General features: G+C 62.1%; 91 protein-coding genes and 3 pseudogenes (1 of these 94 cut by a window edge). 28 read left to right on the forward strand and 66 right to left on the reverse strand.

Translation table 11 applies throughout. The annotated features are described in order from the left end of the window. Positions 1–180: 180 nt before the first annotated feature. From ACIQUI_RS07125 to tssB, 19 genes and pseudogenes are all read right to left on the reverse strand, one after another. Positions 181–852, reverse strand: coding sequence for a DsbA family protein (locus tag ACIQUI_RS07125; protein WP_403196448.1), 672 nt, complete (start codon positions 850–852; stop codon positions 181–183). Continuing rightward, positions 837–1,058 (reverse strand): annotated as a pseudogene (locus ACIQUI_RS07130) (conjugative transfer ATPase); the annotation flags it as partial. The pseudogene ACIQUI_RS07130 and the gene ACIQUI_RS07125, both read right to left, overlap by 16 nt. 4 nt (positions 1,059–1,062) lie before the next feature. After that, positions 1,063–1,626 (reverse strand): hypothetical protein, encoded by a 564-nt coding sequence (locus ACIQUI_RS07135; RefSeq protein ID WP_403196451.1) that lies wholly within the window; start codon positions 1,624–1,626, stop codon positions 1,063–1,065. Between the two features lie 427 nt (positions 1,627–2,053). Continuing rightward, on the reverse strand, positions 2,054–2,962 hold the full coding sequence (locus ACIQUI_RS07140) for a class I SAM-dependent methyltransferase (protein ID WP_403196454.1): 909 nt from the start codon (positions 2,960–2,962) through the stop codon (positions 2,054–2,056). 258 nt (positions 2,963–3,220) lie between these two features. Further along, entirely contained in the window at positions 3,221–3,598 is a 378-nt protein-coding gene (locus ACIQUI_RS07145) for a histone-like nucleoid-structuring protein, MvaT/MvaU family (protein WP_403196457.1), read from the reverse strand. 404 nt (positions 3,599–4,002) lie between these two features. Next, positions 4,003–4,611 carry an imm11 family protein gene (locus ACIQUI_RS07150; protein WP_403196459.1) on the reverse strand — a complete coding sequence of 203 codons (609 nt, stop codon included), beginning with the start codon at positions 4,609–4,611 and terminating at the stop codon, positions 4,003–4,005. After that, the gene (locus tag ACIQUI_RS07155; RefSeq protein ID WP_403196462.1) at positions 4,608–9,233 is read right to left on the reverse strand and encodes an RHS repeat-associated core domain-containing protein; all 4,626 of its coding nucleotides are present in this window, start codon (positions 9,231–9,233) and stop codon (positions 4,608–4,610) included. The genes ACIQUI_RS07150 and ACIQUI_RS07155 overlap by 4 nt, the downstream gene beginning before the upstream one ends. A 52-nt stretch (positions 9,234–9,285) precedes the next feature. Next, a complete protein-coding gene (locus ACIQUI_RS07160) occupies positions 9,286–9,717 on the reverse strand; it encodes a DcrB-related protein (RefSeq protein ID WP_403196465.1) in 432 nt (143 codons plus the stop codon). Positions 9,718–9,747: 30 nt separating this feature from the next. Next, complete coding sequence (locus ACIQUI_RS07165; protein WP_403196467.1) at positions 9,748–11,733, reverse strand: type VI secretion system Vgr family protein; 1,986 nt, start codon at positions 11,731–11,733, stop codon at positions 9,748–9,750. A gap of 73 nt (positions 11,734–11,806) precedes the next feature. Next, the gene (locus ACIQUI_RS07170; protein ID WP_403196470.1) at positions 11,807–12,322 is read right to left on the reverse strand and encodes an Hcp family type VI secretion system effector; all 516 of its coding nucleotides are present in this window, start codon (positions 12,320–12,322) and stop codon (positions 11,807–11,809) included. Between the two features lie 133 nt (positions 12,323–12,455). Then, the gene (icmH, locus tag ACIQUI_RS07175; protein WP_403196472.1) at positions 12,456–13,310 is read right to left on the reverse strand and encodes a type IVB secretion system protein IcmH/DotU; all 855 of its coding nucleotides are present in this window, start codon (positions 13,308–13,310) and stop codon (positions 12,456–12,458) included. A gap of 1 nt (position 13,311) precedes the next feature. Beyond that, positions 13,312–14,649, reverse strand: coding sequence for a type VI secretion system baseplate subunit TssK (gene tssK / locus ACIQUI_RS07180; RefSeq protein ID WP_403196475.1), 1,338 nt, complete (start codon positions 14,647–14,649; stop codon positions 13,312–13,314). A gap of 52 nt (positions 14,650–14,701) precedes the next feature. Further along, on the reverse strand, positions 14,702–15,496 hold the full coding sequence (tssJ, locus tag ACIQUI_RS07185; protein WP_403196478.1) for a type VI secretion system lipoprotein TssJ: 795 nt from the start codon (positions 15,494–15,496) through the stop codon (positions 14,702–14,704). Beyond that, on the reverse strand, positions 15,493–16,050 hold the full coding sequence (locus ACIQUI_RS07190; protein WP_403196481.1) for an FHA domain-containing protein: 558 nt from the start codon (positions 16,048–16,050) through the stop codon (positions 15,493–15,495). Before ACIQUI_RS07190 ends, tssJ begins: the two co-directional genes overlap by 4 nt. Further along, positions 16,047–17,063 carry a type VI secretion system baseplate subunit TssG gene (tssG, locus tag ACIQUI_RS07195; RefSeq protein WP_403196484.1) on the reverse strand — a complete coding sequence of 339 codons (1,017 nt, stop codon included), beginning with the start codon at positions 17,061–17,063 and terminating at the stop codon, positions 16,047–16,049. Before tssG ends, ACIQUI_RS07190 begins: the two co-directional genes overlap by 4 nt. After that, the gene (gene tssF, locus ACIQUI_RS07200) at positions 17,027–18,793 is read right to left on the reverse strand and encodes a type VI secretion system baseplate subunit TssF (protein WP_403196486.1); all 1,767 of its coding nucleotides are present in this window, start codon (positions 18,791–18,793) and stop codon (positions 17,027–17,029) included. The genes tssG and tssF overlap by 37 nt, the downstream gene beginning before the upstream one ends. Before the next feature lie 3 nt (positions 18,794–18,796). Then, positions 18,797–19,207, reverse strand: coding sequence for a type VI secretion system baseplate subunit TssE (tssE, locus tag ACIQUI_RS07205; RefSeq protein ID WP_403196489.1), 411 nt, complete (start codon positions 19,205–19,207; stop codon positions 18,797–18,799). Further along, positions 19,204–20,694, reverse strand: coding sequence for a type VI secretion system contractile sheath large subunit (tssC, locus tag ACIQUI_RS07210; protein WP_403196491.1), 1,491 nt, complete (start codon positions 20,692–20,694; stop codon positions 19,204–19,206). Before tssC ends, tssE begins: the two co-directional genes overlap by 4 nt. A gap of 16 nt (positions 20,695–20,710) precedes the next feature. Further along, positions 20,711–21,214 (reverse strand): type VI secretion system contractile sheath small subunit, encoded by a 504-nt coding sequence (tssB, locus tag ACIQUI_RS07215; RefSeq protein ID WP_403196492.1) that lies wholly within the window; start codon positions 21,212–21,214, stop codon positions 20,711–20,713. Between the two features lie 369 nt (positions 21,215–21,583). Between tssB and vasI the strand changes: the two genes are divergently transcribed. The 3 genes from vasI to tssM are packed head-to-tail and all read left to right on the forward strand — an operon-like array spanning position 21,584 to position 27,221. Further along, positions 21,584–22,165 (forward strand): type VI secretion system-associated protein VasI, encoded by a 582-nt coding sequence (vasI, locus tag ACIQUI_RS07220; protein WP_403196495.1) that lies wholly within the window; start codon positions 21,584–21,586, stop codon positions 22,163–22,165. Next, positions 22,153–23,604, forward strand: coding sequence for a type VI secretion system protein TssA (gene tssA, locus ACIQUI_RS07225; protein ID WP_403196498.1), 1,452 nt, complete (start codon positions 22,153–22,155; stop codon positions 23,602–23,604). Before vasI ends, tssA begins: the two co-directional genes overlap by 13 nt. 8 nt (positions 23,605–23,612) lie before the next feature. Next, positions 23,613–27,221 (forward strand): type VI secretion system membrane subunit TssM, encoded by a 3,609-nt coding sequence (gene tssM / locus ACIQUI_RS07230; RefSeq protein WP_403196501.1) that lies wholly within the window; start codon positions 23,613–23,615, stop codon positions 27,219–27,221. A 519-nt stretch (positions 27,222–27,740) separates the two neighbouring features. On the opposite strand, the gene tatC is transcribed toward tssM, so the two are convergent. The 9 genes and pseudogenes from tatC to ACIQUI_RS07275 form a co-directional block, all read right to left on the reverse strand. Next, positions 27,741–28,484: a twin-arginine translocase subunit TatC gene (gene tatC / locus ACIQUI_RS07235; protein WP_403196503.1), complete on the reverse strand. Its 744-nt coding sequence runs from the start codon at positions 28,482–28,484 to the stop codon at positions 27,741–27,743. Then, positions 28,484–28,735: pseudogene (tatB, locus tag ACIQUI_RS07240) on the reverse strand (Sec-independent protein translocase protein TatB); the annotation flags it as partial. The gene tatC and the pseudogene tatB, both read right to left, overlap by 1 nt. Before the next feature lie 3 nt (positions 28,736–28,738). Further along, positions 28,739–28,945 (reverse strand): twin-arginine translocase TatA/TatE family subunit, encoded by a 207-nt coding sequence (locus tag ACIQUI_RS07245; RefSeq protein ID WP_403196505.1) that lies wholly within the window; start codon positions 28,943–28,945, stop codon positions 28,739–28,741. Between the two features lie 62 nt (positions 28,946–29,007). Next, positions 29,008–30,330 (reverse strand): FAD-dependent oxidoreductase, encoded by a 1,323-nt coding sequence (locus tag ACIQUI_RS07250; protein ID WP_391128256.1) that lies wholly within the window; start codon positions 30,328–30,330, stop codon positions 29,008–29,010. 558 nt (positions 30,331–30,888) lie between these two features. Then, on the reverse strand, positions 30,889–32,235 hold the full coding sequence (locus ACIQUI_RS07255; RefSeq protein ID WP_403196508.1) for an OprD family porin: 1,347 nt from the start codon (positions 32,233–32,235) through the stop codon (positions 30,889–30,891). A gap of 186 nt (positions 32,236–32,421) precedes the next feature. Further along, positions 32,422–33,438 carry a histone deacetylase family protein gene (locus ACIQUI_RS07260; protein ID WP_403196510.1) on the reverse strand — a complete coding sequence of 339 codons (1,017 nt, stop codon included), beginning with the start codon at positions 33,436–33,438 and terminating at the stop codon, positions 32,422–32,424. 26 nt (positions 33,439–33,464) lie between these two features. Further along, on the reverse strand, positions 33,465–34,397 hold the full coding sequence (locus ACIQUI_RS07265) for a 2-hydroxyacid dehydrogenase (protein ID WP_403196513.1): 933 nt from the start codon (positions 34,395–34,397) through the stop codon (positions 33,465–33,467). Position 34,398: 1 nt separating this feature from the next. Continuing rightward, positions 34,399–35,157, reverse strand: a complete 759-nt coding sequence (locus ACIQUI_RS07270) for a class II aldolase/adducin family protein (protein WP_403196516.1) — start codon at positions 35,155–35,157, stop codon at positions 34,399–34,401. After that, positions 35,157–36,467, reverse strand: a complete 1,311-nt coding sequence (locus ACIQUI_RS07275) for an MFS transporter (protein WP_403196519.1) — start codon at positions 36,465–36,467, stop codon at positions 35,157–35,159. Before ACIQUI_RS07275 ends, ACIQUI_RS07270 begins: the two co-directional genes overlap by 1 nt. Positions 36,468–36,622: 155 nt before the next feature. Here ACIQUI_RS07275 and ACIQUI_RS07280 point away from each other — a divergent pair, with 155 nt between their 5' ends. The 5 genes from ACIQUI_RS07280 to ACIQUI_RS07300 all read left to right on the forward strand — a co-directional run bounded on the left by ACIQUI_RS07280 (position 36,623) and on the right by ACIQUI_RS07300 (position 41,258). Then, positions 36,623–37,600 (forward strand): LysR family transcriptional regulator, encoded by a 978-nt coding sequence (locus ACIQUI_RS07280; RefSeq protein ID WP_403196521.1) that lies wholly within the window; start codon positions 36,623–36,625, stop codon positions 37,598–37,600. A gap of 215 nt (positions 37,601–37,815) precedes the next feature. Next, a complete protein-coding gene (locus ACIQUI_RS07285) occupies positions 37,816–38,709 on the forward strand; it encodes a dihydrodipicolinate synthase family protein (protein WP_403196524.1) in 894 nt (297 codons plus the stop codon). Between the two features lie 17 nt (positions 38,710–38,726). Then, entirely contained in the window at positions 38,727–40,052 is a 1,326-nt protein-coding gene (locus ACIQUI_RS07290) for an NAD(P)/FAD-dependent oxidoreductase (protein WP_403196527.1), read from the forward strand. A gap of 37 nt (positions 40,053–40,089) precedes the next feature. Continuing rightward, on the forward strand, positions 40,090–40,293 hold the full coding sequence (locus ACIQUI_RS07295; RefSeq protein ID WP_403196529.1) for a hypothetical protein: 204 nt from the start codon (positions 40,090–40,092) through the stop codon (positions 40,291–40,293). Beyond that, entirely contained in the window at positions 40,287–41,258 is a 972-nt protein-coding gene (locus tag ACIQUI_RS07300) for a LysR family transcriptional regulator (protein WP_403196531.1), read from the forward strand. Before ACIQUI_RS07295 ends, ACIQUI_RS07300 begins: the two co-directional genes overlap by 7 nt. A gap of 20 nt (positions 41,259–41,278) precedes the next feature. On the opposite strand, the gene ACIQUI_RS07305 is transcribed toward ACIQUI_RS07300, so the two are convergent. Then, positions 41,279–41,794 carry a DUF4880 domain-containing protein gene (locus tag ACIQUI_RS07305; protein ID WP_403196534.1) on the reverse strand — a complete coding sequence of 172 codons (516 nt, stop codon included), beginning with the start codon at positions 41,792–41,794 and terminating at the stop codon, positions 41,279–41,281. A gap of 434 nt (positions 41,795–42,228) precedes the next feature. Then, positions 42,229–42,540, reverse strand: a complete 312-nt coding sequence (locus tag ACIQUI_RS07310; protein ID WP_391135204.1) for a DUF6124 family protein — start codon at positions 42,538–42,540, stop codon at positions 42,229–42,231. Positions 42,541–42,670: 130 nt separating this feature from the next. On the opposite strand from ACIQUI_RS07310, the gene ACIQUI_RS07315 reads away from it, so the two are divergent. Both ACIQUI_RS07315 and ACIQUI_RS07320 read left to right on the forward strand, forming a co-directional pair. Beyond that, positions 42,671–43,324: a LexA family protein gene (locus ACIQUI_RS07315; RefSeq protein ID WP_403196538.1), complete on the forward strand. Its 654-nt coding sequence runs from the start codon at positions 42,671–42,673 to the stop codon at positions 43,322–43,324. 44 nt (positions 43,325–43,368) lie between these two features. After that, positions 43,369–44,020, forward strand: a pseudogene (locus tag ACIQUI_RS07320) (LexA family transcriptional regulator). A 395-nt stretch (positions 44,021–44,415) separates the two neighbouring features. Here ACIQUI_RS07320 and ACIQUI_RS07325 read toward each other — a convergent pair. The 4 genes from ACIQUI_RS07325 to ACIQUI_RS07340 all read right to left on the reverse strand — a co-directional run bounded on the left by ACIQUI_RS07325 (position 44,416) and on the right by ACIQUI_RS07340 (position 50,065). Next, positions 44,416–46,368 (reverse strand): acetyl/propionyl/methylcrotonyl-CoA carboxylase subunit alpha, encoded by a 1,953-nt coding sequence (locus ACIQUI_RS07325; protein ID WP_403196540.1) that lies wholly within the window; start codon positions 46,366–46,368, stop codon positions 44,416–44,418. Continuing rightward, a complete protein-coding gene (locus ACIQUI_RS07330) occupies positions 46,365–47,180 on the reverse strand; it encodes a gamma-carboxygeranoyl-CoA hydratase (protein ID WP_403196542.1) in 816 nt (271 codons plus the stop codon). The genes ACIQUI_RS07325 and ACIQUI_RS07330 overlap by 4 nt, the downstream gene beginning before the upstream one ends. A gap of 3 nt (positions 47,181–47,183) precedes the next feature. After that, positions 47,184–48,791, reverse strand: coding sequence for a carboxyl transferase domain-containing protein (locus tag ACIQUI_RS07335; protein ID WP_403196545.1), 1,608 nt, complete (start codon positions 48,789–48,791; stop codon positions 47,184–47,186). Between the two features lie 110 nt (positions 48,792–48,901). Continuing rightward, on the reverse strand, positions 48,902–50,065 hold the full coding sequence (locus ACIQUI_RS07340) for an isovaleryl-CoA dehydrogenase (protein ID WP_403196547.1): 1,164 nt from the start codon (positions 50,063–50,065) through the stop codon (positions 48,902–48,904). A 321-nt stretch (positions 50,066–50,386) separates the two neighbouring features. Here ACIQUI_RS07340 and ACIQUI_RS07345 point away from each other — a divergent pair, with 321 nt between their 5' ends. Next, positions 50,387–52,069: an AMP-binding protein gene (locus ACIQUI_RS07345; RefSeq protein ID WP_403196549.1), complete on the forward strand. Its 1,683-nt coding sequence runs from the start codon at positions 50,387–50,389 to the stop codon at positions 52,067–52,069. 140 nt (positions 52,070–52,209) lie between these two features. On the opposite strand, the gene ACIQUI_RS07350 is transcribed toward ACIQUI_RS07345, so the two are convergent. Further along, the gene (locus ACIQUI_RS07350) at positions 52,210–52,371 is read right to left on the reverse strand and encodes a hypothetical protein (RefSeq protein ID WP_015271006.1); all 162 of its coding nucleotides are present in this window, start codon (positions 52,369–52,371) and stop codon (positions 52,210–52,212) included. 140 nt (positions 52,372–52,511) lie between these two features. Between ACIQUI_RS07350 and ACIQUI_RS07355 the strand changes: the two genes are divergently transcribed. From ACIQUI_RS07355 to glgB, 3 genes are all read left to right on the forward strand, one after another. Beyond that, positions 52,512–54,530, forward strand: a complete 2,019-nt coding sequence (locus ACIQUI_RS07355; protein ID WP_403196551.1) for an alpha-1,4-glucan--maltose-1-phosphate maltosyltransferase — start codon at positions 52,512–52,514, stop codon at positions 54,528–54,530. Between the two features lie 173 nt (positions 54,531–54,703). Next, positions 54,704–58,021, forward strand: coding sequence for a maltose alpha-D-glucosyltransferase (treS, locus tag ACIQUI_RS07360; RefSeq protein ID WP_403196553.1), 3,318 nt, complete (start codon positions 54,704–54,706; stop codon positions 58,019–58,021). Then, positions 58,022–60,232 carry a 1,4-alpha-glucan branching protein GlgB gene (gene glgB, locus ACIQUI_RS07365; RefSeq protein ID WP_403196556.1) on the forward strand — a complete coding sequence of 737 codons (2,211 nt, stop codon included), beginning with the start codon at positions 58,022–58,024 and terminating at the stop codon, positions 60,230–60,232. 117 nt (positions 60,233–60,349) lie between these two features. On the opposite strand, the gene ACIQUI_RS07370 is transcribed toward glgB, so the two are convergent. The 8 genes from ACIQUI_RS07370 to ACIQUI_RS07405 all read right to left on the reverse strand — a co-directional run bounded on the left by ACIQUI_RS07370 (position 60,350) and on the right by ACIQUI_RS07405 (position 73,354). Beyond that, positions 60,350–61,426, reverse strand: a complete 1,077-nt coding sequence (locus tag ACIQUI_RS07370; RefSeq protein ID WP_403196558.1) for an autotransporter domain-containing protein — start codon at positions 61,424–61,426, stop codon at positions 60,350–60,352. Positions 61,427–61,778: 352 nt separating this feature from the next. Continuing rightward, positions 61,779–63,932 carry a glycogen debranching protein GlgX gene (gene glgX, locus ACIQUI_RS07375; protein WP_403196559.1) on the reverse strand — a complete coding sequence of 718 codons (2,154 nt, stop codon included), beginning with the start codon at positions 63,930–63,932 and terminating at the stop codon, positions 61,779–61,781. 156 nt (positions 63,933–64,088) lie between these two features. Beyond that, positions 64,089–64,373 carry a DUF2934 domain-containing protein gene (locus tag ACIQUI_RS07380; RefSeq protein WP_403196561.1) on the reverse strand — a complete coding sequence of 95 codons (285 nt, stop codon included), beginning with the start codon at positions 64,371–64,373 and terminating at the stop codon, positions 64,089–64,091. Between the two features lie 14 nt (positions 64,374–64,387). Next, positions 64,388–67,162: a malto-oligosyltrehalose synthase gene (locus tag ACIQUI_RS07385; protein WP_403196564.1), complete on the reverse strand. Its 2,775-nt coding sequence runs from the start codon at positions 67,160–67,162 to the stop codon at positions 64,388–64,390. Then, the gene (malQ, locus tag ACIQUI_RS07390) at positions 67,159–69,228 is read right to left on the reverse strand and encodes a 4-alpha-glucanotransferase (protein WP_403196567.1); all 2,070 of its coding nucleotides are present in this window, start codon (positions 69,226–69,228) and stop codon (positions 67,159–67,161) included. The genes ACIQUI_RS07385 and malQ overlap by 4 nt, the downstream gene beginning before the upstream one ends. After that, a complete protein-coding gene (gene treZ, locus ACIQUI_RS07395) occupies positions 69,225–70,967 on the reverse strand; it encodes a malto-oligosyltrehalose trehalohydrolase (RefSeq protein WP_403196570.1) in 1,743 nt (580 codons plus the stop codon). The genes malQ and treZ overlap by 4 nt, the downstream gene beginning before the upstream one ends. Before the next feature lie 14 nt (positions 70,968–70,981). After that, on the reverse strand, positions 70,982–72,541 hold the full coding sequence (gene glgA / locus ACIQUI_RS07400) for a glycogen synthase GlgA (protein ID WP_403196572.1): 1,560 nt from the start codon (positions 72,539–72,541) through the stop codon (positions 70,982–70,984). 645 nt (positions 72,542–73,186) lie between these two features. Then, positions 73,187–73,354 carry a DUF6026 family protein gene (locus ACIQUI_RS07405; RefSeq protein ID WP_391135147.1) on the reverse strand — a complete coding sequence of 56 codons (168 nt, stop codon included), beginning with the start codon at positions 73,352–73,354 and terminating at the stop codon, positions 73,187–73,189. Positions 73,355–73,557: 203 nt separating this feature from the next. Here ACIQUI_RS07405 and gnd point away from each other — a divergent pair, with 203 nt between their 5' ends. The 5 genes from gnd to ACIQUI_RS07430 all read left to right on the forward strand — a co-directional run bounded on the left by gnd (position 73,558) and on the right by ACIQUI_RS07430 (position 79,194). Then, positions 73,558–74,541, forward strand: a complete 984-nt coding sequence (gene gnd / locus ACIQUI_RS07410) for a phosphogluconate dehydrogenase (NAD(+)-dependent, decarboxylating) (protein ID WP_403196574.1) — start codon at positions 73,558–73,560, stop codon at positions 74,539–74,541. Continuing rightward, positions 74,538–76,034: a glucose-6-phosphate dehydrogenase gene (gene zwf, locus ACIQUI_RS07415; protein ID WP_403196576.1), complete on the forward strand. Its 1,497-nt coding sequence runs from the start codon at positions 74,538–74,540 to the stop codon at positions 76,032–76,034. The genes gnd and zwf overlap by 4 nt, the downstream gene beginning before the upstream one ends. A gap of 142 nt (positions 76,035–76,176) precedes the next feature. Next, a complete protein-coding gene (locus ACIQUI_RS07420) occupies positions 76,177–77,973 on the forward strand; it encodes a glycoside hydrolase family 15 protein (RefSeq protein ID WP_403196577.1) in 1,797 nt (598 codons plus the stop codon). Positions 77,974–78,217: 244 nt separating this feature from the next. Beyond that, positions 78,218–78,574, forward strand: coding sequence for a VOC family protein (locus ACIQUI_RS07425; protein WP_403196580.1), 357 nt, complete (start codon positions 78,218–78,220; stop codon positions 78,572–78,574). After that, entirely contained in the window at positions 78,574–79,194 is a 621-nt protein-coding gene (locus ACIQUI_RS07430; RefSeq protein WP_403196691.1) for a TetR/AcrR family transcriptional regulator, read from the forward strand. Before ACIQUI_RS07425 ends, ACIQUI_RS07430 begins: the two co-directional genes overlap by 1 nt. A gap of 134 nt (positions 79,195–79,328) precedes the next feature. Here ACIQUI_RS07430 and preA read toward each other — a convergent pair whose 3' ends face one another. From preA to hydA, 3 genes are all read right to left on the reverse strand, one after another. Then, positions 79,329–80,603 carry an NAD-dependent dihydropyrimidine dehydrogenase subunit PreA gene (gene preA / locus ACIQUI_RS07435; RefSeq protein WP_403196583.1) on the reverse strand — a complete coding sequence of 425 codons (1,275 nt, stop codon included), beginning with the start codon at positions 80,601–80,603 and terminating at the stop codon, positions 79,329–79,331. Further along, positions 80,604–81,971: an NAD(P)-dependent oxidoreductase gene (locus ACIQUI_RS07440; protein WP_403196586.1), complete on the reverse strand. Its 1,368-nt coding sequence runs from the start codon at positions 81,969–81,971 to the stop codon at positions 80,604–80,606. It lies immediately after the preceding gene. Positions 81,972–82,051: 80 nt separating this feature from the next. Then, positions 82,052–83,491 (reverse strand): dihydropyrimidinase, encoded by a 1,440-nt coding sequence (hydA, locus tag ACIQUI_RS07445; RefSeq protein WP_403196588.1) that lies wholly within the window; start codon positions 83,489–83,491, stop codon positions 82,052–82,054. A gap of 346 nt (positions 83,492–83,837) precedes the next feature. Here hydA and ACIQUI_RS07450 point away from each other — a divergent pair, with 346 nt between their 5' ends. Both ACIQUI_RS07450 and ACIQUI_RS07455 read left to right on the forward strand, forming a co-directional pair. Beyond that, positions 83,838–85,328, forward strand: coding sequence for an NCS1 family nucleobase:cation symporter-1 (locus tag ACIQUI_RS07450; RefSeq protein ID WP_403196591.1), 1,491 nt, complete (start codon positions 83,838–83,840; stop codon positions 85,326–85,328). 119 nt (positions 85,329–85,447) lie between these two features. Continuing rightward, positions 85,448–86,731, forward strand: a complete 1,284-nt coding sequence (locus ACIQUI_RS07455; RefSeq protein ID WP_403196594.1) for a Zn-dependent hydrolase — start codon at positions 85,448–85,450, stop codon at positions 86,729–86,731. Positions 86,732–86,842: 111 nt separating this feature from the next. On the opposite strand, the gene ACIQUI_RS07460 is transcribed toward ACIQUI_RS07455, so the two are convergent. The 5 genes from ACIQUI_RS07460 to ACIQUI_RS07480 form a co-directional block, all read right to left on the reverse strand. Beyond that, a complete protein-coding gene (locus tag ACIQUI_RS07460; protein WP_403196597.1) occupies positions 86,843–87,370 on the reverse strand; it encodes an AAA family ATPase in 528 nt (175 codons plus the stop codon). A 35-nt stretch (positions 87,371–87,405) separates the two neighbouring features. Further along, positions 87,406–88,365, reverse strand: a complete 960-nt coding sequence (locus ACIQUI_RS07465; RefSeq protein WP_403196600.1) for a ribonuclease Z — start codon at positions 88,363–88,365, stop codon at positions 87,406–87,408. A 10-nt stretch (positions 88,366–88,375) separates the two neighbouring features. Continuing rightward, positions 88,376–88,555: a hypothetical protein gene (locus ACIQUI_RS07470; protein ID WP_403196602.1), complete on the reverse strand. Its 180-nt coding sequence runs from the start codon at positions 88,553–88,555 to the stop codon at positions 88,376–88,378. A gap of 70 nt (positions 88,556–88,625) precedes the next feature. After that, positions 88,626–89,171, reverse strand: coding sequence for a lipocalin family protein (locus ACIQUI_RS07475; protein ID WP_403196603.1), 546 nt, complete (start codon positions 89,169–89,171; stop codon positions 88,626–88,628). A 78-nt stretch (positions 89,172–89,249) separates the two neighbouring features. Further along, positions 89,250–89,867, reverse strand: coding sequence for a dihydrofolate reductase family protein (locus ACIQUI_RS07480; RefSeq protein ID WP_403196605.1), 618 nt, complete (start codon positions 89,865–89,867; stop codon positions 89,250–89,252). A gap of 226 nt (positions 89,868–90,093) precedes the next feature. On the opposite strand from ACIQUI_RS07480, the gene ACIQUI_RS07485 reads away from it, so the two are divergent. After that, positions 90,094–90,906 carry a crotonase/enoyl-CoA hydratase family protein gene (locus ACIQUI_RS07485; RefSeq protein WP_403196607.1) on the forward strand — a complete coding sequence of 271 codons (813 nt, stop codon included), beginning with the start codon at positions 90,094–90,096 and terminating at the stop codon, positions 90,904–90,906. A 37-nt stretch (positions 90,907–90,943) separates the two neighbouring features. Next, positions 90,944–91,774: an NAD(+) diphosphatase gene (nudC, locus tag ACIQUI_RS07490; RefSeq protein ID WP_403196609.1), complete on the forward strand. Its 831-nt coding sequence runs from the start codon at positions 90,944–90,946 to the stop codon at positions 91,772–91,774. On the opposite strand, the gene ACIQUI_RS07495 is transcribed toward nudC, so the two are convergent. The 11 genes from ACIQUI_RS07495 to ACIQUI_RS07545 form a co-directional block, all read right to left on the reverse strand. Beyond that, positions 91,742–92,521: a TSUP family transporter gene (locus ACIQUI_RS07495; RefSeq protein WP_403196611.1), complete on the reverse strand. Its 780-nt coding sequence runs from the start codon at positions 92,519–92,521 to the stop codon at positions 91,742–91,744. The genes nudC and ACIQUI_RS07495 overlap by 33 nt on opposite strands. 175 nt (positions 92,522–92,696) lie before the next feature. Further along, complete coding sequence (locus tag ACIQUI_RS07500; RefSeq protein ID WP_403196614.1) at positions 92,697–93,527, reverse strand: alpha/beta fold hydrolase; 831 nt, start codon at positions 93,525–93,527, stop codon at positions 92,697–92,699. Positions 93,528–93,731: 204 nt separating this feature from the next. Beyond that, positions 93,732–95,021: an NAD(P)/FAD-dependent oxidoreductase gene (locus ACIQUI_RS07505; RefSeq protein WP_403196616.1), complete on the reverse strand. Its 1,290-nt coding sequence runs from the start codon at positions 95,019–95,021 to the stop codon at positions 93,732–93,734. A 234-nt stretch (positions 95,022–95,255) separates the two neighbouring features. Next, on the reverse strand, positions 95,256–97,214 hold the full coding sequence (locus ACIQUI_RS07510; RefSeq protein ID WP_403196693.1) for a DNA topoisomerase III: 1,959 nt from the start codon (positions 97,212–97,214) through the stop codon (positions 95,256–95,258). Positions 97,215–97,437: 223 nt separating this feature from the next. Then, positions 97,438–97,866 (reverse strand): GNAT family N-acetyltransferase, encoded by a 429-nt coding sequence (locus ACIQUI_RS07515; RefSeq protein WP_403196619.1) that lies wholly within the window; start codon positions 97,864–97,866, stop codon positions 97,438–97,440. Then, positions 97,859–99,025 carry a JmjC domain-containing protein gene (locus ACIQUI_RS07520; protein WP_403196621.1) on the reverse strand — a complete coding sequence of 389 codons (1,167 nt, stop codon included), beginning with the start codon at positions 99,023–99,025 and terminating at the stop codon, positions 97,859–97,861. The genes ACIQUI_RS07515 and ACIQUI_RS07520 overlap by 8 nt, the downstream gene beginning before the upstream one ends. Positions 99,026–99,106: 81 nt before the next feature. Next, entirely contained in the window at positions 99,107–100,477 is a 1,371-nt protein-coding gene (purB, locus tag ACIQUI_RS07525) for an adenylosuccinate lyase (protein ID WP_403196624.1), read from the reverse strand. A gap of 237 nt (positions 100,478–100,714) precedes the next feature. Next, complete coding sequence (gene hflD, locus ACIQUI_RS07530) at positions 100,715–101,341, reverse strand: high frequency lysogenization protein HflD (protein ID WP_400658274.1); 627 nt, start codon at positions 101,339–101,341, stop codon at positions 100,715–100,717. Beyond that, entirely contained in the window at positions 101,338–102,462 is a 1,125-nt protein-coding gene (gene mnmA, locus ACIQUI_RS07535; RefSeq protein WP_403196626.1) for a tRNA 2-thiouridine(34) synthase MnmA, read from the reverse strand. Before mnmA ends, hflD begins: the two co-directional genes overlap by 4 nt. A gap of 59 nt (positions 102,463–102,521) precedes the next feature. Continuing rightward, positions 102,522–102,962: an NUDIX hydrolase gene (locus ACIQUI_RS07540; protein WP_403196629.1), complete on the reverse strand. Its 441-nt coding sequence runs from the start codon at positions 102,960–102,962 to the stop codon at positions 102,522–102,524. 204 nt (positions 102,963–103,166) lie between these two features. After that, complete coding sequence (locus ACIQUI_RS07545) at positions 103,167–105,392, reverse strand: NADP-dependent isocitrate dehydrogenase (protein WP_403196632.1); 2,226 nt, start codon at positions 105,390–105,392, stop codon at positions 103,167–103,169. Positions 105,393–105,806: 414 nt separating this feature from the next. Here ACIQUI_RS07545 and icd point away from each other — a divergent pair, with 414 nt between their 5' ends. Continuing rightward, positions 105,807–107,063, forward strand: coding sequence for an NADP-dependent isocitrate dehydrogenase (gene icd / locus ACIQUI_RS07550; RefSeq protein ID WP_284356947.1), 1,257 nt, complete (start codon positions 105,807–105,809; stop codon positions 107,061–107,063). 73 nt (positions 107,064–107,136) lie between these two features. On the opposite strand, the gene cspD is transcribed toward icd, so the two are convergent. Further along, on the reverse strand, positions 107,137–107,397 hold the full coding sequence (gene cspD / locus ACIQUI_RS07555) for a cold shock domain-containing protein CspD (protein ID WP_403196635.1): 261 nt from the start codon (positions 107,395–107,397) through the stop codon (positions 107,137–107,139). Positions 107,398–107,627: 230 nt separating this feature from the next. On the opposite strand from cspD, the gene clpS reads away from it, so the two are divergent. Together clpS and clpA are read left to right on the forward strand one after the other, a co-directional pair. Continuing rightward, positions 107,628–107,990, forward strand: a complete 363-nt coding sequence (gene clpS / locus ACIQUI_RS07560) for an ATP-dependent Clp protease adapter ClpS (RefSeq protein ID WP_013973290.1) — start codon at positions 107,628–107,630, stop codon at positions 107,988–107,990. Between the two features lie 30 nt (positions 107,991–108,020). Next, a complete protein-coding gene (clpA, locus tag ACIQUI_RS07565) occupies positions 108,021–110,291 on the forward strand; it encodes an ATP-dependent Clp protease ATP-binding subunit ClpA (RefSeq protein WP_403196638.1) in 2,271 nt (756 codons plus the stop codon). 166 nt (positions 110,292–110,457) lie between these two features. Here the strand turns inward: clpA and infA are convergent, their stop codons facing one another. The 3 genes from infA to aat all read right to left on the reverse strand — a co-directional run bounded on the left by infA (position 110,458) and on the right by aat (position 112,222). Continuing rightward, on the reverse strand, positions 110,458–110,676 hold the full coding sequence (infA, locus tag ACIQUI_RS07570) for a translation initiation factor IF-1 (RefSeq protein ID WP_002553999.1): 219 nt from the start codon (positions 110,674–110,676) through the stop codon (positions 110,458–110,460). Between the two features lie 101 nt (positions 110,677–110,777). Next, positions 110,778–111,485: an arginyltransferase gene (locus ACIQUI_RS07575; RefSeq protein ID WP_403196641.1), complete on the reverse strand. Its 708-nt coding sequence runs from the start codon at positions 111,483–111,485 to the stop codon at positions 110,778–110,780. Between the two features lie 56 nt (positions 111,486–111,541). Beyond that, the gene (aat, locus tag ACIQUI_RS07580; protein WP_403196642.1) at positions 111,542–112,222 is read right to left on the reverse strand and encodes a leucyl/phenylalanyl-tRNA--protein transferase; all 681 of its coding nucleotides are present in this window, start codon (positions 112,220–112,222) and stop codon (positions 111,542–111,544) included. A gap of 353 nt (positions 112,223–112,575) precedes the next feature. Here aat and ACIQUI_RS07585 point away from each other — a divergent pair, with 353 nt between their 5' ends. After that, entirely contained in the window at positions 112,576–115,143 is a 2,568-nt protein-coding gene (locus ACIQUI_RS07585) for a DNA translocase FtsK (RefSeq protein ID WP_403196644.1), read from the forward strand. A gap of 62 nt (positions 115,144–115,205) precedes the next feature. Continuing rightward, a protein-coding gene (gene lolA, locus ACIQUI_RS07590; RefSeq protein ID WP_403196646.1) for an outer membrane lipoprotein chaperone LolA crosses the window boundary here: on the forward strand, positions 115,206–115,343 show its start. It continues 486 nt past the right edge of the window; only the first 138 of its 624 coding nucleotides appear in the window; it begins with the start codon at positions 115,206–115,208; its stop codon lies beyond the right edge, outside the window.

Here is a 115,343-nt window from a genome sequence, read left to right on the forward strand (position 1 = left end):
TCGTTTCAGCGCAGTCTGCCAGGCGAAGCCGACCGGCAACACTACACCCTCAAACACACCGCTGGCCTTGCACTGTTCGTCGGTGCCAAGGGCGCCAAGCCGTGACACTTGCGTGTCTACTGGTTAGGCGAGCAGGCCCACATAACCGCAGCGCGGTGCCGTAGCCGTAACGAACGTGCGCTACCTGGGCATGTCGTTGATCACGTCGGCAGGCATCTCGAAAATTTCGGGCGCAATCAATAGGTCCACCGCCGAGAGTAGGGCGTCGGGTTCGATGGAGCCTTGCAGCGTCAACGTGCGCTGGGTTTGATTGTCGATCAGGCGCAGGGTGGGCGTGGCATTCAATCCGTTCCGTGCGGCTTCCGTTTTTTGTGCATCCACGGTTAGAGCCACCTGTTCGCCCGCCAGGCAGCGTTGCAGGCTTGGCGTCGAGCCAGGGTAGCTGGTGTCGCTGGCGAGCCCGCGGCCATTGCCCTGGGTGTTCAGATAGACCCAGACGACTGCACCCCAAAAGCTTTCGCGGCCTTCGAGCTGCCCCACGCATTCGACCAGCCGCGCTTCACGACTGGCGGCGGGCTCATGTTGGGGTAACGGCAGGTGGTGCCAGGCCAGATTGACGTGATCGTTGGTGACGATCCACCGCTGCAACTGAGGCAGGTAGACCCTGCAGTGCGGGCATTCGAGGTCTGCGTGCAGCACGACGGTAAAGCGCGCATCAGGGTTGCCGTAGATCCATGGCGGGCCGCCAGGGTGGGCGGGATGAAAGGTTGGCCAGGCAATGAGTGCCAGCCCGGCCAAGGCTAGCCAGCCGATTGTCCACCTTATGTTCCTGGCATTTATCCATTTGCGCATGATGCCTCTCCTGGCAGGTCCAACTGCAGCGGTTCTATGCCGCGGGCCCGGTCAATGTCCTGGGCCATGCGGATTGCCGCATCGAGTTCGCTGATGCCGTGTTGCCGCATGAGGGTATGACGGGCGGCTTTTGCTTCTGGTTCCGTCAAGGCCAAGGCCAGCTAGAGACTCGGTGGCACGGCGCGGAACAGCAGCTCCACCGCCTGCGGCTCAATCGCGTTTGGTCTCCGGAGTACACGACACATTGGATCTATTGCCCGCCGCTGGATCTTGAGCTTCGCGAGAAAATACGCAAGGCTCGTGATCGCCTGTGAGTGGGGGAAGGTCCCGGGCGGCTGCGAGGTGCAGGCGCTCACCCAGCCACATGACCCAGGCGGTCTTTTCATAACGCTCGGCGATCGACAGACTGACGTGGGGGCGCAGCAGCGTCAGGCTGCTGTGAGTGGTGCTGTCGTACAGCGGTTGGATCCAACCGTGCCGAAGGCCGAGTGCATACGCATGGGGCCATAAACCGCTCGCACCCCGAAAGGCTTTTTCGTGCCACAGCACCGGCACGTTTGAATACCGTTGGTTGTCTGGTCTGAATCCCAGCGCTGCCTGGATCAGCTGCTGGCCATCTGGTGGAAGGGTTGCTGTGCTGACCGAGTTGGCAAGGCTGGTGTAGGAAAAGCTGTAGTAGGGGAAGCCCAACTCGTTGGCGAGAGCTGGAAGTTCCTTGAGCAGCGCCGGCAGGTCCTGCAGGCGCTGCCAATCGGCCGCTGTTCGGTTAATCATCGCACCTCCGTGTTAGATGATTTCCTTCAGGGTGCTGGGGCTGTTAGACATGGGGCATCTAGCACGCGGTATTGAGCGCTATGGCCGACGTAAGTAGTCAACTATAGCGTTGCTCCAACACCAAGAAAATGAACATAGTGTTTAATGGGGGGGTGGTGATGAAACATCGTTCATGATGGGACATGAAGGCCTACAGTGCTTGAATCTCTTCTCTTGCAGTTATGCATTGAAAAGAATGCTGGCCATCCAGGAAGGGCGAATCCGCACCAAGGCTACCAGCGCCGAGTACTTTACCCAGGTGATCTACGACTGAGTGGGCGAGCTGGACAACACATTGGCGTCGCTGCGTTTGGCGCTGGCCAGGTTTCGTGTTGTTGATAGTGCGCTGTTGCCCTGCATATCCCTGCAGGGCAACACGAATGAAGATTCAGGGTTTGACCGAGGTCGTCGAGCAAAGCGACATAGTGGGCATGTTCTCGGGCGTGAAGTCGTTTGTGGAATCCTCGGCCGGTGTGTAGAGCATTTTCATGGCGCCCTGTGCGTCTGATTCCACGTGTGGCGTGTGCTCAACAGTTTTGACCTCCAGCGTAGTAACACTGGCCTGTTCGCGGTGGTGGTTCATCAACCTGGTGATGATCTCGTCGGTGGAAGGCGTCTCAGCTCGGTCGATCACCGTCAGAATACCGCCCGAACGAAGCACCCTGTCTGCAATCTCATAGACGTTGTTCTGCACGAAAATACGGTGTTCACGTGAGGTGGGCATGGACGCCAGGTTGACGGCGATGTTGTGGCCGCGCGCGTCATGGGTGCCGAGCAGCCAGCAGGCAATGGAGTCGAACCTGGGCTGCTGTTCGAGCCAGGCCTCCAGTCTGGGATCGTGCAACGCATCGCCCTCGATCAGCAGGCAATCAGCTTTAGGGACGTTGCCGACATCCTTGTAGATCAATCGATAGGCGTTGTCGTCGAGGCTCTTCGGCGTTTCCCGTGCGATGACGGCGACGGAGTAGCCATTCTCGGCGACGAGGCGCTGGGTGGCTGCAATACAGTGGGGATTTTCCTCGACGCAGACAACGGTGTGGCCTTGCTTTAGCAGGGCCAAAGTGGAGTGGCCGACACCGCAGCCGATTTCCAGGGTGCGAGGGTAACCATTCAAGCGCTCAGCCATCCAGCCGTAATGGCCCTGGTCGAGATGACCTTGGGAGTTGATGCCCCAACTCTTGATGTAGTCCTTACGAAAGCGGTTGAGCTGATACAAGGCGGGCGGGAGCAGCGATGAAATCCCACGCTTGGTTTTGGCTTTTTTGCTATCGCGGCGCTTTTTGCTGGTGATGCTCATGGGCGTTCCCTGTCCTGGTGAGTAAGCCGATCATGTTAAAAGCTCTGCGAGCGCGCCGCTTTAAACAAGGTGTTCACAAGGCTGGTGAAGTGTAAGAAGGCATGTGTGGCTGAAGGGGAATCCATGATCGACCGTCATTTCTGGAGCAATGAAAGGCGGCGGTAGCCACCAGCACAGTGCCGGAATTGCGGGGGCGAGCCAGCCGCACGTGCATCGTTCGATTGTTCCAATGCCTCGTTGGCCTCCGGCGCAAAGTGGTCAAATCCAGTTGCTGACCCAAGACTCAACTTCCATCGGTCCATAGTGGCGTTTCCATTCTTTTAGAACCTTATGATTTCCACCCTTTGTGATGGCTATTTCGCCGGTGTGAGGGTTGCGGTAGAACTTGGCCTTGCGTGGGGTTCGGTGTTGCTTGGGTATGGATGAATCTGTGGGTTGGGGCTTAGTAACCGTAGCGGGCGAGAGAATCGAGAGGATCTTGTGCGCGCTAAAGTTGTATTCCGTGATCAGGTTTCGAAGTTTTCTTTCGAACTCAAGGTCCTGTTTCACCCTTGGATGAACCTTGAGTGCGTCCAAGGTCTGAAGCTTGCTGGCGAGCTGTCGTTCGAGGTGACGATATTCGGCAATAATGGACATGATCTTATCCCTTGATTTGGAGCCTGCAGTGTGGCAAGGGCTGAGCCGAGGTTGCAAGGGTTGAAATATTCTGAAATTGATTGGGCGCGAATGGCCTTATCTGAACTGCGCCTCAACAGAAGAGTGAATTACTTCAAGGGTGCGGGAATAAAAAGAGCCAGGCACCAGAATTTGCGTGGTCTCGTAGCCATGCTGACGCACTTCTTGCTAGATGTTTTCAATCAGGTGCGCGTCTTGGGGCACTTGCTCGATGTTTGGAAAGGGGCGACAACAGACATACTTCTGGGTTCTGTGTGAAAAGCCTTGAAACTCGGTTATATTACGTTGAAAACAGCCTCGGAATGCTTATTTACATCCATTAAACTCGGCTTCCTCGGCTGTTTTCGTCTTGCCTGATTTTAGTCTCAAGACGTTTTCACACGGCCCCCCAGCATTGTACCGTCGGGTGGGTTTGTTGAGAGTGATATTTCCTTCGAAAAATCAAAGCCATGAAAATTTCTGGATTCAATAACCTCCTTGAATTTTTCTGTGACAAAAATACGACTAATGTCTTCAGCTAGTGTAAATATGTACTCGTCTGATATGTACTGTTCCTTTAGAACGGGGTTGTCAATTATAAGTCCATGTGAGGCGGTTTGGTATTTTGACCTTTCCAGGTCAAGGCAGTTTTTGAGCGGATTCGTTGGATAGTAACCAGAAAATTTTCTACGTTTGCTCTCGGTTTTTACTTCAAGAATCTGTCCCCGAGGTATTAATATGCTTTCAAGTGCCTCCAGCAGTGGGTTGCTGAAAATAAGAAATGGGGTTAGTGATCCGGAAAAGTCAAAATTATAATTTTTCTTTCCTGAGTCGCTTCTCGTCAGTTCGAGATATATTGGCTTGTAATTACTTTTAAATGGAGTCCATTTTTGTTCCATTGATCGGCCAATGATGCTTTCTTCCTGGTTGCCATAAATTTGTATGAATGAACTGTAATGTTCAGTGTCTGAATGAAGTTCATATATTGTTTTCATAGGAGCACGTTTCTCCAGTCGGCATTTCTATTGGCAGTTTGTAGAGTGTTCTTGATCTTATCAAGTTCGTCGATAACTTTCGACTTTCCTCCTATTTTATCGGCGGCGATGATGCGTCTATTGATCTCGTCAATGTATTTGTTTGGGTGTCGACCATTGTGGAGTATTCCACTTGTGCTTCCATTGTTTCGCTTGTCGGGAAGGAATACGCCATTTTCATTTTTGTTCAGAAGCCCATATTTATTAAGAATATCTCTGGCCGGCTTGGCTCGCCTGGCAGTTTCAGGAACGATATGGTGGGCTGCGGAGTTGGCTGGTTTGGGTGTCCCATGAGCCTCCATAGATCTTGTTAATTCGCAGGCTGTTAGCCCAAGGGGGTCAATCCATGTGAATGGATTAGGGGCGAATATGTAGAGGTTTTTCCCTCCAGACAGATCAATTGGATCAGTCTGCGAAAATCGTCCAATCGCGGGGTCATAAAACCTAAAGGTGCTATAATGCAGGCCCGTCTCTCTGTCAAGATATTGGCCTTGGTAGCGGAGGTTTTGTTCTCGTACTTGTTCCGGGTTGTGCCATTCTTCCCGCGTAACGCCCCATCCTTGATATGTACTGTACCATGCTGTGTTGCTGTCAGTGAGTGTCAACTGCTCTGGCAGGCCCGCTAAGTTAGTATGGAAATACTGAATAGCCTCATTGCCTGAACGTCCGTCAACTCTTGCGATTGGTTGATAGTCATATAGGTCGCCATATACATACAGGCTGCTCAGGCCGCTCTGAGACTCATGCAGGAGTCGGAATCCTTGCCAGTGGAAATGTACCCTCCGACGCGGCTCTGGATAATCCTTCTGATAGGTCTCTTTACTGATACGCCTACCGAGTGGGTCATAGGTGAAAACCACTCGTTCACGCTCGCCACTCCGATACTGCTCCACACAAACCAGTCGCTGCTCGGCGTCATACTCGAAATACTGCACCCAACTGCTGCCGATACGCTTTTCGCACAACCTTCCAAAGCGGTCGTAGCGGTAGCGCTTATCCTGATACACCAGCACCCGGTTGTGCTTGATCAGGCCGTTGAGCTTGGGGCCGTCTAATAGATTGCCAGCTTTGTCGTACTTGAAATCCTCGACTTGTGTGGCCTGCCTATTGGGGCGTGACTGCTGGACTGTCTGCAATTGTTCGTTAAGGTCATAGCCGTAACGGTTGTCTCCTGAATAACTCCTGCCGGTGTGGGGTAGATCATGGAAGCGGCCGATGATCTGTTCAAGCTGAGCGCTCTCATCGTTGGCAGGGTTGGTCATGCCGCGGCGCTGGGTCTGGGTCAACACCTCGGCCGTCAGGTTGTCGCTGGCATCGTAGCGGTAGGCCTTGTCCAGCAATGGCAGCATTTCAACAGGGGCATCGCGGTAGTGAATAGACTTACCGGCCAGGCGACCGCTGGTGTCATAGCGTGTACGGGTGATCAGCTTGCCTTGTGTGCGCATTACCTCGTCATGCACGGAGTCACGCTCAAAGTCGCTGACGACCCTACCGTCCAGGTTGATCTGGTGCAGGTGCCCGCTGCCGTAGTAGAGGTAATTGAGTTTCCGCTGATCTGGGAGCGTGAGGGTTTGCAGGTTGCCCAAGTCGTCATAGCGGTACTGCAACAGTCCGGCGCTGTTGGTTTCACTCAGCAGTTGGTCTGCGGGGTCGTAGGTGTATTCAAGCTGCTGTATTTCTCCCAGATTATTGGTGAAGGTGATGGCTAATAGGTTATCGGCGGTGTCGTAGCTGTAGTCTGTAATACCATCCTCGGTGCGCTTGCTTAGCAAGCGCCCAACGGCATCGCGTCCGAAATCGTGGCGGATCGAAGTCGTCCGGGTTGCTGGGGCATTTTCAGAGAGTGGCGCTTGCTCATTAGGTGACGGCACGTGAGTGAGGCCGGTGACCCCATCAAGCACGTCGTATTCATAAATGCGCCCACTGCCATCCAGATCCTCTTGCGCGATCAGGCGGTCCAGCTTGTCCCAGCCGAAGCGGTACGATTCGTCGTTCTCGTTGGTGAGCTGTAGCAGCCGGCCATAGGCGTCGTAGCTGAACTTCACGCTATAACCCATCGCGTCCGTGCGTTCGATCAGGCGGCCACTGCGGTCGTAGCGGAATTGCAGTTTCTTTTGCGCAGGGTCGATGTAACGGGTCAGTTGGCCAGCGGCATCGATTTCATAGCGATCAACGCGACCATCCGCACGTTCACTTTCTACCAGATAGCCGCGAGCGTCGTAGCGGAAGTGGCTGTGTTCGCCACGGGCATTAATACTTTCACGCAATCGGCCATGCGAGTCATAGTGGTACAAGGTCTGGGCATTGCTGCAGTCGCGGTAGCTGAGCAACTGGCCACGGGTGTTCCACTCCAGATGCTTGGTTTTTTCTAGGGCGTCGGTGATGCGGGTAACGCGACCTTCCGGGTTGTATTGGTATTGGGTGCTACGGCCTAGTGAGTCCTGCTCCCATAACAAATTGCCATGGGCATCATAGCCGTAGCGCCGTGTGCGCCCGGCGCCATCGGTGATGTGAACGGGTAGCGCCCAGTGGCGCAAGTAGTTGATCTGCTCACTGCGTCCTAGCGGATCACGCGTTTCGATCAAACGACCGAGATCGTCGTAGCTATACCGCCATTCTCCTCCTTGAGGATCAATGCTCTTAACCAATTGTCCGGCGATTATCTCCTCCTGCCAGGAATTACCCAACGGGTCGATGTACTTGTACACCTCGTACATCGGCCCCCAGTGGTAGCGACTCTGCCGGCCGAGGCTGTCGGTGACGAATGTTTCACCGTCTTCCAGGTTATATTCGAACCGGTATTCCTCGCCATCGGTCCCCCAGTGACGTACCACCCGCCACTCGTGATCAGGTTGTTGCTCAAGCAAAGGGGGCAAGGAGTAGGGCGTGCCATCAGCGCGTTTAGGCGTGGGACGCTTGGTGGGAATAGTGAATTTTTCCCACTCATAGTGGCGCACAGCGCCGCTAGCCAGCTGATGACTGTTGAGATAACCCTCGGTGTTGTAGGTAAAGCGGCGGATCAGTTGACCAGTGGCATCAAGCACTTCATGCAACTGCCCGTTTTCGGTATACCGGTAGCTCACCAGTGTCTCATTACGTTCTATGGCGAGTGGTCCGCTGTTCTTTAGAAAAGCTTGTGAAACCTTGTTGACTCGATTCGGGTGACGTAGGTCATAGTGCAGTTGAACAATGGTCCGGCCATATTCGTCGTACAGAACCTGCAATCGGCCCTGGTCGTCGTACAGTATGTCGATCACGTTGAGGTTGCGGTCACCGAGGCGTATCAGGCGTGAGCGCTGTGGGTTGAAAGGGTCTGTGTCAAAGACTTGATAGCGTCCTTCGTTGATGTCCTCGACGACAGTCTGACCGCCTTCCAGTTGGAAGAATGCAAGGCCGTCGGTGACACTCACGAACGCATCGCCGGCGCTGAGGCGCCCCAGTTCCAAGCGGTTGCCTTCCTCGTCGATGTAGATCCACAGCTGGCCGCCTTGAGGATGCGGGACGCGTACCAGCTCTACCTCGTAGGGGACACTCCAGCCCATCCCGAAGAGGCCGTCACGGCGTAGATCATTGCTGTCGTAACCACGCGCCCATTCAATTCCCAGCAAGCCTGGAAGGCTGAAGTCAAGATCCTCTGGGCCACCCAGTACTTTGCTGCCAGTCGACACGATGACGGGATTGCCTACGCAACGCTTGAATAGCGAAAAAGGGAACATGCTCTTCAAGGGACGGGGACGGAACCTTATTCGTCGTGAAATGAGTATCCCGGCAATAATCCCTGTAAACATCGCAATCTTGCTTTTGCCATTTCGAATGTCACGAACCGTGGCCATCCCGCCGCCAATGCGCACATTCGGCGACACTTTCTGATTCACATCGATGGTGGCATCGCAGGTGGTCTTGTCACCGGATCGCGCAGCAGGCTGGCCATTGATGAAAACCTTGTCCGACCCTTGTGCGATATAGGTGCCGGTGGGAGGCGTGTGGCGGCTGCATGAAATGAGATCCCTACTTCGGTCTTGCGCACCGGGATCCTTTGGTGTGGTGACGGGCGGGTTGAAGATGTCACGTATTGCCATGCCCAGTCCCAAGACCGGGAGCAGGTAGGGTGCTGCCGCCATCGCCATGGAACCCACATTCTCCAGGATGGAAGGTTCGGCTTGCTCGCCCTCGGCCGCTCCGCCACCCGGTGGGCCGGTAATACCCGCTGCGCGAGCGGCGGGCTTGCTGTTGATGAACACGTTGCCTGACCCGCTCTCAATCTTTCCGTAGGGATCAGGTGCGTCGACACTGTTGCCCAGATCGTCGCAGAAGCTGGAGATCGCCTCTCCAATAGTCTGATCTTCGCCGACCGATAGGGTGCTCATTGCACCGACCGCCACACCGGCGACGGCAGCGATGGCGATGCCGGCTGCGCCGCCGGTCGCTACGGTACCTACAACGGCCAGACTGATGGCGGCGGCAACGGCAGCCGTTGCTGCTGCGTAAATAACGGCTTCGGCGATTGCGCTGATCATTTCGGCGGCAAGCGACGGATGTAGGATGGCATCGCCCTCACGGGCTGCATGAACGGTTTGCGCCATAGGTTTCAAGCTCTATGTGGTTGGGAAGGAATTGACCTGAGCAGAAGAGGAACTAGGCAAAGCGGAGCTTTTGTTTGATCCCGCGCCAGTGCTCGATATCGCTATCGCCCAATGGGCCGGGCTTGCTGTAGTTGAGCACTAGCAAGCGTTGCTGGCAGGGCACCAGGCAGGCGGCTTGGAGTTGGAAGTTGAGCTTGTCGCCGACCATGAATTGAATGGCCATCTCGCGAGCCTCCACAGAGTGCTCTGCGCCTCCCAGTCGTGCGACCTGGGGGGCTGTGATGGTCATTGCCTTCGATTTTTTGCGAAGCATGTTCAGTTGCTCGTCAATGGCTTCGTCCAAGGTCTTGTTGTGTGTGACCGGGCTGCGAGCCACTACCAATGTCGTTCCTCGGTTGGCGAAGCGCAGCATGTTCAGTGTCAGGTCTTCGGGTGCTTCCTCGCCCAGATCGAGGAGCACATCGTGAGTCAGGTATTCAGTCATGCGCAGGAGTCCTTTCTGGAGCTTTTGTGGTTATTCGAAATGCCCATCCACGTCGGCCTTCAGCCCGGTGCTGTCGCGGCCGTTTGCGGTAGCGCCTGCTTGCCCGCCTTCAGGGTTTAGATCGAGCTTCGCTGCGGGCGTATTGATCTGCCCGCGTTGCTGGCCGGTCAGGTTGAAGGTCTCGCAGGTGATGTTGAGCGTGCCGTTGGCATGCATTTCGATAAGTGTCTTGCCGCACTTCAGGCGTATCGTGTTGCCGGCTTCAATTTCATAGTCGCCGGCAATCAGGTCGTTCTTGCCACCGCCGACTTTCAGCGTGTCGTTCGCTTTCACCGCGCGCAGACGGTTACGGCCGATGGTAATGGATTCGTCCTGCCCAATCTTTTGGGTGCGGTCTACGGCAACCGTGAGTGATTGGTTGTTATTGACCTGCGTGTTCTGGTCTTTCTGGGCATGGATGAAGACTTCCTCTTTGCCCAGCTCATCCTCGAAACGCAGCTCGTTGAAGCCATCGCCCTTGTGGGTCTGGCTCTTGATGGTCATGCGCGTCTTGTGGTCGGGCAGGTCGTAGGGCGGCAACTGGTTGCCGCAATAGGTGCGCCCGGTGATCATCGGCTGGTCGGGGTCGCCGTTGACGTACTGGATGATCACGTCCTGGCCGATACGGGGGATGGCCATCGAGCCCCAGCTGCCACCTGCCCAGCCTTGGGATACCCGGACCCAGCAGGAGCTGAACTCGTTGTTGTTGCTCTCCCGGTCCCAGGGGAAGCTGACCTTGACCCGGCCCCATTGGTCGCAATAGATCTCCTCACCCGGAGGTCCGACCACGGTAGCCATGTGCGGGCCGTCAACGCGGGGTTTGTCCAGCGGGGCAGGTCGCCACTCGGTTCTGCCGGGTACCAGCTGAGCGCTTTGCTCGTAGCGCGTGCTTTGATCGACGCCGGCTGCTTCTTCCTGAAGGCTGGTGAACTGGATGCCCTTGTGAACCACGCTGTTCACACGCCAATGCGTATTCAGGTCTTTGCGTGGGTGGCCTGTGAGCGTGAAGCTCAGGCCAGGCTGTAGCCTGACGTCATCGCCCTGAACTTCCGCAATGCGTGCATCATGGCGCAGGGCGGTGATCCGGTTTTCGGTGAACGGCTTGCCCACCGCATCGCGTTTGTAACGACCGGGATAGTCGAAGCGTTCGTAGTCGGTGGACTGGTGTTCCAGGAAAGGGCCGGCAGCCCGGTGTTCCTGACGATACGCCGGATGGGTGAAGGTGTAGTCGCGCTGGACCTGTCGCGAGGTTCGGACCTGCTCGCTGTAGCGTAAGCGCCGCAGGCAAGGTGTGGCCTGATCGCCGCCGCTGTTGGACTGGTACAGCACGGTGTTGGGGTCGATAACGTCTTCGCCTTCAAAGAAGCCTTCGTCATCGTCGTCAGTCTTGAGCGCGCCATGGCTGATCAGCCCAAGGGATAGCAGCTGATCCGTGATGATCAACTTATGCAATTTTTCACTGTGCTCGAAGCGATAGACGAAGCCCTCTTCAGCCGCCAGGCGGGCGATGAAGTCAAGGTCGGTTTCGCCCGCTTGCACGCAGAACTCGCGCACCGGGTGGTCCATGCTTGTGCGCAGCTCGTATTGATCGATGCCCTGACGCTTGAGCATCAGCTCAAGAATCTGCGGGACGGTCTTTTGCTGGAAGATGCGCCAGTTCGAACGCAGCCCGGCGCGGGCCAGGATGGGTTCGACCAAGGCGTGGTAGTAGGTACGGTAGACGCCGCTTTCGCCCTGGCTGAACCGGCTGACCAGCCCATGCACGTAGCGCACCGGTCCGTTGCCATCCCAGATCGTGAAGACGATGGGCTTATCCAGCAACTCACCGAAGTTGATGTCGGGCTCGAAACTGATCAATTCCAGTTCGAGGCTGAAGGGCGCGCTGATCGCTTCCTTGAGTTCGAACGACATCACTCCAAACTCGGCATTGCCAACGAGTGGCTCGAAGGTGTACCGCAAATCAGATTGGCTGGGCATGCAAGATCCTCATCCGCCGTCTGAGTAAGCTTGAAGTCCGGGCAGGAGAGTCCTGCCCGGAACCTACGCTGGATCAGGCCGCGGGGGCGCGCCAATCGTCAGAGCCTTCGGTATTGGCCACATCGTGTGCCCAAGTGATTTTCCGATAGGCCAGCGATACCTCGATCAGTTGTGTGTAGTTTTCATTATCCTTGTCGAGTGCGTGGGGGAGGACGGTATTGATGCTCACGATCGTTGCATCTTCGAGCTTGGTCGTGAAGAAGTGCTCCTGCTTCCCTTCTACTGAAGTGCGGTACCAATTGACTTCGACGGTCGGGAGCATCTCACCGGTTGCCAGCGCCTGGTACATCAGGGGGGTGGCCTTGTTCAATGAACTGGTAAAAATGAATGGCTTATGTACGCGCTGGCCACTTGGTTGGCCGCTTTGGGGATCCGTTGGTGTCGTCACTTCATGCTTGATCTCCTGCACGAGAATTTCATCTTCATGGCCTTGCTGAAAAACGTTACCGACGGAATCAGCGGTGAATGCACCGGCGGTAATATTGCCCTGGGTCTGGCCAATAATCTTGATGTAAGCGGGTGTTGGCATGGCAGTTTCTCCTGCGTCCATGTGGATAAGCACGCGCACAAGTAGCCGCGTGGCCATCGAAATCGATGGGCTTTTTCAACGAGGCAAATGCCCCGTCAATTCGTTGAATACGGGTGTGCCGACTGCAGGCGGTTCATTGCTGCAAGATGCCGTTGAGTGACTCCAGGACTTCTGTGGTGATCAGGTGCAGGCGGTAGCTGTAGATGCCGTAGGCCACGGCCATCGCAATGGCGGAAATCACCAAGGGGCTCCACCAGGGCCACTGCCTGTTCATGCGGAAGTTGCGCGGGGCGACGTTGGTGTAGGGGTCGCCGACCGTTGTCGACGTGGGCCCACGTAGCTCACGGATGATTCCGTGGAGTTGGTGAATGAGGTTGTTCAGCGTTTCTTCGCCCTTGGGTGCGAGGGCGTACTTGCCCTTCAGGCCAAGGCACAGGATGAAGTACATGAACTCCAGCACGTCCTTGTACTGCTGGGGCTCTTGCATCAGGCGCGAGATCACGGTGAAGATCTTTTCGCCACCGAACGTTTCGCTGTGGAAAATGCTGAGCAGCGGCTCCTGGCTCCAGAGGCTGGCTTGGCCCCAGGGCCGCTCCATTACGGCCTCATCGATGAACAGGCACAGGCCATAGGAATACGCCAGAAGTTGCGTGGTCTCGTAGCCATGCTGACGCATCTCTTGCTGGATGTTTTCAATCTGGTTGCGCACCTGCTGGTGCACATCCTTGATGTTGGGCAGCGAGTCAAGTGTGCGAAGGCGGATCACCAGGCCAAACAACGGTGCCGCGGCATCCAGCATGAGGTTGTCGTAGCCGCCCCGTAACTGGAAGTCAGGATCAGCTGGGTACCCTTGATAGGTGGGTTCTCGCTCTGGAACAATGGCCTCGGATGCTGTGGCGTCACCCGGTAAAGACTTCCCAAGCATCGATTGCAACAGCTCGGCTTGAGCAGAGGCGTTTTCGTTGTTTGCGTGGTTGTGCTTTTGCATCTCACTCACTCCTGATAGCCCAGAACTGCAACTCAAGCCCAGGGAATTCCCCCGCGATATGAATCCCGAAGCCGTTGGCCGCCTTCATGCAGGCCCAGGCCGGGTCTCGACGGTCAAGCTCGAAGTAGCTGAAGCCTGCATGGAAGGGCAGGTCGCGAGGCGCTACCGGCAGCGGCTGTAGCGCAATACCGGGCAGTTGCTTATGCACCAGGTCATTCAAGGTCTCCAGGGACGTCACCTTGGCTTTCTGCAAGAACAACTGGCGCAATGCCGGCGGTGGCAGATCGGCACGCACGGCAAGGATGAAGTCCGCGTCATCGATCAGGCGGCGGTCTTCGAGCGTTGTCGTCATCACGCCGTAATCCCGCTGGTCCAGTGGCAACGATACAGCCCGCGGTTGCAGCACCGTGCCCAGGGCGCGGCGTAAGGTGTCCTGAAGTGGCTTGAACGAGGTGCGCAAAGCGGTGTGCTGGTAGGCGGGATACTCTGGCGGCAGCCGGCTCTCGTCGGTGAAGGTCACGAACTCGCCACAGGCCTGGCTCATGTGCAGGTACAACTGCTCAGGGTGTGTCTGCCCCTGCCTGGCCAAGTGCTGGAAGCAAGGCCACCAGCGGTTCATGGCCTGCAGCAGGTTGAAGTCGCGGATGTCGGCGATGCCGGATTGGCTCGAGGCGCCAATCCGGCTGGCCAGGTTGCGTGAGCGCTCACGCAGGGTGTTGGTGATTTCTTCGAGGTAACGCTGCAGTGCCGGCACCGCCCGTACCGAGACGCTGGTCGGATAGAAGCCTTCATCCAGTTGCAGGCTGCCATCGGGCCGGCGTTCCAGAATGCGTGCCATGGCCAGGCGCGTGTAAGCGCTGCTGTCGTCCCCCCTGCGTTTGAGCTGCAGGTTGGGTACTGCCAGATCGACCTGCGCCAGGTCGCCGTCGGCGCTATGGGTGTCCTTGATTTCCTGAGCCTGGGCGCTGTAGCGGAAGTTGGCGGCATTGTCCGGCCAGCTCACCTCTCGACCACCCTCGGTGCGCAGCGGCAGGCAGAGGTAGACCTCGCTGTCCTTCGCGCCGTCGTCCTCGATCTCCAGCGGCGGCGGTGGTGGCAGGTCTGCCGGGATGTCGAACACCGTGCCGTCCGGCATGATGCCGCGTGCGCGGGTGATGGCGATCTTGCCCAGGCTCAGGTACTCGTCGTTCAGTTGCAGCTCGCTGAAGCCATAGAAGGCTGCGTTCAGGCTGGCGAGGCGTTGATGCAGGGCTGCTTCGGCGGCACGGGTAGCCTGCTGAAAATGTTGCGGTTTGACGAACAGGCCTTCAGGCCAGAGGACGGGATTACGTGAACTCATGAGCGCTCCGTGTCAGCGTGAGTAAGGGAGAAGGGCAGGGCGGCAGGCGTCATCAGTCCTCCTCCTTGAGCAGGACCTGCGTGTCGTTTAGCAATATCGACAAGATGATGTGTCGGCCACGCGGTGGAATGCGCAGCACCTGGCTCCAGGTGGCGTTTTCCTGATTGCGGTAATCGGCGATCACCGCAACGAACCGGGTATCGGGCTCGATGGCGGCGAAGGGAATGAACTTGAACTGCCCGGGGCGCAGCAGGTAGTCGTCATCGCGGATGTAGGTACTGCGCAGCGCCTTGGCGGGGTCCTTGTCCAGTAGCTCATAGAGGCTGTTGCGCAGCAGCGAGTCGTCGCGCAGTTGCAGGATCTTGATGGCCATTGGCGTGGCCACCGGCTCGGTGGGCGCCGTGGTGGTGCTCGGTAAAGTCAGCACCACATTCGCGTCTTCGTAGCGGCCGGGCGTGCTTTCCTCGAAGGGAGAACGCGCCGGCTCGTCGGCCTCTTCCAGTGGCATCTCGACGGGGGAGATGGCCGGGAATTGCTCCAGCAGAAACTCGAACAGCGTTCCAACCTTCTCGGTCAGGGCGTAGGGGTCGCCCGCGCTCAAACTGACCGCGTAGGGGCTGGGTTCCAGGCTGCTTTCTTGCTCGAACGCCGCATCCACACTGCTGGGGTTGCTGTTGAGGGTGGGGCTGGCGTTGATGCTGAAGGCAACTTCGGTGGGATGATCCTTGGTCGGGCCGACGGGTATCGAGGGGTCCATCACAACTTGGCCCATTTTGCTCAGGGCGGTGCAGCCCGAGAGCCCGATCAGCGTTGCCAGAAGGCCGGCCACGAGTGAATGGCGCGTCATGGGCGTTCTCCTGTAATCAGGCGGTCCAGTGGGTTCGTTGGCTTTGGCTCGTCCAGTGCGTCCAGCGCTGCCAAGGGATCGTTGCCGATACCCGGATCGAAGACCGAGCAAATCTCAGCGACTTCTGGGGCAGCTTCGGGCCTGGATAGCCAACGCTGCGTAGGTGCGTCCAGGATGAATTGATCGAGTACCCGCGGGTCGGAATTGAATAATGCCTCCAGCGAACGGGCATCCTCTTGTGACAGCTGGACCAACAGTCGATAAGCGCCAACACGAAGCTGATCACCCTCAAGCAGACGCCTGGCTGATAGCGTGCCCAGGCTGCCCTGGTTGTCGTTCAGGTAGGTGCGCCCGCAGCGGTCGATCACGCAGAAGCTGCCTTCGATCCAGCAAATCTCGAAATGGATCGGCGCCACGCTCTGCTCACGATCATTGATGAGCCACACGGCTCCCGCGCTGCCGACGGTGCCACCAGCGCGAGCGAATTCGTGCCGGGCCGTGACGTTGTGCTGCACCTGGTCGAGATTGATGATGCTCAAGGTCAATGTGCTCATGAGCGCCCCCGGAACCGCACGACGGGGCTGATCTGGCCGTGGCGGTCGTCGACGAAGCTGGTCCAGCCCAAATGGGCGCCTTGGCTGGGGTGCAGGCAGAAGGGCGACAGCGCGTGCTGCTTCAGCCGCAATTCCAGGTCGTAGGCCAACCCGTCGCGCAACAGGAAGTCGATCAGGGCGCGCACGCGGTTGAAATGGGTGCCGCTGGGCAGCAAGTCGCGAAGCTGTGCCTGGTCGAGTTCGCTGATCACGATGGTGAATTTGCTGCTGCGAGTCCGCGTGCGGCTGCCGACCATGAAGGAATTGCCCAGCTCACCGTTGTTGCGGCCAAGGCTTACCTGTTGCGGGATTGTCGTAGGTACCGAACGGGTCTCGAACTCGCGAATCTGCACCTGCTTCAAGTCGAAGCAGTGGGCAATGATGCCGGCGACGGTGCCCGGTGCGCGGCTGCGACTGGCGATAACGCCGGCAAAACTGAGCAGCCGGCTCCAGGGCAACGCCGTGTCGCCGCGCAGCTGTTTGTCATTCAACCCGAGCAGGGCAAAGATGTACTGGGAGAACCCATCGCTGGCACCCGGCTGGAAGCGTATGTAGTAGCGGTACTTGCGCCAGATGCGGTGCAGCAGGCTGAGCAGGTAGTGGTTGAAGAAGTCGAAAAAGGCCGGGCGCACGCCGATGCCCTGTGCATGCTCGTAGGCGACCTGATCCAGGTAATACGAGGGCAGAGGCGAGTCGGTGCCGTGCAGGCCCATGAAGGTGGCGCACACGCGATAGCGGTCTTCTGCCTCGGGCATGCGCTCGGCTTTGTACACGTCGGAAACCGGAAAGGTCAGCCGTGGATCACAGGCCAGCCGAACACGGAGCCGGGTGGCTTCGTCTGGCCAACGCGGTTCCAGGTCATCCCCGTGCAAGCCGTGCAGGCGCTCCAGCAACTGGAAGAAGTTGTACTGGTGTGCCTCGGCGAGCACCTTGTCGGCTAGATCAGCGGTTGTTTGCCGGTCTGGATGGGCCATGTGTAGTGCTCGTTATTGGTGATGTTGATCACTTCCAGTTGATGGAAGGAATTGATGCTGGCGTACAGGGCGAAGAAGTGCGCGAGCACACAGCCGAACAGGTACAGGTCGCCCTCGCAGAGGAAGGCGGCCTGATCCAGCTTCAGCCGTGTTCGCAGCCCGCGAATGGGCTGGCCCTTGATCAGCCAATCCAGAGGTTCGGTCTGAATATCGCGGATGCCTTCAAGGCGCTTATGGGTAGTGCGTGTCTGCTGCAGGTCGTGCAGCGCCACGAAGTCATAGGCACGAATGACCGCTTTCAGCGGTTCGGAAGAAAGCAGCGACAGATAGTTGAGCGACATGTTGGAGATCAGCGCCCACTGCAACTGGCCATCCAGCACCGGCCGATAGGGGCGTGTCGGTTGACAGATGTTGGTGTAGGTGGTCAGCGGCGGAGTGACTTCGGACGTTACATTGATGTCGTCGACGCCCAATGCCAGCGGCAGGTCGCGATTGGTGCAGGTCAGGTCGATGGATGCCGTTTCCAGCTCACCGGTGTAGGCATTGGCGTCTGCTCGCACGAAAGCGATGCGGTGGGTGACGCCATCACCGCGCAAGGAATCTTCGAGGGTGTAGCGGTAGTACAAGGCCGTGCGCCCTTGAACATGCTCGATCTCGTGGGCAAACGATTCGAAGGGGCGGAAGGTACGTAGGTGTTCGCCAGTACTGCCGTCTGATGTCGTGCGGGTGCTGATGACCTTATCGACACTGAAGATTTCGTAGGCATGCCGCGCTTTACCTCTGGGCGTGAGGTCAGAAGGGGCGTGCTGGTTGGACAGGTCGATAGGTTCGGCACTGTGGCTGAACAGGTTTACAGCCGGGGTGCAGAACAGGCTGAAGTCCGCCATGCCGATACGCAACGAATCAGGTAACTGGCGGGTAAAATGAAGTTCAATGCCCACCAGCTGAGTCGCTTGATCAGGCCAGACCTTTTGCAGCCCGGTTACGCTGAAGAAGTGGAAGCGCTTTGGAAATACGAAGTATTCCTGCAAGATCCGGTACCCGTCGAAGACGTTCTGCGGGTATGGCAGCAGCCCTTCGTTTGCGCTGAAACCTGGGAAGATGATGCTGCTGGCTGGCAGCCGGCGGACTTCGCCATTGATCGTCACTGCGACATGCTTGAGGTATTGAGCAATCCATAGGTAGAGCGTACGGGCTGTTTCGGTATCACCGCTCAGGTGGAAATCCAGACTGTTGCAGCCGAGGGTGTTCAATGGTCGCTCGACCAATGTTCGCAGCTCGAGGCGTGCCACCGAACTGTCGAGTGTTTGGGTGGCGCTCACCGATTCGATCTCGAACGGATGGATATCCACTGCAGTGCAGGTGCGAAACTCACAAGGCGCGCCGTCCACGGGTTTGGAAAAAAGCTGTGAGCCTTTGGGAATGCTTTGTGATTGGCTGAGCGCTTGCTTGAGTGGAGTGAACTGGATGATGGTGGCGCTCGGCAGTGGCCGCAGGTAGTTGGGCCACAGCAGTTGCAGCATTGGGTGCGTCAGCTCCGGGAGGTCATCCTCCAGCTTGAGACGCAGCTTGGCCGTGAGGAAGGCAAAGGCTTCCATCAGGCGTTCGACATCCGGGTCGCTGCCACCCTTGCCCAGCAGCCGGGCAAGTTGTGGGTTGTCCTTGGCGAAGTCGTTTCCCAGCTCATGCAGGTAACGCAACTCTTCGCTGAATCGGTCCTTGAGTGACATCGGTCACCTCACTCGGGTGTGTCGGCTATGGCCGTTGACCAGCAGCTCCAGTTGCAGCTGCTCCTTGTGGTTGTTGACCTGCACGTGGCAGTCCAGCCTGAAATGCAGCTCCAGCGGGGCGTGGCAATCGGGCATGGCCTTGAGCGAGCGCACGTGCACGCGAGGCTCGAAGCGTTGGATGGTGCGGCGAATGTCTGCGCTCACTTGCTTCAGGAGGTCGCCATTGCTTGTGTCGTGCCCATTGAAGTCTTGAAGGCCCAGCTCAGGGCTGCTCTGTGAGCAACCCTGGCGAGCGTTAAGCAGCGTTTCCAGGTGGCGCTTGATGGCGGCGAACTTGTGGGACGCGTTCTCTTGCCTGGACGGATCGCGGATCACGGTCTGATCCGCAACCAAACGGTCGAAAAATCCGCTCATTGGGTATCGAGCCGGCCGACCAGAGAGATTTCGAAGTTCGCGCCCATGTATTTGAAGTGCGGGCGCACGGCGAGCGAGACCTGGTACCAACCCGGATCACCGGCGACGTCTGAAACCTCGACGGTCGCGGCACGCAGCGGACGGCGGCTACGCACATCGGCGGACGGATTTTCCTGGTCGGCGACGTACTGCTTGATCCACTTGTTGAGTTCGGACTCAAGGTCCTTGCGCTCTTTCCAGCTACCGATCTGCTCGCGCTGCAGCACCTTGATGTAATGGGCCAGGCGGTTGACGATGAACAGGTAAGGCAGCTGCGTGCCGAGCTTGTAGTTGGTTTGGGCCTGCAGACCTTCGGGGGTCTTGGGGAAGTTCTTCGGCTTCTGTACCGAATTGGCCGAGAAGAACGCGGCGTTGTCGCTGTCCTTGCGCATGGTCAGGGCAATGAAGCCTTCTTCGGCCAGCTCGAACTCCTTGCGGTCCGAAATCAGCACCTCGGTAGGGATCTTCGCTTGCAGTTGCCCCAGTGCCTCGTAGAGGTGCACTGGCAGGTCCTCGACGGCACCGCCGGATTGCGGGCCGATGATGTTCGGGCACCAACGGTAGCGGGCAAAGCTGTCGTTGATACAGCTGGCCAGCAGGAAGGCAGAGTTGCCCCACAGGTAGTTGTCGTGCCTCCCGTCGATGTTCTCGGAGTAGTGATAGCTTTGGACGGGGTTTTCTTGCGGGTGATAGGCCGAGCGGAGCATGAAGCGCGGACCGGTCAGCGCAGTGTGGCGAGCGTCTTCACTTTCACGGAAGGCGCGCCACTTGGCATGCCGTGGGCCAGCGAAGATGTCCTTGATTTCTTTCAGGTTTGGCAGCTCTTCGAAGCTGCTCAAATTGAAAAACTCGGGGGAAGGGGCTGCGAGGAAGGGCGCGTGCGACATTGCACCGACAGAGGCCATGTAACTGAGCAGCTTGATATCCGGTGAAGAGGGGCCGAAGTTGTAGTTGCCAACCATGGCCGCCACCGGTTCGCCACCAAATTGACCGTAACCCGCGGTGTAAACGTGTTTGTACATGCCGCTGCAGGTGATATCTGCAGCATTCTCGAAATCATCGAGCAAGTCCGCTTTGCTGACATGCAGGACTTCAAGCTTGATGTTCTCGCGAAAGTCCGTGCGGTCCACCAGAAGTTTGAGGCTGCGCCACGAGGATTCAAGCTGTTGGAACTCAGGCTGATGCAGGATGGCATCCATCTGTTTACTGAGCACCCGGTCCAGCTCTGCAATCATCTGGTCAACGCGGTGCTTGTTGATTAGTTGATCTGGATCATTACTTTTGAGTATTTCCGCAATAAAGGCAGATACACCCTGGCGTGCGACCTGATAGCCCTCTTGGGCGGGGATCAGTTTGGTTTCGGCCATGATCTGGTCGAGCAAAGTGGCATTGCTCAATGTCTCGCCGGACAGTTCAACGGCGAGGGTGGTGCTGGTTGACTTTGGCATGGGACGCTCCGTTGTCTCAGTCTTCTTTTGGCGCCTCAAGCACCAGGTTCAATTCTTCGGCGAGTTGTTTGCGGGCGTGTTCGTCGTTCAGCAAATGCTGCAACTGCTTACGGAACATGGGCACGTTGCCCAGCGGGCCCTTGAGGGCGACCAAGGCTTCGCGCAGCTCCAGCAGCTTGTTCAGCTCAGGCACCTGGCGGGCGATGCGGTCGGGCCCGAAGTCGTTGATCGACCTGAATTGCAGGTTGACCGCCAGCTCCGCGTCGGCTGCCGTGCTGAGCGTGGAAGGCACCGACATGGCCAAGCTGACGTCGGCGTCATTCAACACATTGTTGAAGGTGTGTTTATCGATGCGCATGACCGGCCGGTCCTCCAGCGAACGGGCGTCATCCAGGCCGAAATCGCCCAGCACCAACATCTTGTGCGGCAGCTCTACTTCGGCCTGTTCATCGCCAGTGGCGGGTACATACTTGATGTTGATGCGCTCTTTGGGGGCAACCGATCCTATGGACTTTGACATCTAAAAGTCTCTCCTGGGTTTGTGTGGTAAATTCTGATAGTTGTGTATTGGTTGCAGATTGATTTTGTAGGAAGTTTCCCTGATTCTTGCTTTCGGTATAAACAAAAGTGCGAGCTTGTTGTCGCTCGCGTAAAAACCTTGCGCTTGGAAATGTTCTGCCGTCGAGCATGAAAGTGTAAAAAAATATTTGTTTGTGCCCATTGTTTTTTATGGGCTAGGCTTTTGCCGTTTGCGGATCCTGGAGTGCCTCTGAGCGCGATTCTTGATCTGTTGCCTGATATGGGGCGTATGTACTATTGAGAGGAAATTTACTTGCGATGCTTGGCAAGAAATACATATTGCGGAGGTCTTTTTCTGATACTTGGCAGCATGCCAATACCTGTGTATTCCGATCAGGATTGCCCGCGGATCGTATCTAACATTGAGCGCTTGGCGTGTTTCGATGCATCAGCCGGAACGCCTGCACACCTCGTGACTGTGCACTGGTCAGCACCGGAGCAGGACTCTCCCACGGTGCGTCGTGTGCTGACTCATGAAGCACAGCGAAATCCCGACGACCTGACGTTTCGGCTCACGCGGGAAGACGAGGGGCTAATGATCTCTGCGCCCGCTGTCGCTTCGGGCGCACCGCACCCCTACCTGGTGATCAGCTGTGTGCAGAACATCTCCAGGTTGCAACTGATCACTGCGCAGCCCATCGATGCCGGACGGGTAACGGTCCGGTTGCAGGGTGACCGCGGGGCGACGGTCCCCACTGCCTGGCAGGTGACTGAGAACGGCCAGGTGCTCGACGGCGGCAGAGGCTTGCCGGGCATCGAGCAGATCAAGCAGCTGACAGGAGCTCACCGTATTCAGGTGCAGAGCGACCATCCATCCATTGATGGGCTGGTCTTCGATGCCCAAGGCCTGGACCCGCTCATAGACGAGGCACGCAAAGCATGTCGCTGGTAGCGGAGGTCAACGCGCAGGAAATTGCCAGGCTGCTTGCACCCATCGACGCGCAGGCACCGGCTGGTCTGTTCGATGTTGAGGACGAAACCTACCAGGCCATTGACCAGGAAATGGTCAAGTTGGGCGGGCTGCAAGCGTCTTCCATTGATTGGGCCTACATTGAAGAAGCGTCTCGTCAGTACTTGAGTGAGCAGTGCAAGCATTTGCGCATTGCCGCGCACCTGAGTGTCGCCTGGTTGCGCAGCCGTTGCTGGGAACGCTGGGGTTATACCCTGGCACTGCTGGGCGGCGTGGTCGAACAGTATTGGGAAAGCTCACACCCCAAGCCCGGCCCAAAAGGCTTTCTGGGCAAGCGCAAGCTGGTTGCCCTGATGCTCAACCGCTTGATTGAAGCCCTGCCACGTCTCGATCGCTTTACGTTCACTCCCGCTCACGCGACGGCGGCCCAGGAAGCGTTGCAACGGCTGCAACAGCAGCAAGCTGGTGCGCAGCTGGATGAAGCTCTTCTGGGCGAACTTGAGCGTTTGCTTGGACAACACACGAAGCTTGCCAACGGCGTAGGCGAGCCAGCCACTGCCGATGCCTCTGCGGCGAGCATCAAGCCTGCCCCCCTGGCCGAAGTCATTGCCACGCCAATGCCCCGCGTGTCGTTAGGCAATGAACGTGAGTCACGACGGGCCGTGCTGGCCATGGCCGAGATGATCAATCAGCAAGACCCCTACGACCCGACGGGCTATCAGCTGCGCCGGTTCGGTCTATGGGCCCACATCCAGGCAGCGCCGCCAATCAAGCAAGGCAACCGCACCGAGCTGATGGCGGTGCCGCTGGATATCGCCAGCGATTATGAAGAGGCGATTGCTGGTACCGCGATTGATGCTGCGTTGCTCCAGCGGATCGAAAAAAGCGTGACGGCTTGCCCCTTCTGGGTGCGCGGCAGCTTCCTCGCGGCCACAGCGGCGACGAGGCTGGCAATGGGTGAGGTGGCTGAGGCAATCCGCGCGGCTACAGGGCGGTTCGTTCAACGCCTGCCGGCGCTGCAGCAGTTGTGCTTCAGCGACGGTCGGGCGTTCCTGGACGATCAATGCATGGCCTGGCTCAAGGGCGCAGGTGAGCCATCGCAAGCCGAAACGGCCCAGGAATTTGTGGGCCTACGCGAAGAACTCGTCAGTCAGTTGGAAACCGGTGGGGTAGAGCCGGTTTTGCTCAAGCTACAGGCCATGCAGGCAGACCTTCGCGCTCCGCGTGAGCGCTGCCATACCACCGTCATCGCGGCCGATCTGCTGGCCGCACGCGGTGTGTCCTGGCTGGCCCAGGACCTGTGCGCCAGCGTCGCCCGGACCATGCAGCACACCACCGCCAGTGTTTGGGAGCCGGATGTGTTTCAACGCCTGCAACAGTATGCCTCCCCCCGTACGTTGGCTGATCAGAACAAGGACTAGGACCCTCCATGAATCAACTATGGAAGCTATTGAAACGTTGGGGTTTGCCCCTGGTAACCCGGATCGGCTTGGCCATGCCGCTGCTGCTTGTGGTGGGGACCGTGCTGATGCTGGTCGCCATCTGGTGGCTCGGGCCGCAGTGGACGTGGCGCGAACAGCATCCGCTGGCCAGCGTGGCGCATCGTAGTCTGGCCAGCCTGGCGCTCGTGCTGGTGCCGCTGCTGTGCTGGCTGGTTGTGCTGCGCGGGCGCTATGTTCGCCTGCAGGCAGAGCGCAAGCAGGCGGCGGCCGCTGAACTGGACAGCGTATTGCCGTTGGTTCGGGCACAAGAGAAGGCCTTGGACCAAGGGCTCTCGCGGTTTCTTGACAGTGCAGGAGGACGACGGGCCTTGTACCGATTGCCCTGGTACTTGGTGGTAGGCGACCAGCATGCCGGCAAGTCCAGCTTCATCGACCGCACGGAGCAGAGTTTTTCGCTGACCCGGATAGACAAGGCGCAGGCGCGGGGTAGACAGGCGCAAGCGCTGGCATTCCCGATCGGTTGGTGGGTCAGCAATGATGCGGTGATCATCGATCCGCCAGGGGCCCTCATCAGGCAGGAGCCGGTGGCAGGCTCGCCCACTGACGACGCAGGCGCACCGCAACTACCACCTGAAGCCCCGGCCAGGCTGTGGCAGCACCTGTTGGACTGGCTATTGCGCAACCGCAGCCAGAGAGCCCTCAATGGCGTGTTGCTGGTTGTTGACCTGCCTGCGCTGCTGCATGCCACGCCTGAGCAACGCGTCGCACTGGCGCATGGCTTACGCACCCGTCTGTACGAGGTAAGTAGTCAGTTGGGTTCGCGCCTGCCGCTGTATGTGGTGCTCACCAAGTTTGATCTGCTGGACGGTTTCGACCAGCTCTATGCCGGCCTTTGCGTGGATATGCGGGAAAAAATGCTCGGCTTCACGTTCAATCTGGATGCGATCGGCACGTTCGACGCTTGGCTGGAGGAATATGCCGATCACTACGAACAATTGATCAAGCAGCTGTTTGAGCAGGTAGTAGACCGACTCGATACTTTGAACAGCGCTGCGCAGCGAGCCCGCTTGTTCTCATTGCATGCCCAGTTGATCGGCTTGCGCCCGATACTGCTGGGGTTCTTGAAGGAAGCGCTGGCAAGTGATCGCTACACCACGCCCGCCTTGGTGCGGGGTGTGTACTGGTCCTCGGTCATCCAGCAAGGTGACATGTTCAATGCATTCGTGCGGGAGGCAGCACAGCCTTACAAGACAGAGCTTCCGTTGCTTGAGGGCAAGGCGCAAGGCAAGGCGCTGACGTACTTTATCCAGCACGCGTTCGGGCGCGTCATCTATAAGGAAGCCGGACTAGCCGGGGACAACATCAAGGTCGCGCGCAGCAAGCGCCAGTTGCTATGGGTCGGCTCTGGGGTAGGCATCCTGGCTTTCTGTGTCGCGATCGCCAGCTGGCAGCGCTTTTTCGACATCAATGGCGCCAAGGCAGCCAGCGTGCTCGCTAAAAGCAGGCAATACAGCTATCACGAAGTGGATCAGCGGCTGGATCCGACCGGACGCAACCTGCTGGAGCCGCTGGACCAGATTCGCGATGCGGTCTCGGTGTTTGGCGACTATCGCGCCGCATGGCCGGGTGTTTCCGATTTTGGCCTGTATCAGGGGCGTGCGATTGGCCCGCGTGTCGATGAGGCCTACCTCAGTTTGCTTTCCAGGCGTTTTTTGCCGGCTTTGGCCAGTGGCGTGATCGACGCCATGGATGCGGCCCCCCCTGGCAGTGAACAGCAAATGGCCGCCCTCAGGGTTTACCGCATGCTGGAAGACCGCCAGAACCGCCGCCCAGAATGGGTGGAAGACTGGATGGCTGGTCAATGGCAGCAGAAATTTCCTGGGCAAGGCCAATTGCAACGCGACCTCATGCGCCACCTGAAGTACGCCCTGGCCTATACCGATACCGACCTGCCTCAGTACACCGAGCGTATTGCCGTGGTGCAGGAGGCCTTGCGCAAAGTGCCGTTAGCCGAGCGGGTCTATGCTGGCCTCAAGCGGCAGGCTGGTGAGCAATTGCATACCGGATTGGACCTTCGCCATCAGGTCGGGCCGGCCTTTGACGTGGTTTATCAGCCGTCCATGGGTGCCAGGAAGGACGATGACGTGCGGTTAGCGCCGATGCTCACGGCCAGAGGCTTCAAGGAGTACTTCGAACCACGCAGTCAGAGCTTCGCCGATATGGCGATGATCGATCAATGGGCGCTGGGTGAGCGTAGCCAGCTCGATTATTCGGATGCTGACCGTGAGGCACTGAGCGAACGGCTGCGCAACTTGTACAGCGCCGATTTCATCGACAGTTGGCGCCGTGCCTTGAACGCGTTCTCTGTAGCAGACTTCCGCGACCTGGACCACGGCGTCACGATCCTGCAGCAGTTGACCGGGCCTGCGGCGCCCCTGCATCGATTGCTGGATACGGTAAAGGACAATACCTCGCTTTCATCGACCGAAGTTGTCGACGCGGGAGACGAAGCCAAAGGGGTACTTCCCAAAGGCAGCAAGCCTGAGCAACAACAGGCTTGGGCTATCCAGCGCGCCTTTGCAGGGTTGAGCGCCATGTTGCAGGCCACGGGTGAGAAGCCGAGCTATTACGATGAGACGCTTAGCGCCATCGCGGCCGTGCACGACTATGCCAAGGCAGTACAGGGCAGCCCAGACCGGGGCAAGGCCGCGTTGCAGGCTGTACATCAGCGCTTCTCGATGACAGGGCATGACCCCATCGGCACCTTGCAGCGGGTTTCGTCTGGCTTGCCTGAACCGATCAATCACCAGGTCCGAAAAGTGGCTGATCAAACGGCACAGGTGCTGAATGTGGAAGCCCTGCGCGAGCTGGAGCGGCGCTGGGATGCCGAGGTGTACAGCTTCTTCCAGCAGCGCCTGGCAGGACGCTATCCGTTCGTGACCAGGGCGCCCGACGCGTCCCTGGATGACTTCGAGGCGTTCTTCGGGCCGAAGGGGCGGCTGCAGCAGTTCAATGATCAGCACCTGAAGGTGTTCCTGAAGGACAACCTCGAAGCCCTGCAAGCCGGGCAACAGGGGCAGTCGCTGATCCGCAACGATGTGATCGAACAGCTGGAGCTGGCAGACCGCATTCGCGAAACGTTCTTCGATCAGCGCGGCAACCTGAGTGTGCAATTCAGCATCGAGCCGCTGGGCCTCAGTACCAACCAGCGCACGAGCCTGCTGGACCTTGATGGTCAGCTGATTTCCTACACGCATGGCCCGCGCCAGATCACCGGTATCGTCTGGCCCAATACCTTGGGGCAACACGTGCGCAGCAACCTGACCCTGCTCAGGCAGAACGGCAATAGCAGCAGCTTGGAGTACCGAGGTCCCTGGTCGATGTTCCGGCTGCTCAGCCGCGGTTCGCTCAATGGGCGGACGGCGACCAGCGTGGACCTGAGTTTCAGGACGGGTGATGGTGTGATGCGTTACCGGCTGAGCGCCGAGAAGGCCTTTAACCCTATCACGCAAGAACCTTTCAAAGGCTTCAAGTTACCGCGAGGGTTGTTGCAGCAGTCGCCCAAGCTGACGCCAACCACGCAGGCCGGCCTATAAGCGATTCAAGGAGTCGCTCATGCAAACCTGAGATGCTACCTGACACAGAGCGATTCCTTGCAGAGGAGCGGGGGTGGTGGTGGTGTATTCGCTGTATTGGAATGACGCCACGAGTGGCTGGATGCTGCCAGTTAAGACTACCGGGGCTGCTGCGCAGCCCATCGCAGGCAAGCCAGCTCCCACACTGATTGCGTTCAACTCAAGCCATGCGCCGTACCTGTGGGAGATTCTATGGTTTCTGGCAATGGCATCAGGGTTGCCAGGTGCTCGCCACGGCATCTTCAGCGCCTGTGAGACCGAGCGCCGCCCCCGCGGCGCATCGCGAGCAGGCGCTGCATACCTTGTGGCCAACGCCTGTCAGCCCTGATGCGATCCCTGTGTGTGAGTACCTGTGGGAGTGGAGTACCTGTGGGAGCTGGCTTGCCGGCGAAGGGCCGCAACGCGGCTCCAAATTGCTTAACTGACTGGCATTAGCCGAGAGGCCTCTTTTTTATGCTTGCGTTTTATTGGCCCCTCCTGTCATACCCCCTCACCACGCTTGCGGATCAAGCCGCTGCACAGTACGCCAGCCTCGAACAACAGCCACATAGGCACCGCCAGCAGGGTCTGGGAGAAGATATCCGGCGGCGTCAGAATCATGCCTACCACGAAGCAACCAATCACCACATAGGGCCGAATTTTCTTCAGGTACTTCACGTCGACCACGCCAATCCACACCAGCAGCACCACCGCCACCGGGATTTCGAAGGCCACGCCAAAGGCGAAGAACAGCGTCATCACGAAGTCGAGGTAGCTGGCGATGTCAGTCATCATCGACACGCCTTCCGGCGTGGCGCTGGCGAAGAAGCCGAAGATCAGCGGGAATACCAGGCAATAGGCAAAGGCCATGCCGGCGTAGAACAGGAAGATGCTCGATACCAGCAGCGCCATGGCAATGCGCTTTTCATGGCGGTACAGCCCGGGCGCGATAAAGCCCCAGACCTGTTGCAGGATGAACGGGATCGCCAGGAACAGCGACACGATCATGGTCAGCTTGAACGGCGTGAGGAACGGCGAGGCCACGTCGGTGGCGATCATCGTCGCGTTGGCCGGCAAGTGGTCACGCAGCGGCGCCGAGACCAGGGTGTAGATCTGCTGGGCGAAAGAGAACAACCCGGCAAAGATCAGGAATATGACGGCAACGCAGCGCAGCAGGCGGGTGCGCAGTTCGGTCAGGTGCGAAACCAGCGGCATCGGCTGATCGTGTTGCAGGTATTTGCTCATGGGGCTCGCGGCGGTTGGGGCGGTTCGGGGGATTCGAGAGGCGGCGCCGGCGTGGCGGCAGCAGGCGGGCGGCGGATGTTGCCGGCGTCGATTTCACGCTCCACTTCCTGCTTGATGCTATTGAGGCTGCGCTTGAGCCGCCCGACCCACAGGCCCGCCGTGCGCGCGGCACCGGGCAGCCGCTCGGGGCCAAGTACCAGCAGGGCGATCAGGCCGACCAGTAACAGTTCACTGAAGCTGATTCCGAACATGGGTCAGTCTTTGCCCTGCGGGGCGTGGGCCTGTTGGGCCAGCGGCGGGGCCTGATCCAGCGGTTTGTTGTCTTCGTCGTTCATGGCTTTGCGAAAGCCCTTGATCGATTCGCCCAGGTCGCTGCCGAGGTTTTTCAGCTTCTTGGTGCCGAAGACCAGGACCACGACGGCCAGCAGGACGATCCAGTGTTTCCAGTCAAAAATGCCCATGGTGGTCTCCTTGGGTGAAATGCAGGGTCCGGGCTGGCGCGCTGGCGCCAGCCCGGATGCCATCAGGCTTCGAGGCCGGCTTTGGCCTGGCCGGTGCGCAGGGTGAAGTTGACACCGATCGACAGGGCAGGCTGTGGCGGGTTCCAGTTTGGCTTGGGTGCCGCCAGCAGGAACTCGGTCAGTGGCTCGGACTTGCCCGCCAGCAGGTTCGCCAGCAGGGTACCGGTGGCAGTGCCGCGCACGGTACCCAGGCCGTTGCAGGCCAGCGCGCCGTACACGTTCGGGCGCAGCTCGCCGAAGAAGCCTGCGCCGTTGCGGGTCATGCCCAGGCCGCCGCCCCAGGTGTGCTCGAATGGCACGTCGGTGAGGGTCGGGAAGCGGCGTTCGAACGACTGGCGGTGAGCGACACGGACCTTGTCGGTGTAACCGTCCTTGCTGCGCCCGTCGGGGTTGAAGCTGAAGCTGTTGCGCACAAGGATGCGGTTGTCGTGGGTACGACGCAGGGTCGAGCCGAACGGGTCGGCCGGGATCACGCCCCAGAACTCATGGCCACCGATGCTGGCCTGTTCAGCCGGGGTCAGTGGGCGGGTGAGGCTGCCGTAGGTGAAGATCGGCAGCATGCGGTTTTCCAGGAAGCCGAAGTGCTGCCCGAAGTGGTTGTTGCCGAGGATCAGCTTGTCGGCGGTGATTCGACCGGTCGGGTGGTGCAACACGGTCTTCTGGCCGTAGTCGACTGCGGTGATCACCGTGTCTTCGTACAGCACCACGTTCTCCGGCAGGCTGTCGGCCAGGCCTTTTACCAGTGCCGACGGCTGAACCAGCATGGTGCCCGGGGTGAACAGCGCCTTGCGGTAGTACGAGGTGCCGATGTGGTCCTTCAGCTCGTTGCCTTCGATGAGCTCGACCTTTTCGCCCAAGGCTTCGAGGCCACCACGGTAGGCGTTGAGCACCGCAATGCCCTTGTCCTCGATGGCAGCCTGGTATTTGCCGGAGTGGCGCAGGTGGGCGTCAACGATATTGTGCTCGGCCACCAGGTCGCGAAGGATGCCCTGGCCGCGCTGGTTAAGCTGCAGGATGCTCTTGGCAATGGTCTTGTCGCCGATGTAGTCCGGCGCGCCGATGTCGTGGGGCACGTCGATCAGAAAGCCCGCGTTGCGGCCAGAGGTGCCAAAGCCGACTTGCTGTGCTTCGACCAGGATCACCCGGTCCTGCGGGAAGTTCAGGGCCAGCTGGCGGGCTGCCGCGAGGCCGGTGAAGCCGGCACCGATCACTACCCATGGGGCCTGGTCATCACCAATCAGTGGTGCTTTAGGCTGGCGTACGCGGCTGGTGTGGAACCAGCCTGGGGACGAATCGTCACGTGGCAGCGCATCGACGCGCACCAGCGAATCCGGGTCTTTCGGCAGGCCGTCGCTCAGCAGGGAAGCCGAGCCACCAGCGGCGATGACACCGGCGCCAACGCCAGCGCCGATCAGGACATTTCTTCGTGAAACTGCCATTTCAAAGCATCTCGTTCGAGGGTTGTTGATGAAACGGCCAAGCGTGAAAACGTACATCTAGGATCAGCAAAACCGGCAGGACCGCTTAAGGCAAATCAACGTACAGCATCATCCTGACCATTAAATACAGTGTGTATACAAATGGTATAACGATGCTGCAAAGTGCGTCAATCCGCCACGCGCGCCCGCACGACCGAGCAGGCTGCTGCCCAGCGCGTTGGCGGTTGCCATTAGCTTTCATAGAACTGCACATCACTTACTGATTTAGCAGGGACCCTGTGGGAGCGGGCAAGTCGAGGCGTCGAACCGCCGCGAACACCGGCGCAGCCGGTGCCATGCACCGCGCTGGATTTTTCGCGGGCAAGCCCGCTCCCACAGGGATCGCGTCCGTTTTTAGATTTTGAGCAAGACAGTTGCTGCCAAAGCCCCGCGCAACTTCACCAGCTATTTCAGAAAGTTCAGGTCCAGCGGGTAGTCCAGAATGATCCGTGTCTGGTCCAGGTCATTGGCGATTGCCCCATAATCGCCACCCGTACGCATCGACGCATGCAGCAGCCGCAGCGACAGGTTTTTCGCCGGCCCCGACTGCACCACGTACTTCACCCACAAGTCCCGCTCCCATTGCGACCCGTCGCGCACCGCCTGGAAGCGTGAATAGGCACCGCCAGCGTCGCGGCCATCAATATCGGTGCCACGTATGTAGCGCGCCGTGAAGGTCAGCCCAGGCACGCCGAAGATGGCCGCGTCCAGGTCGTAACGTGCGCTCCAGGCCCTTTCATTGGGGCTGTTGAAGTCGCTGGCCTGTGACGCTGCATCCAGTTCGATGTCGAAGCTGTTCCACACATAGTCGAACGGCTGGTCGCCATCGATGCGGGTGTAGGCCACTTCGAACTTGTGGCCGCCCCGTGCATAGCCCACCCGGGCACTCCAGGCATCGTTGCGAATGTCGCCTAGCAGAGCGCTGCCGGTGTCACGGGTGCGGTAGTAATTGGCACCGGTGTTGATCACACCACCCACGTTCAACGGTAGCCGGTACTCGATGGAGGCAAACTGCTGGTTCCAGATATTGTCCAGCTCGGATCCGAACAGCTTGATCTTCACATTTTCAAGGCCGGTGTAGATGCCACCGTAGTAACTGACAAAGTCACTTTCCGCCTGGCGGCCACCATAGGCGGTACCCAACTTGCCGCCGTGGTTGGTTGCTGCCCGGTCACTGCTGGAGGTGAAGCGCCCTGCATTCAGGGCCAGCCCGGCAAAGGAATGGTCGGTGACGTTCCAGCCCCTGAGCGTTTGCGGCAGCAGGCGGATATCGCCGTACTTGAGCACCGGCGAATCGGGGAACAGGTCGCCATAGGCAAGTTCGGTGCTGCCTACACGCATCTTTACCGCGCCACCGGCCTTGGAGTATTCCGCCTTGGGGTCGCCGTGGTTATCGCGCGAGACGATGCCGCCATTGCCGATACCGTCGCCAACCCGGCCCTTGCCACCGTCCAGCTTCACCGCGCCCATGTAATGCAGGTCGAGACCGAACCCTACAAACCCCTGGGTGTAGCCGGAGTTGAACTTGGCCAGCACGCTTTGTGCCCATTCCTGGCGATAACTTTGCCGCTCGCCGGCCGGGTTGAGGTAGCTGCCGTTACGGTTGTCGGCGTTCCAGTAGAAGTTTCGCAAGCCGACAGTGGTGGTGCTGTCTTCAATAAAGCCATGGTCCGATTCGGCCGCGCAGGTGATCGAGCCGTACAGGCAGACGCTAGCGCCGGCCATCCCCAAGGTGAACGTTTTAAGCCACATGGATACTTCCTTATTGCCAGATTCAAGAACGGCAGCGTGAAGATTTATTGTTATTGCCCCAGCGCCTGCGACGGGCAGCCGGGGGCCTGAGCGCTAACATGCGGGCGAGGCAAGTTGCGTTCTTTATTGTTGTAATGCTCGATAAGCCGGGTTGCCCAGGGCAACCCGGAGTACTTCAGGTTTGCCTCAGGCGGTCATGCCGGCAAAGAAGCGCGAGGCGTTTTCATCCAGGGTTGCAATGTCATAGCCGCCTTCCTGCACCACCACGCAGGGCAGGCCCAGCTGCCTGATCCGCTGCCCCAGCAAGCGGAACCCTTCGTGGCTGACGGAAACCTTGGACTGCGGGTCGTTTTCGTAGATGTCAAAGCCCAGCGACAGCACCAGCACATCCGGGGCGAAGGCGCGCAGCGCCGCTGCTGCCTGGTCCATGCAGGCAAAGAAGTCCGCTTCGCTGGCGCCGTGGGCCATGGGCAGGTTCAGGTTGAAGCCTGTGCCGGCACCCGTTCCGGTCTCATCATCGAAACCGGCGACCACCGGGTAGAAGTTGGTCGGGTCGCCATGGATCGACACGTACAGCACGTCGTCGCGGTCGTAGAAGATTTCCTGGATGCCCTGGCCGTGGTGCATGTCGGTGTCGAGCACCGCCACCTTGGCGAACTTGCCACGCAGCACCTGGGCGGCGATTGCGGCGTTGTTCAGGAAGCAGAAACCACCTGCGGCCTCGGCGCGGGCATGGTGCCCTGGTGGCCGGCACAGGGCATAGGCGGCCTGGTCGCCTTCGATCAGCGCATGCGCTGCGGCCACCGCGCTTTGCGCCGACCAGTAGGCAGCCTGCCAGGTGTGCTCGCCGATCGGGCAGCTGCCATCGGCCAGGTAGCGGGCGGTCTTGCCGAGGATGCCACGCAGCGGGTTGCCTTCACGGATGTAGATGTTGGACATCACCTCATCGCCCCAGTCTTCCGGCACTTCATGCCACTGCTGGTAGGCGCTGCCCAGGTAGTCCAGGTACGCCTGGCCATGCACCGCCGCCAGCGGCGCCATGCCGTGGTCGGCGGGTTCGAACAGGGGGTAGCCGAGCTTCTCGACCACGGCCAGCAGCGGGTCGATGCGTGCCGGTATTTCCTGCGGCTGGCGCATCTGCCCCCGCGACAGGTAGGAGCGAGGGTGGTGCAGGCGTTGGGCAGGATGGAAAAACGTTTTCATGGATCACCTCTTGGTAACGCGTGCGGTCAATAGCCCAGTTCAGGGTCGACCAGGTTGTTCAGTTGCAGCCCGGCGCTCAGGCGCGACACGTTGTCGGCCACCTGCCGGGCGATGCACAGGTCGGACGCGGCCGACGCCATGTGCGGTGTCACCCACACACCCGGCGTGTGCCATAGCGGGGAATCGGCCGGCAGGGGTTCCTGTTCGAACACATCGAGCAGGGCGCCGCGCAACTGCCCGCTGGCCAGCGCCTCGCGCAAGTCATCCGGGTTAAGGTGCTGGCCACGGCCGCAGTTGATCAACGCACTGCCTTTGGCCATGTGCCGGAACACCGCGTGGTTCAGTACGCCGTGGGTGCTGGCGGTAAGCGGCAGCAGGTTGACCAGCACATCCAGTTCGCTGAGAAACGCCTGCTGTGAACCTGCGCCGGCAAAGGTAGTTACGCCGTCAATCTGGCGCGGGGTGCGTGCCCAGCCGCGCACGTCATAACCAGCCGCTGCCAGCCGCTGCGCCACGGGTGCACCGATTGCGCCCAGGCCCATCACGCCGACGCGCACGTCCCCGGCCTTGCGCTGCACCGGGCGCTGCCAGTGCTGGCCAGGGTTGCCGGCAATCACCTGATCGAAGCCCCGGTGAAAGTGCAGCACGCCCCAGTGCACGTACTCGCTCATGCCCTGGGTGTGGTCAGGGTCGACCACCCGGCACACGGGCAGCGACGTATCGCGTGAGCTGTCCTGTGCCAGGTGGTCGACGCCGGAGCCGATCGAGTGCACCAGGCGCAGGCTGGGCAAGCGGCCCAGGCTGCCTTCGGGCGGGAACCAGCACACGGCCACTTCGGCGTGCCGGGCGCCCGCATCGCCTGGGCGCAGTATGTCGAGTTGTGGGGCATGTTCGGCGAACAGCGTGGCCAACCAGTCCGTCAGCGTAGGGTTCTGGCAAAGCAGTACGAGGCTGGCCATGTCAGCTGCACCACGCGCTGCGCTGCTCGTCGATCAGGCTCAGCGCGGCCTGCCAGGCCATGTCGATGATGCCGTCGATGCCATCGCGCCCAAACTGTGCCGCAGTGTGCCGGCACACGTCCTCAGTGGGAATGTTCAACGCCACACCGGCAGACATCGCCTGGATTTGTGCCTGGCAGGCGCGCTCCAGGAAATAGATCTCGTGGAACGCGGCGGCCACGTTGCCGCCGGCGGCCAGCAGCCCGTGGTTGCGCAGGATCATCGCCTTGTGCGGGCCAAGGTCGGCGACCAGCCGTTCGCGCTCTTCAAGCGACAGCGCGATGCCTTCATACGTGTGGTAGGCCAGGTTGCCGTAGAACTTCAGCGCGTGCTGGGTCAGTGGCAACAGGCCGTCACGTTGTGCAGCCACCGCCATACCTGCCGCGGTGTGGGTATGGATGATGCAGTGCAGGTCCGGCCGCGCATCGTGAATGGCCGAGTGGATGACAAAGCCGGCCGCATTGACCTTGCCCCCGTTGAAGTGGCTGTCGACCACGTTGCCGTCCAGGTCGATCAGTACCAGGTCGCTGGCGCGCATCTTCTCGAATGCCACGCCATAGCGGTTGATCAAAAAGTGCCGGTCAGGCCCGGGTACACGCAGGGTGATGTGCGTATCGATCAGGTCTGTCATGCGGTAATAGGCGATCAGGCGATACAGCGCAGCCAGCTCGCAGCGTGCTTGCCATTCGGTTTCCGACATGGCGTGAGGCTTGTTGCTCATCAGGCGATTCCTTGCGAAGGGGAGAGGGCGGCCGGCCTGGCAGTGGCGCTGCGCAGGTGCGAGAGCCCCAGCACGCCGGCCAGCGACATCAGGGCCAGCACGCTGAAGAACAGTGCCAGCGGTACCCATTGCCCGGCGAACTGGCCGGCAACGAAGGTGCCCAGCATTGGCGTAAGGCCACCGGTCAGGCCGCTGCCCAACTGGTAGGCGATGGAAATACCCGAGTAACGGACACGGGCCGGGAAGGCTTCGGCCATGTAGCCGGCAATCACCGCATACAGCGCCGACAGCAGGACCACGGCCAGGGCGATACCCGCAGTCATGTAGATCACATTGCCGGTCTGCACCAACAGGAACATCGGGTAGGGCACCACCATGCACAGGGTCGCGACCCACTTCAGGAAGCGCCCTTCACCCAGGCGCTCGGCGAGCATGGCCGAACAGGGTTGCGAGAGAAACTGCAGGATGGTGACCACGAACAGGCAATCAAGGATGGTGGTCTTGGCAATGCCCTGGTACTGGGTGACGTAGGTGATCATGAACGTATTGGTGAAGAAGAACCCGCCAGAACCGATGGTCACCGCCAGGGCGGCGAAGACGATGTTGCGCCAGTGCTCGCGCAGCACTTCCCGCACCGGGTTGTCACTGGTCTGCTCGCTGTTCTTGACCTCGGCGAACTCCGGCGACTCCGGCACGCCAAAGCGGATCAGCAGGCCCACGATCATCAGCAGCCCGCTCATCAGAAACGGGATACGCCAGCCCCAGCTCATCAGGTCTTCCTGCTCCATGGCAGTGATGAAGCGGAACGCGATCAGCGCCAGCAGCAGGCCCGCCGGGCTGCCCCATTGGGCGAACGAGGCAAAGAACACCTTACGGCCTTTGGGCGCGTGCTCGCTGGCCATCAGCACCGCGCCACCCCATTCGCCACCGACCGAAATGCCCTGAAGCAGGCGCAGGAAGATCAGGCCGATAGGCGCCCAGATGCCGGCCTGGGCGTAGGTCGGCAGCAGGCCGATGCAGGTGGTGGCCACGCCCATCAGCACGATGGTGACCAACAGCATTTTCTTGCGGCCCAGGCGGTCGCCCAGGTGGCCGAACACCATGCCGGCGAACGGCCGGGCGATAAAGCCCACGGCAAAGCTGCCGAACGCTGCCATGGTGCTGAGCATCGGGTTTTCGCTGGGGAAGAACAGCTGCCCGAGCACCAGCGCTGCGGCGAAGGCGTAGATGTAGAAGTCGTAGAATTCGATGGTGGTGCCAATGAAGGCAGCCGCCGCGGCACGACGCGGGGTGGGGGTATTGCTCGTCATCTGAGGCTCCTGGGCGTCATTGTTATAGGCAGGAGAAGGAGAGCCCTGCACGGGCAGGACAAAGGCACTCTGGCGGTGCGTTGCTTGATGGTGAGCCAAGTTCTATTCTAGGAAAAGCTTCTAATTTAAATACTCAAGTATAAGACCAGCAAATAATGACGCCGACATCACCGCCGCTCGCCAGAGACCCCGAAGCCAAGCGTTTTCTCAACGACCGCCTCGACTGGAACCTGCTGCGTACCTTTCTGGTAATCGGCCAGGAGGGCAGCATCAGCCGCGCCGCGGCACGCCTGCACCTCAGCCAGCCGGCCGTCAGCCAGGCACTCAGGCGCCTGGAAGAGCAGCTGGACAGTGCCCTGGTGGTGCGCCGCGGGCCGCGCATCAACCTGTCGCAAGCGGGGCAGGAAGTGATGCAGATCGCCGCCGAACTGTACGGCACGGTCTCGCGGCTGGGGCCTGCACTGGACAGCCCGGCCGAGACGGTAACGGGCAAGATCCGCCTGCTCAGCATCAGCCGCATCCAGTCCCGTGCCTACGACGATTTCCTGGCGCAGTTCCACAGTGACTACCCGCAGGTGGAGCTGGAGATCGATGTGCTGCGCAGTTCGGATGTGGTCAGTGGCCTGTTGCAGAAGACCGCCTCGTTCGGCCTTAGCCTGTGCCGCACGCCGCAGCCCCGGCTGGAGCAACGGGTGTTGCTTGAACAGCGCTACGCGTTTTTCTGCGGCAAGCGCCATCGCTTTTTTGGTCGCAAGAACCTCACCGTGGCGGACCTTCAGGGCGAGCACTTCGTAAGCTTTACCAGTGACCAGATGGGCGGCAACCTGTCGCCGCTCACGGTATTTCGCGATCAGCAGGGCTTTACCGGGCGCATTGTCGCGTCATCGCCGAGCCTGGATGAAATCCTGCGCCTGGTGGGAGCGGGCTACGGCATCGGCTGCCTGCCGGAGCACATCGTCGCGGCAGATGTGCAGGCCAATGAGCTGTGGCGTTTGCCGCCGTGGGACGGGGTGATCGATGTGAACGTGTACCTGCTCTGGAACCGCGAGCAGAAGTTGACCCGGGCCGAGTCGATTTTCCTGGAGCGGTTCCAGCAGATGCTCATGACCACAGACCCGGCCGAGCGGTTTTGAGCGGCCGGGTCGCAGGCATTTTCGCTGCTGCGGGCGTGTGGTCTTCTGGGCCATCGCCCCTGTAGGGCGCGCCAACCGTATAACAATTTCTCATCAAGTCGTCCCCGGAAATGTCGCTGTCTACAGATTGAATTCATCCGTACCCTTTTCCTGGAGCATCCACTGCTCGATGGTTTGGCTGGATCGACCAGCCGAGAACAATAAGGGGTTTTACGATGTCTGCATTCAGTTTTTCCGGTGTAAACCTTGCCATCACCACGCCGTTCGATGCCCAGGGCAAAATCGACTATTCGCGATTTGAAGCGCTCATCGAGCGTTACATTGCGGCCGGTGTACATGGCTTTGTGCTGAGCTCCGGAACCGGAATGCACGTGTATCTGAGTAAGGACGAATCCAGGGAGCTGGTCGCTTTCGGCGCTAAAGTCATCAACGGTCGTGCTCGCATCATCGCGCAGACCTCCGCCTTGCTGGTTGACGAAGTTGTCGAGCGTACCCGTCATGCGAAGGACTGTGGCGCCGACGGTGTCATGGTGCTGCCACCCTTCTTCGAAGGCCCAACCGAAGACCAGGGCATCATCGACTTCTACGCCGAGGTTTCCCAGGCTGGCCTGCCGATCATTGGCTACAACGTCCCACAGGCGGTAGGCGTCGAGGTCACGCCTTCGCTGTTCAGGCAACTGGGCAAAATCCCCAATTTCGTTTCCGTGAAGGACAGCAGCGGTGACCTGGCAGCGCAAGCTTCCCTGGTGCGTACCGGTCTGCCGACCATGAATGGTGCCGATCCGCTGGTACCTTACGCCCTGTTCGCGGGTGCTGCAGGGTTGATCTGGGGTGGGGCCAACATGGCACCGAAAACCTGTGTTGCCCTGGTCAACGCTGCTGCCGAACGCAAGTGGGATGAGGTGCAAGAGATCTGGAAATCGTTGGCTCCGGTCATGTCCCTGATCTGGCAGGGTGATTACGTCCAGTCTGTTTACGCCGGTGCAGAAATCATGGGCTACGGCGCAGGTAATCCACGCCGTCCGCTTGCCCGCCTGGCCGAAGCCAAGTTGGGCGCACTGCGCGAAGCATTGGCGCCGCTGATCGAGCGCGAAGCGTCCGCTTGTTGATCGCTGGAGAAGCCGACATGTTTGTTGCTTCTAAATTACCTGAAAACAACGGTAGCTCCGGCTGGGCAGAGATGCTGCCCCGCCGCGTGGCCAAGCCAGCATTGGAGAGCTCGATCACGGCAGACGTCGTAGTCATCGGTGGTGGTTTCGCCGGGCTGTCCGCCGCCCGTCAAATGGTTCGACTGGATCCGACCGTCAAGGTAGTGGTGCTTGAGGCCGGCTTGGTTGGCGATGGTGCTTCAGGGCGTAACTCCGGGTTCATCATCGATCTTCCCCATGAGGTCTCTGCAGAAGGGCTGGGTGGTGGTTCGCTTGACCGCGCCCGTCGCGACATCACGCTTTACCGTACCGCGATTGCGCTGGGCATGGAGTTGGCTGGCGAGCACGGCTGGGGCAAAGAAGTCTTTGACCCATGTGGCCGATACAGTGTTGCCCGGGGTACCCAAGGTGATGAGCACATCTTGTCGTACGGGAAGCAGCTCGACGCGCTGGGTGAAAAGTACGAATTGCTCAACACCCGGGAAATCGGCGATGTAACCGGGAGCCCTGCTTACACGTCCGGTATGTTCATGCCTGGTACGGTGATGATTCAGCCAGCGGACTATGTACGCCGAATCGCAGATAGCTTTAGTGATCCTGTTCGTGTGTATGAGCAAACGCCTGCCCTGTCGTTCAAGAACGTGGGTGGCTCGTGGGTGGTGAAAACGCCGAAGGGCGTTGTCACGGCGGGTAAAGTCGTTCTGGCTAACAATGGGCATGCGCAAAGCTTCGGCTTCTTTAAAGGGCAGCTCCTGCATGTCTTCACTTATGCCTCGCTGACCGAGCGCTTTGATCCCAGGCGCCTTCCAGGTCACCGTACCTGGGCTGCGACTCCGGCACTTCCAATGGGGACAACCATTCGCCGCATAAGCGATGGCGATAGCGACCGGATTCTGGTGCGCTGGCGGTACTCCTACAATCCGGGCCTGGTCATCGGTGATAGCCAGGTTAACAGTGCCGGCAGGGTTCACGACCAGAAATTCCTCACGCGTTTCCCGGCCTTGAAAGGGCTGCGTATGCAGTACCGCTGGGGCGGCCCGATGGCCCTTACCTGGAACAGCGTTCCTGCTTTCGGGGAGGTGGCCCAAGGTGTGATTTCGGCCTGTGGTTGCAATGGCCTTGGCGCGTCCAAATCGACCGCCGCCGGTATCGCGGCAGCGGATTTGGCTTTGGGCGTGAAGAGCGAGCTGGCGGATATTCTTGAGGGCTATGACAAGCCCAGGCAGCTACCGCCACAGCCTTTCTTGACCATCGGTGCGAAAGCCAACATGAAGTTCAAGGAGCTTCGCGCTGGCGATGAGTAAGGTTTTTAGCTGTTCAGCAAGATGAAAAGGGGCCTCCATGAAGGCCCTTTTTCAGTATTATGAGATAAGATTCCGCGCCGCTGTTGGTGTTTACGAAGTCGGGATAAAGCGTGTCGAGTGCATGCTCGGCTGGCTGCGCGACGAAACAAGAAGAATAAAAGATGAGAGGTTAGGCTTGATCAAGGCTGCCGTGATCCAAATGTCGTATTTTTGTTTGATAAATGGTGCAGGCGAATGGTAAAGCATACGGAACCCGATCTGTCCCTGATTCAAATGCCTTCATTGCGCGCTGTGAAGGCATTTGTAGCAGCGGCGAAGTATTTGAATTTCACGCGTGCTGCAGAGTCGCTGTGTGTTACCCAAGCTGCCATCAGTCGCCAGATTCGCGAGCTTGAAAACTTCCTGAACGCGGAATTGTTCATAAGGAACGGGCGCGCCGTGCAGCTGACGCCGGCAGGTGCGGCTTTTTTTGATGCAGTGCAATTATCGCTGAGCAATATCTCTCAGGCATCAAGCCGTATCCGCAGGCAAACGAGCGGTAAACGTATTGTTACCATTTGTTGTACACCTGCCTTTTCGGGCTTGTGGCTTACACCTCGTCTTCCTGAATTCCTGGCGGCTAACCCGGATATTGATCTCAATACGGTGGTGACGCAAAACTTCTTGACCATGGAGCCAGGCGTTCAGCCTGATATATTTGTCAATAAGCTTTCAAAGATACGAGAGGGTTATAGCAGCTACCCACTTGTTTGCGATGTGATTTATCCAATATGCAGCCCTGAATACCTCGAGCAGAATCCTGACCTGACAGACCTTGAAGTCATGAGCCAGAAACCATTGCTCAACCTCAGCCCCTACGGTAGGTCACAGATCGCGGAGCATGTAGATTGGTATGTCTGGTTCGAGTATCACCATGTCGACCTGAACGCGCGCGTCGTGAATGGTGCGCAGTTGTATCACTCCAACGACTACAGCTCGCTTGTTCAATTGGCGGTCGCAGGTCAGGGGGTCGCGCTGGGCTGGCACTACCTGGTGGAGCCGCTTATCCAGCAGGGCTTGCTCGTCAGGCCGGTTGAGGAGGAGTTGACGCACAAGGACAGCCAGCATTTTCTGACCTTCAGGGAGGAGAAGAAAGACGATGATGCCTGTATTCGGGTTCGTGACTGGATACTGGAAGCGTTTGGCGTTGCTCCAACAGTCATCTGATACAAGCCCCCGCGCCGGGATCAGGCCCAGAAACCAAACAGCAGCAACGCCGCTACACCAAGCCCGACCGCAATCGAGCATCCGCCCAGCGACAGTGCTGCCCGGCCTTGACGGTACCAGCCGTCATGGCCCAGCTGCCGTGCCGGTGCAAGCAGGCTGCGCCAGCGCAGTTCTGTTTCGTGGAACGCTTGAAGGTTCGCTGTATCTGCATCCAGCCAGCGACGAAAGTCGATCCGTTCGCATGCTGTCACCTGTGGGCTTTGCAAGCGCACATACCATTGCCCGGCAACACTCGCCAGTACATCCCGGCGCGTGCGGCCGGCCTGCAACGCCTGGTCCATGTTCCGCTCGATGCTGGCCAAGGGGAGGTCCAGCCGAGCAGCGATGCTGGCGAAGTCCAGTTGGTCGAGGCGGTTTAGCAGGAACACTTGCTGCACGCGCCGGGGCAGCCGCTTCAGGGCATGCAGCAGGGCGTGTTCGGCATCGTGTTCGGCAACAGGCGTTGGGTGTTCAAGGGGCAGCAGCAGACGGGTCATGGACAGCTCCTTGCTTACAAAGGGGAGGGGTGGGGGCATCTTCCGTGATGCGAGCTCAGCGTAGGCGAAACGAGATTGATTCTCAAGTGCTGATTCCGCAAAGTTTTGTAATGAGCGTTCACGCCCTGAAACACCTTTGCTATCATGCGCGCCATCACGATCTTCATTAGCCTGAAGAGCCAAAAAAAAGACCCGGCAAAAAGCCGGGTCAAAAACCGTGATTAGCCTGATGAGGAGATAATCTGAGAGCGACCTAAGCTCCAGGTTATCCAGCAGATCTCGCGATCAGCTGAGTGCAATAATAATCGTTATCATTTGCCAGTCAAATGAATTTTCGTCAATTCGGTAAAAAAGTTTTACCGATGCGCTTCCTTGTCCCGGCAATCGGGGCCTCTGCCGTTACTCGGCCATCACGTTCTCTCCCTTCTTTTTACTCAGAAATCCGGATCTGCGGCGCGCTTGTGCTCCAGCAGGGCGCGGGCCATGTCCATCATGTGCATCAACGCGTAAGTCAGCTCGCGCTGGCTGCCGTGCTGGTGCGCGGCAGTTTCCTGCGCGGTGGCGGCGGCGCAGCGCAGCAGGGCGATGGCATGTTCCTGCGCCTGGTCGCCCGTGACGTTCTCGTGCAGGGTCCAGATTTTATTGTCCAGGGTGGGGCGCTGGGGCTTGGGGTTTAGGTAGTAGTCGAGGGCGCGGCGGGCGGCTTCGCTGTCGAGATCTGTTTCGTCGTTTTTCGGTGGTTTCATCGCGATACCTTCTGATTTCCCTTCAAACACACTGGAATCAGAGGATAGGTCAATCTGTACTGAATATGCTCAAATAAATAATTCAGATTGTGTATTGCTGCGGGTAATACAGTCCGTATTGTTGCCGCTCATGGAAAACTGGAATGCATTTCTCAAGCGCTACAAGCGCGAACACAACCTCAGCCAGCTGAAGCTGGCCGAACGCCTGGGCATGACTCAGGGTGGCGTTGGGCATTGGCTGCGCGGCACGCGGCGTCCGACGCTGGAAACCATCAACGAAAAGCTCGAAAAACTAGGCTTGGTGTTTCTGGAAGCACAAGTCATGGTGGTAGAGCGTGACATTGTGCGTGAGGCGCCTGGCCGTTATGCCGTCGAGCAGCCGGCTTCAGGTGAAGCGCTGCTCTATGCCAGCTTTCGTTTCCCGGTATTGGCTTGGGCCGACTTGCAGGGGCCGTTACCCGAGACGGGCAAATCCCATGAGCAGACGGACTACATGCCAGCCGGCAATGCGTTCTGGCTGATGGTGGAAAACGATTCGATGAATGCGGCCAGCGGCAAGAGTGTGCCTGAGGGCATGCGCGTACTGGTCGACACTGGCCTGCCGGCAGAGCCCGGCAGGTTGGTAATTGCCCGGCAGCCGGGGCGGCCTGCGGTGTTGCGGCAGTTGGTCGAAGAGGGTGGCGACAAGATGCTCAAGCCGTTGAATACGCGCTACCCGACAATCCTGTGTGAAGAGGGTTGCGAGTTTCTGGGTGTGGTCGTGCGGATGCACGGGGCATTCTAGATTGCCGGAGTTGTGCAGAGCTCGATAAGGAATATCGGTTAAAGATGAATATGGATAGATGGATTGCTCTCGTCCGCAATCGTATGGAGGCGCTAGGGCTTACTCAAGAGCAGCTTGCTGAGCGTGTTGGTGTGTCTCAAGGCAGCGTAGGGCATTGGGTGAACAAGCGTCGCCAGCCAAAGATCGAGTTCGATGAACCGCACGTTCGTCGAGATTGGCATGCCTCACTACACCGTTAGCCTGGCGTTGCGCATTCACGGTCAAGTTGGCGAGGCTTGCCAAGTGGATGACGGCGACCTTGATCTGTTGCAAAACATCGTGTGTTTCCGCTACCCGGTGTTGGGTTGGGAAGAGATTGGCATTGCAGAGAGTGCGGAACCAGGAGTGTTCGAGCAGACGGATTACCTGGCTCAAGGCAAGGCATTCTGGCTGGCCGTCGAGAATGACGCGATGAGCGCCGTCAGTGGTCGCAGTGTGCCGCAGGGCATGCGGATGCTGGTTGACCCAGGCGTCGAGGCTGAGGCCGGGCGTTTGGTTATCGCTCGTCAGCCCGGCAAACCGGCGATTTTTCGCGAGTTGGCCGAAGAAGGTGGGCAGCGTTATCTGAAGGCACTGAACAGCAACTACCCGGCGCTGTTGTGTGAAGAAGGCTGTGAATTCCTGGGTGTGGTCGTGCGGGTGCACGGAGCATTCTAGATTGCCGGGGCTGCTGCGCAGCCCATCGCCGGCAAGCCGGGCTCCCACAGGTACGGCGCAAACCTCAAACATTGCGCGGTCCCTGTGGGAGCGGGCATGCCCGCGAACACCGGCAAAGCCGGTGCCATGCACTGCGTCGCCTTCTTCGCGGGCACGCCCGCTCCCACAGGATCGATCCCTACCTCACTCCACCAGTTCGACCAACATTCTAGATTGCCGGGGCTGCTGCGCAGCCCATCGCCGGCAAGCCGGGCTCCCACAAGTACGGCGCAAACCTCAAACATTGCATTGTGCCTGTGGGAGCGGGTTCACCCGCGAACACCGGCGTAGCCGGTGCCATCCACCGCGTTGGATTCTTCGCGGGTAAACCCGCTCCCACAGGATCAATCCCTACCTCACTCCACCAACTCGACCAACACCGTCCCTTCGCTGACCATATCCCCTTCCTGGCAGAACAGTGCCTTCACCGTCCCGCCATGCGGCGCACGAATGCTGTGCTCCATCTTCATGGCCTCCAGCACCACCAGCGCCGTACCCGCTTCAACCACCTGTCCCGGCTCCACCAGCACACGCACGATGCTGCCGTTCATGGGCGCGCCCAAACCGCCCTGATGGCCATGGCTGGCCTCGGCCTCGGCAATCGGGTCGAAAGCCTCGATGGCATGCATGTCACCCTCCCAGTGCAGGTACAGCGTGCCACCACGGCGGATCGCCAAGTGCTGGCGACGCACACCTGCCTGGTCATGCACCAGGTGCTCGCCGGCCAACTGCCAGGTGGGCGCAGCGCTGCGTTCCAGGGCCACCGCCTGGTTCTGCCCGCCGCTTACCAGATGCAGGCTGGTGCGTGCCGGCAGGCCCAGGCGCAGGCCATTGAGTTCCCCCCACGGCGAATTGCGGTCGTCATCCCGCTGCTGCCCCTCCTGGCCCTGCAACCAGGCCTCGGCCGCCGCTTCCCAGAAGCCGGCCGGCAGCGCCTGTGGCGCGGGCAACAAGACCTCCTGATGACGCGGAATAAAGCCAGTATCCAGCTCTGCCGCAGCAAACGCCGGGTGGGCCAGAATGCGGCGCAGGAAGGCGATGTTGGTCTTCAACCCGCCAATGGCGAACTCATCGAGCATGGCCAGCAAGCGCAGGCGCGCCTGTTCGCGGTTTTCACCCCAGGCAATCAGCTTGCCCAGCATCGGGTCGTAGAACGGCGACACCACATCGCCTTCGCTGACGCCGCTGTCCACCCTTCGGCCTTCGCCGGGTGCCGACTCACGGTACAGCGCCAGCTTGCCAGTCGCGGGCAGGAACTCATTGGCCGGGTCTTCGGCATACAACCGCACCTCGATGGCATGGCCGATCAATGGCACTTGCTCCTGGGTGATTGGCAGCGCCTCGCCGCAGGCCACGCGAATCTGCCAGGCCACCAGGTCCAGGCCGGTGATGGCCTCGGTGACCGGGTGCTCCACTTGCAGGCGGGTGTTCATCTCCATGAAGAAGAACTCGCCACGGGCATCCAGCAGGAACTCTACCGTGCCCGCGCCCACGTAGCCGATGGCCTGGGCCGCGCGCACCGCCGCCTCGCCCATGGCGCGGCGCAGCTCAGGCGACAGGCCCGGGGCTGGCGCTTCTTCAACCACTTTCTGGTGGCGGCGCTGAATGGAACAGTCGCGTTCGTTCAGGTACAGGCAATTACCGTGCTGATCGGCAAACACCTGGATTTCCACGTGACGCGGCTTGAGCACGTACTTTTCCACCAGCATGCGCGCATCGCCGAACGACGACTGCGCCTCACGCTGGGCCGAGGCCAGGGCGTCGGCCAGTTGGCTCTCTTCCTCGACCACTTTCATGCCTTTGCCGCCACCACCCGCGCTGGCCTTGAGCAGCACCGGGTAGCCAATACGTTCGGCAGCTGCGCGGAAGGTGTCCAGGTCCTGCGCTTCGCCGTGGTAGCCCGGCACCAGCGGCACCCCGGCAGCTTCCATCAGCGCTTTGGCTGCCGACTTGCTGCCCATGGCGTCGATGGCACTGGCCGGTGGGCCGAGGAAGATCAGCCCAGCTTGTTCAATGGCGCGGGCGAAACCGGCGTTCTCGGACAGGAAGCCATAGCCCGGGTGGATGGCCTGGGCCCCACTGGCCTTGGCGGCGGCCAGCAGCTTGTCGACCAGCAGGTAGCTTTCGGCAGCCTTGGTGCCGCCCAGGTCGACACGGATGTCGGCTTCGCGGCTATGGCGGGCGTCACGGTCGGTGGCGCTGTGCACGGCGACCGTGGTCAGGCCCATGGCCTTGGCGGTGCGCATTACCCGGCAGGCAATTTCGCCGCGATTGGCGACCAGCAGGGTGGTCAAAACGGGGCGGCTCATGGGCGCGGCTCCTTCTTGTCATCGGTTTGCCAGGCGGGGCGGCGTTTTTCCAGGAAGGCGCGCAGGCCCTCCTGGCCTTCGGCGCTGACGCGGATGCGGGCGATGGTGTTTTCGCAGTAGCGGCGCAGGGCCGGGCTGAGTTCGCCGTCGCCCACTTCGCGCAGCAGGTCCTTGGTAGCGCGCAACGCTTGCGGGCTGTTCTGCAGCAGGTTGTTCACCCAGGCTTCGACCTGCGCGTCCAGTTCGCCGGCCGGATACACCTCGGCCAGCAGGCCCAGCTCGCGGGCCCGTACACCGCTGAAACGCTCGGCAGTGAGGGCATAGCGGCGCGCAGCGCGCTCACCAATGGCCTTGACCACAAACGGGCTGATCACCGCCGGGGCCAGGCCGATGCGTACTTCCGACAGGCACAACTGGGCGTCTTCGGCACCAACGGCCATGTCGCAGCAGCTGATAAGGCCCAGCGCGCCGCCAAAGGCTGCCCCTTGCACCACGGCCAGGGTAGGGGCCTTGAGGCGGTGCAGGGCGTACATCAGCTCACCCAGTTCGTGGGCGTCATCCAGGTTGGTGTTGAAGTCCAGCTGCGCCGACTGCTGCATCCAGGCCAGGTCGGCGCCGGCGCTGAAGTGCCGGCCACGGCCCCGCAACAGCACAAAACGCAGGCGGGTGTCTTCGGCCAGCTGGTCGATGGCCACGATCAGCTCGCGGATCATCTGCGCGTTGAAGGCGTTGTTCTTGTCCTCGCGGCTAAGCCACAGGGTGGCAAAGCCGCGTGGGTCGCGAGTCACTTCAAGGGTGCTGAAATCGCTCATGGGTCACATCCGGAAAATGCCGAAGCGGCTCTGTTCGATCGGTGCGTTCAGCGCGGCAGACAACGCCAGGCCGAGCACGTCACGGGTTTGCGCCGGGTCGATGACGCCGTCGTCCCACAGGCGGGCGCTGGAGTAGTAGGGGTGGCCCTGGTGCTCGTACTGGTCGAGGATCGGCTGCTTGAGCCGGGCCTCGTCCTCGGCACTGAAGGCCTGGCCGCTGCGCTCGCTTTGCTCGCGCTTGACCTGCGCCAGCACACCGGCGGCCTGTTCAGCGCCCATCACGCCAATGCGCGCGTTAGGCCACATCCACAAGAAACGCGGGTCGTAGGCCCGGCCGCACATGCCGTAGTTGCCGGCGCCAAAGCTGCCGCCGATGATCACCGTGAACTTGGGCACCTGGGCGCAGGCCACGGCAGTCACCAGCTTGGCGCCATGCTTGGCGATACCGCCTTCTTCGTACTTCTTGCCGACCATGAAACCGGTGATGTTCTGCAGGAACAGCAGCGGGATGCCGCGCTGGCAGGCCAGTTCGATGAAGTGCGCGCCTTTTTGCGCAGCTTCGGCAAACAGGATGCCGTTATTGGCCAGGATCGCCACCGGGTAGCCATGCAGGTGGGCAAAGCCGCACACCAGGGTGGTGCCGAACAGCGCCTTGAACTCATCGAACACCGAGCCATCGACCAGGCGCGCAATCACCTCGCGCACGTCGAACGGTTGCTTGGCATCGGCCGGCACCACGCCATACAGCTCTTCGGCAGCATACAGCGGCGCCACCGGGGCCAGGCGTTGCAGCTTGCCCAGTTTGTGCCAGTTGAGGTTGGCCACGCTGCGTCGGGCGATGGCCAGGGCGTGTTCGTCGTTGTCGGCATAGTGGTCGGCCACGCCGCTGGTGCGGCAGTGCACATCGGCGCCGCCGAGATCTTCCGCGCTGACCACTTCACCGGTGGCGGCCTTAACCAGCGGCGGGCCGGCCAGGAAAATGGTCGCCTGCTGGCGCACCATGATCGCTTCGTCGGCCATTGCCGGTACGTATGCGCCGCCCGCCGTGCACGACCCCATCACCACGGCGATCTGCGGGATGCCTTGCGCGCTCATGTTGGCCTGGTTGAAGAAGATCCGCCCGAAATGCTCGCGGTCGGGGAACACTTCGTCCTGGCGCGGCAGGTTGGCGCCGCCCGAATCCACCAGGTAGATGCACGGCAGGCGGTTTTGCAGGGCGATGGTTTGCGCGCGCAGGTGCTTTTTCACCGTCAGCGGGTAGTACGAACCGCCTTTGACCGTGGCGTCGTTGGCCACGATCATGCATTCCACGCCTTCCACGCGACCGATGCCGGCAATCACGCCTGCAGCCGGCACGTCTTCGCCGTACACCTCATGGGCGGCCAGCTGGCCGATTTCGAGAAATGGCGAGCCCGGGTCCAGCAGGCGGTCGATACGCTCGCGTGGCAGCAGCTTGCCACGTGAGGTGTGCCGCTCCTGGGCCTTGGCGCCGCCGCCCTGGGCCACTTGAGCCAGCAGGCTACGCAGGGCCTGGACTTCTGCCGCCATGGCGGCATAGCTCTGCGCATACTCGGGTGCCTTCGAGTTCAACTGTGATTTCAGAATCATCATGACTCCTGGCGCAGAATCAAGCTGTTAGCTTCAAGCTGCAAGAATGTTCGGTGATGTTGCTGCAAGCGCGGTACTTCTACTTGTCGCTTGCAGCTAGCTACTTGAGCGCCTCAGCGCGTCTCATTGAACAGTTCGCGGCCAATCAGCATCCGGCGAATCTCGCTGGTGCCGGCACCGATTTCGTACAGCTTGGCGTCGCGCAGCAGGCGCCCAGCCGGGAACTCGTTGATGTAGCCGTTGCCGCCCAGAATCTGGATCGCTTCCAGGGCCATTTGCGTGGCGCGTTCGGCGGTGTACAGGATGACCCCGGCGGCGTCCTTGCGGGTGGTTTCGCCACGGTCGCAGGCCTGGGCCACGGCGTACAGGTAGGCGCGGCTGGCATTGAGCTGGGTGTACATGTCGGCGATCTTGCCCTGGATCAGCTGGAACTCGCCGATGCTCTGGCCGAACTGCTTGCGGTCATGAATGTAGGGCACCACCAGGTCCATGCAGCTTTGCATGATGCCGGTCGGGCCGCCGGACAGCACTACGCGCTCGTAGTCCAGGCCGCTCATCAGCACGCGTACGCCACCGTTGAGCTGGCCGAGGATGTTCTCCTGCGGCACTTCGACGCCGTCGAAGAACAGTTCGCAGGTGTTGGACCCGCGCATGCCCAGCTTGTCGAACTTGTTGCTGCGGCTGAAGCCTTTCCAGTCACGTTCGACGATGAAGGCCGTGATGCCGTGTGGGCCCTTGTCCAGGTCGGTCTTGGCGTAGATCACGTAGGTGTTGGCGTCGGGGCCGTTGGTGATCCAGGTCTTGCTACCGTTGAGCACGTAGTGGTCACCGCGCTTTTCGGCGCGCAGTTTCATCGACACCACATCGGACCCGGCGTTGGGCTCGCTCATGGCCAGCGCGCCGATGTGCTCGCCGCTGATCAGCTTGGGCAGGTACTTGAGTTTCTGCTCGTGGCTGCCGTTGCGGTTGATCTGGTTGACGCACAGGTTGGAGTGGGCGCCGTAGGACAGTGCCACCGAGGCCGAGCCACGGCTGATTTCTTCCATCGACACCACGTGGGCCAGGTAGCCCAGGCCGGCACCGCCATACTCTTCCGGCACGGTGATGCCCAGCAGGCCCATGTCGCCGAACTTGCGCCACATGTCGGCGGGGAACAGGTTGTCGTGGTCGATTTGCGCGGCGCGTGGGGCCAGTTCGGTAGCGACGAAGGCGCGAACCTGGTCGCGGAGCATGTCGATGGTCTCGCCCAGGGCGAAGTTCAGGGAGGGGTAATGCATGCTGGGGCACCTTCTTGTTCTTGAAATTGGGTTACACCGTAGCTCAAGGAGCTGTCGCCGGACCCTGTGGGAGCGGGCGTGCCCGCGAATGCATCAGCAGGGCCACCGTCATTGCCTGAATGATCGCATTCGCGGGCACGCCCGCTCCCACAGGGTTCGGCTTCATGCCTGAGGAACAGTGTTGTTCATCACCTTTACGTTAACGTAAACCTGAGTGCAGTGACTGTCAATCCAATCATCACCTTTACGTAAACGTAAATCTGCGCCAGAGTATTCCCGCTGCTTCAGCCGTGCCCAGAACAACCACAAGAAGGGACACCCATGAGTCAACCGAGCTATACCCGCGGTCGCCAGGACCAAGCCTTGCTGACCCAGACCATCGGCCAGGCCTTCGATGCCACCGTGGCCCGCTGTGCCGACGGCGAGGCGCTGGTGTCGCGTCATCAAGGCTTGCGTTACAGCTGGCGTCAGCTGGCCGCACAGGTCGAAGTGCATGCCCGCGCGCTGATGGCCCTGGGCGTGAACACCGGCGACCGCGTCGGCATCTGGTCACCCAACTGCGCCCAGTGGTGCATCCTGCAACTGGCCAGTGCCAAGGTCGGCGCCATTCTGGTGAACATCAACCCTGCGTATCGCGTGGGCGAGCTGGAATACGTGTTGCGCCAGTCCGGCTGCCGCTGGCTGGTGTGCGCCGATGCGTTCAAGACGTCCGACTACCATGGCATGGTCCAGGAACTGGTACCGGAGCTGGCCGCAGCCACTGCGGGTGAACTGGCCAGCCAAAGCCTGCCGGACCTGCGCGGCGTGATCAGCCTGGGCGCCAACCCACCTGTCGGCTTCCTGCCCTGGGACGCGATGGCCGAGCGGGCAGGGCAAACCTCGAACGAGGCCTATACCGCCCGCCAGCAGAGCCTTCAGTTCGACCAGCCGGTGAACATCCAGTACACCTCCGGCACCACCGGGGCGCCCAAGGGTACCACGCTCAGCCACTACAACATCCTCAATAACGGCTTCATGGTCGGCGAAAGCCTGGGCCTGACCGCGCACGACCGCATGGTGATCCCGGTACCGCTGTACCACTGCTTCGGCATGGTCATGGCCAACCTTGGCTGCATCACCCACGGCAGCACCATGATCTACCCCAACGACGCCTTCGACGCCGAACTCACCCTGCGCGCCGTTGCCGAGGAGCGCGCCAGCATCCTGTACGGCGTGCCGACCATGTTCATTGCCATGCTCGACCACCCGGCCCGCCAAGGCATGGACCTGTCGACCCTGCGCAGCGGCATCATGGCGGGTGCCACTTGCCCGATCGAGGTGATGCGCCGGGTCATCGACCAGATGCACATGGCCGAAGTGCAGATTGCCTACGGCATGACCGAAACCAGCCCGGTGTCGCTGCAAACAGGCCCGGACGACGAGCTGGAGTTGCGCGTGACCACCGTCGGCCGCACCCAGCCGCAGCTGGAAAACAAACTGGTGGACGCCGACGGCTGCATCGTCGCCCGTGGCGAGATTGGCGAACTGTGTACCCGCGGCTACAGCGTGATGCTCGGTTATTGGGACAACCCCCAAGCCACGGCGGATGCCATCGACCCGGCAGGGTGGATGCATTCGGGCGACCTTGCGGTAATGGACGAGCATGGCCACGTGCGCATCGTCGGGCGCAACAAGGACATGATCATTCGCGGCGGGGAGAACATCTACCCGCGTGAGCTGGAGGAGTTCTTCTACACCCACCCGGCGGTGGCCGATGCGCAGGTAATCGGTATTCCGTGCAGCCGCTATGGCGAGGAGATCGTCGCCTGGATCAAGCTGCACCCCGGGCACAGCGCCACGGTCGAGGAGCTGCAAGGCTGGTGCAAGGCACGCATCGCCCACTTCAAGGTGCCGCGGCATATCCGCTTTGTCGACGAATACCCGATGACGGTGACCGGCAAGGTGCAGAAATTCCGCATGCGGGAAATCAGTGTGGCGGAAATATCGGCTGTAATTGCGGGTTGATGTATTGGCTTTCCTGGCCCTTTCGCGGGCACGCCCGCTCCCACAGGGACCACGCCGCATTCAAGGCCGGCGCGGCCCCTGTGGGAGCGGGCGTGCCCGCGAAGGGGCCGGTCCTGCCTGCACAGAATCCTGGTCTACCCTTAAGCCTTCACCGGTGGCTCCTGGCTCGGCGGGTCACCCACTGTCGGCGGCACCGTAGGCTTGATCGGCAACTCGTCCGGCTCTTCTTCCGGCACGGGTGGCGGCAAGCTGGGGTCGTCGATATTCGGATCGGGGGTTTCCGGTGGAATGGGAATGTTCATTGCCTGACCTCGCGTGGCTGGATTGAAGAGGTGCTGCAGGCTCTGACCGCTGGCAGCTGCCGTTCGCTCAATTTTTTTGAACCCCACGCCTGTGCCCGGCTCTGAACCCTTACCGCCACCAGCCTGAGGGAGCAAGGTCGATGTCACGTAACGAGCCCTTTGAAAGCGTGCCCATGGCGAACGATCACGCAGACCAGGCCATCAGCCTGTCCCAGGCGCTGCTGGCGCCGCGTATCGTGATCGAAGACACCCAACCTGTACTCGAAGCCGGCACCTTCGCCGCCAAGGCCATCAGCGGCCAGCCGGTGGCTGTCAGCAGCAAGGTCTATTGCGATGGCCACGACCGCCTGGCCGTGATGCTCAACTGGCGCCAGGCCAACAGCCGGCGCTGGCATTGCGTGCCCATGCAGTCGCCAGGTAACGACCTTTGGCTGGCCGAGTTCACCCCGACCGAGCTGGGCCCACACCTGTTCAGCATCGAAGCCTGGGTCGACCCCTACGCCACCTACTGCCACGACCTCGAGAAAAAGTACCACGCCGGTGTCGAGGTGACGCTGGAGCTGGAAGAGGGCCGGTTGCTGCTGGGCAAGGGCATCGACCTGTGCAACGGTGCCCTGCGCGAAGAACTGCTGGCCACGCAGCAACGCCTGGCCACGCTGGGCACAGACGACCAGGTGGCGCTGTTCCTCGATCCCGCGACGGCCCGCCTGATGAGCGAAGCCGAGCACCGCAGCTACCTGACTTGCAGCCGCGAATTCCCCGTCGATGTCGACCGCCCGGCTGCGCAGTTCGCCAGTTGGTACGAACTGTTCCCGCGTTCGATCACTGACGACCCCAAGCGTCATGGCACCTTCAACGATGTGCACGAACGCCTGTCGATGATCCGCGACATGGGCTTCGACGTGCTGTATTTCCCGCCCATTCACCCCATTGGCATGCAGCATCGCAAGGGCCGCAACAATGCCCTGCGGGCAGATCCAGGCGACCCCGGCAGCCCTTACGCCATCGGCAGTGCTGAAGGCGGTCACGATGCAATCCACCCGCAACTGGGCACCCGCGAAGACTTCCGCAGGCTGGTCGCCGCCGCTGCCGAGCACGGCCTGGAAATCGCCCTCGACTTCGCCATCCAGTGCTCCCAGGACCACCCCTGGCTCAAGGAGCACCCGGGCTGGTTCAGCTGGCGCCCGGACGGCACCATCCGTTATGCCGAGAACCCGCCGAAAAAGTACCAGGACATCGTCAACGTCGACTTCTACGCCCCCGACGCGGTGCCCAGCCTGTGGCTGGCCCTGCGCGATGTGATCATCGGCTGGGTCGAGGAGGGCGTCAGGACCTTCCGCGTCGACAACCCGCACACCAAGCCACTGCCATTCTGGCAATGGATGATCGCCGATGTGCGCGCCCGCTACCCGGATGTGATCTTCCTGGCCGAAGCATTCACCAAGCCGGCGATGATGGCGCGCCTGGGCAAGGTCGGTTACGCGCAAAGCTATACCTACTTCACCTGGCGCAATACCAAGCAGGAACTGCGCGAATTCTACGAGCAACTCAACCAGCCGCCGTGGAGCCAGTGCTACCGCCCCAACTTCTTCGTCAACACCCCGGATATCAATCCGTACTTCCTGCACACCTCTGGCCGCGCCGGCTTCCTCATCCGCGCCGCGCTGGCCACCATGGGTTCGGGCCTGTGGGGCATGTATTCGGGCTTCGAACTGTGCGAAGGCACGCCGCTGCCGGGCAAGGAGGAATACCTGGATTCGGAAAAGTACGAAATCCGCCCACGGGACTTCACCCAGCCCGGCAACATCATTGCCGAGATCGCCCAGCTCAACCGCATCCGCCGGCAGAACCGTGCTTTGCAAACCCACCTGGGCGTGGCGTTCTTCAATTGCTGGAACGACAACATCCTGTACTTCGCCAGGCGCACGCCCGAGCGCGACAACTTCATATTGGTGGCGATCAGCCTGGACCCGCACAACGCCCAGGAGGCGCATTTCGAGCTGCCGCTGTGGGAGCTGGGGCTGGACGACAACGCCGAAACCCATGGCGAAGACCTGATGAACGGCCACCGCTGGTCGTGGTACGGCAAGACCCAGTTCATGCGCATCGAGCCCTGGCACCTGCCGTTTGGTATCTGGCGTATAGAAAAGGCCGGGTAACGCCGGCGCACTGCCCTGCACCTGTGGGAGCGGGCATGCCCGCGAACACCGGCGAAGCCGGTGCCATACACCGCGCTGCCTGCTTCGCGGGCATGCCCGCTCCCACAGGGATGGTGTCAAGCCTGTTGCTTGTGCATTGGGCCAGAGCAACCTGGAACTGAAAGGAGTCCCCCATGGCCAAGCGTTCCCGCCCGGCAGCCTTCATCGACGACCCGCTGTGGTACAAGGACGCCGTTATCTACCAGCTGCACATCAAGTCGTTCTTCGATTCGAACAACGACGGCATCGGCGACTTCGCCGGCCTGATCAGCAAGCTCGACTACATTGCCGAACTGGGCGTCAACACCCTGTGGCTGCTGCCGTTCTACCCCTCGCCACGGCGCGACGACGGCTACGACATCGCCGAATACAAGGCCGTGCACACAGACTACGGCAGCCTGGCCGACGCCAGACGCTTCATCGCCGAGGCGCACAAGCGCGGCCTGCGCGTCATCACCGAGCTGGTCATCAACCACACCAGCGACCAGCACCCGTGGTTCCAGCGCGCCCGCCATGCCAAGCGTGGCAGCAAGGCAAGGGACTTCTACGTGTGGTCGGACGACGACCAGAAATACGACGGCACGCGCATCATCTTCCTCGACACGGAAAAGTCCAACTGGACCTGGGACCCGGTCGCCGGCCAGTACTTCTGGCACCGCTTCTATTCGCACCAGCCCGACCTCAACTTCGACAACCCGCAGGTGCTCAAGGCGGTGATCGATGTGATGCGTTTCTGGCTCGACCTGGGCGTCGATGGCCTGCGCCTGGATGCCATCCCCTACCTGATCGAACGCGACGGCACCAACAACGAAAACCTCGCCGAAACCCACGAGGTGCTGAAGGCGATTCGCGCCGAAATCGACGCCAACTACCCCGACCGCATGTTGCTGGCCGAGGCCAACCAGTGGCCGGAAGACACCCGCCCATACTTCGGCGAAGGCGATGGGGACGAATGCCACATGGCCTTCCACTTCCCGCTGATGCCGCGCATGTACATGGCCCTGGCCATGGAGGACCGCTTCCCGATCACCGACATCCTGCGCCAGACGCCGGAAATTCCGGCCAACTGCCAATGGGCGATCTTCTTGCGCAACCACGATGAGCTGACCCTGGAAATGGTCACCGACCGCGAGCGCGACTACCTGTGGAACTACTACGCCGAAGACCGCCGCGCCCGCATCAACTTAGGGATTCGCCGGCGCCTGGCGCCGCTGCTGCAGCGTGACCGTCGGCGTATCGAGCTGCTCACCAGCCTGCTGCTGTCGATGCCCGGCACGCCAACCCTCTACTACGGCGATGAGCTGGGCATGGGCGACAACATCTACCTGGGCGACCGCGACGGCGTACGCACGCCCATGCAATGGTCACCGGACCGCAACGGCGGCTTCTCGCGTGCCGATCCGCAGCGCCTGGTGCTGCCGCCAATCATGGACCCGCTGTACGGCTTCCAGACCGTCAACGTCGAGGCCCAAAGCCACGACCCGCACTCGCTGCTCAACTGGACCCGGCGCATGCTGGCGGTGCGCAAGCAGCAGAAGGCCTTTGGCCGCGGCAGCCTGCGCACCCTCACTCCCAGCAACCGGCGCATCCTTGCCTATACCCGCGAGTACACCGATGCCGACGGTAATACCGAGGTCATCCTCTGCGTGGCCAACGTTTCCCGCGCTGCCCAGGCCGCAGAACTGGAATTGTCACACTACGCCGACAAAGTACCGGTGGAGATGCTCGGCGGCAGCGCCTTCCCGCCGATTGGCCAGTTGCCGTTCCTGCTTACCTTGCCACCCTATGCCTTCTACTGGTTCCTGCTGGCCTCGCACGACCGCATGCCCAGTTGGCACATCCAGGCCACCGAGGGGTTACCCGAATTGACTACGCTGGTGTTGCGCAAACGCATGGAAGAACTGCTGGAAGCACCGTCCAGCGACACCCTGGCAAACGGCATCCTGCCGCAGTACTTGCCAAAGCGGCGCTGGTTCGCTGGCAAGGAGGGGCCGATCGACGCCGTTCGGTTGTGCTACGGCGTGCGCTTCGGCACCGCCACAACGCCGGTTCTGCTCAGCGAAATCGAAGTGCTCAGCGATGGCACGGCCAACCGCTACCAACTGCCGTTCGGCCTGCTGCGCGAGGAAGACATCAACACCGCGCTGCCCCAGCAACTGGCCCTGTCGCGGGTGCGCCGTGCCCATCAGGTGGGCCTGATCACCGACGCCTTCGTTCTGGAACCCTTCATTCGTGCCGTGCTGCGTGCCTGTGAGGAGGGTATGCGCCTGCCTTGCGGCAACGGCGAAGGAGAGCTGCGTTTCGAAAGCACCGGGCAATTGGCAGGCCTTGGGCTCAATGATGAAAGCACAGTGCGCTACCTCAGCGCCGAGCAGTCCAACAGCTCGGTGGTGGTCGGCGACCGGGTGGTGCTCAAGCTGATCCGCCGGGTCAACCCGGGCATTCACCCCGAGCTTGAAATGAGCGCCTACCTGACCGCTGCCGGCTTTGCCAATATCTCGCCATTGCTGGCCTGGGTCAGCCGGGTGGACGAACAACACGCGCCACACCTGCTGATGATTGCCCAGGGCTACCTGAACAACCAGGGCGACGCCTGGGCCTGGACCCAGAACACCCTGGAGCGGGCCATCCGCGACCAGATGGAAGCCACCGCCGAGGATGCCGAGGTGCACACCGATGCGCTGGCCGAACTCAGCGGTTTCGCCGCCTTGCTTGGCCAGCGCCTGGGCGAGATGCACCTGCTGCTGGCGGCGCCTACCGACGATGAAGCGTTCCGGCCGCGCCCCAGTGATGCCGACGACAGCCAGCGCTGGGCCACGCAGATCAGCGCCGAACTGACCCGTGCCCTCGATTTGCTGGCCCAGCACCGCGACAACCTCGACAGTGACAGCCAGGCCCTGGTCGACGATTTGCAGCAACAGCGCGACGGCCTGGCCCAGCACATCAGTCACCTTGCCGGGCAAGCCCAGGGCGGCCTGCTGATGCGCGTGCACGGCGACCTTCACCTGGGCCAGGTGCTGGTGGTGCAGGGCGACGCCTACCTGATCGATTTCGAAGGCGAACCGGCCCGCCCGCTGCAAGAGCGCCGGGCAAAACACAGCCCTTACAAGGATGTGAGCGGCGTGCTGCGATCCTTCGACTATGCTGCTGCCATGATTCTGCGCAGCGCGTCTGCGGTCGACCTTTCCGGCCCGGCGCGCCAGGCGCGTCAGCGGGTTGCCCGGCAGTACCTGCACCAGTCGCGCCACGCTTTCGTCGAAGCCTATGGCCTGGCCACCGCCGCCATGCCCCATGCCTGGCAACAGGCCGAGGGCGAGCGCGCCGCACTGGAACTGTTCTGCCTGGAAAAAGCCGCCTACGAAATCACATACGAAGCCGAGAACCGTCCAAGCTGGCTGGCCGTGCCTTTGCATGGCCTGCATGGACTGATCAGTACCTGGGGAGAGTCATAGATGAATGCTACAACGCGTGAAAACGGCGGCCTTCGGCAACGGGACCTGGATGCCCTGGCCCGCGCCGAGCACGCCGATCCCTTTGCAGTGCTAGGCCCTCACGGCGACGGGGCGGGCGGGGTGTTCATCCGCGCCTTCCTGCCCGATGCGCTGAGCGCCCGGGTGCTGGCGCGCCATGATGGGCGCGTGCTGGCCGAAATGGTGCAGGGCGGTCTACCAGGCTTGTTCACCGCGCACCTCGCTGATACGCAGGCTTATCTGCTGCAAGTCGGTTGGGCAGGTGGCGAGCAAGTCACCGAAGACCCCTACAGTTTTGGCCCGCAACTTGGCGACATGGACCTGCACCTGTTCGCCGAAGGCAACCATCGCGACTTGTCCGGGCGTTTTGGCGCCCAGCCGGTCCAGGTCGATGGCATCGCCGGCGTGTGCTTTTCGGTGTGGGCACCCAACGCCCGGCGGGTGTCGGTGGTGGGTGACTTCAACAACTGGGATGGCCGCCGTCACCCCATGCGCCTGCGCCACAGTGCCGGGGTGTGGGAGCTGTTCGTACCGCGCCTGGGTGTGGGCGAAACCTACAAGTTCGAGGTGCTGGGCAAGGATGGGATTCTGCCGCTGAAGGCAGACCCGCTGGCCCGCGCCACCGAATTGCCGCCGAGCACCGCGTCCAAGGTTGCCAATGCACTCAGCCACGACTGGCAGGACCACGACTGGATGGCACAACGCGCGCAGCGCCATGCTTACAACGCGCCACTGTCGATCTACGAACTGCACCCCGGCTCATGGCGCTGCGAGCTGGATGAAGCGGGCGAAGTCGGGCGCTATTACAACTGGCGCGAACTGGCCGAACGCCTGGTGCCTTATGTGCAGCAACTGGGCTTTACCCATATCGAACTGCTGCCAATCATGGAGCACCCGTTTGGCGGCTCCTGGGGCTACCAGCCGCTGTCCATGTTCGCGCCCACCTCGCGCTATGGCAGCGCCGAGGATTTCGCCGCCTTCATCGATGCCTGCCACCAGGGCGGCATTGGTGTGCTGCTCGACTGGGTGCCGGCGCATTTCCCCACGGACGAGCACGGCCTGGCGCGGTTCGACGGTACTGCCCTGTACGAATACGACAACCCCCTGGAGGGCTACCACCAGGACTGGAACACGCTTATCTACAACCTTGGCCGCAACGAAGTACGCGGTTTCATGATGGCTTCGGCCCTGCACTGGCTGAAGCACTTCCACATCGATGGCCTGCGGGTCGATGCGGTGGCTTCGATGCTGTACCGCGACTATTCGCGCAAAGCCGGCGAATGGGTGCCCAACCGCCATGGCGGGCGCGAGAACCTCGAAGCCATCGACTTCATCCGCCACCTCAACGGGGTGGCCGCTCACGAGGCCCCGGGTGCATTGATCATCGCCGAGGAGTCCACCGCCTGGCCGGGTGTGAGCCAGCCGACCCAGCAGGGCGGGCTGGGCTTTGCCTACAAGTGGAACATGGGCTGGATGCACGACACCCTGCATTACATCCAGAACGACCCGGTGCACCGCGCCCACCACCACAACGAGATGAGCTTCGGGCTGATCTACGCCTATTCCGAGCACTTCATCCTGCCCATCTCCCACGATGAAGTGGTGCACGGCAAGCGTTCGCTGATCGACAAGATGCCCGGCGACCGCTGGCAGAAGTTCGCCAACCTGCGTGCCTACCTCACCTTCATGTGGGCACACCCGGGCAAGAAGCTGTTGTTCATGGGCTGCGAGTTCGGCCAGTGGCGTGAGTGGAACCATGACAGCGAACTGGACTGGTACCTGTTGCAATACCCGGAGCACCTGGGTGTGCAGCGGCTGGTCGGCGACCTCAACCGGCTGTACCGCGACATACCGGCACTGCATGAGCAGGACTGCCAACCGCAGGGCTTCCAGTGGTTGATTGGTGACGACGCGCAGAACAGTGTGTACGCCTGGTTGCGCTGGAGCAGCAGTGGCGAGCCGGTGCTGGTGGTGACCAACTTTACCCCGGTGCCGCGTGAGGGGTATCGGATTGGCGTGCCCTTTGGTGAGCGTTGGCAGGAGTTGTTGAACAGTGATGCCGAGCTGTATGCCGGGTCGAACGTGGGTAACCTGGGGGCGGTGGCCAGTGAGGCTGTAGCCAGCCATGGGCAGCCACTGTCGCTGGCGCTCAACTTGCCGCCGCTTGGGGTGCTGATAATGAAACCGGCCTGATGGGTAGCCTGTACCGGCCTCTTCGCGGGCATGCCCGCTCCCACAGAGATTGCGCAATGTTCAGGTCATGTGCGGTCCCTGTGGGAGCGGGCGTGCCCGCGAAAGGGCCGGGCCTGCCTACCACCGCATCCGCACCCCAAGGCTGCCAATCAACCCATTCAAATCATTGTCATCCACATCACTGCTGTAATCGGCACTCACAAACAAGGCCACCGACGGCGTCACCCGCGCCACCAGCCCCAACCCCAATTCCACCGTGGTCGAGTAGCGCGAACTGGAGATCTTGTCGACCTGGTCCAGCTTCACCTCATCGGCATCGCTGAAGTCGTACCACACGTTGGTCCGCACATAGGGTTCGATGGGCATGCCACGCACTTCATAGCGCCCGGACAATTTCGCACCCACCCGGCCGCTCCAGCTCGGCTGGCTGTCGAAGGCCTGCAAGGTTTCTTCCTGCACCTGGTTGCCGGGGAAGAACTGCTGGTTGATCAACTGTGCCTGGGGCTCGATCACCCAGTTGCCGCCGAGGCGGATCGGGTAGCCGCCCTCCACCGAGAAGGTCATCGCATGCCCGTTGTCGTCCAGGCGCTGGCCGTTTTCGCCACGGCCCAGCACATCGATGCGCGAGCCCATGGCCACCGCGTCCAGGTGCCAGCCCTGTTCATGGGTCATGCTCCAGTACACACCCAGGCTTTCCCCGCTCAGGTTCACGGCATTGCGCTGCTTGTCGCCCAGCAGCGGGCGCATGCCGTTGAAGCTGCTCTGCAAATTATTGTGCCCCACGAAAATCCCCGCACGGTGCACATTGCCCGCTGCAGTTTCACGCACGAACAGGTCCGGGCCGATCATCAGTTGCTGGCTGGGCGCCTCAAGTTGCTCTGGCGGTTGCGCGCCGTTGCGCGAGGCAGTGGGGAAAAACTGTGCCCACTGGCTGGCAACCAGGTCCGGTGCCGCCTGCCCGTGGCGCTCGCTCATCTTCTGCGAAAAGGCATTCAGCGTGCCAATGTTGATACCACTGGCGCTGACCGGGTCGAGCGACATCTGCGCCAGCGCAGGCTGCTGCAAGAAACCGGGCGAGGTGGGGTCACCTTGCAGCTCGTACGCGAACGTTTCCACCGGGGTTGCCAGAAGCAGCGACGTGGAAACCGCGTAAAAAATGCTATCGAAGCGCAAGGGGGTCGAGGTGCATTTCATGGCGGATCTCCTTTGTTTTTGTGGGGTACAGCCCGAGGACCTGGCCTGTTGTCACGAGCTGTACGGCAAAAACAGTGGGCGACCCAAACCAGCACGCCAGCCTTCGCAAGCGCGCACAAAGGCGCGAGCTAGAGGCCCGGCGCGAGATCTTTACTGCTAGATAATCTTCAGCTAAGGAGAGGACGGCGCTTGCGTCAAGAAAGCGTGAAGAATCTGTTCACACTTCGTGGCATGGCTCAAACCTTTGATTTATTGAGTAAACAGGGAGGGCATAGCCGGGTTCGCTATTTGACGCGCCCCGGCTATGAAGAATGATTGCTAGCACCTCACCCGCACTGCCCCTGCGGGTGACTCAGTCTTCCTCGTGCTGCAAAACCATCAGCAGCATCGAGCGCCCTTTAACCTCGAACGTGCTGTCGAATGGCAAGTGCTGCCCCTTGCGCAGCTCCGGCCGGTCGGTATCGACCAGGCAGCTCCAGTATTCGCCTTCAGGCACAGCCGGCAACTTGAACGGCACAATGTCATGGTGGGCATTGACGATCAGCAATACCGTGGCCTCGGCCCCAGGCCGAGCAATGCCGCTGACCTGTGCGCGGCCGTCGATCAGCATGCCCAGGCAACGCCCGTGCGGGTCTTCCCATTGCTCCACGCTCATTTCGCTGCCATCCGGCGCCAGCCAGGTCACATCCTTGACCCCGATGGCTTCGTTGTAGTCACCCACCAGAAAGCGCGAGCGACGCAGTACCGGGTAGGCCAGGCGCAAACGGGTCAGGCGCTTGACGAAGGCCATCAAGTCTTCGCCATCCTGGTCCAGGTCCCAGTTGACCCAACCGATCTCGCTGTCCTGGCAGTAGGCATTGTTGTTGCCGTGCTGGGTGCGGCTGAACTCGTCGCCGGCGACGATCATAGGCGTACCCTGGGCCAGCAGCAGGGTGGCGAAGTAGTTACGCATCTGGCGCATGCGCAGGGCGTTGATGTCCGGGTCGTCGGTGGGGCCCTCGGCGCCGCAGTTCCATGACAGGTTGTTGTCGGTGCCGTCCTGGTTATTCTCGTCGTTGTCTTCGTTGTGCTTGTGGTTGTAAGACACCAGGTCGCGCAGGGTGAAACCATCGTGGGCGGTGATGAAATTGACCGAGGAGTAAGGCCGGCGCCCGCGGTTGTTGAACATGTCGCCTGATGCTGTCATGCGTGCGGCAAAGTCGGCCAGCTGGCCTTCGTCGCCTTTCCAGAAGGCGCGTGCGGTATCGCGGAAGCGGTCGTTCCACTCGGCCCAGCCAGGGGCGAAGTTACCCACCTGGTAACCCCCGGGGCCGCAGTCCCAGGGCTCGGCAATCAGCTTGACCTGGCTCAGCATCGGGTCCTGGCGGCAGGCGACAAGGAAGCCGTGGCGCTCGCTGTAGCCGTCGTGGTAGCGGCCAAGGATGGTCGCCAGGTCGAAGCGGAAGCCGTCCACGTGCATTTCGCCGGCCCAGTAGCGCAGCGAGTCGGTGACCAGTTGCAGCACGCAGGGGTGGCTCAGGTCCAGGGTGTTGCCGGTGCCGGAATCGTTGATGTAGTAGCGCTTGTCGTCCGGCATCAGGCGGTAGTACGAGGCGTTGTCGATGCCGCGCATCGACAGGGTGGGGCCGCGCTCGTTACCTTCGGCGGTGTGGTTGTAGACCACATCCAGGATCACCTCCAGCCCGGCGTCGTGCAGGTGCGCGACCATCTCCTTGAACTCGGCGATCTTGCCGCTGGCCAGGTAGCGCGGGTGGGGGGCGAAGAAGGCGATGCTGTTGTAGCCCCAGTAGTTGTTCAAGCCTTTGTCCAGCAGGTGCTGGTCGTTGACGAAGGCGTGGATTGGCAGCAGTTCGATGCTGGAAACGCCCAGTTCCTTGATGTGCTTGAGCAGCTCGTCATTGGCCAGGCCAGCGAAGGTGCCACGCAGTTTTTCCGGTACCGCCGGGTGGCGCATGCTGATGCCGCGGGTATGCGCCTCGTAGATGATCGTGCGCTCCCAGGGGATCAGCACACGCTGGTCGCGGCCCCAGGTGAAGGCCGGGTCGATCACCTTGCACTTGGGTACGAAGGGCGCACTGTCGCGTTCGTCGAACGACAGGTCACCGTCGGGGTGGCCGATGGTGTAGCCGAACAGCGCCTCGGACCACTTCAGGCTGCCGACCAGTTGCTTGGCATAGGGGTCGATCAGCAGCTTGTTGGGGTTGAAGCGGTGGCCATTCTCCGGCTCGTAGGGGCCGTATACACGGTAGCCATAGACCAGCCCGGGATGCGCGTCGGGCAGGTAGCCGTGGTAGATCTCATCAGTGTATTCGGGCAGTTCGATGCGTTCGATTTCCTGCTCGCCGGTGGAGTCGAACAGGCACAGTTCGACCTTGGTGGCGTTGGCCGAAAACAGGGCGAAATTCACCCCGAGGCCATCCCAGGTGGCGCCAAGGGGGAAGGGCAGGCCTTCGCGGATGCGCGATGGGGCAACTGAGCGGGTTTTCTTTGGGGTGCGGGGGCTCATGGCAATCCTCTGGTGGCCGTGGTGGAAGGGAGGGAGTGATGCAGTCCTGCACCGGCCTCTTCGCGGGCTTGCCCGCTCCCACAGGTACTGCACAAGTTTCATGACCTGTGCGGTCCCTGTGGGAGCGGGCAAGCCCGCGAAGAGGCCGGCGCAGGCTTAACCGGCAGCCGGTTTTTTCGCCGCCCGAGGCTTTTTCGCCGCAGCGGGTTTGACCCCCGGCAGGGCAGCCACCTTGGGCTCGGCCGGCGCCTTGGGCTGCGCCGCTACCTTGTCCTTGGCCGGCGCCCGCTTGCGTGGCGCAGCCTTGGGTGCCAACGCCTCAGCCTCGGCCAGCTTGCGGGCCATGTCCCAGTGGCGCTCTTCCTCGCCGGCGGGCTTACCCTCGGATTCCCAGATCTGGTAGGCAAATTCGCGAATACGCTTTTCATCGACACTCATCATGACGCTCCTGATGCTCAAGATTGTTGTATCAACAGGTTGACCGGAAACTCCGCCAGCACGGTGCTCAGTAGCAGCTCCCTTGAAGGGCTGACCGCAGCGCAGGGGAAAAGTCCCGTCGAGTTGGCAGGCGACAAGGCAAACGGCAGTACCAGCCGGGTGTCGTCCCAGTTCTGCGCCGGGATCAACGGTGTTGCAGCGCCACCCAGCAGGCCACTGGCCAGGCGCGGGGCGACGATGATGGCGCGTTCGCCTTCACCCAGGCGGGCAAAGGCGATCACTTGGTCTGCATGCCGGCCTTGCACTGTCAGCGGCAGGTAAGCGCCGCGACGGAACAGCTCGGCGTGGGCCTGGCGGCAGTCCAGCAGGCGGGCGATCAGGGCCTGCTTGATGCGGCCGTCGCGCCAGTGTGCCAGCAGCTCGGCAGCGGGCGTGGCAGCGTCCAGGGTGCGACGCCTGCAAGCGTAGTCCACGGCGCGGCGGTTGTCCGGGTCGACCAGGCTGAAGTCCCAGTATTCGTTGCCCTGGTACAGGTCGGGTACGCCGGGGGTGGTCATGCGCAGCAAGGCCTGCACCAGGCCATTGAGGGCGCCAGGGCAGGCCAGCTGTTGCGCGGCATCGGCCACCGATTTGCGCAGTTGCTGGTTCTCGTTGTCCAGCAACAGGCTGTCGACGTAGCGCGCGCAGGCGTTTTCGTAGGCCTCGTTCGGCGCGCTCCAGCTGCTGCGCAACTTGGCCTCGCGCAGGGCCTTCTGCTGCCACTGTCGGATGCGCTCTGCATACTGGCGCAAGGCGTTGCCATCGTGCAGGTCGAGGTCCAGCGGCCAGCTGCCGAGTAGCGTTTGCAGCAGCATCAGTTCGTCGCCGGGGCTGGGGGCCTGGCCATCTTCCAGCTGCGCACGCAGCGGTTCAGCCAGCTCGCGCCAGTGTTCTACCCGGCTGGCCAGCCACGGGCCGCGCTCGCTAAGCACGGCCAGGCGCGCGCGGGTGTCTTCGCCGCGCTTGTGGTCATGGGTGGCGGTGGCCAGCAGGTTGTCGGGGAAGTCGCGCAGGCGCCGTTGGGCTTCGTTATGGAAATGCATGGGCGGGGCGCTGAAACGCTCGGCCTCGAAGCCCACGTCATTGCGCGACAGCAGCCGCGCGCTACGGTAGAAGGCGGTGTCTTCCACGGCCTTGGCTGCGCTGGGTGCGGTCAGCTGCTGGAAACGCACGCAGGCATGGCGCAACTGCTTGCGGGCGCGGCCCGCTGGCAGATGCCGCCAGGCGTGGCCGCCCAGCCACTGTTCAAGTTGCTCCAGCAGCGGCCAGTCGGCTTCGCCGAGGTCTTGCCGGGCGTTGGCCAATGCTTGCTGGAAAAACCGCTCGTCTTCCACCGGGCGCCCGCAGGCGTTGAAGTAGGTGCGGTACACCGGGTAGTGCGCCACCAGGGCCTGCAAGGCGCGGCGGATCGCCCCCAAGGTCAGGTCGCGGGTCATCAGGTCGTTGCGGGCCACCTGCAACAGGGCCTGGGCTACTGACTCGCAGTCGCCGGCCAGGCTGGCATTGAGTACCAGGTGGCGGGCCTGGCGCACTTCTTCGGCGAAGTCCGGCCGTTCAGTGACATTGGCCCACAGCTCGGTCAACGGCGCTTCACCGGCCGGGTCGTGCTGCAGCAGCGAAACCTGGTTCATGAACTCGTAACCGGTGGTGCCGTCGGTAAGCCAGTCACGGTGCAGGTGCTCGTTGGCGCCGAGGATTTTCTCCACGTAGATCGGGAAGTGCTCCAGGGCAGCCTGCAAAGGCCTGCGTGGCAACAGCCCATCGACCCGTCGTCGCAGTTTGCGACAATAGCCGCGTGGGTCGGCCAGGCCGTCGATATGGTCGATGCGCAGGCCATCCACCAGGCCGCGCTCCACCAGCTCGAACAACTTGGCGTGAGTGGCCTCGAACACTTCTGCGCGCTCCACCCGCAAGCCACCCAGCTCGTTGATGTCGAAGAAGCGTCGCCAGTTGATATCGTCGGCGGCGGTGCGCCAGCTGGCCAGGCGGTAGGTCTGGCGCTCCAGCAACAGGTGCAGGCGCTTGAAGCCCGCTTCGCTGCGGCTATCGAACGCCAGCAGGGCCGAGTCGAGGTCGGCACCTTCACGCACCAGGCGTGCCAGCTCGGCCTGCAGCGCGAGTGCATCGGCCAGCGGGGTAACCGATTCGTTCAATGCGGTGAAGTGTTCGGCCAGGGTTTTCAGGGCCGGCTCTGGGCTGAGCGCCAGGATCCAGCCATAGTCGACCGGGCAAACCGGGAAACGGTGCTCGTAATGCGCCACTTGCAGCAGGCCATGGTGTTTGTCGAATTGCAGCGGTATCTCGCCATTTTTCAAGGCCACGCCATAGTCGCTGCCCAGGAACGGCAGCAACAGTTGCCCGGCCAGCAGCGGGTCGCTGGAGTGCCACTGGATGTCGAAGAACGCTGCATACGGGCTGCGCCGGCCCCAGGCCAGCAGGCTCTGCCACCAAGGGTTGTCGGCACCGCCCACGGCCATGTGGTTGGACACCGTGTCGAGGATCAGCCCCATGCCGTGTTGGCGCAGGGCGGCGACCAAGCGCTCCAGTGCCGCTTCGCCGCCCAGCTCGGGGTTGATGCAGGTCGGGTCGACCACGTCATAACCGTGACGCGAGCCGGCGCGGGCCTTGAGGATGGGGGAGGCGTACACGTGGCTGATGCCCAGCTGGGCGAAGTACGGTACCAGCGGCACGGCGTGGTCGAGGGTGAAGTCGCTGTGAAACTGCAGGCGCAGGGTCGCGGTCAGCGGCTTCATCGGTCACGCTCCCAGGCCTGTTCGCGAGCCTGGGCCAGCAGCTCCAGGCGCCGCGCTGCGTCCTCGTCGTCGAGCAGTTTGCTCACTGGCTGGGCAAAGCGCCGGCGCCAGTTGGGGTGGCCGGCAGTAGTCCCCGGCAGGTTGGGCTGTTCGTCGCAGCCCAGCAGGTCTTCCAAGGGCACCAGCACCAGCGGTGCGCGGGTATGGCCGACGTAGCGGATGGCGGCATCGATCAACGCATCGTTGTCCTTCAGTTCGCCGTAGTTGGCCTCCAGGGTATGGCGCAGGCCATCGTGTTCTTTCTGGCGGTCGTGGCGCCAGTGCAACTCGGTGGCGGCATCGATCAGTTGCAAGCGGTGGCTCCAGTCGATGTCGCGGTTTTCCAGCCAGCCGGCCAATGGCGCCAGGTCATGGGTGCCGGTGGTAGCCAGGGCGTTGTCCGGCCAGTCGAGAATCGGCTTGAACTGGCCCGGCTGGGTTTGTTCGAAGGGCAGCACGCGCATACCCAGCACAGCCTTCCCGGCCAGGGTTTCGCGCAGGCCATCAGGCACGGTGCCCAGGTCTTCGCCAAGGATGATCGCCCGATGGCGCACCGACTCCAGCGCCAGCAGGCGCAGCAGGTCGTCCAGCGGGTAGTTGAGGTAGGCGCCTTCGCTGGGTTTTGCCCCTTGCGGGATCAGCCACAGCCGGCGCAGGCCCATCACGTGGTCGATGCGCAGGCCGCCGGCGTGGGCGAGGTTGGCGCGCAGCATTTCGATGAAGGCGCGGTAGCCGTTGCGCTTGAGGCCTTCGGGCGAGAACGCGCAAATGCCCCAGTCCTGCCCGGTACGGTTGAGGATGTCGGGCGGCGCGCCCACCTTCAGGCCAGCCAGCAATTCATCCTGGCGGCTCCAGGCCTGGCTGCCGGCGCCGTCGGCACCCACGGCCAGGTCGGCGATCAGGCCGACAGACATGCCGTTGCTGCGGGCGGCCTCGTGGGCACGTTGCAGGCCGCGTGCGGTCAGCCACTGGCAAAAGGCATGGAACTCGACCTTGGCCGGGTAGGCGTTGGCAAAGGCTTCGACTTCAGGGTGGTAAGGGTCGTGCCAGGCCTTGGGCCAGGTGCGCCAGTCGGCGCCCAGGCCATGCTCCACGGCTTGCGCTTGCAGTACCTCGAAGCGGCAGTGGTGCTCCAGGGCCTGGCCACCGGCCTGGCGGAAACTGTCGAAGTCGCTGCGCAGTGGGTGGTCGCCCTTGCTGAACCCCTGGTACAGCGCTTCGAGCAGGTGCCGGCGGGCGCTGGCGGCGCGTGGCCAGTCGACCAGTGGGTGTTGCTCGATGTCTTCCAGTTGCTGCCCCAGGCCGCAGGCTTCGATGGCCATGCGCACCTCCCGCTCCCCCAGCAGCGCAGCCGGGCTGGCATACAGGGTGTTGAGCAACAGCCGGCTGGAGGGCGAATAGGGGCTGTAGTGTTCCTGGTCGATGGCCGACAGGGCGTGGATCGGGCTGATGGCCAAGGCGTCAGCGCCGCGTTCGGCAGCCGAACGGGCCAGTTGCTCCAGGGCCAGGCAGTCACCATAGCCGCCGTCGCCGGGGCGGCGCAGGCTGTACAACTGCACGGCCAGGCCCCAGCAGCGAGGTGGCGGTTGTAGCACCGTGTCTTCCAGGCTGTGACAGCGTGGGGGGGCCACGGCCAAGGTAAAGCGGCGGCTGTCGATTTCCACCTGGTGGTAGCCGATGGGCAACTCACCGGGCAGGCGTGACTGGTTGTCGAGGCTGAGGGTAAGCGAGGCGTGGTCTTCAAGCGTGCAGTGCGCGACGCTGGCTGCACTGAAGTAACGCGCCAGCGGCAGAGGCTGGCCCTGGTCCGCGGTCAGCAGCGGCGGCAGGTGTTCGCTGTCTTCGGCGGCTTCCACCGCACGCAGGCTGGCGGCGATCGCGGTGTCATCGGCGGCAGGGTGGCCCAGGTTTTCGAGGACGTTGCGCAGCACCTCGTCACTCACGCGTTGGGGCCGGGCATTGGCATCGATCCAGTCGCGGCTCAGCCCGACGCGGCTGGCCAGGCGGTGCAGGGCGGTTTCGCTCATGGGCGCTCCTGGTCAGGGGGAAGCAGGCTGACCACGCAGCTGTACGCGGCCAGTTGGCTATCGGGGTGTCGGGTGTCACTGCTGTCGAACAGCCGGGTGGACGCCGGGGGTAACTCGATTGACTGCGAGGTGTCGGCCAGGTTCAGGTCGATACGCAGGGTGTTGCCATCGCCCAGGCGCCAGCGTGCGGTCAGCGCCTTGTCGCCGTGCACCTCGGCCCCCAGTGCTCGGCTACCGGGCAGGTGCGGGATGATGTGGCGCTGGCGCAGGGCGAGCAGTTGTTGGTACAGGCCATGCCAGCCGGCGATCACTTCCTTGTTTTGCGGGCGTGATGCCTCGAAGGTCTGTTCGGCATTGGGGTCCGGGATGTGCTTGCGTTGCTCGGGGTCGGCGAACGCATTGAAGTGGGCGAACTCGCCGCGCCGGCCTTCGCGTACGGCGTCGGCCAGCTGGTCATGGAAGTCGGTAAAGAACAGGAACGGTCGGCAGCTGCCATCGTCGTCGCCCATGAACAGCAGCGGGATCATCGGTGCCAGCAACAGCAGGCCGGTGGCCGCACGCAGGGCCGGCGGCGGGCACAGGCGGGTCAGGCGTTCGCCGAGGGCGCGGTTGCCCACCTGGTCGTGGTTCTGCAGGAACAGCACAAAGGCGCTGGGCGCCAGGTGCCCGCTGGGTTCACCGCGTGGCGTGCCATGGCGGTTGGCCTGGCCCTGGAACACGAAGCCTTCGGCCAGGCAACGCGCAAGCTGGTCGATCGGGCGCTGCTGGTAGTCGGCATAGTAGCCTTCGGTTTCACCGGTCAGCAGCACATGCAGGGCATTGTGGCCGTCGTCGTTCCATTGGGCGTCGAAGCCTTGTTCCAGCAGCCCGGCCTGGTTGTGTTCGTTCTCCAGCACCAGCCATATCTGGCGGCCAGGTTCCACGGCGGCACGTACACGCTGCGCCAGTTCGACCAAAAAGTCGGGCTGGTCGATGGCGTGTACGGCATCCAGGCGCAAGCCATCGCAGCGGTAGTCGCACAGCCACATCAGCGCGTTCTGGATAAAGTACTCGCGTACCTGCGGGCGGCGAAAATCGATGGCCGCACCCCAAGGCGTCTGCCGGTCTTCGCGGAAGAACGGGCTGGCGTACTGGTGCAGGAAATTGCCGTCGGGGCCAAAGTGGTTGTACACCACGTCCACCAGCACCATCAGCCCGTGGCCGTGGGCCTGGTCGACCAGGGCGCATAACTGCTCGGGGCTGCCATAGGTATTTTGTGGCGCGTATGGCAGCACGCCGTCATAGCCCCAGTTGCGCTCACCGGGGAACTGGCCAAGCGGCATCAGCTCGATGGCACTGATGCCCAGTTCGGCCAGGCGCGGCAACTGCCGGGCAACGCCGTCGTAGCCATCGAGCAAGCCGACATGCAGCTCCTGGATCACCGCTTCGTGCCAGGGCCGGCCTTGCCAAGGGTGTTGCCAAGGGTAAGCGGCCACGCCCACCACCTGGCTCGGCCCCTGTACGCCGTCGGGCTGGTAGCGCGAGGCCGGGTCGGCCACCCGCAGTTCGCCGTCGATTCGGTAGTGGTAACGGTCACCGGCCTGGCACGCTGCCACGCCGGTGTACCAGCCGTCTTCATCCGGCAGCAGCGCGATGGCCGGCTGCTGCTCCAGTTCCACGCTCACGCTGCGCGCATCGGGTGCCCAGAGGGCGAAGCGCGCCGACGTGGCGTCCAGCAAGTGTGCGCCATGCCTATGCATCTTCTGGCCCTCGCTCAGTAATGGCTCAGCTGGGCCTGCTTGACCAGGTCCTCGTAGAGGCGGGCATAGGGTTCCACCGCCTGGCACCAGTTGAACGGCTGCGTCATCGACAGGCAGCGCATGGCGTTCAGCAGGTCTTTCTTGCCGTACACATAAAAGGCACGGCTGAGCGCCTCACGGTAGCTCTCGACGGTGGACTCCTTGAACAGGAACCCGGTAACGCCACATTCGATGGTGTCGGCCAGGCCGCCAGTATTGCGTGCCACCGGCAGTGAGCCGAAGCGCTGCGCATACATCTGGCTGAGGCCGCAGGGCTCGTAGCGCGATGGCATCAGCAAGAAATCGCTGCCGGCAAACATGCGCCGGGCGTCGGTTTCGTTGAAGCCGATGCGCACGCCGATGCGGCCCGGGTGGCGCAGCGCCAGTTCGCGCATGGCCTGCTCTTCTTCCGGCTCGCCACGGCCGATGATCGCAATCTGCCCGCCTTGCTCGACGATGTAGTCGGCCACGCCCAAGGTCAGGTCCAGGCCCTTCTGGTAGACCAGGCGCGAGACCACGGCAAACAGCGGCCCCTCGGACGGTTCGAGACCGAACAATGCACGTACTTCCTGGGTGTTGCGTGCCTTGCCTTCCCAGTCGTTGATGCTGAAGTTGTGTTGCAGGTGCTTGTCGGTAGCCGAGTCCCAGCTTTCATCGATGCCGTTGGGGATACCGCCAAGCAGGCCTTGCTGGGCCTTGCTGGCCAGGAAGCCATCCAGGCCGCAGCCAAATTCGGGGGTGGTGATTTCCCGGGCATAGGTGGCGCTGACCGTGGTGATGTGGCTGGAGTAGGCCAGGCCGGCCTTGAGGAACGACAGCTTGCCGTAGAACTCCATGCCCTCCTGCTGCATGGCGTGCTCGGGGATTGCCAGTTCCGGGCTGCAACCACGGCTGTACACACCCTGGTAGGCCAGGTTGTGAATGGTGAACAGGGTGGGCGTGTTCAGCCCGCGCCAGTGCATGTAGGCCGGGGCCAGACCCGCGGGCCAATCATGCGCGTGCACCACTTCGGGCTTCCAGTGGATCATGCCCTCACCGGCGGCGATTTCCGCGGCAGCCAGGCCAAGGCGGGCGAAGCGGATGTGGTTGTCGGGCCAGTCGCGGCCGTTGTCGGCACCATAGGGTGTGCCGTCGCGCTGATACAGCTCGGGGCAGATCAGCACATAGATCACCAGGCCGTCGGCCATGTCCATGCGCCCGATCTTGCAAGGCGGCAGGGCTGCGTGGCCACCCAGCTCACCAACGATGTGGATCGGGTTGTCGCTTTCCATCACCTGCGGGTAACCGGGGATCAGCACCCGCACATCGTGCAGGTGGGCCAGGGCACGCGGCAGGGCAGCGGACACGTCACCCAGGCCGCCGGTTTTCACCAGGTCGGCGATTTCCGAGGTCACGAACAGAATCTTGCGCTTGTTGGGGTTGTGCTGGCGCTGGGCGCCGGGTGCCGTGCCTGTCTTTGCGAAATCCGGGGTGAGCGGCTCGCGGTTGTCCGGGTTGAATGAATCTACGTGAGGCTCGACAGCGGCACTGATCATACTTCTCTCCGTCCCTATGCTTGGCCGGGTGCTGGCACCCTGGCGATATTTCGTGTTGGTTCTCGCTAATTCGGTTCTCTAATTCGGTTTTGCGTAGTGCGTTCCATGCCCCTGAGTCGTGCGCGCAGCCACAGCGCTGTCGGCGTTCCGGCCGCAGGCGAGTGGACTGGTTGGGGTGGGTGGGCCGGGGCTGGGAATATCCCATGCGTTTGGCCTACTTAATTCCTGACCTGCCGGCTTTCCTTAAAGTTCGACTTTTTTACGTCACTCTTCCCTTGAGCAAATGGCGGGCCGAAAACCGAGTGTAGGAGAGAACGCGATAAAAAGGTGACCCGCTGGTCACTATTGTTATGTGCGAGATAGACGCAAACGTTGGCGTATGTGACCGGATGTGAAAAGGTTTGCCGAGGGTGTTTTTCGGGTGCGCCAAAATGTGGCTGGGGTGGGTGCGTGCACCCTGTTGGTGCGCGGGAGAGGTGTTTGCTTCTTCGCGGGCTCGCCCGCTCCCACAGGTAATGTGTGGGCTTCAGGCAACGCAAAAATACTGTGGGAGCGGGCAAGCCCGCGAAGGGGACGGACCTGCAAAAGCAGAATCAGGAAATGAACAAGGTGGGAGCCTTACAACTCCCACTGGAGAAGGAAAAATCAGACGCCGATCGCTTTCTCGCCATCACGCTGCTGTGCCAGCAGCAGGTTCAATTGAGCGACCTGCTGGCGCAGCTGGTCACGTTCGTCCTTCAGTTTACGCAGCTCATCACGGCGCACGGAGACATACAGTGTCTGGGTTGGGGTTGCAGGCATCAAGGTACCCATGAGCACACCTCGCGGTTCTGGCTGGTGACAAGTCAAAGCGTAGACGCTTCACGCGGGGCGCATTCTGAATTCTTTCGCAGGCCTTGGGAACTTTTTTGTTTATCGTGGTCTCGCCGTTCGTCGCTGAACCCTCGGGCGGCAGGCTGGACTAATCTGAAAAGCTGGACTGTGTTGTCATCCATTTCGAAAGGGAGCATCGGCTCATGCAACTGGGAATCGTCGGGCTGGGCCGCATGGGCGGCAATATCGCAAGGCGCCTGATGCGCGCCGGCCATCGCACCGTGGTACACGACCGCAACCGTGAGGCCATCACCGGGCTGGAAGGCGAGGGCGCTCAAGGTGCGCACGACCTCGGTGCACTGGTACAAAAGCTCAAGGCACCGCGTGCGGTGTGGGTCATGCTGCCGGCGGGCGAGCCGACCGAGCAGACAATCGCCCAGCTGGCCGAACTGCTGGAGCCGGGCGATGCGATCATCGACGGCGGCAACACCTTCTACAAGGACGACATGCGCCGCGCCGCAGAACTGGCCAGGCGCGGCCTGCATTACCTGGACGTGGGCACTTCCGGTGGCGTATGGGGCCTGGACCGTGGCTACTGCATGATGATCGGCGGTGAAAAGGATGTGTTCGAGCGCCTGGAGCCGCTGTTCAAGGCGCTGGCACCGGGCGTGGGCGACATCCCGCGCACGCATGGTCGTAGCGGCGAGCACCAGCGTGCCGAACACGGCTACATTCACGCGGGCCCCCCGGGTGCCGGGCACTACGTGAAAATGGTGCACAACGGCATCGAATACGGCCTGATGCAGGCCTACGCCGAAGGTTTCGACCTGCTGCGCAGCAAAGGCGGCAACGAGCTGCCGGAAGACCAGCGCTTTGACCTGAACGTGGCCGAAATTGCTGAAGTGTGGCGGCGGGGCAGCGTGGTCACATCGTGGCTGCTCGATCTCACTGCCGATGCGCTGGTGGCCGACCCGCAACTGTCGCAGTTCAGCGGTTCGGTGTCCGACAGTGGCGAGGGGCGCTGGACCATCGACGCCGCCGTGGAGCAGGCGGTGCCGGTACCGGTGCTGTCCAGTGCACTGTTTGCCCGCTTCCGCTCGCGTCAGCAGCAGGGCACCTACGGTGACAAGATCCTCTCGGCCATGCGCCTGGGCTTTGGTGGCCATGTCGAGAAGAAAGCCGAATGACCAAACAGACCATTCCCGCTGCCCCTCCTTGCACCCTGTTCCTGTTCGGCGCCAATGGTGACCTGGTCAAGCGCCTGCTGATGCCGGCGCTGTACAACCTCAGCCGCGACGGGTTGCTGGACCGCAACCTGCGCATTGTCGGCGTTGACCACAACCCGGCCAGTGCCGAGGATTTTGCCGGCCGCCTGCACGCGTTCATGGTCGAGCGGGACAAAGGCACGGCCAAATGCCTGGACGAAAAGCTATGGGCACGCCTGGCCAAGCGCCTGGACTACCAGACGGGCGATTTCCTCGACCCGGCGACCTATCAGGCCATCGCCAAACGCATCGACAAGACCAGTCATGGCAATGCGATCTTCTACCTGGCAACCTCGCCGCGCTTCTTCCCTGAAGTGGCCCAGCGCCTGGGGCAGGCCGGCTTGCTCGACGAGTCCGCCGGGGGCTTTCGCCGCGTGGTGGTCGAGAAACCCTTCGGCACTGACCTGGCGAGCGCCGAGGCGCTCAATGCCTGCTTGCTGAAGGTGATGGGCGAGCGGCAGATCTACCGCATCGATCATTATCTGGGCAAGGAAACGGTACAGAACATTCTGGTCAGCCGCTTTTCCAATGGCCTGTTCGAATCGTTCTGGAACAACCACTACATCGACCACGTGCAGATCACGGCTGCGGAAACTGTCGGCGTCGAAACCCGCGGCGCGTTCTACGACAGTACCGGGGCCCTGCGCGACATGGTGCCCAACCACCTGTTCCAGTTGCTGGCAATGGTGGCCATGGAACCGCCGGCTGCGTTCGGTGCCGATGCCGTGCGTGGCGAAAAGGCCAAGGTGGTCGGCGCCATTCGCCCTTGGTCGGCGAAAATGGCATTGAAGAATTCCGTGCGTGGCCAATACAGCTCCGGCAAGCAGGGGCGCAAGCAATTGCCCGGCTACCGCCAGGAGGCCAACGTCGCCCCAGACAGCCAGACCGAAACCTACGTGGCGTTGAAGGTGATGATCGACAACTGGCGCTGGGCCGGCGTGCCGTTCTACCTGCGCACCGGCAAGCGCATGAGCGTGCGCGATACCGAGATCGCCATCTGCTTCAAGCCTGCGCCGTATGCGCAGTTCCGCGAGTCGGAGCTGGAGCGGCCCAAGCCCAACTACCTGAAGATCCAGATCCAGCCCAACGAGGGCATGTGGTTCGACCTGCAGGCCAAGCGGCCAGGGCCGGAGCTGGTGATGGAGAACGTCGAGTTGGGCTTTGCCTACAAGGACTTCTTCAAGATGACCCCGGCGACTGGCTACGAGACGCTGATCTACGACTGCCTGACCGGTGACCAGACCCTGTTCCAGCGGGCCGACAATATCGAGAACGGTTGGCGTGCGGTGCAGCCGTTCCTCGATGCCTGGGCCCAGGGGGGCGAGGTGCATGAGTACCCGGCCGGTGAAGACGGGCCCGAGGCCGGCAACGAACTGCTGACCCGGGACAAGCGCGAGTGGCACCGGTTGGGGTGAGAGGTTTGCAAGCCTGTGCTGGCCCTTTCGCGGGCTTGCCCGCTCCCACAGGATGGCGTCAGTTTCAAGGCCGCTGCTGAACCTGTGGGAGCGGGCAAGCCCGCGAAGAGGCCAGCACAGGCAACCACACTAAGGAGACCCGATGCCCGCCCACATAGAAGACTACGCCCTGCTGGGCAACTGCCGCAGCGCCGCCCTGGTCAGCCGCGACGGCTCGCTCGACTGGCTGTGCCTGCCACGCTTCGATGCCCCGGCAGTCTTCGCCGCCCTGCTGGGCAACGAAGAAAACGGCCGCTGGCGCCTGGCCCCTTGCGACCCGGTCGAACACAGCAGCCGCCAGTACCTGGACGATACCCTGGTGCTGGAAACCACCTGGGTCACCGCCACCGGCCGCGCCCGAGTACTCGATTTCATGCCACTGGGCGAGGTCAACTCAGTGGTCCGCATCGTCGAGGGCATTTCTGGCGAAACCAATTTTGAAATGGACCTGGTCATGCGCTTCGACTATGGCCGCAGTGTGCCCTGGGTGGAGCGCATCGAGCCACTGACCCTCAGCGCCGTCGCCGGCCCCGACCGGCTGATCCTGTGCAGCACCGTGGCGCCCCACGCCCGTGACCACCACACCGTCGCCCGCTTTCGTGTCTGTGCCGGCCAGCGCCAGGTGTTCAGCCTGCGCCACCAGCCCTCGCACCTGCCAGTGCAGCCCGACTGCAACATCGACGACGCGCTGGCAAACACCCGCGAGCAATGGCAGGCCTTCGCCGACCGCTGCCCGCAGGTGGGCCCCTACAGCGCGTTGGTGCGCCGCTCGCTGCTTACCCTCAAGGCCATGACCTACGCCCCCACCGGCGGCATCGTCGCCGCCGTCACCACCTCGCTGCCCGAGCGCGTGGGTGGCGAGCGCAACTGGGACTACCGCTTCTGCTGGCTGCGCGACGCCACCATGACCCTGCTGGCGTTCATGAACCTCGGTTACTTCGACGAGGCCCAGGCCTGGCGCGAATGGCTGCTGCGCTCGGTGGCCGGCAACCCCGAACAGATGCAGATCATGTACGGCCTGGCCGGTGAGCGCGACCTGCAGGAATATACCTTGCCATGGCTGGCCGGTTACGAGCATTCGCAGCCGGTGCGGGTGGGCAATGCCGCGTCGGAGCAGATGCAACTGGACATCTATGGCGAACTGGCCGATGCCATGACCCAGGCGATCAAGGGCGGCTTGCCGCGCCACCCGCGCAGCGCGGCCATCTCCCGCTTGATCCTGCCCTATGTCGAGCGCATCTGGCGCGATCCGGACGAAGGCATCTGGGAAGTGCGCGGCGGCCGCCAGCAGTTCGTGCATTCCAAGGTCATGGCCTGGGTGGCGTTTGACCGTGCCGCCGGGTTGGCCGACACCACCGAAGAAGGCCGCGAGCAGGGGCAGCATTACCGCCAGGTGGCTGACGACATCCGCCGCGAAGTGTGTGAGCAGGGCCTGGACAGCAGCGGCCAGTTCTTCGTCCAGGCCTATGGCTCGAGCGAGATGGACGCCAGCCTGTTGCAGATCGCCCTGACCGGTTTTTTGCCTGCCGAAGACCCGCGCTTCCTGCGCACGCTGGAACAGATCGAGCAGCGCCTGGTGAAAAACGGCCTGCTGCTGCGCTACGACAGCGACAGTTGCAGCGACGGCCTGACCCCGGGCGAGGGCACCTTCCTGGTGTGTTCGTTCTGGCTGGCCGATGTCTACGTCCTGCTGGGCCGCCAGGAGCAAGCGCAGGCCTTGTACGAACGCCTGACCGGCCTGTGCAACGACCTTGGCCTGCTGGCCGAACAGTACGACCCGGCCGGCAAGCGCATGCTCGGCAACTACCCCCAGGCGTTCAGCCATATCGGCATCATCAACACCGCACTGAACCTGCACCGCGCCCAATGCCCGGTGCGTGATCGGGCCAGCTGCGGATAAGACAAGCGCTGCGAATAGCCTGTGGGAGCGGGCGCGCCCGCGAAGAATCCAACGCGGTGCATGGCACCGGCTGCGCCGGTGTTCGCGGGCACGCCCGCTCCCACAGGGGTACATTAAATCAATGAGTTATGTGCAGTTCGATGAGAACGACCTTGTCTGGCGCCAGGAGCACCCCTACAGGGATTGCACCCGCTTCGAGCAGGCGGCGTAGACTAGGCCAAACACCATTCGGCACGGAGCACACATGGGTATTCGCGGTACGGATCGGCAGATCGACAACATCGAGTTCAATGTCAGCGACATCGCCCGCAGCAAGGCCTTCTATGGCAGTGTGTTTGGCTGGGCCTTCACCGATTACGGGCCAACCTACACCGAGTTCAGCGATGGCCGCCTGACCGGCGGCTTTACCACTGGCGAGCCGGTATGCCCCGGCGGGCCCTTGGTGATCCTGTATGCCGACGACCTTGAAGCCACGCAGCAGCGGGTCGAAGCGGCCGGGGCAAAGATCAGCCGGGCGACCTTTGCTTTCCCAGGCGGGCGACGCTTCCATTTCATCGACCCGGACGGCTATGAGCTGGCGGTGTGGACGGCCCAAGCCTGATGGCCAACCACAAGATCGAAATCCGCCGGCGCAATATCGGGAAGATCCTGCAGGCGGCGGAAAAGGTGTTCGCCGAGAAGGGCTATGGCGCCACTTCGATGGGCGATATCGCCGAGCAGGCCGAGTTACCGCGTTCCAATCTGCATTACTACTTCAGCACCAAGGACGACTTGTTCCGCGCGGTGCTGCAAGACTTGCTGGATGTCTGGAAGCAGGACGCGCTGTGCTTCGAGAACTTCGACGACCCGCGTGTGGTGCTGACCAGTTATATCCGGGCGAAGATGGGCCACTCGCGTTCGCGGCCACTGGGCTCGAAGATCTGGGCCGAAGAGATGCTGCACGGGGCGCCGGTGCTGGGGGGGAGCCTGGATGAAAGCCTGGTGCCTTGGGCCAGGTTGAAAGAATCCAAGATCCGCCGCTGGGTCGAGGAAGGGCGCATCCTGCCGGTGGAGCCGTCGGCGTTGTTGTACATGATCTGGGCATCTACCCAGCACTATGCCGACTTCGGTTACCAGGTGCAGCTGCTCAACGGCGGCGAGGTGCTGTCGGACATGGCATTCGAGAGTGCGGTGCAGACAGTGACCAGTGTGATCTTGCGGGGGATCGGGCTGGAGCCCTGAGTCCGGGAATGGGGCCGCTGCGCAGCCCTTCGCGGGCACGCCCGCTCCCACAGGGGCCGCGCCGCTCATGAGGGCAACGCACAACCTGTGGGAGCGGGCGTGCCCGCGAAGGGCTGCGCAGCAGCCCCAATACCTCAACTTGCCTCGCGATAAGGGTTGCGCGGATCCTGCGTCCAGTTCAGGTAAGGCTTGCCGGTATCCTGCGCCTCCATGTCGATGCAGTTCTCCACCGGGCAAGTGATCTGGCAAAGGTTGCAGCCCACGCATTCCTCTTCGATCACGCTGTAGGCATGCGTGCCGTCAGGCTTCAGCGTGCTGGCAATGGCCTGGTGCGAGGTGTCCTCACAGGCAATGTGGCAACGCCCGCAACCAATGCATGCGTCCTGGTCGATATGCGCCACCGACTTATAGTTGATGTCCAGGTACTTCCAGTCGGTGGTATGCCCCACTGCCTGCCCGCGAAATGCTTCGATGTTGGCGTGCCCGTGCTGGTCCATCCAGCGCGCCAGGCCATCTTTCATGTCCTCGACAATGCGGAACCCATGCAGCATCGCCGCCGTGCACACCTGTACCGCACCGCTGCCCAGGGCCATGAACTCCGCCGCATCACGCCAGGTGCCGATGCCGCCAATGCCGCAGATCGGCAAGCCGCGTGTTTGCGGGTCGCGGGCGATTTCCGCCACCATGTTCAGGGCAATCGGCTTCACCGCCGACCCGCAGTAGCCACCATGGGTACTCTGGTCGCCGACGATGGGGTGGGCCACCATGCGGTCCAGGTCGACGCTGGTGATGGAGTTGATGGTATTGATCAACGACACCGCATCGGCCCCGCCACGGTGCGCGGCGCGCGCCGACTGGCGGATGTCGGTGATGTTCGGCGTCAGCTTGACGATCACCGGCAGCGAGCAATACGTCTTGCACCAGCGGGTGACCATTTCCACGTACTCTGGCACCTGGCCGACCGCCGCCCCCATACCGCGTTCCGGCATGCCGTGCGGGCAGCCGAAGTTCAGCTCGATACCATCAGCCCCGGTGGCTTCCACCAACGGCAGAATGAACTTCCACGAGTCCTCCACGCACGGCACCATCAGCGACACGATCAGTGCACGGTCAGGCCAGTCCTTCTTCACCTGGGTGATTTCGCGCAGGTTGATCTCCAGCGAGCGGTCGGTGATCAGCTCGATGTTGTTGATGCCCTGTACCTGACGGTTGGCGCCATAGTGCGCCGAGTAGCGCGACGACACGTTGACTGCCGCCGGGTCTTCGCCCAGGGTTTTCCAGACCACGCCGCCCCAGCCGGCCTCGAAGGCGCGGACCACGTTGTAGGCTTTGTCGGTAGGCGGCGCGGAAGCCAGCCAGAACGGGTTGGGTGCCTTGATGCCGGCAAACACGATAGACAAGTCGGCCATTTACGCTGCCTCCACGTTGAGCATGAGTCGGGCATGGATGGCTTCGGCGGCCAGCTTGCCGTGCTGTACGGCCTGGACGGTAAGGTCCTGGCCCAAGGCGGTGCAGTCGCCGCCGGCATACACGCCCGGCAGGCTGGTTTGCAGGGTTTCGTCGACGCGGATGCGCTCACCCTCGCGGGCCAGTTGCGCAGCCACCGGGTCGGCGAGGCTGGCATCGTCGAAGCGTTGGCCGATGGCCTTGAAGATGGCGTCGGCGGCCAGCTCGAAGGTTTCGCCGGTATCACGCAGGCGGCCGTCGGCCAGCTCGGTGCGGGCAAAGCGCATGCCGCGCACCTTGCCGGCGTCATCCAGCAACACGGCATCGGGGCGCGCCCAGGTGTGCAGGCGCACCTGGTTGGCCTTGGCGATGTCCTGCTCGTGGCCAGTGGCACCCATGTCGGCGTGACCACGGCGGTACACCAGGTTGACGTCGCGGGCGCCCAGGCGGCTCATCTGCACGGCCATGTCGATGGCGGTGTTGCCTGCGCCGATCACCAGGCAGCGGTCGGCCAGCGGCAGCTGGCTGAGGTCGTCGGCCTGGCGTAGCTCGCGAATGTACGCGGTGGCGGCGAGCAGGCCGGGGGCTTCTTCATCGGGCAGGCCCAGCTGGCGCACGGCATTCAGGCCGAGGCCGAGGAACACCGCGTCGTACTGGTCGCGCAGTTCGCCCAGGCTGAGGTTACTGCCCAGGCGTTGGCCATGGCGAACCTCGATACCACCGATGCCCAGCAGGAACTCCACCTCACGCTGGGCGTAGTCGTCGACCAGCTTGTAGCGGGCGATGCCATATTCGTTGAGGCCGCCAGCCTTTTCGCTGGCCTCGAACACCACCACATCATGCCCGTGCATGGCCAGGCGGTGGGCGCAGGACAGCCCGGCAGGGCCGGCGCCGACAACCGCGATGCGCTTGCCGGTTGCGGGTGAGCGCTTGAACGGGTGTTCGGTGAAGTGGGCGTTGTCCAGGGCATAGCGTTGCAGTTGGCCGATCAGTACCGGTGCGCATTCTTGCGCGTTGTTGCGCACGCAGGCTTGCTGGCAAAGGATCTCGGTAGGGCAGACGCGGGCGCAGCTGCCGCCGAGGATGTTGGCCGAGAGAATACGTTCGGCGGCGCCTTGCAGGTTTTCGTCGCTGATGCGGTGGATGAATGACGGAATGTCGATTTCGCTGGGGCACGCGTTGACGCAGGGTGCGTCGTAGCAATACAGGCAGCGTGCGCTTTCCACGGCAGCCTGGCGGGCGGTGAGGGGTGGGGCCAGGTCGCTGAAGCGCTCGGCCAACTGGTCGGCACCGGCCCGGGGGCGCGGCAAGTGGTTCAGGGCGTCGATCACGGTTGTAGCCTCTCTATTTTTTTATGGTGCAGGCGACAGGTGTTGCGGGGGAATGGGGCTGCGCAGCAGCCCCAATGGCCTTAACGCGGTACAGGTGTCGGCCGTTGCACTTCGGCCCGGCGCCCCAGCACCTCATACACCGACGGATACGCCGGCCGCTCCACATACCGCCCCGCACCCACCTCGGCGCGCAGGTCGCCATCGGCCCAGAGCACCTTGCCCTGGCTGATGGTGTGGCTGGGGATGCCGCGCACGGTGCGGCCTTCGAAGATGTTGAAATCCACCCGCTGGTGATGGGTCTGAGCCGAGATGGTGCGGGTGCCCTGCGGGTCCCACAGCACCAGGTCGGCATCGGCACCGACGCGGATGGCGCCCTTGCGCGGGAACAGGTTGAAGATTTTCGCCGTGTTGGTGGAGGTCAGGGCGACGAACTCATGCATCGACAGGCGCCCACTGTTCACCCCTGCATCCCACAGCACCGCCATGCGGTCCTCGATGCCCGCAGTGCCGTTGGGTATGCGGCTGAAGTCGTTGCGCCCCATGGCTTTCTGCTCGGCGCAGAAGCAGCAATGGTCGGTGGCGGTGGTGTGCAGGTTGCCCGATTGCAGGCCGCGCCACAGTGCCTCCTGATGTTCGCGCGGGCGGAACGGCGGGCTCATCACGTAGCCGGCCGCGGTGGCCCAGTCCGGGTCACGGTAGACGCTGTCGTCCAGCAGCAGGTGGCCAGGCAGGACTTCGCCGTAGACCGGCTGGCCCTTGGCCCGCGCATAGGTGATTTCGTCCAGTGCTTCCCGGCTGGAAATGTGCACGACATACAGCGGCGTGCCAATGGTTTCGGCAATGCGGATGGCGCGGCTGGCCGCTTCACCTTCCACTTGCGAAGGGCGCGAAAGCGGGTGTGCTTCCGGCCCGGTCAGGCCTTGGGCCAGCAGTTTCTTTTGCAGGTGATACACCAGTTCGCCGTTCTCGGCATGCACGGTGGGCACCGCACCCAGTTGCAGGCAGCGCTCGAAGCTGGCCACCAGGGTGTCGTCGGCGGCCATGATCGCGTTCTTGTAGGCCATGAAGTGCTTGAAACTGTTCACCCCATGCTTGGCCACCAGTTCGCCCATTTCCTCGGCTACCTGCTCGCTCCACCAGGTGATGGCGACGTGGAAGCCGTAGTCGCTGGCGCTTTTCTGTGCCCAGCCGCGCCAGGTGTGGAAGGCCTCCAGCAACGACTGCTGCGGGTTGGGGATAACGAAGTCGATGATCGATGTGGTGCCGCCAGCCAGGCCCGCAGCGGTACCGCTGAAAAAGTCTTCGCTGGCCACGGTGCCCATGAACGGCAATTGCATGTGGGTGTGCGGGTCGATACCGCCGGGCATCAGATACTGGCCACTGCCGTCGAGGATCTCGCAGTCGGTAGGGGGTTCAAGGTTTTGCCCTATGGCGCGGATCAGGCCATCGGCACACAGGACATCGGCGGGGTAACTCTCTTCGTGGGTAACCACGGTGGCGCCACGGATCAACAGGGACATGCCGTTTTCCTCGCAGGCTGACCGGTCTCTTGGCCGGTTCTTGGAATTGTCTGGTTCGCAGGGCGGGCAGGGCGGTTAATCCTGTCAGGCCTGACAAGATTCGAGGCTAGATGCTGATCAGGAAATCATCAAGAAAATTTTCCTATAAATTTTGTGGTCATTAACCGTCTGATATTAAAGGATTAATTTTTAACGATCTGCTGACTACGGGGCTTTCAACGGTTATTGACTGACTTGACAAGATGAAATTCTGGTCAAGATTTCTAAGCACAAATACGCGTGTGTACTCCGACCATCGAATTAGCCCGATGAGCAAACAACTACAAGAAAGTCTGGAGAAAGGCCCATGCAACAGAGCAGATCGGAAGTGGTCGAGCAGGATGGCCTGTTCGAGCTGGCCGAGGGCAGTGATGTCCTCGACAGCCCGCGCTACAACCACGACATCGCACCGACCAAGGTGCACCAGCGCACCTGGAACAAATGGCACATCACCGCCCTGTGGGTGGGCATGTCCATCTGCGTCCCCACCTACACCCTCGGCGGCGTGCTCACCGCCTACTTCGGCCTCAGCGTCGGTGAGGCGCTGCTGGCTATCCTGCTGGCCAACGTGATCGTGCTGATCCCGCTTACCCTCAACGCCTTCCCCGGCACCAAGTACGGCATCCCGTTCCCGGTGCTGCTGCGTTCGTCGTTCGGCATCCTCGGCTCCAACGTACCGTGCCTGATCCGCGCGGTGGTCGCCTGTGGCTGGTTCGGTATCCAGACCATGTTCGGCGGGTTGGCCATCCACCTGTTCCTGGGCTCGGTGTTCGATGGCTGGAAGGCCTTGGGCGGCACCGGCGAGGTGATCGGGTTCATGATTTTCTGGTGCCTGAACCTCTGGGTGGTGCTGCGCGGTGCCGAGTCGATCAAATGGCTGGAAACGCTGTCTGCACCGCTGTTGGTGGCAGTGGGGGTCGGCCTGCTGTTCTGGGCCCTGCCGCACATGTCGATGACCGAACTGCTGGCCCAGCCCCCCAAGCGGCCGGAAGGGGCGAGCGTGGTCAGCTATTTCTGCGCAGGGCTTACGGCCATGGTCGGCTTCTGGGCCACGTTGTCGCTGAACATTCCCGACTTCAGCCGTTATGCCCGCAGCCAGAAGGACCAGATTCTCGGGCAGATCTTCGGCCTGCCATTGACCATGTTCCTGTTTGCGTCGCTGGGCGTGGTGCTGACTGCTGCCTCGGCGTCGCTGGTGGGTGAGACGCTGTCCGACCCGGTCAGCCTGATCGGCAAGATCCAGAGCCCGTTCTGGGTGGCGCTGGCCATGGCGCTGATCGTGATCGCCACGCTGTCGACCAACACCGCAGCGAACATCGTGTCGCCTACCAACGACTTCCAGAACATTGCCCCACGCCTGATCGGGCGCAGCCGGGCGGTGTGGCTGACCGGTTTCATCGGCCTGGCGCTGATGGGCCATGAGCTGTTGAAGAAGCTGGGCTGGATTGTCTCCGACCTGAGCCTGGAGAGTGTGTATTCCAACTGGCTGTTGGGCTATTCCAGCCTGCTTGGGCCGATTGCCGGGATCATGGTGGTGGATTATTTCGTGATCCGTCGGCAGCAGCTGGACCTGGCCGGTTTGTACCGTGATGACGTGTACCCGGCGTGGAACTGGGCGGGTTTTGCCGCTTTTGCCTTGCCGGTGGCGCTGACCGTGATGGCGATTGGCAACAGCAGTTTCAGCTGGTTCTACGACTACGGCTGGTTTACCGGTTCGCTGCTGGGTGGGGGGCTGTACTACGTCTTCGCCAGTGTGGCGGCTCGCAACCCCGCGCGGTTGGCCAAGCCATTGCCCTGAGACCGCGCTGGCTTCTTCGCGGGCTCGCCCGCTCCCACAGAGATGTGGAATTGCTGTGGGAGCGGGCATGCCCGCGAAGAGGCCGGCACAGAAAACAAAAAAGCCTGAAGGAGAAACCCGTGACTCCAGTTCAAGACATCCTCAAGACCACTGCCCATCACGTCGACAGCAACCGCCTGTGGCAATCGCTGATGGACCTGGCCCGCCTCGGCGCCACCGCCAAGGGTGGCGTGTGCCGCCTGGCCCTGACCGACCTCGACCGCCAGGCCCGCGACCTGTTCGTGCAGTGGTGCGAGGCCGCCGGTTGCACGGTCAGCATCGACGCCGTCGGCAACATCTTCGCGCGCCGCCCCGGGCGTAATCCCAAACTGCCGCCGGTGATGACCGGCAGCCATATCGACACCCAGCCTACCGGCGGCAAGTTCGATGGCTGCTTTGGCGTGATGGCCGGGCTGGAGGTGATCCGCACCCTCAACGACCTGGGCGTGGAAACCGAGGCGCCGCTGGAAGTGGTGGTGTGGACCAACGAAGAAGGTTCGCGCTTTGCCCCCTGCATGATGGGGTCGGGGGTGTTCGCCGGCAAGTTTACCCTGGAGCAAACCCTGGCCAAGCGTGATGCCCAGGGCGTGAGCGTTGGCGAGGCCTTGAACGCCATCGGTTACGCCGGCCCGCGTGCGGTACTCGGCCATCCGGTGGGCGCGTATTTCGAGGCGCATATCGAGCAGGGGCCGATCCTTGAGGACCAGGCCAAGACCATTGGCGTAGTACTTGGCGCCCTGGGCCAGAAATGGTTCGACCTGACCTTGCGCGGCGTCGAAGCCCACGCCGGCCCGACGCCCATGCACCTGCGCAAGGACGCGCTGGTCGGCGCGGCCGCCGTGGTGGAGGCGGTCAACCGTACCGCCCTTGGCCATCAGCCGCATGCCTGCGGCACGGTAGGTTGCCTGCAAGCCTACCCGGGTTCGCGCAATGTAATCCCCGGCGAGGTGCGCATGACCCTCGACTTCCGCCACCTGGAAGGTGAACGACTGAACGCGATGATTGCCGAGGTGCGCGGGGTGATCGAGGCGACCTGTGCCAAGCACGGCCTGAGCCACGAACTGGTGCCCACGGCAGACTTCCCGGCGCTGTACTTCGACAAAGGCTGTGTCGATGCCGTGCGCGCTTCGGCGCAGGCACTGGGCTTGCCGCACATGGACATCGTCAGCGGGGCGGGGCATGACGCGATCTTCCTCGCCGAACTGGGGCCAGCGGGGATGATATTCGTGCCATGCGAGAACGGCATCAGCCATAACGAGATCGAAAACGCCACCCCCGGTGACCTGGCGGCAGGGTGTGCGGTGTTGCTGCGGGCAATGCTGGCAGCGTCGCAGGCGATTGCCAGCGGGCGGTTGGCGGCGTAGCCAGAGATCGGTGTCGCCTGCATTGGCCCTATCGCCGGCAAGCCAGCTCCCACAGGTACAGTGCCGCCCTCAGGCCCTGTGATACCCCTGTGGGAGCTGGCTTGCCGGCGATCAGGCCGGAACAGGCAGTGAAAGGCTCGCCAGAAACGCCGCAATCTGCCGCCCACCCCGTAAGTGCACCAGCGGCACCTGTGGCCCGATCGCCTGGCGGTTCGCCTCGATCCCTGGCCGATACCCTCGGTCGAACGTCCATACAAACTTCAAGAAGGTCAGAAACGCCCGGTCCAGGCGCTCTGTACACCCGGCCGGCAGGTCTGGCCGTGGTTTGTTCAGCACGCTGCGCAGGATTACCCGCTTCAGGCATGTCAGCCGTGGTGTATCCAGCCAGATGACGAGGTCGGCCCGTGGCAAGCGCAGGTCGAAGGTACGTCGGCTGTAGTTGCCCTCGCACACCCACGCATCCCCGGCAACCGCATCGCGTACCCGGTTGCGGAAAATGCCGGCATCCGGTTCTACCCAACCCGCCTCCCAGAACAAGGTGTCGAGGTGCACCACCGGCGTACCGAGGCGGGTGCCTATCTGTCGGGCCAGGGTCGATTTACCGCTGCCGGCGTTACCCAGGATCACGATGCGTTGCATGGCCAAGTCCTTTTGGAAAAACCGGCAATGCTAATTCATTCGGCCGGCTCAAGACAGCCATCGCGCCCCATGTGATAGCGCTGCAGGTCCTGCGCCAGGGTCAGTCGCCCGTGGTAGTGGGCGAGGGCTTCGTCACGTACGTTATCGATATTCGGGCTGCGCCTGGGGTCGTTCTGGTAGCGGGCGCTGAAGTGTGTCAGCACCAGGTTGCGCACGCCCGCCGCTTCGGCAAAGCGCGCCACCGCTGCTGCCGTGCTGTGGCCGAAGGTGACCCCGGTACGCTCGACCACTGCCTGGGTGAACGTGGCTTCATGCACCAGCACATCCGCGCCTTTGGCGGCATCGGCCAGCAGTTCGGGGTTGTCGTTGTCCCCGCACACAACCACCCGGCGGGGCGGGCGCGAAGGGCGCAAGTAGTCGTTACCGTTCAGCCACTGCCCGCCATGCTGCGCCTTCAGGCCTTTGGCCAGTTCGCCCCATATAGGGCCGCGTGGGATGCCTTCGGCTTCCAGGCGCTGGATGTCCAGGCGAGGCTCCGGGTTGAGTTCGGTAAATACGAACGCGACGCTCGGTACCCGGTGTGACAACTGCACGGTGGTCACTTGCAGGGTCTCGCTGCGCCATTCGGCCAAGCCCTCCACGGCCAGCAGGCGAAGCTCGAACGGCAGGAAGGTGTCGCTGGCCGCCAGGCCCTGGCGTACCCACTCATGCAGCGCTGCGGGCAAGATCAGCTCCAGCGGCTGGGTGCGCCCGCTCATGCCGGCGCTGGCCAGCAGGCCGGGCAGGCCAAAGCAGTGATCGCCGTGCACATGGGTGATGAAGATGGCGCGCAGGTCGCGGATGGACAGCGGGGTGTGCAGCAGTTGGTGCTGGGTGCCTTCGCCGCAGTCGACCAGGTACCAGTGGCTGCCACTGGCTTCGATCACGGCTGTGGCGCTGACATTGCGCGCCTTGGTCGGCACCCCGGCGGAGGTACCCATAAACAGCAGGTCCATGCTCAGGCTCCTAGCTCAACAGCGACAGCTCGTGCAGCAGCGCCTGCAACCCTTGTGGCACCAAGGGGCCTATCCGCGTGAAGTCGGCGCTGTCGCACCAGCGGGCGCGGAACGGGCTGCTGTCATCGAAGCGCGCATCGTACACGGCCAGAAAACGAATACGGTGTGCTTGCAGCGGCTGGGTGCTCAACGGGCTCGTTCCTTCGAGGTGATAAAGGGCGCACACCTTAGCCGGATTGCCGCCCGCCGTCGACGGCCTGCTAGTCTGCCTGGCGCCAGATGAGCTTCCCGGTGTCATAGCCTTGTTCCCGTGCGATGGTCAGCAGCTGTTCACGTTGCTGGTCGGTGACCGCAGGCGTGCGCGACAGCAGCCACAGGTATTCGCGGTTGGGGTGGCCGACCAACGCCACGCGGTAGTCCTTGTCGTGGTACAGCACCCAGTATTCGCCCTTGGTCAGGCCCGGTGCCAGGCGGCTGAACCAGTTGTCGAAGCGCACCCACAACTTGTCGGTGCTGCCCGGTTGCTGGGCCTCGGCAATCCCCTTGGCTTCATTCCACTGGCCGTCCTTTTCCCGGCAGCGGTTGGTTACGTCGATCCGGCCATCCGGGCGCAGGCCATAGTGCGCCTCGGACTGCACACAGTTGCGCTGGAAGAACATCGGCAACCGCGCCAGTTCATACCAGGTGCCCTGATAACGTTGCAGGTCGACCTGCTGGGTGCGCGGCGGTGCCGGGTGATCGTTGCCGGCGCAGCCAAGCAGGGCCAGGGTGATGCAGGACAGCAGCAGCGGGGTGCGTAGCGCCATGGTGAACCTCCTTGGAGCGGATGGGAGCCTACCTGTGTTTCGATGCGGGCGCGGGGCAAAAGTTGTACGCAATTTCACTCAGTCGAACGAACCGGTCTGCACCTGGCCGGCACGTACGTAGCGGGCGATGATCACGCCGGAGGGCGTAACCTGTGAGTGTTGCAGGGTGAACGCCGTCGCTGCCGCGTCGTCGCCGAACAGGCGTTTGCCGTGGCCAAGCAGCAGCGGGTGGACCAGTAGTTGCAATTCATCGACCAGGCCGGCCGCCAGCAGTTGCTGCACCAGTTCGGCGCTGCCTTGGGTCAGCAGGGCGGCGCCGTCCTGCTGTTTCAGTGCACGTACCGCTGCGCCGACGTCCGCGCCGAGGGCGTGGCTGTTGTACCAGTCGAGGGTCGCAGGGGTGTGGGTGGCCACGTGCTTGGCCACGCTGTTGAACAGGTTGGCGATGGAAAAATCTTGTGAGTCGTCTTTTATCCCGGGCCAGTAGCCGGCAAAGATATCGTAGGTGCGCCGCCCCAGCAGCAGCTCGAAAGGCTGGCTGAACAGGTCCTGCATGGCCTGGCCGAATACTTGCTCGGCGTAGGGTACGATCCAGCCGCCGTAGGTGAAGCCACCACTGGTATCTTCCTGCGGGCCGCCGGGGGCCTGCATGACGCCGTCGAGGCTGATGAAGGCGGCTACGATGAGTTTGCGCATGGGGACTCTCCTGTTGGCAGACCGGTGGCTGCTTTCAGGGTAGTCGAATGGCAACGGGCAAAATCGACACTTCGTACAGCGCCTGCGGCGTGGTCATCTGCAACGGAAACGCTTCAGGATCGGCACGCCTTAGGCAAGGCGTGCAGTCCCGCTTTTGGCACAAGTGCGGTCATCGGGCTGGGTTACCATCCCTGCCATGAACCCTTCACCCACAGGAGTGCCGCCCGTGACCGAGTACAGCGCATTCAAGGTCGAACTGACCGACAGCATCGCCCACGTTCAGATCAACCGCCCGGAAAAGGTCAACGCGATGAACGCTGCCTTCTGGGAGGAGATCATCGACATCTTCCAGTGGATCGACGACACCGATGCGGTGCGCGCGGTGGTCATCAGCGGTGCCGGCAAGCATTTTTCTGCCGGTATCGACCTGATGATGCTGGCGTCGCTGGCCGGGCAGATGGGCAAGGACGTGGGCCGTAATGCACGCTTCCTGCGCGGTACCATTCAGCGCCTGCAGGCCTCGTTCACGGCCGTGGACAAATGCCGCAAGCCGGTACTGGCTGCGGTACAGGGCTACTGCATCGGCGGCGCCATCGACCTGGTCTCCGCCTGCGACATGCGCTACTGCAGCAGCGATGCCCAGTTCTCGATCAAGGAAATCGACATGGGCATGGCGGCCGATGTCGGCACACTGCAACGTTTGCCACGTATCATCGGCGACGGCATGATGCGTGAGCTGGCCTTTACCGGGCGCAACGTTGCGGCGGACGAAGCCCTGCGCATCGGCCTGGTCAACCGGGTCTATGATGATCAGGCCGCATTGCTCGACGGGGTCTTTGCCATCGCCCGCGAGATTGCCGCAAAATCGCCGATCGCTGTGGCCGGCACCAAGGAAATGCTCAGCTACATGCGTGACCATCGCATTGACGATGGCCTGGACTACATCGCCACCTGGAACGCCGCGATGCTGCAGTCCGAAGACCTGCGTGTGGCCGTGGCGGCGCACATGAGCAAACAGAAACCGACGTTCGCCGACTGATCGGGCCGGGGGACGCGCAGTCAAGGAACCCCCCGACATGTCAGCACGCTGGACTACCGCAGTACTCGACCCGCAGATCACCGGGGGGCTGGCCGTGGCCCGCAGCCCGGAAGGGTTCCTGGTGGACGACAACGGCGCGCTGTTCCCCCGCGACTGGCTCAAGCGCCAGGACCTCGATGTGCTGTGCGAGCACGGCATCGGCCATTTCGACGGCCAGCCGGTGTTCCTGCTGGAACTGCGCAGTGCTACCGAGATGCCTGGGTGCAGTTGGCGCGGCCTGCGTACCTTCATGCTCGAAGGTGACTTCGACACCTACAAGGTGCTGGGTTATGCCGCGCAGATCGGCACCTGGGCCCGCGAGCACCGCTTTTGCGGCAGCTGCGGGCAGGCGATGGCGCAAATCCGCTGGGAGCGGGCGATGTATTGCCAGCCGTGCGAGCTGCGCAGTTACCCGCGTATTTCGCCGAGCATGATCGTGCTGGTGACCCGTGGTGATGAAATCCTGCTGGCGCGCTCGCCGCGTTTCGTCACTGGGGTGTACAGCACCCTGGCGGGCTTTGCCGAGCCGGGCGAGTCGGCGGAGGACTGCCTGGTGCGCGAAGTGCGTGAAGAAGTGGCGGTGGAGGTGCAGAACATCCAGTACGTTGGTAGCCAGTGCTGGCCGTTCCCGCACTCGATGATGCTTGGTTTTCACGCCGAGTATGCGGGCGGCGATATCGTCATGCAGCCGGACGAGATCGAGGACGCCCAGTGGTTCAGCGTCCACGACCTGCCGCCGCTGCCGGCCGGGCGGTCGATTGCCCGGTACCTGATCGATTTGTATGTGGCTCGTCGGTTAGGCCTGGCCGAACCAGTGCTGCCACGCTAAGCGCACAGTCAGTGCCAGCACCACGGTGATGAACACAGGGCGAATGAACTTGCTGCCGCCGCTGATCGCCGTGCGTGCACCGAAGAAGGCGCCGACCATCACCGACAGGCCCATGCACAGGCCGACGATGTAGTCCACCTGCCCGGAAATGATGAACACCGTCAGCGCCGCGATGTTGCTGACGAAGTTCATGCTGCGCGCTACGCCGCTGGCGCGGACCAGGTCGATGGGGTACAGCAGCAAGGTACTGACCGTCCAGAAGGCCCCGGTGCCAGGGCCGGCCACGCCATCGTAGAACCCGAGGGTGAAGCCTTGCGGCACCTGCCATTTCTTCCTGATAGGGGCATCGGCATCCAGCGGCGCCTTGGGCGTGCCGCCGAACAGCAGGTAGATGCCACAGGCGAAGACGATCACCGGCAGCATCTTGTTCAGCCATTCGGCTGGCATGTAGTGGGCAACCACTGCGCCGATCGAGGCCCCGATCAGGGTGGCGAACAACGCCGGGCGCCACTGGGCCGGGTGGAACAGTTTGCGCTTGTAGTAGGTGAAGCCTGCGGTGGCTGAACCGAAGGTGGAGCTGAGTTTGTTGGTGCCCAGCACCAGGTGCGGTGGCATCCCGGCGGTAAGCAGGGCCGGGGTGGTGAGCAAGCCGCCGCCACCGGCGATGGCGTCGATGAAACCGGCAACGAAGGCGACCAGGGCCAGGATCAGCAGGGTTAAGGGTTCTACGGTGAGTTCGAAGGGCATGGGGTTTTGGCAGGCAGGGAGGCAGCAAAGGGCTGCGCTGGAAGCGGGGTATGGTAATCCTGGGATGGACGAGTTGCCAGTGCCGGCCCTTTCGCGGGCACGCCCGCTCCCACAAGTACTGCACAAGACTGTGGGAGCGGGCGTGCCCGCGAAGAGGCCGGTTCAGGCGACTAGATCAGCTGCGGATAAACGCCAGCAAGTCCGCATTGATCACATCGGCATGGGTGGTCGGCATGCCATGCGGGTAGCCTTTGTATGTCTTGAGCGTGCCATTGGGCAGCAACTTCGCCGACAGCGGCCCCGAGTTCTCGTACGGTACGATCTGGTCATCATCCCCATGCATCACCAGCACCGGCTGCTGGATGCCCTTCAGATCGTCGGTGAAATCTGTCTGCGAAAACGCCACGATGCCATCGTAATGGGCTTTGGCACTGCCGATCATGCCTTGGCGCCACCAGTTGCCGATGATGCCTTCGCTGGCTTCGACACCGGGGCGGTTGTAGCCGTAGAACGGGCCGGCCGGTACATCCCGGTAGAACTGTGCGCGGTTGTTGGCGACCTGGGCCTGGAAACCGTCGAACACCGATTTGGGCAGGCCACCGGGGTTGCCGGGTGTTTGCACCATCAGTGGTGGCACCGCAGCGATCAGCACCGCCTTGGCCACTTTATCCTCGGGGTGGCGGGCCATGTAGCGCACCACCTCGCCACCGCCGGTCGAATGGCCGACATGCACAGCGCCCTGGGTGCCCAGGTGCGCGACCACGGCAGCAGTGTCGTCGGCGTAGTGGTCCATGTCGTGGCCATCCCATACCTGGCTGGAACGGCCATGGCCACGGCGGTCGTGGGCGACCACGCGGAAACCCTGGGCGAGGAAGAACAGCATCTGTGCGTCCCAGTCGTCCGCGCTGAGCGGCCAGCCGTGGTGGAAGTGGATGACCGGTGCGTCGCGTGGGCCCCAGTCCTTGTAGAAAATCTGTACGCCGTCCTTCGTGGTTACATAGCTCATGGTCGTGTCTCCTGGGTGCAGGAAGCGAAGGGAGTTATTGAGAATAGGAGGGATTTTGCTGGGTATTGGAGATTGTGGGGTGCGGACTTGCACGGTCCCCTGTGGGAGCGGGCGAGCCCGCGAACACCGGCAAAGCCGGTGCCATCCACCGCGCCGCTTGTTTCGCGGGCATGCCCGCTCCCACAGGGGAATTGTCTCAACTAATCAGACGCGGTCGCGAATGCGGTACCAGGCCTTTGCAGCGGCTTCCAGCGGTGCGGCCAGTAGGTCGCCGCCGGGGAAGCGGCCGTTGTCGATGCCCTGGTACAACTCAAGCAGGTCGTCATCGCCAAGAATGGCATCGCTCACCGCCCGCGCCGCCGCCAAAGTCGGTAGCACACCATGGCCGGAGAAGCCCTGCAGCCAATAGCGCTGCCCGTCGCGGCCGACGTCCGGTGTACGCTGGATGCTGCAATCGATATGGCCGCCCCAAGCATACTCGATGGCCACCCCGGCCAGCTGCGGGAACACCCGCTCCAGGTAGGGGCGGGTGGCGCTGGCGACGTCCTTGGGAATGCCGCCCAGGTAGGTGCAGCCGCCGCCGAACAGCAGGCGGTGGTCTGGGGTAAGGCGGAAGTAGTCGGGCACGAACTGGTTGTCGATCACGCAACTGTTGCGCGGCAGCAGCGAACGGGCCAGGTCGGGGTCCAGTGGTGCGGTGGCCACCTGGTAGGAGCCTACCGGCAGCAGGCGCCGCGACAGGCTGCGGTCGAGGCGGTCGATGTAGGCGTTGCAGGCCAGCACCAACACCTGGCAGCGTACTTCGCCGCGGTCGGTACGGGCGACATGGCCGTCGCCAGCCTGCTGATAGCTGTGCACCTGGCTTTGTTCGTAGATACGCCCGCCGGTAGCCTCGATGGTGCTGGCCAGGCCCTGGGCCAGTTTCAGTGGGTTGAGGTGGGCGCCTTTGGCATCGTATAACGCAGCCTGGTAGCGTGGGCTGTCGACCCAGTGCGGCAGCTCTTCATGGCCGATCAGGCGCAGGGCATCGTAGCCCCATTTGTGTTCAGCCTCTTGCAGGGCTTGTTCAAGCAGTTTCACCCGGCGCGGTAGCACCGCCGTCCATAGGCTGCCCAGCCGGTAATCGACATCGAAGCCGTGGCGCTGGGGGAGCGCGCGCATTTCGTCAGCGGCCCAGCACATGCTGGCCCACAGGCGCCGGGTGCGTTCCACGCCCAAGGCCTTTTCCAGTGGCGGCATGTCGCACGACCAGCCCAGCAGTGCCTGGCCACCGTTGCGCCCGGAGGCAGCCCAGGCAACCCGGCTGGCCTCCAGCAGGGTTACGCGCTTGCCGGCCTGGGTAAGCCGCAGGGCGCTATGCAGGCCGCTGAAACCGGCGCCGATGATCAGCACATCGGTGTCGTGGGTGCCTTGCAGGGTAGGGCGCTGGGGGATGTGGGCGGGGTAGGTCTGGGCGTAATAGCTGGCGACGTGCTGGGCGGACTGTTTGAACATGCAGAGGCCTCGTGAAAATTATTGTGATTATTTTCATGAAAACTTAGCAGGTAAATTTCATGGTGCCAATGTGTCAGTCCAATTTGTGGTCTGCCTGGTCGTGATGTATTGCCTGTACAGGCCTCTTCGCGGGCACGCCCGCTCCCACAGGTACTGCACAGGCTTCAGACCTTGTGAAATCCCTGTGGGAGCGGGCGTGCCCGCGAAGAGGCCGGTAAAGGCGATGCAGAATGTTCAGGTTGTCGCTTTTTTCCGGGGCTGACGCGGCTTGCTGGCGGCCGGCTTGCTGCCAGCTGTTTTACCTTTCCCCCCACCGCGCCGCTTCTTCTTCCACGGCGGCGCAGCCCCCGCCGCCGGGCCGCTGATGGTCATGCGCATACCGCTACACCGCTCGACCAGCTTGCCCATCCACGCCGATTGCCGGGCAACGAACTCTTCAAGGCTCATCTCACCACTCTGCACCATGTCCAGCGCCTGCTCCCAGATGGCCGTGGTGCCAGGGTCGGCGATGGCACGGGGCACGGCATCGATCAGGCTGAAGGCCGCTGGCGTGGCCGACAGCGCCTTGCCGTTCTTCACCAGGTAGCCGCGGTCGAGCAGGCCCTGGATGATGCTGGCGCGGGTGGCCTCGGTACCGATGCCGGTGGTTTCCTTGAGCTTCTGCTTCAGGCGTGGGTCGTCCACCAGCTTGGCCACATTCTTCATGGCCTTGATCAGGTCGCCTTCAGTGAACGGCTTGGGCGGCTGGGTCCACAGGTCCTTCAATTGCAGGCCTTGCACGTTGCAGTCCTGGCCTTCACGCAGCGTTGGCAGCACCTGGGCCGGTGGGGCCTCGCGGCCCTTGGCCGGGGTCAACGCCTCGGGCAGGGCGCGGCGCCAGCCCGGCTCGACAATTTGCTTGCCCACGGCGCGCAGGGCATGGCCGGCACAGTCGAAGTCGGCCTGGGTGCGGTCGTACTCGTGGTTGGGCAGGAACTGTGCCAGGTAGCGGGCGCGGATCAGGGTATACACCGCCTTGTGCTTGGCCGGCAGGCGCGACGGATCGCTGGCGGCGGCGGTGGGGATGATGCCGTGGTGGGCGCTGACCTTGGCGTCGTTCCACGCCCGCGAGCGGCGTTGCGGCTCCAGGTAGGGCTGCAGCGGCGCCAGGCTGGCATCGGCCCGTTGCAGGGCGGCAAGGATTGCCGGCGCCTCGGCGTGCTGGCTTTGCGGCAGGTAGCCGCAGTCGCTGCGCGGGTAGGTGATCAGTTTGTGGGTTTCGTACAGGGCTTGGGCGATGTCGAGGGTTTCCTGGGCACCGAGGCCGAATTTTTTCGAGCACAGCTCCTGCAGGGTGCCCAGGTCGAAAGGCAGCGGTGCGGCTTCGCGCACGCGCTCGGTGGCTACCTTGATGGCCCGGGCAGTGCCGGCACTGCCAATGTCGGTGGCGGCTTGCTGTGCCAGGGCCTGGTTCAGGCAGCGGCCCTGATCGTCGCAGGCGTCCTCGGGGGCGCGCCATTGGGCGTTGAAGTGTTGGCCGGCATGTTCCAGCTGTACGTCGATGGCCCAGAACGGCACCGGCACGAAGTCGGCGATGCTGCGGTCGCGGTCGACCACCAGACGCAAGGTGGGCGTTTGCACCCGGCCTACCGGCAACACGCCCTGGTAGCCGGATTGGCGGCCCAGCAAGGTGAACAGCCGGCTCATGTTCATGCCGATCAGCCAGTCGGCGCGCGAGCGGCCCAGTGCCGAGTGGTACAGGTTGAAGGTTTCGTGGCCCGGCAGCAGGCGTGCCAGAGCCTTGCGGATGGAGGCATCATCCAGTGCCGACAGCCAAAGGCGCTGCACCGGGCCGCGATAGCGGCAATGCTCAACCAGCTCACGGGCGATCATTTCGCCTTCGCGGTCGGCATCAGTGGCGATTACCAGCTCCCGCGCTTCGCCGAGCAGGCGCTTGACTGCCTTGAACTGGCTGGCGGTCTTGGGCTTGACCAGCATCTTCCACTTGTCCGGGATGATCGGCAGGTCGGCGAGGTTCCAGCGCTTGTAGCGTTCGTCGTAGCTGTCGGGCGGGGCGGTTTCCAGCAGGTGGCCGATGCACCAGGTTACGCAGACGTCGGTGCCTTGCCAGCAGCCGTCGCCCTTGCGGGTGGCGCCGAGCACTTTGGCGATGTCTTTTGCCTGGGAGGGTTTTTCGCAGAGGAACAGGCGCATGGCCGGGAACGCTTCATCGGGGGTGATGGGCACTAGGATGCGCAAGCGGGGGCGCGCAGGCAAGCTTTATCTGGATGGATGTACAGGTTTTTGTCAGCGGGAATGTATTTGGCTGTGCCTGCCTCTTCGCGGGCTTGCCCGCTCCCACAGGATCTCCACAGATTTCAGCTGTTGTGGGGTCCCTGTGGGAGCGGGCAAGCCCGCGAAGAGGCCGGTACAGGTATCAGGCGCGCGAGTCGCGCACCATGTCCACGTGCGGGATGCCGGCTTCGAGGAACTCTTCGCTGACTACGCGAAAGCCCAGTCGCTCGTAGAACGGCGTGGCGTGTACCTGGGCGCTGAGCATCTGCTGCTTCAGGTCGCGGTTCTGCGCTTCGGCGATCACTGCGTTCATCAGTGCATCACCTACCTTCAGCCCGCGCCAGTCCTTCAGTACCGAAACCCGGCCAATGGTGCCATCAGGCAGCAGGCGGGCCGTGCCGATCGGGTAGTCGCCTTCCAGGGCCAGGAAGTGCACCGCGCTCGGGTCGTCCGAGTCCCACTCCAACTCTGGTGGCACGTGCTGTTCGGCAATGAACACCGCTTCGCGGATACGGCGGATGTCGGCATTGTCCTTGTGCCAGTCGGCGAGGCACACACGAATTTTATTCATCGGCGAATCCCAGGCTGCCTTGTTGGACCAGCTGCTGCACTAGCATAAGGCCATCTTCGTCTTCCAGCCACTCTGCCAGGTTGTCGATGTGCAGGGCATCGGCCGCGCATACCAGCTTCAGCAACTCGCGCAGTTTGGCCGGCAGTGGGCAGCTGCGACCGCTGGCGAACAGCATCAGGTCGTCGTTGAGCTCGGACCAGGCCAGGCGTGCGCTCGGGTTGCGGATCAGGATGGCGCCATCTTCGAGGGCTTTTACCAGCTCCTCTTCACTCAGCGCTTCGCCGGCAACCTGCTCCGGGTAGCGCGGCTCGGTCATGAACTGGCCGAACCAGGTCAGCAGCAGGTCCTTGTCGTTCATGTGCTTGTCGAGCAGCGCCTTGAGGCGGTCGAGGGCGTCGTGCTGGATCTGGTGCGGGTCACTTACCGGCTGGGCGTCGGCGTCGCTGTAGCGCTCTTCGTCGGGCAGGAACTGGCCCAGGAAGTCGGTGAAGTGGGTCAGCACTTCGGCGGCGCTAGGGGCGCGGAAGCCGACCGAGTAGGTCAGGCAGTCGTCCACGGCCACGCCGTAGTGGGCCAGGCGCGGTGGCAGGTAGAGCATGTCACCTGGCTCCAGGGTCCACTCGCCGCTCTGTTCGAACTCGGCCAGGATACGCAGGTCGGCGTGCTCCAGCAGCGGGCTGTCGCTGTCGCACATCTGGCCGATCTTCCAGTTGCGCTCGCCGTGGCCTTGCAGCAGGAACACGTCGTAGTTGTCGAAGTGCGGGCCAACGCTGCCACCCGGGGCGGCGAAGCTGATCATCACGTCATCGATGCGCCAGCTGGGCAGGAAGCGGAAGTTTTCCAGCAGCTCGGCCACTTCCGGTACGAACTGGTCGACGGCTTGTACCAGCAGGGTCCAGTCCTTTTCCGGCAACTCGGCGAAGGTGTCTTCGTTGAACGGGCCGCGGCGCAGCTCCCACGGGTGGGCGCCGTGCTCAAGCACGATGCGCGACTCGACTTCTTCTTCCAGGGCCAGGCCGGCCAGTTCGTCGGGATCGATCGGGCTGATGAAGTCCGGGAAGGCCTGGCGCACCAGCAGGGGCTTCTTCTGCCAGTAGTCGCGCATGAATTCGCGGGCCGAGATGCCGCCGAGCAGCTGCAGTGGAGTATCAGGATTCATGTTCAACCTATTGAAAAAACGTAATTTTCGTACGGGAATAAAAACGCCCGGCCAGGCCGGGCGTTGTACGCGACGGTCAGCTTAGATGCGTTTGGCCTGCGCTGCCGCGTTACCGATGTAGGTAGCGGGGGTCAGCTGCTTGAGCTCGGCCTTGGCGTCGGCTGGCATGTCCAGGCCGTCGATGAAGGTCAGCAGCGCGTCCGGGGTGATGCCCTTGCCACGGGTCAGCTCTTTGAGCTTCTCGTAGGGGTTTTCGATGTTGAAGCGGCGCATCACGGTCTGGATTGGCTCGGCCAGTACTTCCCAGCAAGCGTCCAGGTCGGCGGCGATGCGGGCTTGGTTGACTTCCAGCTTGCCGATGCCTTTCAGGCTGGCTTCATAGGCGATGACGCTGTGGGCAAAGCCCACGCCCAGGTTGCGCAGCACGGTGGAGTCGGTCAGGTCACGCTGCCAGCGCGAGATCGGCAGCTTGCTGGCCAGGTGCTGGAACAGCGCGTTGGCTATCCCTAAGTTGCCTTCGGAGTTTTCGAAGTCGATGGGGTTGACCTTGTGCGGCATGGTCGACGAGCCGATTTCGCCGGCAACGGTCTTCTGCTTGAAGTAGCCCAGCGAGATGTAGCCCCACACATCACGGTCGAAGTCGATCAGGATGGTGTTGAAGCGGGCGATGGCGTCGAACAGCTCGGCGATGTAGTCGTGCGGCTCGATCTGGGTGGTGTACGGGTTGAACTGCAGGCCCAGCTCGTCTTCGATGAAGGCGCGGGCGTTGGCTTCCCAGTCGATTTGGGAGTAAGCCGACAGGTGAGCGTTGTAGTTGCCCACGGCGCCGTTGATCTTGCCCAGCAGCGGTACGGCGGCAACCTGGGCGATCTGGCGCTCCAGGCGGTACACGACGTTGGCCAGTTCCTTGCCCAGGGTGGTCGGCGAAGCCGGCTGGCCGTGGGTGCGCGACAGCATCGGCACGTCGGCGTGGGCGTGGGCCAGGGCGCGGATGGCGTCGGCGATCTGGCGCATCAGCGGCAGCAGCACGTCGTCACGGCCGGCGCGCAGCATCAGGGCGTGGGACAGGTTGTTGATGTCCTCGCTGGTGCAGGCGAAGTGGATGAACTCGCTGACCTTGGCCAGCTCAGGCAGCTGGGCGGCCTGCTCCTTGAGGAGGTATTCGATCGCCTTGACGTCGTGGTTGGTGGTGCGCTCGATTTCCTTGACGCGCTCGGCGTGCTCCAGCTTGAAATCGGTGGCCAGGGTGTCCAGCAGGGCATTGGCTTCGGCGGAGAACGCCGGCACTTCGCCGATCTGCGGGTGAGCGGCCAGGCGCTGCAACCAACGCACTTCGACCAGGGCGCGGAAACGGATCAGGCCGAATTCGCTGAAGATGGGGCGCAAGGCCTGGGTTTTGCCGGCATAACGGCCGTCTACAGGGGAAACCGCAGTGAGCGAAGAAAGCTGCATGGGGTGTTCTCGGACAGTCAGGCTTTTGGAAGGGCGCATATCATACATGAAAAATGCGCCTGAGTCGGGTGGCTGACCAAAGGTCGGGCCATACATCAGGTGCGACATTGTGCATTGCTTGTTCTGGCCCTATCGCCGGCAAGCCAGCTCCCACAGGTACTGCACCGGCCTTGAGCAGAGTGCAAATACTGTGGGAGCCGGCTTGCCGGCGATGAGGCCGGAGCAGCCAAGCCCTTTTCAGGAAGGCGAACGCATCATGTCGTACAGTTCGTTGAGCAGCTTGCGCCGGCTGAACACCAGCTGCCAGCGATGCCCGCCCAGCTGGCGCCACAGGCGCGCGGCGCGGATGCCGGCCAGCAGCAGGGCGCGGATCTTCGAGGCGTTGTTGGGCTGCTGCAGGAAGCGCATGTCGCCATGCACCTGGATGCGCTGGCGCAAGGTGCTGAGCGTGTCCTGGTACAAGGCTCCACTGGAAGCAATGACGTTTTCATGAACCAGGCCGAAATGGTCAGCCTGGGACTGGATTTGCGGCAGGCGGTTGCCGATGGTATCGAGCAGGTCGCCACGCTTGTTCAGCTGGCGCTCCAGGCCGAGCATCGACAGGGCATAGCGCAGTGGCTCACGTTGCAGGCTGCTGGGGTCGCGCTCCAGGGCGCCGACCAGCGCACGGTAGCCGTCACGCAGGTTCAGGTCGTCACCGCCGAACACCTCCAGGGTGTCCTTGGGGTCACGCACCAGCAGGCTGCCAAGCATGCAGCCAATGTTGGCCTCGCTGGCCTGGCCGGTGCGGGCGATGCGGTCGACCAGCACGGCAGCCTGGAACACACCGCCCAGCGCAATCAGCTGCTCCTGCAGATTGCTCATGCGCGGGGGCTCCACGGCTCGGCAGCTTCGATCACACCGCCGCCCAGGCACACTTCACCGTCGTAGAACACCACCGACTGGCCTGGGGTGACGGCGCGCTGCGGCTCGTCGAACACAGCGCGGTAGCCGGTTTCGGTCAGTTCCAGGGTGCACTGCTGGTCGCTCTGGCGATAGCGCACCTTGGCAGTCAGCTGGCGTGGGCTGCCGAGGTCTATCGGGTTGACCCAGAAGATTTCCGAGGCGAGCAGGGCGCGGGAGAACAGCCATGGGTGTTCGTTGCCCTGGCCAACCACCAGCACGTTGCGGGTGAGGTCTTTGTGCAGCACGTACCACGGCTCGTCACCGGCGTCCTTCAGGCCGCCGATGCCCAGGCCCTGGCGCTGGCCGATGGTGTGGTACATCAGGCCGTGGTGGCGGCCGATCACTTCACCCTCGGTGGTTTCGATGTTGCCCGGCTGGGCTGGCAGGTACTGCTTGAGGAAGTCGCTGAAGCGGCGCTCGCCAATGAAGCAGATACCGGTGGAGTCCTTCTTCTTGGCGGTGGCCAGGCCGTGCTTTTCGGCGATGGCGCGAACCTCGGGTTTTTCCAGCTCGCCGACCGGGAACAGGGTGCGGGCAATCTCTTTGCCGCCGACGGCGTGCAGGAAGTAGCTCTGGTCCTTGTTCGGGTCCAGGCCCTTGAGCAGTTCGGTCAGTTCGCCTGTGTCGCGGCGGCGCACGTAGTGGCCGGTGGCGATCAGGTCGGCCCCCAGCGACAGGGCGTAGTCGAGGAACGCCTTGAACTTGATTTCGCGGTTGCAGAGGATGTCCGGGTTGGGGGTGCGGCCGGCCTTGTACTCTTCAAGGAAGTGCTCGAACACGTTGTCCCAGTATTCGGCGGCGAAGTTGGCGGTGTGCAGCTTGATACCGATGCGGTCGCACACGGCCTGGGCGTCGGCCAGGTCTTCGCGGGCGGTGCAGTATTCGGTGCCGTCGTCTTCTTCCCAGTTCTTCATGAACAGCCCTTCCACCTGGTAGCCCTGCTCCATGAGCAGAAGGGCGGAGACGGAAGAGTCCACGCCGCCGGACATGCCGACGATGACGCGGGTCTTGGCGGGGTCTTTGAGTGCTGGGCTGGTCATGGGTACCGGTGTGTATCAGAGGGGAAAAACGCCGATTCTATCAAACCCGTGGCGTTGCGTCAGTCGCGTAGCAGTTCAAGGCTGTGCAGCGGGCCTGCGAGGTAGTCGTCGAGGCAGCGCGGCACCAGCTCGCTGCGCCAGCGGGCAGGGTCGGCCAGCAGTTCGTCGCGGGTCAGCCAAACGGCGCGGACGATGTCGCTGTCCAGGGCCAGGTCGGCGTGGTGGCGAACGGGGCGGGCGGCGAAGCAGATGCGCTGGTAGGTCACGCCGTTGCTGGGGGCGGTGTACAGGTAGATGCCGACCACACCGGTGAGCTCGACTTCCCAGGCGGTTTCTTCCAGGGTTTCGCGCAGGGCGGCCTGGGGCAGGGTTTCATTGGGTTCGAGGTGGCCGGCGGGTTGGTTGAATACGTGCTGGTTGGCTTTGAATTCCTCGACGAAGAGGAACTTGCCATCGTGTTCGACGATGGTGGCGACGGTGATGTGGGGTTGCCAGGTCATTTGCGGTGTCCTTTTGGATGGATGGGGCTGCTTTGCAGCCCTTCGCGGGCTTGCCCGCTCCCACAGGTGCAGTGCAGGTCTTGCAGGCAGCATCTTTCCTGTGGGAGCGGGCAAGCCCGCGAAGGGCCGCAAAGCGGCCCCAATGTCCAGAAAGCACAAACCCCGGTGCGTGGCCGGGGTTTGGGCTGTTACTTCAAGCGAACCTTACAGGGCAGCAATGGCGCTGTTCAGGGTCTGGCTTGGGCGCATCACCTTGGCGGTCAGCTCGGCATCCGGGGCGTAGTAGCCCCCGATGTCGGCCGGCTTGCCCTGAACGGCGTTGAGCTCGGCGACGATGGTCTCCTCGTTCTCGGTCAGGGTTTTTGCCAGTGGGGCGAAGCGTGCCTGCAGGGCAGCGTCGTCAGCCTGGGCAGCCAGGGCCTGGGCCCAGTACAGGGTCAGGTAGAAGTGGCTGCCGCGGTTGTCGATACCACCGACTTTGCGCGAAGGCGACTTGTTGGTGTCGAGGAACTTGCCGGTGGCCTGGTCCAGGGTGTTGGCCAGAACCTTGGCGCGCGGGTTGGCGTAGGTGTTGCCCAGGTGCTCCAGGGAAGCGGCCAGGGCCAGGAATTCACCCAGCGAGTCCCAACGCAGGAAGTTCTCTTCAACCAGCTGCTGCACGTGCTTCGGTGCCGAACCGCCGGCGCCGGTTTCGAACAGGCCACCGCCGTTCATCAGCGGCACGATCGACAGCATCTTGGCGCTGGTGCCCAGCTCCATGATCGGGAACAGGTCGGTCAGGTAGTCGCGCAGCACGTTGCCGGTCACCGAAATGGTGTCCTTGCCTTCGCGAATGCGGGCCAGGGAGAACTTGATAGCGTCGACCGGGGCCAGAACACGGATGTCCAGGCCGGCAGTGTCGTGATCCTTCAGGTACTTCTGTACCTTCTCGATCATCACGCCGTCGTGGGCGCGGGCCGGGTCCAGCCAGAACACCGCAGGGGTGTTGCTCAGGCGGGCACGGTTGACGGCCAGCTTGACCCAGTCCTGGATAGGCGCGTCCTTGGTCTGGCACATGCGGAAGATGTCACCGGCTTCGACGTTCTGCTCCAGTACGACGTTGCCTTTGCCATCGACCACGCGAACTACGCCGTCGGCCTTGATCTGGAAGGTCTTGTCGTGGGAGCCGTACTCTTCGGCCTTTTGTGCCATCAGGCCAACGTTCGGCACGCTGCCCATGGTGGTCGGGTCGAAGGCACCGTTAGCCTTGCAGTCTTCGATGGTGGCCTGGTAGATGCCGGCGTAGCAGCGGTCCGGGATCACGGCCTTGGCGTCTTGCAGTTCGCCAGCGGTGTTCCACATCTTGCCCGAGTCACGGATCATGGCCGGCATCGAGGCGTCGACGATGACGTCGCTCGGCACGTGCAGGTTGGTGATGCCTTTGTCGGAGTTGACCATGGCCAGTGCTGGGCGCTCGGCGTACAGCGCCTGGATGTCGGCTTCGATCTCGGCCTGCTTGTCGGCTGGCAGGTCTTTGATGCGGGCGTACAGGTCGCCGATACCGTTGTTGGCGTTGAAGCCTACCTGGGCCAGCGCAGCGGCGTGCTTGGCCAGCACGTCGTTGTAGAACTCTTCGACGATGACGCCGAACATGATCGGGTCGGAAACCTTCATCATGGTGGCTTTCAGGTGCACCGACAGCAGCACGCCGGAAGCCTTGGCATCGGCGATCTGCTCGGCGATGAAGGCTTTCAGGGCCTTGCGGCTCATGGTGGCGCAGTCGATGATTTCGGCGGCCTTGACGGCGGTCTTTTCTTTCAGGACGGTGGTGTTGCCGTCTTTGGCAACCAGCTCGATGCGCAGGCTGTCGTCAGCTTCGATCAGTGCGGCTTTCTCGCTGCCGTAGAAGTCGCCCTGGGTCATGTGGGCAACGTGCGACTTGGAGTCGGCGGCCCAGGCGCCCATCTTGTGCGGGTGCTTGCGCGCGTAGTTCTTCACCGACAGCGGTGCGCGGCGGTCGGAGTTGCCTTCGCGCAGTACCGGGTTCACGGCCGAACCCTTGATACGGTCGTAGCGGGCACGGGATTCTTTTTCTTCCGCGGTGGCCGGCTCGTCGGCGTAGTCAGGGATGTTGAAGCCCTTGCCTTGCAGTTCCTTGATCGCGGCCTTGAGCTGCGGTACCGAGGCGCTGATGTTCGGCAGCTTGATGATGTTGGCTTCAGGGGTGGTAGCCAGTTGGCCCAGTTCCGCCAGGTGATCGCCTACTTGCTTCTCTGCGCCCAGTTGCTCCGGGAAGGCGGCAAGGATACGGCCGGCCAGGGAGATGTCGCGGGTTTCGACGGCGATGTCAGCCGAAGCGGTGAACGCTTCGATGATCGGCAGCAGCGAGTAGGTGGCGAGGGCGGGGGCTTCGTCGGTGAAGGTATAGATGATCTTGGAACGGGTGGGCATGCGGGTTAACTCTCTGTGTGCTGAGCGTGCTCGAGTCTCGTGGTGCGCAGGGTAGGCGCATCGCCCTGGCAACGCCATGAGCGGAAAGTCGAGAGGCTGCGAGCGGTGATGGTGGATGCATCAGTCGAGCGTCAAGTGCTGGGGTGCGGTAACAACCCAGGCTTTACGGCCATTCATGGCCTAGGGCGGTCCGCATTTTCCTGGGATTCGCCCCGATGACCCTTCGGTCGCGGCGGAGTATACCAAACCATTCGGGCTAATCAGCAAGGCCAAGTGATATCGGCCCATTTATAAGACCAAAGACGTAGCGGCAATGTGGCGGGTTGTCGCATGCCTTGCAGGTCGGCAGATGTGGTTTAGGCTCATTGCATCGCATGATTTCCAAACCACACCCGAAAGCGGAGTAGTGCAAGCATGGGATACCAGAAAATCAAGGTTCCGACCGACGGCACCAAGATCACCGTCAATGCAGACCATTCGCTCAATGTGCCTGATAACCCCATCATTCCTTATATCGAAGGCGACGGGATCGGTGTCGATGTCTCGCCAGTGATGATCAAGGTGGTCGATGCCGCCGTGCAGAAAGCCTACGGCGGTAAGCGCAAGATCGCCTGGATGGAAGTGTATGCCGGCGAAAAAGCCACCCAGGTGTACGACCAGGACACCTGGCTACCCCAGGAAACCCTCGATGCCGTGCGCGATTACGTGGTGTCGATCAAGGGCCCGCTGACCACCCCGGTGGGTGGGGGTATCCGTTCGCTGAACGTGGCCTTGCGCCAGCAGCTGGACCTGTACGTGTGCCTGCGCCCGGTGCTGTGGTTCCAGGGCGTGCCGAGCCCGGTGAAAAAGCCCGGCGATGTCGACATGGTGATCTTCCGCGAGAACTCCGAAGACATCTATGCCGGTATCGAGTGGAAGGCCGGCTCGCCCGAGGCCAACAAGGTGATCAAGTTCCTCAAGGAGGAAATGGGTGTCACCAAGATCCGCTTCGACCAGGACTGCGGCATTGGTGTGAAGCCCGTTTCCAAAGAGGGCACCAAGCGCCTGGTGCGCAAGGCCCTGCAATACGTGGTGGACAACGACCGCGAGTCGCTGACGCTGGTGCACAAGGGCAACATCATGAAGTTCACCGAGGGTGCCTTCAAGGACTGGGGCTACGAGGTGGCACGTGACGAGTTCGGTGCCGAACTGCTCGACGGCGGCCCGTGGATGAAGTTCAAGAACCCCAAGACCGGCCGCGAGGTCATCGTCAAGGACGCCATCGCCGATGCCATGCTGCAGCAGATCCTGCTGCGCCCGGCCGAGTACGATGTGATTGCTACCCTCAACCTCAACGGTGACTACCTGTCCGACGCGCTGGCGGCGGAGGTGGGCGGTATCGGCATTGCCCCGGGCGCCAACCTGTCCGACACCGTGGCCATGTTCGAGGCTACCCATGGCACCGCGCCCAAGTACGCCGGGCAGGACAAGGTCAACCCGGGCTCGGTGATTCTCTCGGCAGAAATGATGCTGCGGCACATGGGCTGGGCCGAGGCGGCCGACCTGATCATCAAGGGCACCAACGGTGCGATCGGGGCCAAGACTGTGACTTACGACTTCGAGCGCCTGATGGATGGCGCCACGCTGGTGAGCAGTTCAGGCTTTGGCGATGAAATGATCAAGCATATGTAAGGCAATAGAAAACCGGCCGCTTCCCATAAAGAAGCGGCCGGTTTTTTCGTATACCGGCAGACGGCGCTGCAGATCAGGCGTCGGCAGTGCTGCTGGCTGGCCGTGCGCTGGCCGGCGCTGGCGAGGCAGTCGAAGCTCGGCTGATGTTGATCGCGTGCAGGCCTTTGGGGCCTTGGATGATCTCGAAACTCACGGCTTCACCGGCCTTGAGCGTCTTGTATCCTTCCATCTGGATGGCTGAGTAATGGGCGAACAAGTCTTCATGCTTGCCTTCTTCATTGATGAATCCATAGCCCTTGGCATTGTTGAACCACTTGACTTTACCGCTTGCCATCCCTATGTCCCTCTGCAAAGGACTCCATCACTGGAGTATCATCCACTTCATCCGCATACGAACCTTGCGAAAAATCTGGTTGACTGCGCGGATCTTTATCGCCCACGGTGGGTTCTTATTGGTTGTAACACCGTTTTGCCGATAGTCAAGGTCGCCCGGCGCCTGCGCTGGCGGTGGCCTGTGCAGCCAACCCACAACCTTAACCTGACGCTCATGATGAAATTCTTTCCATGCATGCACCTAGTGAGATTCGACTAACATTCAATCAGGATCGCCCGCAATCGAATGAGGACGACGGCTCAGGTCTTGCAGTTCAGGAAGCCAAGCCGATCCTGCAGGCGCCACCGATGTACAAGGTGGTTTTGTTCAACGATGACTACACGCCAATGGATTTCGTCGTCGAAGTGCTCGAGACGTTCTTCAATCTGAACCGCGAGCTGGCGACCAAGATCATGCTGACCGTCCATACCGAGGGGCGGGCAGTGTGCGGATTGTTTACCCGTGACATCGCCGAAACAAAGGCTATGCAGGTCAACCAATACGCCAGGGAAAGCCAGCATCCGCTACTCTGTGAAATCGAGAAGGACGGTTAATCGCCGACCACTTGGGTATGAGGTGAAGCTATGTTAAACCGCGAGCTCGAAGTCACCCTCAATCTGGCCTTCAAGGAGGCTCGTTCGAAGCGTCATGAGTTCATGACCGTCGAACATCTGCTGTTGGCACTCCTTGACAATGAGGCTGCCGCGACCGTTCTGCGCGCCTGTGGCGCCAATCTCGACAAGCTCAAGCACGACCTGCAAGAGTTCATCGATTCCACCACGCCGTTGATCCCTGTCAACGACGAAGACCGTGAAACCCAGCCAACCCTGGGCTTCCAGCGTGTGCTGCAGCGTGCCGTGTTCCACGTGCAAAGCTCTGGCAAGCGCGAAGTGACCGGCGCCAACGTGCTGGTGGCGATCTTCAGCGAACAGGAAAGCCAGGCCGTGTTCCTGCTCAAGCAGCAGAGCGTGGCCCGTATCGACGTGGTCAACTACATCGCCCATGGCATCTCCAAGGTGCCGGGCCATGGTTCCAATGCTGAAAGCGACCAGGAGATGCAAGACGAGGAGGGTGGTGAATCGTCCTCGTCGAGCAACCCGCTGGACGCCTATGCCAGCAACCTGAACGAGCTGGCCCGGGCCGGGCGTATCGACCCGCTGGTAGGCCGCGAGCAGGAAGTGGAGCGCGTGGCGCAGATCCTGGCGCGCCGGCGCAAGAACAACCCGTTGCTGGTGGGTGAGGCAGGCGTCGGCAAGACGGCCATCGCCGAAGGCCTGGCCAAGCGCATTGTCGATGGCCAGGTGCCTGACCTGCTGGCACAAAGCGTGGTGTACTCGCTCGACCTGGGTGCGCTGCTGGCCGGTACCAAGTACCGCGGCGATTTCGAGAAGCGCTTCAAGGCGCTGCTCGGCGAACTGCGCAAGCGCCCGCAGGCGATCTTGTTCATTGACGAAATCCACACCATCATCGGTGCCGGTGCGGCGTCGGGCGGGGTGATGGACGCCTCCAACCTGCTCAAGCCGTTGCTGTCGTCGGGGGAGATTCGTTGCATCGGCTCCACCACGTTCCAGGAGTTTCGCGGCATCTTCGAGAAAGACCGGGCCCTGGCTCGGCGCTTCCAGAAGGTGGATGTCAGCGAGCCTTCGGTCGAAGACACCGTGGGCATCCTGCGCGGCCTGAAAGGGCGTTTCGAGAGCCACCACAACATCGAGTACAGCGACGAAGCCCTGCGCGCCGCTGCCGAACTGGCTTCGCGCTACATCAATGACCGGCACATGCCGGACAAGGCCATCGACGTGATCGACGAAGCGGGCGCCTACCAACGCCTGCAGCCAGAGGCCAACCGCGTCAAGCGTATCGACGTGCCGCAAGTCGAAGACATCGTCGCCAAGATCGCGCGGATTCCGCCGAAGCACGTCACCAGTTCCGACAAGGAGCTGCTGCGTAACCTTGAGCGTGACCTGAAGCTGACCGTATTCGGCCAGGACCAGGCCATCGACTCGCTGTCTACCGCCATCAAGCTGTCCCGCGCTGGCCTGAAGTCGCCAGACAAGCCTGTCGGTTCGTTCCTGTTCGCCGGCCCTACCGGCGTCGGCAAGACCGAAGCGGCGCGCCAGCTGGCCAAGGCGCTGGGCGTGGAACTGGTGCGGTTCGACATGTCCGAGTACATGGAGCGCCACACCGTGTCGCGCCTGATCGGTGCGCCTCCTGGGTATGTGGGGTTCGACCAGGGTGGTTTGCTGACCGAGGCAATTACCAAGCAACCGCACTGCGTATTGCTGCTTGACGAAATCGAGAAGGCCCACCCGGAAGTCTTCAACCTGCTGTTGCAGGTGATGGACCACGGTACCCTGACCGACAACAACGGGCGCAAGGCCGACTTCCGTAACGTGATCCTGATCATGACCACCAACGCTGGCGCGGAAACCGCGGCGCGGGCCTCGATCGGTTTCACCCATCAGGACCATGCGTCCGATGCCATGGAAGTGATCCGCAAGAGCTTCACGCCAGAGTTCCGTAACCGCCTGGATACCATCATCCAGTTCGGCCGCCTGAGCACCGAGACGATCAAGAGCATCGTCGACAAGTTCCTTATCGAACTGCAGGCGCAGCTGGAAGACAAGCGGGTACTGCTGGAGGTCAGCGATGATGCACGCGGCTGGCTGGCGGTGGCGGGCTATGACGCGCAGATGGGTGCGCGGCCAATGGCGCGGCTGATCCAGGACAAGATCAAGCGGCCGCTGGCCGAGGAGATCCTGTTTGGTGAACTGGCCGAGCATGGCGGTGTGGTGCACATCGACCTGCGCGATGGCGAGCTGGTGTTCGACTTCGAGACCACGGCCGAGGTTGCGTGATATTGGGGCCGCTTTGCGGCCCTTCGCGGGCACGCCCGCTCCCACAGGTGATAGCTAACCCCCCTGTGGGAGCGGGCATGCCCGCGAAGGGCTGCAACGCAGCCCCCTACCATCTTGAAGGCACAAAAAAGCCCGGCACATGGCCGAGCTTTTTCATGGCTTGAGCTTAGCGCGCACGGTAAGTGATGCGGCCCTTGCTCAGGTCGTACGGCGTCAGTTCGACGCGGACCTTGTCGCCAGTGAGAATACGGATGTAGTTTTTGCGCATCTTTCCGGAGATGTGCGCGGTTACGACGTGCCCGTTTTCCAACTCCACGCGGAACATGGTGTTGGGCAGGGTGTCGACGACAGTACCTTCCATTTCGAAGCTGTCTTCTTTCGACATGCAGTAGAACCCTCGGATCCAGTGTTGGCCCGACGCATAACCGCACCGGGCAAAAAAGTGGCGTGGATTATGCCGGAAAAGTGTGTGTCAAGCCAAGGCTTTCAGTTGAGGGTGACCCAGCGCTGGTTAATCAGCAGCTCGATTGGCCGATACTGCGTCTTGTAATTCATTTTTTTGCAGTTCTTGATCCAGTACCCCAGGTAAACCGCCTCCAGCTCCTGGCGCAGGGCTTCGGTGATTTGCCACAGGATGGCAAAGCGGCCAAGGCTGCGCCGCTCTTCGTCCGGCTCGTAGAAGGTGTACACCGCCGACATGCCGTTGGGCAGCAGGTCGCACACTGCCACCGCCATCAGCCGGCCCTCCAGGCGGAACTCGTAAAACCAGCAGAACGGCAGGTCGCGCACCAGGAAGGTGGAAAACTGGTCGCGGCTGGGCGGGTACATGTCACCGTCGGCGTGGCGCGTTTCGATATAGCGCCAGTACAGCTCGAAGTACTCTTCCTTGAACGTTGGGCGTGCTGCCGTCACGGTCAGGTCGGCGTTGCGCTTGAGAATGCGCCGTTGCTGGCGGTTGGGGATGAAGCGCGCCACCGGGATGCGGGCCGGTACGCAGGCGTTGCAGTTCTGGCAATGAGGCCGGTACAGGTGGTCGCCACTGCGCCGAAAGCCCATTTCCGACAGGTCGGCGTACACGTTCACGTCCATCGGCTGGCTGGGGTCGAGGAACAGTGTGGTTGCCTGTTCCTCGGGCAGGTAGCTGCAGGAGTGGGGCTGAGTGGCATAGAACTTCAACCGCGCCAACTCTGTCATGATCAACCCCTTCGGTGAGACTTTGTTTTAAGTGTAAGCCAGCTACGCAAACTCGCCTAGGCAACCCATGTGGCGCTGTTGGGCTGGTCGAGGTGGCGTGCCAGGTAGCCGGCGAACTCGGCGCGGCTGATCGCGTGGGCGCCCAGGCTGTGCAGGTGGTTGGTCGGCATCTGGCAGTCGATCAACACGAAACCGGCCTGACGCAGGTGGTTGACCAAGGTCACGAAGCCAACCTTGGAGGCATTGTCGGCACGGCTGAACATCGACTCGCCGAAGAACAGCTGGCCCATGGCCAGGCCGTACAGGCCACCGACCAACTCGCCGTCCTGGCGTACCTCCACCGAGTGGGCGATGCCGCGCCGGTGCAGTTCGCAGTAGGCATTGCGCATGGTGTCGGTGATCCACGTGCCGTCGGCATAGTCGCGCGGCGCGGCGCAGGCGGCGATCACGGCAGGGAAGTCGGTATCGAAGCTGACCTGATAGCGGCCCTGGCGCATCAGCTTGGCCAGCGAACGCGACACGTGCAGCTGGCCTGGCAGCAGCACGGTGCGCGGGTCGGGTGACCACCACAGGATCGGTTGGCCGTCCTGGTACCACGGGAAGCAACCGTGGCGATAGGCCTGCACCAGGCGCTCGGGGGTAAGGTCGCCGCCGGCCGCCAGAAGGCCGTTGGGGTCGTGCAGGGCCTTTTCCAGGGGCGGGAAGGTCAGCGAGTCGCGGGTTAGCCAGGTGAGCATGGTCTATCGTGCGGTGGGGGAGGGGAGCGGGCAGCATGGCGCGGGTGAAAAGCAGGGTCAATCTCTTTGGCTTCTTCGCCCTCGGAGCCTGCACGGGACCTGTGGGAGCGGGCGCGCCCGCGAAGAGGCCGCTACAGGCAATGAAATTAGGCAATTTCCTACACATTCATGAAACCGCAGGCACCATCCGCTACATTTGCTGTCACACCTGTGCAAAAACACAGCATAAGCCTTTGTCACAAAAGAAAATGCATGCTCAAATTGCACCTATATGAAAGTCGCCCCCGGCCAAAGCTCCATACGGCGTGCCGCCATGGCGGCTGGCGGGCAGTAATGTTAAAAGTAGTGGTTCATTGGCCCTACAGCCGGCCGATCACTATTGGACGCGCAGCACGCGCAGGAATAGACGCGTTTTGAAGAAATCCACCGCAACCCCAGCTCCCTTGCCCGTGCCCCTGTGGCGGCAGCAGCTGCATTATCGCCTCAAGGAAGGTGCGTTGATCGCTGTCGGCGCCCTGTGCCTGTACCTGTGGATGGCGCTGCTGACCTACGATACGTCGGACCCAGGCTTCAGCCACACCGCCACCGTCGACCAGGTGCAGAACGCCGCCGGGCGTGCCGGCGCCTACTTCGCCGACATCCTGTTCATGGTGCTGGGTTACTTCGCCTATATCTTCCCGCTGCTGCTGGCGGTAAAGACCTGGCAGATTTTCCGTGAACGCCACCAGCCGTGGGACTGGAGCGGCTGGCTGTTCTCCTGGCGGCTGATCGGCCTGGTGTTCCTGGTGCTGTCCGGGGCGGCGTTGGCGCATATCCACTTCCACCCACCGGCCAGCCTGCCGTTTTCCGCGGGTGGTGCACTGGGCGAAAGCCTGGGTGACCTGGCGCGCAACCTGCTGAACGTGCAGGGCAGCACGCTGATGTTCATAGCCCTGTTCCTGTTCGGCCTGACCGTGTTCACCGACTTGTCGTGGTTCAAGGTGATGGACCTGACCGGCAAGATCACCCTCGACTTGTTCGAGCTGGTGCAGGGCGCGGCCAACCGCTGGTGGGAGGCGCGCAACGAGCGCAAGCGCCTGGAAGCGCAGCTGCGCGAGGACGAGCCGGTGGTCAAGGCTGCGCCGATGGCCGCTGAGAAACGCGAGCCAGCCAAGCCGGCGCTGCGTGAGCGTATCTTCAAGCGTGAAGAAGCGCCCGCAGCGGTCGTCGAACCGCGCGAACCGACCCTGGGCCGCGAGCCAGTCGTGCCACCCCGTGAGCCAACCGTCGCCCGTGAACCGGTGGTGCCACGCGAACCGGTAGTACCCCGTGTGCAGCCTGCAACCCCGATGATCGTGCCGCCGGCAGCCGACAAGGCGCCAGAGCCGAGCAAGCGGGTGATGAAAGAGAAACAGGCGCCGTTGTTCATCGACAGCGCCGTGGAAGGCACCTTGCCGTCGATCTCCATCCTCGACCCGGCCGAGCAGAAGAAGATCGAGTACTCGCCAGAATCCCTCGCTGGCGTCGGCCAGCTGCTGGAAATCAAGCTCAAGGAGTTCGGCGTGGAAGTGGCGGTGGACTCGATCCACCCCGGCCCGGTGATTACCCGTTACGAAATCCAGCCGGCCGCTGGCGTGAAGGTCAGCCGCATTGCCAACCTGGCCAAAGACCTGGCGCGCTCGCTGGCGGTTACCAGTGTGCGGGTGGTCGAGGTGATCCCCGGCAAGACCACCGTGGGTATCGAAATCCCCAACGAAAACCGGCAGATGGTGCGCTTCTCCGAAGTGCTGGCCACGCCACAGTACGACGAGCAGAAGTCGCCGGTCACCCTGGCCCTGGGCCACGACATCGGCGGCAAGCCGGTCATTACCGACCTGGCCAAGATGCCGCACCTGCTGGTGGCCGGTACTACCGGTTCCGGTAAGTCGGTGGGCGTGAACGCCATGATTCTGTCGATCCTGTTCAAGTCCAGCCCGGAAGACGCGCGGCTGATCATGATCGACCCGAAAATGCTTGAACTGTCGATCTACGAAGGCATCCCGCACCTGCTGTGCCCGGTGGTCACCGACATGAAGGACGCCGCCAACGCCCTGCGCTGGAGCGTGGCCGAGATGGAGCGGCGCTACAAGCTGATGGCGGCCATGGGTGTACGTAACCTGGCCGGCTTCAACCGCAAGATCAAGGATGCCCAGGAAGCCGGCGAAATCATCCATGACCCGCTGTATCGCCGTGAGAGCATGGACGACGAGCCCCCTGCGCTGAAGACCCTACCGACCATCGTGGTGGTGGTGGACGAGTTCGCCGACATGATGATGATCGTCGGCAAGAAGGTCGAAGAGCTGATCGCCCGTATCGCCCAAAAGGCGCGGGCGGCCGGTATCCACCTGATTCTCGCCACCCAGCGCCCGTCGGTGGATGTGATCACCGGCCTGATCAAGGCCAACATCCCCACCCGCATGGCGTTCCAGGTATCCAGCAAGATCGACTCGCGCACCATCATCGACCAGGGTGGTGCCGAGCAGTTGCTGGGCCATGGTGACATGCTGTATATGCCGCCGGGCACCAGCCTGCCGATTCGCGTGCACGGCGCGTTCGTTTCCGACGACGAAGTGCACCGCACGGTAGAAGCCTGGAAACTGCGCGGCGCGCCGGACTACAACGACGACATCCTCAATGGCGTGGAAGAGGCCGGTAGCGGCTTTGATGGCGGCGGCGGCGGTGGCGATGGGGACGATGCAGAAACCGATGCCCTGTATGATGAAGCCGTGCAGTTCGTGCTGGAAAGCCGCCGTGCTTCCATTTCTGCCGTGCAACGCAAACTGAAGATCGGCTACAACCGTGCTGCGCGCATGATCGAGTCGATGGAAATGGCTGGCGTTGTCACCCCGATGAACAGCAACGGCTCGCGGGAAGTGATTGCCCCGGGCGGCCCGCGCGACTGATGAACACCTTGCCGGGCGCCAACGGTGGCGCCCGGCCTTTTCAATGCTCAATGAGGATTACCATGCGCGCGATTCGCATGCTGTTGGTTTCTGCCCTGGCTCTGGGCAGCGCTTCGGCTTTTGCCGGTGAGCAAGATGTGCAACGCCTGACCCAGCTGCTGGAAAAGTCGCAGACCATCGAGGCCAATTTCTCGCAGTTG

Origin of the sequence: Pseudomonas sp. NPDC090592 (assembly GCF_044769185.1) — a bacterium.
Classification (GTDB): Bacteria; Pseudomonadota; Gammaproteobacteria; order Pseudomonadales; family Pseudomonadaceae; genus Aquipseudomonas.

Excerpts from the sequence above, each read along its gene's own strand:
- ACIQUI_RS07190 (WP_403196481.1), bottom strand. The coding sequence starts at position 16,050 with ATGAGCACATTGACCTTGAGCATCATCAATCTCGACCAGGTGCAGCAC.
- ACIQUI_RS07165 (WP_403196467.1), bottom strand. The coding sequence starts at position 11,733 with ATGCCCAGCCAATCTGATTTGCGGTACACCTTCGAGCCACTCGTTGGC.
- ACIQUI_RS07125 (WP_403196448.1), bottom strand. The coding sequence starts at position 852 with ATGCGCAAATGGATAAATGCCAGGAACATAAGGTGGACAATCGGCTGG.
- tssA (WP_403196498.1), top strand. The coding sequence starts at position 22,153 with ATGTCGCTGGTAGCGGAGGTCAACGCGCAGGAAATTGCCAGGCTGCTT.
- ACIQUI_RS07260 (WP_403196510.1), bottom strand. The coding sequence starts at position 33,438 with ATGAAAACGTTTTTCCATCCTGCCCAACGCCTGCACCACCCTCGCTCC.
- ACIQUI_RS07335 (WP_403196545.1), bottom strand. The coding sequence starts at position 48,791 with ATGATGATTCTGAAATCACAGTTGAACTCGAAGGCACCCGAGTATGCG.
- preA (WP_403196583.1), bottom strand. The coding sequence starts at position 80,603 with ATGGCCGACTTGTCTATCGTGTTTGCCGGCATCAAGGCACCCAACCCG.
- mnmA (WP_403196626.1), bottom strand. The coding sequence starts at position 102,462 with ATGACCAGCCCAGCACTCAAAGACCCCGCCAAGACCCGCGTCATCGTC.
- glgB (WP_403196556.1), top strand. The coding sequence starts at position 58,022 with ATGAATGCTACAACGCGTGAAAACGGCGGCCTTCGGCAACGGGACCTG.
- ACIQUI_RS07515 (WP_403196619.1), bottom strand. The coding sequence starts at position 97,866 with ATGAATAAAATTCGTGTGTGCCTCGCCGACTGGCACAAGGACAATGCC.
- clpA (WP_403196638.1), top strand. The coding sequence starts at position 108,021 with ATGTTAAACCGCGAGCTCGAAGTCACCCTCAATCTGGCCTTCAAGGAG.
- icd (WP_284356947.1), top strand. The coding sequence starts at position 105,807 with ATGGGATACCAGAAAATCAAGGTTCCGACCGACGGCACCAAGATCACC.
- tssE (WP_403196489.1), bottom strand. The coding sequence starts at position 19,207 with ATGAGCGGATTTTTCGACCGTTTGGTTGCGGATCAGACCGTGATCCGC.
- treZ (WP_403196570.1), bottom strand. The coding sequence starts at position 70,967 with ATGCATAGGCATGGCGCACACTTGCTGGACGCCACGTCGGCGCGCTTC.
- ACIQUI_RS07545 (WP_403196632.1), bottom strand. The coding sequence starts at position 105,392 with ATGCCCACCCGTTCCAAGATCATCTATACCTTCACCGACGAAGCCCCC.
- tatC (WP_403196503.1), bottom strand. The coding sequence starts at position 28,484 with ATGAGCAAATACCTGCAACACGATCAGCCGATGCCGCTGGTTTCGCAC.
- ACIQUI_RS07295 (WP_403196529.1), top strand. The coding sequence starts at position 40,090 with ATGAAGGCCCTTTTTCAGTATTATGAGATAAGATTCCGCGCCGCTGTT.
- tssJ (WP_403196478.1), bottom strand. The coding sequence starts at position 15,496 with ATGACGCGCCATTCACTCGTGGCCGGCCTTCTGGCAACGCTGATCGGG.
- ACIQUI_RS07145 (WP_403196457.1), bottom strand. The coding sequence starts at position 3,598 with ATGTCCATTATTGCCGAATATCGTCACCTCGAACGACAGCTCGCCAGC.
- glgA (WP_403196572.1), bottom strand. The coding sequence starts at position 72,541 with ATGATCAGTGCCGCTGTCGAGCCTCACGTAGATTCATTCAACCCGGAC.
- ACIQUI_RS07255 (WP_403196508.1), bottom strand. The coding sequence starts at position 32,235 with ATGTGGCTTAAAACGTTCACCTTGGGGATGGCCGGCGCTAGCGTCTGC.
- nudC (WP_403196609.1), top strand. The coding sequence starts at position 90,944 with ATGTCAGCACGCTGGACTACCGCAGTACTCGACCCGCAGATCACCGGG.
- purB (WP_403196624.1), bottom strand. The coding sequence starts at position 100,477 with ATGCAGCTTTCTTCGCTCACTGCGGTTTCCCCTGTAGACGGCCGTTAT.
- ACIQUI_RS07540 (WP_403196629.1), bottom strand. The coding sequence starts at position 102,962 with ATGACCTGGCAACCCCACATCACCGTCGCCACCATCGTCGAACACGAT.
- ACIQUI_RS07245 (WP_403196505.1), bottom strand. The coding sequence starts at position 28,945 with ATGGGCATTTTTGACTGGAAACACTGGATCGTCCTGCTGGCCGTCGTG.
- hydA (WP_403196588.1), bottom strand. The coding sequence starts at position 83,491 with ATGTCCCTGTTGATCCGTGGCGCCACCGTGGTTACCCACGAAGAGAGT.
- ACIQUI_RS07430 (WP_403196691.1), top strand. The coding sequence starts at position 78,574 with ATGGCCAACCACAAGATCGAAATCCGCCGGCGCAATATCGGGAAGATC.
- ACIQUI_RS07305 (WP_403196534.1), bottom strand. The coding sequence starts at position 41,794 with ATGACCCGTCTGCTGCTGCCCCTTGAACACCCAACGCCTGTTGCCGAA.
- clpS (WP_013973290.1), top strand. The coding sequence starts at position 107,628 with ATGCATGCACCTAGTGAGATTCGACTAACATTCAATCAGGATCGCCCG.
- ACIQUI_RS07280 (WP_403196521.1), top strand. The coding sequence starts at position 36,623 with ATGACGCCGACATCACCGCCGCTCGCCAGAGACCCCGAAGCCAAGCGT.
- ACIQUI_RS07285 (WP_403196524.1), top strand. The coding sequence starts at position 37,816 with ATGTCTGCATTCAGTTTTTCCGGTGTAAACCTTGCCATCACCACGCCG.
- ACIQUI_RS07340 (WP_403196547.1), bottom strand. The coding sequence starts at position 50,065 with ATGCATTACCCCTCCCTGAACTTCGCCCTGGGCGAGACCATCGACATG.
- ACIQUI_RS07475 (WP_403196603.1), bottom strand. The coding sequence starts at position 89,171 with ATGGCGCTACGCACCCCGCTGCTGCTGTCCTGCATCACCCTGGCCCTG.
- tssG (WP_403196484.1), bottom strand. The coding sequence starts at position 17,063 with ATGGCCCATCCAGACCGGCAAACAACCGCTGATCTAGCCGACAAGGTG.
- ACIQUI_RS07355 (WP_403196551.1), top strand. The coding sequence starts at position 52,512 with ATGTCACGTAACGAGCCCTTTGAAAGCGTGCCCATGGCGAACGATCAC.
- ACIQUI_RS07450 (WP_403196591.1), top strand. The coding sequence starts at position 83,838 with ATGCAACAGAGCAGATCGGAAGTGGTCGAGCAGGATGGCCTGTTCGAG.
- tssB (WP_403196492.1), bottom strand. The coding sequence starts at position 21,214 with ATGTCAAAGTCCATAGGATCGGTTGCCCCCAAAGAGCGCATCAACATC.
- ACIQUI_RS07425 (WP_403196580.1), top strand. The coding sequence starts at position 78,218 with ATGGGTATTCGCGGTACGGATCGGCAGATCGACAACATCGAGTTCAAT.
- aat (WP_403196642.1), bottom strand. The coding sequence starts at position 112,222 with ATGCTCACCTGGCTAACCCGCGACTCGCTGACCTTCCCGCCCCTGGAA.
- tssK (WP_403196475.1), bottom strand. The coding sequence starts at position 14,649 with ATGAGTTCACGTAATCCCGTCCTCTGGCCTGAAGGCCTGTTCGTCAAA.
- ACIQUI_RS07505 (WP_403196616.1), bottom strand. The coding sequence starts at position 95,021 with ATGTTCAAACAGTCCGCCCAGCACGTCGCCAGCTATTACGCCCAGACC.
- ACIQUI_RS07310 (WP_391135204.1), bottom strand. The coding sequence starts at position 42,540 with ATGAAACCACCGAAAAACGACGAAACAGATCTCGACAGCGAAGCCGCC.
- ACIQUI_RS07150 (WP_403196459.1), bottom strand. The coding sequence starts at position 4,611 with ATGAAAACAATATATGAACTTCATTCAGACACTGAACATTACAGTTCA.
- infA (WP_002553999.1), bottom strand. The coding sequence starts at position 110,676 with ATGTCGAAAGAAGACAGCTTCGAAATGGAAGGTACTGTCGTCGACACC.
- treS (WP_403196553.1), top strand. The coding sequence starts at position 54,704 with ATGGCCAAGCGTTCCCGCCCGGCAGCCTTCATCGACGACCCGCTGTGG.
- ACIQUI_RS07265 (WP_403196513.1), bottom strand. The coding sequence starts at position 34,397 with ATGGCCAGCCTCGTACTGCTTTGCCAGAACCCTACGCTGACGGACTGG.
- hflD (WP_400658274.1), bottom strand. The coding sequence starts at position 101,341 with ATGAGCAATCTGCAGGAGCAGCTGATTGCGCTGGGCGGTGTGTTCCAG.
- ACIQUI_RS07135 (WP_403196451.1), bottom strand. The coding sequence starts at position 1,626 with ATGATTAACCGAACAGCGGCCGATTGGCAGCGCCTGCAGGACCTGCCG.
- ACIQUI_RS07370 (WP_403196558.1), bottom strand. The coding sequence starts at position 61,426 with ATGAAATGCACCTCGACCCCCTTGCGCTTCGATAGCATTTTTTACGCG.
- ACIQUI_RS07405 (WP_391135147.1), bottom strand. The coding sequence starts at position 73,354 with ATGGGTACCTTGATGCCTGCAACCCCAACCCAGACACTGTATGTCTCC.
- tssC (WP_403196491.1), bottom strand. The coding sequence starts at position 20,694 with ATGCCAAAGTCAACCAGCACCACCCTCGCCGTTGAACTGTCCGGCGAG.
- ACIQUI_RS07465 (WP_403196600.1), bottom strand. The coding sequence starts at position 88,365 with ATGGACCTGCTGTTTATGGGTACCTCCGCCGGGGTGCCGACCAAGGCG.
- ACIQUI_RS07420 (WP_403196577.1), top strand. The coding sequence starts at position 76,177 with ATGCCCGCCCACATAGAAGACTACGCCCTGCTGGGCAACTGCCGCAGC.
- ACIQUI_RS07510 (WP_403196693.1), bottom strand. The coding sequence starts at position 97,214 with ATGCGCCTGTTCCTCTGCGAAAAACCCTCCCAGGCAAAAGACATCGCC.
- ACIQUI_RS07500 (WP_403196614.1), bottom strand. The coding sequence starts at position 93,527 with ATGAGCTATGTAACCACGAAGGACGGCGTACAGATTTTCTACAAGGAC.
- ACIQUI_RS07300 (WP_403196531.1), top strand. The coding sequence starts at position 40,287 with ATGGTAAAGCATACGGAACCCGATCTGTCCCTGATTCAAATGCCTTCA.
- ACIQUI_RS07460 (WP_403196597.1), bottom strand. The coding sequence starts at position 87,370 with ATGCAACGCATCGTGATCCTGGGTAACGCCGGCAGCGGTAAATCGACC.
- icmH (WP_403196472.1), bottom strand. The coding sequence starts at position 13,310 with ATGCAAAAGCACAACCACGCAAACAACGAAAACGCCTCTGCTCAAGCC.
- ACIQUI_RS07380 (WP_403196561.1), bottom strand. The coding sequence starts at position 64,373 with ATGATGAGTGTCGATGAAAAGCGTATTCGCGAATTTGCCTACCAGATC.
- ACIQUI_RS07140 (WP_403196454.1), bottom strand. The coding sequence starts at position 2,962 with ATGAGCATCACCAGCAAAAAGCGCCGCGATAGCAAAAAAGCCAAAACC.
- malQ (WP_403196567.1), bottom strand. The coding sequence starts at position 69,228 with ATGAGCGAAACCGCCCTGCACCGCCTGGCCAGCCGCGTCGGGCTGAGC.
- gnd (WP_403196574.1), top strand. The coding sequence starts at position 73,558 with ATGCAACTGGGAATCGTCGGGCTGGGCCGCATGGGCGGCAATATCGCA.
- ACIQUI_RS07480 (WP_403196605.1), bottom strand. The coding sequence starts at position 89,867 with ATGCGCAAACTCATCGTAGCCGCCTTCATCAGCCTCGACGGCGTCATG.
- ACIQUI_RS07575 (WP_403196641.1), bottom strand. The coding sequence starts at position 111,485 with ATGACAGAGTTGGCGCGGTTGAAGTTCTATGCCACTCAGCCCCACTCC.
- tssF (WP_403196486.1), bottom strand. The coding sequence starts at position 18,793 with ATGTCACTCAAGGACCGATTCAGCGAAGAGTTGCGTTACCTGCATGAG.
- ACIQUI_RS07330 (WP_403196542.1), bottom strand. The coding sequence starts at position 47,180 with ATGAGCGATTTCAGCACCCTTGAAGTGACTCGCGACCCACGCGGCTTT.
- tssM (WP_403196501.1), top strand. The coding sequence starts at position 23,613 with ATGAATCAACTATGGAAGCTATTGAAACGTTGGGGTTTGCCCCTGGTA.
- ACIQUI_RS07350 (WP_015271006.1), bottom strand. The coding sequence starts at position 52,371 with ATGAACATTCCCATTCCACCGGAAACCCCCGATCCGAATATCGACGAC.
- zwf (WP_403196576.1), top strand. The coding sequence starts at position 74,538 with ATGACCAAACAGACCATTCCCGCTGCCCCTCCTTGCACCCTGTTCCTG.
- vasI (WP_403196495.1), top strand. The coding sequence starts at position 21,584 with ATGCCAATACCTGTGTATTCCGATCAGGATTGCCCGCGGATCGTATCT.
- ACIQUI_RS07495 (WP_403196611.1), bottom strand. The coding sequence starts at position 92,521 with ATGCCCTTCGAACTCACCGTAGAACCCTTAACCCTGCTGATCCTGGCC.
- ACIQUI_RS07270 (WP_403196516.1), bottom strand. The coding sequence starts at position 35,157 with ATGAGCAACAAGCCTCACGCCATGTCGGAAACCGAATGGCAAGCACGC.
- ACIQUI_RS07160 (WP_403196465.1), bottom strand. The coding sequence starts at position 9,717 with ATGACTGAATACCTGACTCACGATGTGCTCCTCGATCTGGGCGAGGAA.
- ACIQUI_RS07315 (WP_403196538.1), top strand. The coding sequence starts at position 42,671 with ATGGAAAACTGGAATGCATTTCTCAAGCGCTACAAGCGCGAACACAAC.
- ACIQUI_RS07325 (WP_403196540.1), bottom strand. The coding sequence starts at position 46,368 with ATGAGCCGCCCCGTTTTGACCACCCTGCTGGTCGCCAATCGCGGCGAA.
- ACIQUI_RS07155 (WP_403196462.1), bottom strand. The coding sequence starts at position 9,233 with ATGGCGCAAACCGTTCATGCAGCCCGTGAGGGCGATGCCATCCTACAT.
- ACIQUI_RS07170 (WP_403196470.1), bottom strand. The coding sequence starts at position 12,322 with ATGCCAACACCCGCTTACATCAAGATTATTGGCCAGACCCAGGGCAAT.
- ACIQUI_RS07385 (WP_403196564.1), bottom strand. The coding sequence starts at position 67,162 with ATGAAGCCGCTGACCGCGACCCTGCGCCTGCAGTTTCACAGCGACTTC.
- ACIQUI_RS07345 (WP_403196549.1), top strand. The coding sequence starts at position 50,387 with ATGAGTCAACCGAGCTATACCCGCGGTCGCCAGGACCAAGCCTTGCTG.
- glgX (WP_403196559.1), bottom strand. The coding sequence starts at position 63,932 with ATGAGCCCCCGCACCCCAAAGAAAACCCGCTCAGTTGCCCCATCGCGC.
- ACIQUI_RS07520 (WP_403196621.1), bottom strand. The coding sequence starts at position 99,025 with ATGAATCCTGATACTCCACTGCAGCTGCTCGGCGGCATCTCGGCCCGC.
- ACIQUI_RS07290 (WP_403196527.1), top strand. The coding sequence starts at position 38,727 with ATGTTTGTTGCTTCTAAATTACCTGAAAACAACGGTAGCTCCGGCTGG.
- ACIQUI_RS07275 (WP_403196519.1), bottom strand. The coding sequence starts at position 36,467 with ATGACGAGCAATACCCCCACCCCGCGTCGTGCCGCGGCGGCTGCCTTC.
- cspD (WP_403196635.1), bottom strand. The coding sequence starts at position 107,397 with ATGGCAAGCGGTAAAGTCAAGTGGTTCAACAATGCCAAGGGCTATGGA.